This window comes from Pseudomonas sp. L-22-4S-12 (genome assembly GCF_009799935.1).
Lineage (GTDB): Bacteria > Pseudomonadota > Gammaproteobacteria > Pseudomonadales > Pseudomonadaceae > Aquipseudomonas.
The window spans coordinates 218,342-330,412 of sequence record NZ_WELL01000002.1; the positions used below are offsets into that span (position 1 = coordinate 218,342).

General features: G+C 63.9%; 105 protein-coding genes and 4 pseudogenes (2 of these 109 only partly in view). 68 read left to right on the forward strand and 41 right to left on the reverse strand.

Features of this window, described 5'->3' with window-relative positions; all coding sequences use genetic code 11:
* The 4 genes and pseudogenes from F3I16_RS07575 to F3I16_RS07590 form a co-directional block, all read left to right on the forward strand.
* Positions 1-1,044 carry the 3' portion of a serine hydrolase domain-containing protein gene (locus F3I16_RS07575; RefSeq protein ID WP_160493119.1) on the forward strand. It extends 102 nt beyond the left edge of the window, so the window shows 1,044 of its 1,146 coding nt (coding positions 103-1,146); its start codon lies off the left edge, out of view; the stop codon is at positions 1,042-1,044.
* Between the two features lie 23 nt (positions 1,045-1,067).
* Positions 1,068-1,745 (forward strand): annotated as a pseudogene (locus tag F3I16_RS07580) (OmpA family protein); the annotation flags it as partial.
* Between the two features lie 55 nt (positions 1,746-1,800).
* Positions 1,801-2,448, forward strand: coding sequence for a pyridoxamine 5'-phosphate oxidase (gene pdxH / locus F3I16_RS07585; RefSeq protein WP_160493121.1), 648 nt, complete (start codon positions 1,801-1,803; stop codon positions 2,446-2,448).
* Positions 2,449-2,475: 27 nt separating this feature from the next.
* A complete protein-coding gene (locus tag F3I16_RS07590; protein ID WP_160493122.1) occupies positions 2,476-3,615 on the forward strand; it encodes a glycerate kinase in 1,140 nt (379 codons plus the stop codon).
* Here the strand turns inward: F3I16_RS07590 and F3I16_RS07595 are convergent.
* Positions 3,600-3,836, reverse strand: coding sequence for a hypothetical protein (locus F3I16_RS07595; RefSeq protein WP_160493123.1), 237 nt, complete (start codon positions 3,834-3,836; stop codon positions 3,600-3,602). The two genes, F3I16_RS07590 and F3I16_RS07595, sit on opposite strands and share 16 nt — an antisense overlap.
* Positions 3,837-4,000: 164 nt before the next feature.
* On the opposite strand from F3I16_RS07595, the gene F3I16_RS07600 reads away from it, so the two are divergent.
* From F3I16_RS07600 to F3I16_RS07635, 8 genes are all read left to right on the forward strand, one after another.
* Positions 4,001-4,465 carry a glycine zipper 2TM domain-containing protein gene (locus tag F3I16_RS07600; protein WP_160493124.1) on the forward strand — a complete coding sequence of 155 codons (465 nt, stop codon included), beginning with the start codon at positions 4,001-4,003 and terminating at the stop codon, positions 4,463-4,465.
* Between the two features lie 236 nt (positions 4,466-4,701).
* A complete protein-coding gene (locus F3I16_RS07605; RefSeq protein WP_160493125.1) occupies positions 4,702-7,494 on the forward strand; it encodes a monovalent cation/H+ antiporter subunit A in 2,793 nt (930 codons plus the stop codon).
* Between the two features lies 1 nt (position 7,495).
* Positions 7,496-7,825: a Na+/H+ antiporter subunit C gene (locus tag F3I16_RS07610; protein WP_160081597.1), complete on the forward strand. Its 330-nt coding sequence runs from the start codon at positions 7,496-7,498 to the stop codon at positions 7,823-7,825.
* Positions 7,822-9,324, forward strand: a complete 1,503-nt coding sequence (locus F3I16_RS07615) for a monovalent cation/H+ antiporter subunit D (protein WP_160493126.1) — start codon at positions 7,822-7,824, stop codon at positions 9,322-9,324. The genes F3I16_RS07610 and F3I16_RS07615 overlap by 4 nt, the downstream gene beginning before the upstream one ends.
* Positions 9,321-9,824 (forward strand): Na+/H+ antiporter subunit E, encoded by a 504-nt coding sequence (locus tag F3I16_RS07620; protein WP_160493127.1) that lies wholly within the window; start codon positions 9,321-9,323, stop codon positions 9,822-9,824. Before F3I16_RS07615 ends, F3I16_RS07620 begins: the two co-directional genes overlap by 4 nt.
* Positions 9,809-10,078, forward strand: a complete 270-nt coding sequence (locus tag F3I16_RS07625) for a K+/H+ antiporter subunit F (protein WP_160493128.1) — start codon at positions 9,809-9,811, stop codon at positions 10,076-10,078. The genes F3I16_RS07620 and F3I16_RS07625 overlap by 16 nt, the downstream gene beginning before the upstream one ends.
* Positions 10,079-10,088: 10 nt before the next feature.
* A complete protein-coding gene (locus F3I16_RS07630; protein ID WP_160081593.1) occupies positions 10,089-10,421 on the forward strand; it encodes a Na+/H+ antiporter subunit G in 333 nt (110 codons plus the stop codon).
* 159 nt (positions 10,422-10,580) lie between these two features.
* The gene (locus tag F3I16_RS07635; protein ID WP_256670114.1) at positions 10,581-11,489 is read left to right on the forward strand and encodes a DMT family transporter; all 909 of its coding nucleotides are present in this window, start codon (positions 10,581-10,583) and stop codon (positions 11,487-11,489) included.
* 115 nt (positions 11,490-11,604) lie between these two features.
* Here the strand turns inward: F3I16_RS07635 and gap are convergent, their stop codons facing one another.
* The gene (gene gap / locus F3I16_RS07640; protein ID WP_160493129.1) at positions 11,605-12,606 is read right to left on the reverse strand and encodes a type I glyceraldehyde-3-phosphate dehydrogenase; all 1,002 of its coding nucleotides are present in this window, start codon (positions 12,604-12,606) and stop codon (positions 11,605-11,607) included.
* A gap of 116 nt (positions 12,607-12,722) precedes the next feature.
* Positions 12,723-13,391 (reverse strand): COG3650 family protein, encoded by a 669-nt coding sequence (locus tag F3I16_RS07645; RefSeq protein ID WP_160493130.1) that lies wholly within the window; start codon positions 13,389-13,391, stop codon positions 12,723-12,725.
* A 151-nt stretch (positions 13,392-13,542) separates the two neighbouring features.
* Between F3I16_RS07645 and F3I16_RS07650 the strand changes: the two genes are divergently transcribed.
* The 10 genes from F3I16_RS07650 (at position 13,543) to F3I16_RS07695 (ending at position 21,664) form a co-directional block, all read left to right on the forward strand.
* On the forward strand, positions 13,543-14,205 hold the full coding sequence (locus F3I16_RS07650; RefSeq protein ID WP_160493131.1) for a YceH family protein: 663 nt from the start codon (positions 13,543-13,545) through the stop codon (positions 14,203-14,205).
* A 98-nt stretch (positions 14,206-14,303) separates the two neighbouring features.
* A complete protein-coding gene (locus F3I16_RS07655; RefSeq protein ID WP_160493132.1) occupies positions 14,304-14,981 on the forward strand; it encodes a thermostable hemolysin in 678 nt (225 codons plus the stop codon).
* Positions 14,971-16,449: an AMP-binding protein gene (locus F3I16_RS07660; RefSeq protein ID WP_160493133.1), complete on the forward strand. Its 1,479-nt coding sequence runs from the start codon at positions 14,971-14,973 to the stop codon at positions 16,447-16,449. The genes F3I16_RS07655 and F3I16_RS07660 overlap by 11 nt, the downstream gene beginning before the upstream one ends.
* A gap of 10 nt (positions 16,450-16,459) precedes the next feature.
* Positions 16,460-17,134, forward strand: a complete 675-nt coding sequence (locus F3I16_RS07665; protein ID WP_160493134.1) for a TenA family transcriptional regulator — start codon at positions 16,460-16,462, stop codon at positions 17,132-17,134.
* Positions 17,121-17,930, forward strand: a complete 810-nt coding sequence (locus F3I16_RS07670; protein ID WP_160493135.1) for an SDR family oxidoreductase — start codon at positions 17,121-17,123, stop codon at positions 17,928-17,930. The genes F3I16_RS07665 and F3I16_RS07670 overlap by 14 nt, the downstream gene beginning before the upstream one ends.
* Positions 17,927-18,571, forward strand: a complete 645-nt coding sequence (locus tag F3I16_RS07675; RefSeq protein WP_160493136.1) for a hypothetical protein — start codon at positions 17,927-17,929, stop codon at positions 18,569-18,571. The genes F3I16_RS07670 and F3I16_RS07675 overlap by 4 nt, the downstream gene beginning before the upstream one ends.
* A gap of 9 nt (positions 18,572-18,580) precedes the next feature.
* Complete coding sequence (locus F3I16_RS07680) at positions 18,581-19,243, forward strand: response regulator (protein ID WP_160493137.1); 663 nt, start codon at positions 18,581-18,583, stop codon at positions 19,241-19,243.
* A complete protein-coding gene (locus F3I16_RS07685) occupies positions 19,240-20,610 on the forward strand; it encodes an ATP-binding protein (protein ID WP_160493138.1) in 1,371 nt (456 codons plus the stop codon). The genes F3I16_RS07680 and F3I16_RS07685 overlap by 4 nt, the downstream gene beginning before the upstream one ends.
* A gap of 329 nt (positions 20,611-20,939) precedes the next feature.
* Positions 20,940-21,245, forward strand: coding sequence for a DUF5629 family protein (locus F3I16_RS07690; protein ID WP_178116657.1), 306 nt, complete (start codon positions 20,940-20,942; stop codon positions 21,243-21,245).
* 17 nt (positions 21,246-21,262) lie between these two features.
* On the forward strand, positions 21,263-21,664 hold the full coding sequence (locus F3I16_RS07695; RefSeq protein ID WP_160493140.1) for a DUF488 domain-containing protein: 402 nt from the start codon (positions 21,263-21,265) through the stop codon (positions 21,662-21,664).
* Between the two features lie 37 nt (positions 21,665-21,701).
* Here the strand turns inward: F3I16_RS07695 and F3I16_RS07700 are convergent, their stop codons facing one another.
* The 7 genes from F3I16_RS07700 to F3I16_RS07735 all read right to left on the reverse strand — a co-directional run bounded on the left by F3I16_RS07700 (position 21,702) and on the right by F3I16_RS07735 (position 28,720).
* Entirely contained in the window at positions 21,702-21,842 is a 141-nt protein-coding gene (locus tag F3I16_RS07700; RefSeq protein ID WP_160493141.1) for a hypothetical protein, read from the reverse strand.
* Positions 21,843-22,051: 209 nt separating this feature from the next.
* Entirely contained in the window at positions 22,052-23,272 is a 1,221-nt protein-coding gene (gene sstT, locus F3I16_RS07705; RefSeq protein WP_160493142.1) for a serine/threonine transporter SstT, read from the reverse strand.
* A gap of 448 nt (positions 23,273-23,720) precedes the next feature.
* Entirely contained in the window at positions 23,721-24,422 is a 702-nt protein-coding gene (locus F3I16_RS07710) for an ABC transporter ATP-binding protein (RefSeq protein ID WP_160493143.1), read from the reverse strand.
* A gap of 2 nt (positions 24,423-24,424) precedes the next feature.
* Positions 24,425-25,192 (reverse strand): high-affinity branched-chain amino acid ABC transporter ATP-binding protein LivG, encoded by a 768-nt coding sequence (gene livG, locus F3I16_RS07715; protein WP_160493144.1) that lies wholly within the window; start codon positions 25,190-25,192, stop codon positions 24,425-24,427.
* A 109-nt stretch (positions 25,193-25,301) separates the two neighbouring features.
* Positions 25,302-26,561: a high-affinity branched-chain amino acid ABC transporter permease LivM gene (locus F3I16_RS07725; RefSeq protein WP_218573170.1), complete on the reverse strand. Its 1,260-nt coding sequence runs from the start codon at positions 26,559-26,561 to the stop codon at positions 25,302-25,304.
* A complete protein-coding gene (gene livH / locus F3I16_RS07730; RefSeq protein WP_160493145.1) occupies positions 26,558-27,481 on the reverse strand; it encodes a high-affinity branched-chain amino acid ABC transporter permease LivH in 924 nt (307 codons plus the stop codon). Before livH ends, F3I16_RS07725 begins: the two co-directional genes overlap by 4 nt.
* Positions 27,482-27,598: 117 nt before the next feature.
* On the reverse strand, positions 27,599-28,720 hold the full coding sequence (locus F3I16_RS07735) for a branched-chain amino acid ABC transporter substrate-binding protein (protein WP_160493146.1): 1,122 nt from the start codon (positions 28,718-28,720) through the stop codon (positions 27,599-27,601).
* A gap of 324 nt (positions 28,721-29,044) precedes the next feature.
* Here F3I16_RS07735 and F3I16_RS07740 point away from each other — a divergent pair, with 324 nt between their 5' ends.
* The 25 genes and pseudogenes from F3I16_RS07740 to rfbC all read left to right on the forward strand — a co-directional run bounded on the left by F3I16_RS07740 (position 29,045) and on the right by rfbC (position 52,188).
* Positions 29,045-29,362, forward strand: a complete 318-nt coding sequence (locus F3I16_RS07740) for a DUF2288 domain-containing protein (RefSeq protein ID WP_160493147.1) — start codon at positions 29,045-29,047, stop codon at positions 29,360-29,362.
* Positions 29,363-29,415: 53 nt separating this feature from the next.
* Complete coding sequence (locus tag F3I16_RS07745; RefSeq protein WP_160493148.1) at positions 29,416-29,775, forward strand: DUF5064 family protein; 360 nt, start codon at positions 29,416-29,418, stop codon at positions 29,773-29,775.
* Between the two features lie 218 nt (positions 29,776-29,993).
* Positions 29,994-30,884, forward strand: coding sequence for an NAD(P)-dependent oxidoreductase (locus tag F3I16_RS07750; RefSeq protein WP_160493149.1), 891 nt, complete (start codon positions 29,994-29,996; stop codon positions 30,882-30,884).
* Positions 30,881-31,669 (forward strand): hydroxypyruvate isomerase family protein, encoded by a 789-nt coding sequence (locus F3I16_RS07755; RefSeq protein ID WP_160493150.1) that lies wholly within the window; start codon positions 30,881-30,883, stop codon positions 31,667-31,669. Before F3I16_RS07750 ends, F3I16_RS07755 begins: the two co-directional genes overlap by 4 nt.
* Positions 31,670-32,191: 522 nt before the next feature.
* Positions 32,192-33,475: a Wzz/FepE/Etk N-terminal domain-containing protein gene (locus tag F3I16_RS07760; RefSeq protein ID WP_372239602.1), complete on the forward strand. Its 1,284-nt coding sequence runs from the start codon at positions 32,192-32,194 to the stop codon at positions 33,473-33,475.
* Positions 33,476-33,571: 96 nt separating this feature from the next.
* Entirely contained in the window at positions 33,572-33,757 is a 186-nt protein-coding gene (locus F3I16_RS07765; RefSeq protein WP_160493152.1) for a hypothetical protein, read from the forward strand.
* 70 nt (positions 33,758-33,827) lie between these two features.
* A complete protein-coding gene (wecB, locus tag F3I16_RS07770; RefSeq protein ID WP_160493153.1) occupies positions 33,828-34,949 on the forward strand; it encodes a non-hydrolyzing UDP-N-acetylglucosamine 2-epimerase in 1,122 nt (373 codons plus the stop codon).
* A 92-nt stretch (positions 34,950-35,041) separates the two neighbouring features.
* Positions 35,042-36,310, forward strand: a complete 1,269-nt coding sequence (gene wecC, locus F3I16_RS07775) for a UDP-N-acetyl-D-mannosamine dehydrogenase (protein ID WP_160493154.1) — start codon at positions 35,042-35,044, stop codon at positions 36,308-36,310.
* On the forward strand, positions 36,307-37,365 hold the full coding sequence (gene rfbB / locus F3I16_RS07780; protein ID WP_160493155.1) for a dTDP-glucose 4,6-dehydratase: 1,059 nt from the start codon (positions 36,307-36,309) through the stop codon (positions 37,363-37,365). Before wecC ends, rfbB begins: the two co-directional genes overlap by 4 nt.
* 13 nt (positions 37,366-37,378) lie before the next feature.
* Complete coding sequence (rfbA, locus tag F3I16_RS07785; RefSeq protein ID WP_160493156.1) at positions 37,379-38,251, forward strand: glucose-1-phosphate thymidylyltransferase RfbA; 873 nt, start codon at positions 37,379-37,381, stop codon at positions 38,249-38,251.
* Positions 38,248-39,357: a DegT/DnrJ/EryC1/StrS aminotransferase family protein gene (locus tag F3I16_RS07790; protein ID WP_160493157.1), complete on the forward strand. Its 1,110-nt coding sequence runs from the start codon at positions 38,248-38,250 to the stop codon at positions 39,355-39,357. Before rfbA ends, F3I16_RS07790 begins: the two co-directional genes overlap by 4 nt.
* A gap of 1 nt (position 39,358) precedes the next feature.
* Positions 39,359-39,922: an acyltransferase gene (locus tag F3I16_RS07795; protein ID WP_160493158.1), complete on the forward strand. Its 564-nt coding sequence runs from the start codon at positions 39,359-39,361 to the stop codon at positions 39,920-39,922.
* A 7-nt stretch (positions 39,923-39,929) separates the two neighbouring features.
* A complete protein-coding gene (locus F3I16_RS07800) occupies positions 39,930-41,072 on the forward strand; it encodes a TDP-N-acetylfucosamine:lipid II N-acetylfucosaminyltransferase (RefSeq protein ID WP_160493159.1) in 1,143 nt (380 codons plus the stop codon).
* 1 nt (position 41,073) lies between these two features.
* A complete protein-coding gene (locus F3I16_RS07805; RefSeq protein WP_160493160.1) occupies positions 41,074-42,516 on the forward strand; it encodes a lipopolysaccharide biosynthesis protein in 1,443 nt (480 codons plus the stop codon).
* Between the two features lie 5 nt (positions 42,517-42,521).
* On the forward strand, positions 42,522-43,733 hold the full coding sequence (locus F3I16_RS07810) for a DUF6369 family protein (RefSeq protein ID WP_160493161.1): 1,212 nt from the start codon (positions 42,522-42,524) through the stop codon (positions 43,731-43,733).
* The gene (locus tag F3I16_RS07815) at positions 43,723-44,913 is read left to right on the forward strand and encodes a glycosyltransferase family 4 protein (RefSeq protein WP_160493162.1); all 1,191 of its coding nucleotides are present in this window, start codon (positions 43,723-43,725) and stop codon (positions 44,911-44,913) included. Before F3I16_RS07810 ends, F3I16_RS07815 begins: the two co-directional genes overlap by 11 nt.
* Entirely contained in the window at positions 44,910-45,677 is a 768-nt protein-coding gene (locus F3I16_RS07820) for a WecB/TagA/CpsF family glycosyltransferase (protein WP_160493163.1), read from the forward strand. Before F3I16_RS07815 ends, F3I16_RS07820 begins: the two co-directional genes overlap by 4 nt.
* 43 nt (positions 45,678-45,720) lie before the next feature.
* Positions 45,721-46,526 (forward strand): annotated as a pseudogene (galU, locus tag F3I16_RS21060) (UTP--glucose-1-phosphate uridylyltransferase GalU).
* Positions 46,527-46,609: 83 nt separating this feature from the next.
* Entirely contained in the window at positions 46,610-48,040 is a 1,431-nt protein-coding gene (locus tag F3I16_RS07840; RefSeq protein WP_256670115.1) for an undecaprenyl-phosphate glucose phosphotransferase, read from the forward strand.
* Between the two features lie 243 nt (positions 48,041-48,283).
* A complete protein-coding gene (locus F3I16_RS07845) occupies positions 48,284-49,534 on the forward strand; it encodes an O-antigen ligase family protein (protein WP_372239603.1) in 1,251 nt (416 codons plus the stop codon).
* 97 nt (positions 49,535-49,631) lie between these two features.
* A pseudogene (locus tag F3I16_RS21175) lies at positions 49,632-49,864 on the forward strand (dTDP-glucose 4,6-dehydratase); the annotation flags it as partial.
* The gene (gene rfbD, locus F3I16_RS07855; RefSeq protein WP_160493167.1) at positions 49,861-50,760 is read left to right on the forward strand and encodes a dTDP-4-dehydrorhamnose reductase; all 900 of its coding nucleotides are present in this window, start codon (positions 49,861-49,863) and stop codon (positions 50,758-50,760) included. The pseudogene F3I16_RS21175 and the gene rfbD, both read left to right, overlap by 4 nt.
* 81 nt (positions 50,761-50,841) lie before the next feature.
* Positions 50,842-51,030, forward strand: coding sequence for a sugar phosphate nucleotidyltransferase (locus F3I16_RS21270; RefSeq protein WP_306110092.1), 189 nt, complete (start codon positions 50,842-50,844; stop codon positions 51,028-51,030).
* A gap of 76 nt (positions 51,031-51,106) precedes the next feature.
* Positions 51,107-51,439: pseudogene (locus F3I16_RS21275) on the forward strand (sugar phosphate nucleotidyltransferase); the annotation flags it as partial.
* Between the two features lie 200 nt (positions 51,440-51,639).
* Entirely contained in the window at positions 51,640-52,188 is a 549-nt protein-coding gene (gene rfbC / locus F3I16_RS07865) for a dTDP-4-dehydrorhamnose 3,5-epimerase (RefSeq protein WP_160493168.1), read from the forward strand.
* Positions 52,189-52,318: 130 nt separating this feature from the next.
* Here the strand turns inward: rfbC and F3I16_RS07870 are convergent, their stop codons facing one another.
* Both F3I16_RS07870 and F3I16_RS07875 read right to left on the reverse strand, forming a co-directional pair.
* Positions 52,319-54,493, reverse strand: a complete 2,175-nt coding sequence (locus F3I16_RS07870; protein WP_160493169.1) for a hypothetical protein — start codon at positions 54,491-54,493, stop codon at positions 52,319-52,321.
* A gap of 146 nt (positions 54,494-54,639) precedes the next feature.
* Complete coding sequence (locus tag F3I16_RS07875; protein ID WP_160493170.1) at positions 54,640-56,268, reverse strand: GGDEF domain-containing protein; 1,629 nt, start codon at positions 56,266-56,268, stop codon at positions 54,640-54,642.
* A 185-nt stretch (positions 56,269-56,453) separates the two neighbouring features.
* On the opposite strand from F3I16_RS07875, the gene F3I16_RS07880 reads away from it, so the two are divergent.
* The 3 genes from F3I16_RS07880 (at position 56,454) to F3I16_RS07890 (ending at position 58,657) form a co-directional block, all read left to right on the forward strand.
* On the forward strand, positions 56,454-57,626 hold the full coding sequence (locus tag F3I16_RS07880; protein WP_372239604.1) for a CynX/NimT family MFS transporter: 1,173 nt from the start codon (positions 56,454-56,456) through the stop codon (positions 57,624-57,626).
* Positions 57,627-57,848: 222 nt separating this feature from the next.
* A complete protein-coding gene (locus tag F3I16_RS07885; RefSeq protein ID WP_160079184.1) occupies positions 57,849-58,277 on the forward strand; it encodes a hypothetical protein in 429 nt (142 codons plus the stop codon).
* Between the two features lie 47 nt (positions 58,278-58,324).
* Complete coding sequence (locus F3I16_RS07890; protein ID WP_160493171.1) at positions 58,325-58,657, forward strand: YnfA family protein; 333 nt, start codon at positions 58,325-58,327, stop codon at positions 58,655-58,657.
* A 35-nt stretch (positions 58,658-58,692) separates the two neighbouring features.
* Here F3I16_RS07890 and F3I16_RS07895 read toward each other — a convergent pair whose 3' ends face one another.
* The 5 genes from F3I16_RS07895 to F3I16_RS07915 form a co-directional block, all read right to left on the reverse strand.
* Entirely contained in the window at positions 58,693-58,929 is a 237-nt protein-coding gene (locus F3I16_RS07895; RefSeq protein ID WP_160079186.1) for a YheU family protein, read from the reverse strand.
* Positions 58,930-59,028: 99 nt separating this feature from the next.
* Positions 59,029-61,797: a hybrid sensor histidine kinase/response regulator gene (locus F3I16_RS07900; RefSeq protein WP_160493172.1), complete on the reverse strand. Its 2,769-nt coding sequence runs from the start codon at positions 61,795-61,797 to the stop codon at positions 59,029-59,031.
* 80 nt (positions 61,798-61,877) lie between these two features.
* Entirely contained in the window at positions 61,878-63,074 is a 1,197-nt protein-coding gene (locus F3I16_RS07905) for an osmoprotectant NAGGN system M42 family peptidase (protein ID WP_160493173.1), read from the reverse strand.
* Positions 63,075-63,099: 25 nt separating this feature from the next.
* Positions 63,100-64,839, reverse strand: a complete 1,740-nt coding sequence (ngg, locus tag F3I16_RS07910) for an N-acetylglutaminylglutamine synthetase (protein ID WP_160493174.1) — start codon at positions 64,837-64,839, stop codon at positions 63,100-63,102.
* A gap of 21 nt (positions 64,840-64,860) precedes the next feature.
* Positions 64,861-66,630: an N-acetylglutaminylglutamine amidotransferase gene (locus F3I16_RS07915; RefSeq protein WP_160493175.1), complete on the reverse strand. Its 1,770-nt coding sequence runs from the start codon at positions 66,628-66,630 to the stop codon at positions 64,861-64,863.
* Between the two features lie 111 nt (positions 66,631-66,741).
* Between F3I16_RS07915 and F3I16_RS07920 the strand changes: the two genes are divergently transcribed.
* The gene (locus F3I16_RS07920) at positions 66,742-67,215 is read left to right on the forward strand and encodes a MarR family winged helix-turn-helix transcriptional regulator (RefSeq protein WP_160493176.1); all 474 of its coding nucleotides are present in this window, start codon (positions 66,742-66,744) and stop codon (positions 67,213-67,215) included.
* Between the two features lie 3 nt (positions 67,216-67,218).
* Here F3I16_RS07920 and F3I16_RS07925 read toward each other — a convergent pair whose 3' ends face one another.
* From F3I16_RS07925 to mnmC, 6 genes are all read right to left on the reverse strand, one after another.
* Positions 67,219-67,911 carry an MBL fold metallo-hydrolase gene (locus F3I16_RS07925; protein ID WP_160493177.1) on the reverse strand — a complete coding sequence of 231 codons (693 nt, stop codon included), beginning with the start codon at positions 67,909-67,911 and terminating at the stop codon, positions 67,219-67,221.
* Between the two features lies 1 nt (position 67,912).
* Complete coding sequence (locus F3I16_RS07930; RefSeq protein WP_160493178.1) at positions 67,913-68,668, reverse strand: sulfite exporter TauE/SafE family protein; 756 nt, start codon at positions 68,666-68,668, stop codon at positions 67,913-67,915.
* Complete coding sequence (locus F3I16_RS07935) at positions 68,668-69,210, reverse strand: rhodanese-like domain-containing protein (protein ID WP_160493179.1); 543 nt, start codon at positions 69,208-69,210, stop codon at positions 68,668-68,670. The genes F3I16_RS07930 and F3I16_RS07935 overlap by 1 nt, the downstream gene beginning before the upstream one ends.
* Positions 69,211-69,228: 18 nt before the next feature.
* Positions 69,229-69,498, reverse strand: a complete 270-nt coding sequence (locus tag F3I16_RS07940; protein ID WP_256670116.1) for a metal-sensing transcriptional repressor — start codon at positions 69,496-69,498, stop codon at positions 69,229-69,231.
* Positions 69,495-70,055 (reverse strand): DUF3365 domain-containing protein, encoded by a 561-nt coding sequence (locus F3I16_RS07945; RefSeq protein ID WP_160493180.1) that lies wholly within the window; start codon positions 70,053-70,055, stop codon positions 69,495-69,497. Before F3I16_RS07945 ends, F3I16_RS07940 begins: the two co-directional genes overlap by 4 nt.
* 83 nt (positions 70,056-70,138) lie before the next feature.
* Positions 70,139-72,100 carry a bifunctional tRNA (5-methylaminomethyl-2-thiouridine)(34)-methyltransferase MnmD/FAD-dependent 5-carboxymethylaminomethyl-2-thiouridine(34) oxidoreductase MnmC gene (mnmC, locus tag F3I16_RS07950; RefSeq protein ID WP_160493181.1) on the reverse strand — a complete coding sequence of 654 codons (1,962 nt, stop codon included), beginning with the start codon at positions 72,098-72,100 and terminating at the stop codon, positions 70,139-70,141.
* A 131-nt stretch (positions 72,101-72,231) separates the two neighbouring features.
* On the opposite strand from mnmC, the gene pap reads away from it, so the two are divergent.
* Positions 72,232-73,719 (forward strand): polyphosphate:AMP phosphotransferase, encoded by a 1,488-nt coding sequence (pap, locus tag F3I16_RS07955; RefSeq protein WP_160493182.1) that lies wholly within the window; start codon positions 72,232-72,234, stop codon positions 73,717-73,719.
* A gap of 36 nt (positions 73,720-73,755) precedes the next feature.
* On the opposite strand, the gene F3I16_RS07960 is transcribed toward pap, so the two are convergent.
* Positions 73,756-73,965 (reverse strand): DUF6316 family protein, encoded by a 210-nt coding sequence (locus F3I16_RS07960; protein WP_160493183.1) that lies wholly within the window; start codon positions 73,963-73,965, stop codon positions 73,756-73,758.
* A gap of 259 nt (positions 73,966-74,224) precedes the next feature.
* Between F3I16_RS07960 and F3I16_RS07965 the strand changes: the two genes are divergently transcribed.
* Positions 74,225-75,187, forward strand: a complete 963-nt coding sequence (locus F3I16_RS07965; RefSeq protein ID WP_160493184.1) for a DMT family transporter — start codon at positions 74,225-74,227, stop codon at positions 75,185-75,187.
* Positions 75,188-75,203: 16 nt separating this feature from the next.
* On the opposite strand, the gene F3I16_RS07970 is transcribed toward F3I16_RS07965, so the two are convergent.
* From F3I16_RS07970 to F3I16_RS07980, 3 genes are all read right to left on the reverse strand, one after another.
* Complete coding sequence (locus F3I16_RS07970) at positions 75,204-75,824, reverse strand: NAD(P)H-dependent oxidoreductase (RefSeq protein ID WP_160493185.1); 621 nt, start codon at positions 75,822-75,824, stop codon at positions 75,204-75,206.
* Entirely contained in the window at positions 75,817-77,211 is a 1,395-nt protein-coding gene (locus tag F3I16_RS07975) for a class II fumarate hydratase (RefSeq protein WP_160493186.1), read from the reverse strand. The genes F3I16_RS07970 and F3I16_RS07975 overlap by 8 nt, the downstream gene beginning before the upstream one ends.
* Before the next feature lie 78 nt (positions 77,212-77,289).
* A complete protein-coding gene (locus tag F3I16_RS07980; RefSeq protein WP_160493187.1) occupies positions 77,290-78,291 on the reverse strand; it encodes a DUF2804 domain-containing protein in 1,002 nt (333 codons plus the stop codon).
* A gap of 224 nt (positions 78,292-78,515) precedes the next feature.
* Between F3I16_RS07980 and F3I16_RS07985 the strand changes: the two genes are divergently transcribed.
* The 6 genes from F3I16_RS07985 (at position 78,516) to F3I16_RS08010 (ending at position 83,549) form a co-directional block, all read left to right on the forward strand.
* Entirely contained in the window at positions 78,516-79,019 is a 504-nt protein-coding gene (locus F3I16_RS07985) for a DUF2059 domain-containing protein (protein ID WP_160079199.1), read from the forward strand.
* A 10-nt stretch (positions 79,020-79,029) separates the two neighbouring features.
* Positions 79,030-79,335, forward strand: a complete 306-nt coding sequence (locus F3I16_RS07990) for a BolA family transcriptional regulator (RefSeq protein WP_160493188.1) — start codon at positions 79,030-79,032, stop codon at positions 79,333-79,335.
* 294 nt (positions 79,336-79,629) lie between these two features.
* Positions 79,630-80,565 (forward strand): rhodanese-related sulfurtransferase, encoded by a 936-nt coding sequence (locus F3I16_RS07995; RefSeq protein ID WP_160493189.1) that lies wholly within the window; start codon positions 79,630-79,632, stop codon positions 80,563-80,565.
* Between the two features lie 46 nt (positions 80,566-80,611).
* Complete coding sequence (locus F3I16_RS08000; RefSeq protein ID WP_372239608.1) at positions 80,612-81,211, forward strand: DsbA family protein; 600 nt, start codon at positions 80,612-80,614, stop codon at positions 81,209-81,211.
* Positions 81,204-82,982, forward strand: coding sequence for an ABC transporter ATP-binding protein (locus F3I16_RS08005; RefSeq protein ID WP_160493190.1), 1,779 nt, complete (start codon positions 81,204-81,206; stop codon positions 82,980-82,982). Before F3I16_RS08000 ends, F3I16_RS08005 begins: the two co-directional genes overlap by 8 nt.
* Positions 82,983-83,087: 105 nt before the next feature.
* Positions 83,088-83,549, forward strand: coding sequence for a hypothetical protein (locus tag F3I16_RS08010; RefSeq protein WP_178116651.1), 462 nt, complete (start codon positions 83,088-83,090; stop codon positions 83,547-83,549).
* Between the two features lie 74 nt (positions 83,550-83,623).
* Here F3I16_RS08010 and F3I16_RS08015 read toward each other — a convergent pair whose 3' ends face one another.
* The 3 genes from F3I16_RS08015 to F3I16_RS08025 form a co-directional block, all read right to left on the reverse strand.
* Positions 83,624-85,111 (reverse strand): TolC family protein, encoded by a 1,488-nt coding sequence (locus F3I16_RS08015; RefSeq protein ID WP_160493191.1) that lies wholly within the window; start codon positions 85,109-85,111, stop codon positions 83,624-83,626.
* 55 nt (positions 85,112-85,166) lie between these two features.
* Complete coding sequence (locus F3I16_RS08020; protein ID WP_372239609.1) at positions 85,167-92,687, reverse strand: Ig-like domain-containing protein; 7,521 nt, start codon at positions 92,685-92,687, stop codon at positions 85,167-85,169.
* Between the two features lie 117 nt (positions 92,688-92,804).
* Positions 92,805-93,668, reverse strand: coding sequence for a sulfotransferase (locus F3I16_RS08025; protein WP_160493193.1), 864 nt, complete (start codon positions 93,666-93,668; stop codon positions 92,805-92,807).
* A 269-nt stretch (positions 93,669-93,937) separates the two neighbouring features.
* Here F3I16_RS08025 and F3I16_RS08030 point away from each other — a divergent pair, with 269 nt between their 5' ends.
* Positions 93,938-94,534: a phage tail protein gene (locus tag F3I16_RS08030; RefSeq protein ID WP_160493194.1), complete on the forward strand. Its 597-nt coding sequence runs from the start codon at positions 93,938-93,940 to the stop codon at positions 94,532-94,534.
* Positions 94,535-94,587: 53 nt separating this feature from the next.
* On the forward strand, positions 94,588-94,899 hold the full coding sequence (locus tag F3I16_RS08035; protein WP_160493195.1) for a hypothetical protein: 312 nt from the start codon (positions 94,588-94,590) through the stop codon (positions 94,897-94,899).
* 21 nt (positions 94,900-94,920) lie between these two features.
* Here the strand turns inward: F3I16_RS08035 and F3I16_RS08040 are convergent, their stop codons facing one another.
* The 11 genes from F3I16_RS08040 to F3I16_RS08090 all read right to left on the reverse strand — a co-directional run bounded on the left by F3I16_RS08040 (position 94,921) and on the right by F3I16_RS08090 (position 107,006).
* A complete protein-coding gene (locus tag F3I16_RS08040) occupies positions 94,921-95,421 on the reverse strand; it encodes a GNAT family N-acetyltransferase (protein WP_160493196.1) in 501 nt (166 codons plus the stop codon).
* Between the two features lie 42 nt (positions 95,422-95,463).
* Complete coding sequence (locus F3I16_RS08045) at positions 95,464-96,462, reverse strand: sulfotransferase family protein (RefSeq protein WP_160493197.1); 999 nt, start codon at positions 96,460-96,462, stop codon at positions 95,464-95,466.
* Entirely contained in the window at positions 96,462-97,262 is an 801-nt protein-coding gene (locus F3I16_RS08050; protein ID WP_160493198.1) for an aspartyl/asparaginyl beta-hydroxylase domain-containing protein, read from the reverse strand. The genes F3I16_RS08045 and F3I16_RS08050 overlap by 1 nt, the downstream gene beginning before the upstream one ends.
* A gap of 80 nt (positions 97,263-97,342) precedes the next feature.
* Complete coding sequence (locus F3I16_RS08055) at positions 97,343-99,442, reverse strand: HlyD family efflux transporter periplasmic adaptor subunit (protein ID WP_160493199.1); 2,100 nt, start codon at positions 99,440-99,442, stop codon at positions 97,343-97,345.
* A complete protein-coding gene (locus tag F3I16_RS08060) occupies positions 99,443-100,762 on the reverse strand; it encodes an efflux RND transporter periplasmic adaptor subunit (protein WP_160493200.1) in 1,320 nt (439 codons plus the stop codon). It abuts the gene before it with no gap.
* Positions 100,759-101,544 carry an efflux RND transporter periplasmic adaptor subunit gene (locus F3I16_RS08065; protein ID WP_160493201.1) on the reverse strand — a complete coding sequence of 262 codons (786 nt, stop codon included), beginning with the start codon at positions 101,542-101,544 and terminating at the stop codon, positions 100,759-100,761. Before F3I16_RS08065 ends, F3I16_RS08060 begins: the two co-directional genes overlap by 4 nt.
* 169 nt (positions 101,545-101,713) lie before the next feature.
* Positions 101,714-102,304, reverse strand: a complete 591-nt coding sequence (locus F3I16_RS08070; RefSeq protein WP_160493202.1) for a hypothetical protein — start codon at positions 102,302-102,304, stop codon at positions 101,714-101,716.
* 121 nt (positions 102,305-102,425) lie between these two features.
* Positions 102,426-103,835 (reverse strand): GntR family transcriptional regulator MpaR, encoded by a 1,410-nt coding sequence (gene mapR, locus F3I16_RS08075; protein WP_160493203.1) that lies wholly within the window; start codon positions 103,833-103,835, stop codon positions 102,426-102,428.
* Positions 103,836-103,897: 62 nt separating this feature from the next.
* A complete protein-coding gene (gene ccoG, locus F3I16_RS08080) occupies positions 103,898-105,313 on the reverse strand; it encodes a cytochrome c oxidase accessory protein CcoG (RefSeq protein WP_160493204.1) in 1,416 nt (471 codons plus the stop codon).
* Positions 105,314-105,528: 215 nt separating this feature from the next.
* Positions 105,529-105,789, reverse strand: coding sequence for a substrate-binding domain-containing protein (locus tag F3I16_RS21065; RefSeq protein WP_218573171.1), 261 nt, complete (start codon positions 105,787-105,789; stop codon positions 105,529-105,531).
* A 401-nt stretch (positions 105,790-106,190) separates the two neighbouring features.
* Positions 106,191-107,006, reverse strand: a complete 816-nt coding sequence (locus F3I16_RS08090) for an AraC family transcriptional regulator (RefSeq protein WP_160493205.1) — start codon at positions 107,004-107,006, stop codon at positions 106,191-106,193.
* A 128-nt stretch (positions 107,007-107,134) separates the two neighbouring features.
* Here F3I16_RS08090 and F3I16_RS08095 point away from each other — a divergent pair, with 128 nt between their 5' ends.
* The 7 genes from F3I16_RS08095 to F3I16_RS08125 form a co-directional block, all read left to right on the forward strand.
* Positions 107,135-107,653 carry a carboxymuconolactone decarboxylase family protein gene (locus F3I16_RS08095; RefSeq protein ID WP_160493206.1) on the forward strand — a complete coding sequence of 173 codons (519 nt, stop codon included), beginning with the start codon at positions 107,135-107,137 and terminating at the stop codon, positions 107,651-107,653.
* A gap of 13 nt (positions 107,654-107,666) precedes the next feature.
* Positions 107,667-107,921, forward strand: a complete 255-nt coding sequence (gene grxC, locus F3I16_RS08100; RefSeq protein ID WP_160493207.1) for a glutaredoxin 3 — start codon at positions 107,667-107,669, stop codon at positions 107,919-107,921.
* A gap of 237 nt (positions 107,922-108,158) precedes the next feature.
* Positions 108,159-108,608, forward strand: a complete 450-nt coding sequence (locus tag F3I16_RS08105; RefSeq protein ID WP_160493208.1) for a MarR family winged helix-turn-helix transcriptional regulator — start codon at positions 108,159-108,161, stop codon at positions 108,606-108,608.
* Between the two features lie 509 nt (positions 108,609-109,117).
* Entirely contained in the window at positions 109,118-109,546 is a 429-nt protein-coding gene (locus F3I16_RS08110; protein WP_160490376.1) for an organic hydroperoxide resistance protein, read from the forward strand.
* Between the two features lie 155 nt (positions 109,547-109,701).
* Positions 109,702-110,505, forward strand: coding sequence for an alpha/beta fold hydrolase (locus F3I16_RS08115; protein WP_160493209.1), 804 nt, complete (start codon positions 109,702-109,704; stop codon positions 110,503-110,505).
* Between the two features lie 159 nt (positions 110,506-110,664).
* Entirely contained in the window at positions 110,665-111,675 is a 1,011-nt protein-coding gene (locus F3I16_RS08120) for an alpha/beta hydrolase (RefSeq protein ID WP_160493210.1), read from the forward strand.
* A 271-nt stretch (positions 111,676-111,946) separates the two neighbouring features.
* Positions 111,947-112,071 carry the beginning of a nitrite/sulfite reductase gene (locus F3I16_RS08125; RefSeq protein WP_160493211.1) on the forward strand. 1,543 nt of this gene lie beyond the right edge of the window, so the window shows 125 of its 1,668 coding nt (coding positions 1-125); the start codon lies at positions 111,947-111,949; the stop codon falls past the right edge of the window.

Here is a 112,071-nt window from a genome sequence, read left to right on the forward strand (position 1 = left end):
CAGATCGGCGGGGACACCGTGGTCGACCTGTGGGCCGGCGTGGCCGACAAGGACGGCGAGCAGGCCTGGCACAGCGACACCATCCTCAACCTGTTTTCCTGCACCAAGACCTTTGCCGCGGTGGCTGCCCTGCAGCTGGTCGGCGAGGGCAAGCTCGACCTGGACGTGCCGGTGGCGCACTACTGGCCGGAGTTCGCCGCGGCCGGCAAGGCGCGCATCACCACGCGCCAGCTGCTGGCCCACACCGCCGGCCTGCCGGCCCTGCGCGAGCTGCTGCCGGCCGAAGCCCTGTACGACTGGGCGCAGATGACCACGGCCCTGGCCAACGAACAGCCCTGGTGGACGCCCGGTGCAGGCCATGGCTACGCGGCCATCACCTACGGCTGGCTGATCGGGGAAGTGCTGCGGCGCATCGATGGCCGCGGCCCCGGCGAGTCCATCGCCGCGCGCATCGCCAGGCCCCTGGGCCTGGATTTCCATGTCGGCCTGGCCGACAGCGAATTCGCCCGGGTCGCCCATATCGCGCGCAAGAAGGGCGAACTGGGCGATGCCGCCGCACAGCGCCTGCTGCGCTGCATGATGAGCGAGCCGACGGCGATGAGCACACGGGCTTTTGCCAATCCGCCGTCTATTCTTACCAGCACCAACAAACCCGAGTGGCGGCGCATGCAGCAACCCGCAGCCAATGGCCACGGCCATGCCCGTTCGCTGGCCGGCTTTTATGCCGGCCTGCTGGATGGTCGCCTGCTCGAAGCCGAACTGCTCAACGAGATGACCCGCGAACACGCCTGCGGCGAGGACCTAACCCTGCTCACCCGGACCCGTCTGGGCCTGGGCTGCATGCTCGACCAGGCCGAGGTGGCCAACGCCACCTATGGCCTCGGGCGCAAGGCCTTCGGCCACCCCGGCGCGGGCGGCTCGGTGGGCTTTGCCGACCCCGAGCGCGAAGTCGCCTTCGGTTTCGTCACCAACAGCCTCGGCCCCTATGTATTGATGGACCCGCGCGCGCAGAAACTGGCGCGAGCGCTGGGCCAATGCCTTTGAACCCCGTTTCGTGGATACCCGACATGCCTAAACACTCGCTCGCCCTGCTGTTCTGCCTCAGTCTCGCCGCCTGTGCCGGCTCTGCCGACAAGCCCGCGGAAAAAACCGCCGACAAGTCCAGCGCCGGCAGCTGGTGGTCGTTCGGCGGTGCGGAACAGGCCAAGCAGCCGGCCGCCGTACCGAAGGTCGACCACCAGCTCACCGATGCCTGGCTCGACGAATACGAGCCGCGTCTGCGCGAGGCGCTGAAGGGCAGCAAGCTGCAGCTGGAACGGCAGAAGAACGTGCTGGTGGTGACGGCGCCGGTGCAGAGTTCGTTCAACCCGGACCGCCCGAGCATGCTGATGCCGGCGGTGCTCGGCCCCTTCACCCGGGTGGCCAAGCTGCTGGAGAAGGACCCCCGCACCGCCGTGTTGATTCTCGGCCACGCCGACAGCAGCGGCCAGGTCGAGGCCAACCGCAAGCTCAGCGAAGACCGCGCCAAGGCCGTGGCTTCGATCTTCCGCCTCAGCGGCCTGCAGCGTGACCGCCTGCTGCTCAAGGGCCTGGGTTCGGTGATGCCGCGCGCGGCCAACGACAGCGCCGAGGGCCGGGCCCTCAACCGTCGGGTGGAAATCGTGCTGACGCCGCAGCCGACCCTGGTCGCCTTGCTGGCCAAGTACAGCCAGCCGGCTGCCCCGGCACAAACTGTCGCAGATCAAGGTAAGCAGGTGGCGGTCGAGTAAGCTGGAGCTGTCATTTTCAGGAGGCTTCACCATGGCCCATACCCTGGCCGATATGCGCCGCGACTACACCCGCGATGGTCTCTGCGAGACCCAGGCTCCGGACGAGCCCTATTCCCTGTTCCGCCAGTGGTTCGCCGATGCGGTGAAAACCGAGCAGCCGCCGGTGGAACCCAACGCCATGACCCTGGCCACGGTGGACGAGGGCGGTCGCCCGCATTGCCGCGTGCTGCTGCTCAAGGGCCTGGACGAGCGCGGCTTCACCTTCTTCAGCAACTACGACAGCGCCAAGGGCGAGCAACTGGCCGCCCGGCCGTTCGCCGCCATGACCTTCTTCTGGCCGGCCCTGGAGCGCCAGGTGCGCATCGAGGGGCGGGTCGAACGGGTCACGGCCGAGGAGTCGGATGCCTACTTCCAGGTGCGCCCGCTGGGCAGCCGCCTGGGTGCCTGGGCCTCGCCGCAGAGCCGGGTGATCCGCGATCGCGCCGAGCTGGAAGGGCTGCTCAGCGAAGCCGAGCAGCGTTTTCTCGACAAGGCGCCGCATTGCCCGCCGCACTGGGGGGGCTACCGTCTGCTGGCCGAGCGCATCGAGTTCTGGCAGGGCCGCTCCAGCCGCCTGCATGACCGCCTCAACTATCGTCTGCAGGATGCTGCCTGGCTGCGTGAGCGCCTGGCGCCCTGAGTTGCTCTCGGCGCTTGCCAGGCACCCATGAAAATCGTTATCGCCCCCGACTCCTTCAAGGAAAGCCTCAGCGCCCCTGAGGTGGCCGCGGCGATTGCGCGCGGCTGGCGGCAGATTTTTCCCCAGGCGCAGATCGTATTGCGGCCCATGGCCGATGGCGGCGAAGGCACGGTCGATGCGCTGCTCGCCGCCGTGGGTGGCGAGCGCCGTGAATGTCGGGTGCGCGGCCCGCTGGGCGCGCCGGTAAAGGCCCACTGGGGCTGGCTGGGCGAGGCCACGGCGGTGATCGAGATGGCCGCCGCCAGCGGCCTGCACTGGGTGCCGGCGGCGCAGCGCGATGCCCGCCGTGCCTGCAGCTACGGTACCGGCGAGCTGATCCGCCAGGCCCTGGATGCGGGGGCCACGCGGATCATTCTCGGCCTCGGTGGCAGCGCCAGCAACGATGGTGGCGCTGGGCTGCTGCGGGCCCTCGGTGTGCGTTTGCTCGACGCCGGCGGTGCCGAGCTGGCGCCTGGTGGCGCGGCCCTGGCCGCGCTGGCCCGCCTGGACCTGAGCGGGCTCGATGCACGGCTGCGGCAGGTGCGGGTCGAGGTCGCCGCCGACGTCGACAATCCGCTGTGCGGAGCGCGCGGCGCCTCCCGGGTGTTCGGCCCGCAGAAAGGCGCCAGCCCGGCGCAGGTGGTCGAGCTGGACGCGGCTCTGGAGCATTACGCCCGGCTGACGGCGACCACCTTGGGCGTGGACCACAGCCAGTTCCCCGGAGCCGGCGCGGCCGGTGGCCTGGGCTTTGCTGCCAGGGCTTTCCTGCAGGCGGAGTTCCGTGCGGGGATCGAGCTGGTGGCCGAGCTGTCCGGTCTGGCCGAGGCGTTGCAGGGGGCCAGTTTGCTGATCACCGGGGAAGGCCGGCTGGATGCGCAGAGCCTGCATGGCAAGGCCCCGATCGGGGTGGCACGCATCGCCAAGGCCGCCGGGGTGCCGGTGCTGGCCCTGGCTGGCAGCCTGGGCGAGGGCTATCAGGGGGTGTACGCCGCGGGGATCGAGGCGGCTTTCAGTCTCGCCCCCGGGCCGATCAGCCTGGAGCAGGCCTGTGCCCGCACGGCCACCGAGCTGGAGGCGCGCAGTGCCGATCTGGCCCGTCTGTGGCGCCTGGCTCAGGCGGCGCGGTAAGCCTCGGCAGCGCGCTGCAGCCAGGCCGGCAGTTCGCCGCGCTTGACCCCGGCGGCCTTGGCCGCGCTCAGGCGCTCGAGCATGTAGGCGCGCTTGGCCGCGTCGTCGCCGGCCAGGGACAGGGCCAGGTCACGGTCGACCCAGCGCTTGATGCGCACGTACAGCCACCAGTGGAAGTACAGGCCGGCGGCGGTGGTAATGAAGATGATGAAGTAGTCCATGCGGCGATCTCGACGGGGCTGATGGCGCCACCTTAGCCAAATCGATGCCCGGCGAGAACCGGACCTATTGTCGCGACCAGCCGCTAAACTAGTGGAACAAGGTGCGAGTGACATCCCTCGGTCGGCAGGGTCTAATGTTCACTGCCTTTCACGGAGAGAATCAAATGCGTAAATCCATGCTGTTGACTGCGACGGTTGCCGCCTTGGCACTGACGCTGGGCGGTTGCGTGTCCAACCTCAGTGGCGACAGCTACAGCCGCGACGAGGCGCGTAAGGTGCAGACCGTACGCATGGGTACCATCGAGTCGCTGCGCCCGGTGAAGATCGAGGGTACCAAGACGCCGATCGGCACCGGTGCTGGTGCGGTGGTCGGCGGTGTGGCCGCCAGCGGTATCGGCGACGGCCGCGGTTCGGTGGTGGCGGCGGTGATCGGCGCGGTTGCCGGTGGCCTGCTCGGCTCCATGACCGAGGAAGGCCTGACCCGCACCCAGGGGGTGGAAATCACCGTGCGCGAAGACGACGGCACCCTGCGCGCCTACGTGCAGGAAGTGCAGGAGAACGAAATCTTCCGCGTCGGCGAGCGCGTGCGCATCATGAGCGTCGACGGCACCAGTCGCGTCGCCCACTAAGCCCCTGAGGCCCGGCAAACGCCGGGCTTTTTCCTGTGTGCCGGCAATTTCTGCGGCATAGACACAGCTTTGGTAATAATTCCTCCATGACGCCGCCCCCGCTGATCGCGATAATCGACGAATAGTTCTGTGCGGACAAAGGCTTAGGCCCGGCACGGAAGCATCTTGGAAGATCCTTCGCCTTTTCTGTCGCCATCCGCATGGCGCCTTCACGGCGAACCAGTACCGGGGGAATCATGGAGCTCTTGCTCATCGTCGGCCTGCCGTTTCTCGGCGCCTTCCTGCCCGTCTTGTGCGAGCGTTTTGGCCGCCTGCCCTGCGTCCTGGCGGCGGCCCTGGCGCCTGCACTGGCGCTGAGCCTGCTGCTGTTGCAGGCGCCGCAGGTGTTTTCCGGCGAATTGCTGCTGATATCCCAAGCCTGGCTGCCGCAACTGGGGCTGAACCTGGCGCTGCGCCTGGATGGCCTGGGCTTCCTGTTCGCCCTGCTGATCCTCGGCATCGGTCTGCTGGTGATCCTCTACGCCCGCTACTACCTGGCCGAGAATGAAGCCATCGGCCGCTTCTTCAGCTACCTGCTGCTGTTCATGGGCGCCATGCTCGGCGTGGTGCTGGCGGAAAACCTGCTGCTGCTGATGGTGTTCTGGGAGCTGACCAGCCTGTCGTCGTTCCTGCTGATCGGCTTCTGGGGCCAGCGTGGCGATGCCCGCAAGGGCGCGCGCATGGCCCTCACGGTGACCGGCGGGGGAGGCCTGGCCTTGCTCGCCGGGGTGCTGCTGATCGGCCATATCGTCGGCAGCTTCGAGCTCAGTGTGGTGCTGGCGGCCGGCGAGCAGATCCGCGCCCACTCCCTCTACCCGCTGGCCCTGGTGCTGGTGCTGCTGGGCGTGTTCACCAAGTCGGCGCAGTTCCCGTTCCACTTCTGGCTGCCCCATGCGATGGCTGCGCCCACCCCGGTTTCCGCCTATCTGCACTCGGCGACCATGGTCAAGGCCGGGGTATTTTTGCTGGCGCGCCTGTACCCGGCGCTGGCCGACTCCGAGCTGTGGTTCTACCTGGTCAGCCTGACCGGCCTGGCGACCCTGCTGGTGGGAGCCGGCATGGCCCTGTTCCAGCATGATCTCAAGGGCCTGCTGGCCTACTCGACCATCAGCCACCTGGGCCTGATCACCCTGCTGTTCGGCCTCAATACCCAGCTGGCGACGGTGGCGGCGATCTTCCACATCATCAACCACGCCACCTTCAAGGCCTCGCTGTTCATGGCCGCGGGGATCATCGACCACGAGACCGGCAGCCGCGACATGCGCCGCATCAACGGCATGTGGAAGTACATGCCGCACACCGCCGCGCTGGCGATGGTGGCGTCGCTGGCGATGGCCGGGGTGCCGCTGCTCAACGGCTTCCTGAGCAAGGAGATGTTCTTCAGCGAGACCCTCGGCCAGCACCTGCTGGGCAGCTTCAGCTGGGTGATTCCGGCGGCGGCGACCCTGGCAGGGGTGTTCTCGGTGGCCTATTCGCTGCGCTTCATCCACGACGTGTTCTTCAATGGCGAGCCGATCAACCTGCCGAAGTACCCGCCCCACGAGCCGCCGCGCTACATGAAGGTGCCGGTGGAGATCCTGGTGTTCCTCTGCCTGCTGGTCGGCATGCTGCCGGCCTACACCGTGGCGCCGCTGCTGGCGGTGGCCGCCTCGGCCAGCCTGGGCGGCGAGCTGCCGCAGTACAGCCTGGCGATCTGGCACGGCTTCAACCTGCCGCTGCTGATGAGCGCCGTGGCCACCCTCGGCGGGGTGCTCGTGTATGTCTGCCGCAAGCCGCTGTTCAGCTGGTACGCCGGCTTGCCGGAAGTGGATGCCAAGGAGGTGTTCGAGCGCGGCGTGCGCCTGCTGGTCCGCTTCAGTGCGGTGATCACCGCGCGCCTGGAAAACGGTTCGCTGCAGCGCTACCTGGCCTTGATGCTGCTGGCGGCGCTGGTGGTACTGGTGTCCGGGTTGACCCCGCTGGAGCGCCTGACCGGCTCGCTGGGCCTGAGCCCGATCGATGGCGCGGCCCTGCTGGGCAGCCTGATTCTCTGCGGCGGCGCGCTGCTCACGGTGATCTTCCATCGCCAGCGCCTGGTGGCCCTGCTGATGCTCAGTGTGGTCGGCCTGATGGTGGCCCTGGTGTTCGTCCGCTACTCGGCGCCGGACCTGGCCCTGACCCAGCTGTCGGTGGAGGTGGTGACCATCATCCTGCTGATGCTGGCGCTGTATTTCCTGCCGGCCCAGACCCCGGCGGAAAGCAGCAGCCTGCGCGGCCTGCGTGACTTCTGCGTGGCGCTGGGCAGCGGCGGAGTGGTGGCCCTGCTGACCTATGCGGTGATGACCCGCCCGCTGCAGAGCATTTCCGGGTTCTTCCTCGACAACAGCGTGCCGGGCGGTGGCGGCAGCAACGTGGTCAACGTGATTCTGGTGGATTTCCGCGGTTTCGATACCCTCGGCGAGATCAGTGTGCTGGCGATCGCCGGCGTGGGCATCTACGCCTTGCTCGATGGCCTGCGCCTGACCCAGCCCGGCACCGATGCCGCCGGCCACCTGTGGGCGCGTGACCGCCATCCGCTGCTGCTGGCCACCCTGTCGCGGGTGCTGCTGCCGATGGCGCTGCTGATTTCGGTGTTCATCTTCCTGCGCGGCCACAACCTGCCGGGCGGCGGGTTCATCGCCGGGCTGGTCACCGCCGTGGCGCTGATCCTGCAATACGTCGCCAGCGGGGTGAGCTGGACGCAGAGTCGCCTGCCGCTGAACTACCACTACCTGGCCGGCCTCGGTGTGCTGATTGCCAGTCTCACCGGCCTGGGCAGCTGGGCGTTCGGCTACCCCTACCTGACCACCGCCTTTGGCCATTTCCACTGGCCGCTGGTGGGCGAGTTCGAACTGGCCACCGCCATGCTCTTCGATCTGGGCGTCTACCTCACCGTGGTCGGCGCCACCCTGATGATTCTTGCCAAGCTGGGCAAACTGACCCGCAGCGACAGCACACAGGAGGCACTCTGATATGGAAGCGCTGTATGCGCTGGTTCTGGGCGTGCTGATTGCCAGCGGGGTGTACCTGCTGCTGCGCGCACGCACCTTCCCGGTGGTCATGGGCCTGACCCTGATCTCCTACGCGGTCAACCTGTTCCTATTCGCCATGGGCCGCCTGCAGAGCGGCATGCCGGCGGTGATCCGCGAGGGCGGCCAGTACACCGACCCGCTGCCCCAGGCGCTGGTGCTGACGGCCATCGTCATCGGCTTCGCAATGACCGCGTTTGTCGTGGTGCTGGCCCTGCGCAGCCTGGGCGAGCAGGGCAATGACCATGTCGATGGCGAGGAATCGCCACGATGAACCATGGCTTGATCCTACCGATCCTGATCCCGCTGTTTGCCGGCTGCCTGCTGTTGCTTGCCAGCGGCGCCAGCCTGCGGGTGCAGCGCGGCCTGTCGCTGCTGGCCACCCTGGCCCTGTTACCGTGCAGCCTGTGGCTGCTGGCCCAGGCCGACCAGGGCAGCGTGCAGACCTACGCCCTGGGCAACTGGCCGGCGCCATTCGGCATCGTCCTGCTGTTCGATCGCCTGAGCGCGCTGATGCTGCTGCTCACCGCCGTGCTGGCACTGTTCGCCCTGCTCTATGCGCTGCGCGGCGACGACGAGCGCGGGCGCAGTTTCCATGGCCTGTTCCAGTTCCAGTTGCTCGGCATCAACGGCGCCTTCCTCACCGGCGATCTGTTCAACCTGTTCGTGTTCTTCGAGATCCTGCTGATCGCCTCCTACGCGCTGCTGCTGCACGGCGGCGGACGCGAGCGGGTGCGTGCGGGCCTGCATTACGTGGTGCTCAACCTGCTCGGCTCGGCGTTCTTCCTGATCGCCGTGGGTGCGCTGTATGGCATCAGCGGCACGCTGAACATGGCCGACCTGGCGGTCAAGGTGGCCGCCGCCGATGCCGAGCAGGCGCCGATTCTGGCCGCCGCCGGGTTGTTGCTGCTGGTGGTGTTCGGCCTCAAGGCGGCGTTTCTGCCGCTGTATTTCTGGCTGCCGCGCGCCTATGCGTCCGCGACCGCGCCAGTGGCGGCCCTGTTCGCGATCATGACCAAGGTCGGCCTGTATTCGATCCTGCGCGTCTACACCCTGGTCTTCGGCAGCGAGGCCGGCAGCCTGGCCAACCTGGGCCAGGACTGGCTGTGGCCGCTGGCTCTGCTGAGCATCGCCATCGGTGTGCTCGGCGCGTTGGCGGCCAGCAGCCTGCAGCGCCTGGTCGCCTACCTGGTGGTGATTTCCGTCGGCACGCTGCTGGCCGGCCTGGCGCTGGGTACGGCTGAGGCGCTGCAGGCCGCGCTGTACTACTGGCTGCACAGCACCTGGGTAGCGGCGGCGCTGTTCCTGCTGGCTGACCTGGTGGCGCGTCAGCGTGGGGCCAAGGGCGGTGATCTGGTGCAGGGCCCGGCGCTGCAGAATCCGCATCTGCTCGGCGGCCTGTTCTTCCTCGCCGCGATTGCCGTGGCCGGCCTGCCGCCGCTGTCCGGTTTCCTCGGCAAGCTGTTGCTGCTGCAGGCCGTCGAAGGCCAGCAGGCGCTGTGGCTGTGGCCGTTGCTGCTGGTCGGCGGGCTGGGCACCCTGGTGGCGCTCAGCCGGGCCGGCAGTACCTTGTTCTGGCGCGTCGGCCTGGATCAGCTGGACAGCGCCGAGCTGGATTATGGTCGGCTGGGCGCCTGCCTCGGCCTGCTCCTGCTCAGCCCACTGCTGGTGCTGCTGGCCGCGCCGGTGCTGGAGTACCTGGCGGCGACCGTCAGCCAGCTGCATGACCTGGCTGCCTACCGGCAGACCCTGCAAGCCGGAGGTGGCCTATGAAAACCTGGCGCTGGTTGCCCCATCCGCTGCTCAGCCTGTGCCTGCTGGGGCTCTGGCTGCTGCTGGTGAACCAGTTCAGTGTCGGCCACCTGCTGCTCGGCGCCGTGCTGGGCTGGTTGATTCCGCTGATCAGCCGGGTGTTCTGGATCAACCCACCGCGGGTCGAGCGCCCCTGGTTGCTGTGCAAGTTCCTGCTGCTGGTGCTCGGCGATATCGTGGTCGCCAACCTGCAGGTGGCACGCCTGATCCTCAACCCGCGCAGCCAGCTGCGCCCGGCCTTCGTCGAGATTCCGGTGCTGCTGGAGGATGAGCTGGCGCTGACCATGCTCGCCAGCATCATTTCGCTGACCCCGGGCACGGTGTCGGCCGACCTCAGCGACGACCGCCGCACGCTGCTGCTGCACTGCCTGAACGTGCCGGACGAGGAGGCCCTGGTGGCCGAAATCAAACAGCGCTACGAAGCGCCCCTGCGCGAGGTGTTCGCATGCTCGGCTACGTGATTCCGCTGTGTCTGGCGCTGCTCGGCCTGGCCCTGCTGCTGACCCTGGCGCGCCTGGTCAAGGGGCCGAGCCTGCCGGACCGCATCCTTGCTCTCGACACCCTGTACATCAACGCCATCGCCCTGATCGTGCTGCTCGGCATCTGGGAAGGCTCGGACCTGTATTTCGAAGCGGCGCTGCTGATTGCGGTGATGGGCTTCGTCGGCACCGTGGCCATCACCAAATACCTGCTGCGCGGCGACATCATCGAATAGGAGAACCGCGATGAACCTGTGGATCGAAGCCCTGGTGGCGTTTTTCCTGTTGAGTGGCAGTGTCTTCACCCTGGTCGGCGCCGTGGGCCTGTACCGCCTGCCGGATTTCTTCACCCGCCTGCATGGCCCGACCAAGGCCACCACCCTCGGAGTCGGCAGCCTGGTGATCGCCTCGCTGGTGTTTTTCGGCAGCCGCGGCGATGGCCTCAGCCTGCATGAACTGCTGATCACCTTGTTCCTCTTCATCACCGCGCCGATCAGTGCGCATATGCTGGCCAAGGCCGCGCTGCAGCAGAAGCTGCCGATCCACCCGGATACCCGTGGCAAGCCCTGGGAGTCGTGACAGTTCGCGGGCCGGCTTGTCCGTGGGAGCGGATTTATCCGCGATGCGCTTGCGGTAAACCGGGCGCTGCTCCCACGCACACAGTTTTGCTGCCTGGCTGTGTCTGTCGCCGTCTCTTGCCAGTCTCTATGCTGAGCGTTTTCCTGAGCGGAGCGGGCAATGACGCTGCAACATAGCCGCGGGCTGGCGATGGGTTGCCTAGTGCTGGCCATGGCCCTGTGGGGCAGTTCGTTCATTGCCCTGAAATTCGCCTTCAGCGAGCTGCCGCCGATGTGGGTGATCTTCGGCCGCATGGCCCTGGGCAGCCTGGTCTTCCTGCTGGCCTGGCGCTGGCGCGGGCGGCTCGACTACCGCGCCGGCGACTGGAAATACCTGCTCGCCCTGACCGCCTGCGAGCCCTGCCTGTACTTCATCTTCGAAGCCCTGGCCCTGCAGCACACCAGCGCCGCCCAGGCCGGGATGATCACCGCGCTGTTGCCGCTGCTGGTGGCGATGGGCGCCTATGTGTTCCTGCGCGAACGCATCAGTCGCACCACCCTGGCCGGCTTTCTCCTGGCGGTGGTCGGTGCGGTGTGGCTGAGCCTGGCTGGTGAGGCCAGCAGCAGCGCGCCGGCGCCGCTGCTGGGCAACTTCTACGAATTCCTCGCCATGCTCTGTGCCATGGGCTACACGCTGTTGCTGAAATTTCTCTCGCAGCGCTACTCGCCGTTCATCCTCACCGCCATGCAGGCCTTCATCGGCTCGCTGTTCTTCCTGCCGCTGGCGCTGGCGACCGAGCCGCTGCCCAGCCAGTTCAGCGTCCTCGGCGTCGGCTCGGTGGTGTACCTCGGCCTGCTGGTCACGGTGGGCGCCTATGGCCTCTATAACTATGGGGTGAGCAGCCTGCCGGCCAGCCAGGCGTCGGGGTTCACCAACCTGATCCCAGTGTTCACCCTGATCTTCGCCGCGCTGTTGCTGGGCGAGAGCCTGAGTCCGCTGCAATACCTGGCTGCGGCACTGGTGTTCGTCGGCGTGGCGCTGAGCCAGTGGCGCAGCAGCGTGCCGGCGCCGGCGGGGATTCTCGACTGATGCCGAGGGCGCTCGGCAATGGCGGGTGTGGGAGCGGATTTATCCGCGATCTAGCCCGGAGTGGCCTGTTTATCGCGAATGAATTCGCTCCCACAAGGCTGCACCGCTTGCTGGCTCAGGGTTTGAACCAGGCCAGCAGCACATCCAGCAGGCGGTTGGCGAAGGCCCACTCGTTGTCGTACCAGGCCAGCACCTTGACCAGGTCATTGCCCTGCACACGGGTGTGATTGAGGTCGACCACGCAGGACACCGGGTAACCATTGAAGTCGCAGGACACCAGCGGCAGCTCGTTGCACTCCATCACCCCCAGCGGGAACTGGCGGGCGGCTTTCTGCAGGCTGTCGTTGATCGCCGCACGGCTGGTCGGCCGCTCGCTGCTGAAGGTCAGGTCGAGCAGCGACACGTTGGCGGTCGGCACGCGGACCGCCAGACCATCCAGGCGGCCGGCTAGCTCCGGGATGACCAGGCCGATCGCCTTGGCCGCGCCGGTGCTGGTGGGGATCATCGACAGCGCCGCGGCACGGGCGCGGTAGAGATCGTTGTGGGTCTTGTCCAGCAGGTTCTGGTCGTTGGTGTAGGCATGCACCGTGGTCATCAGGCCCTGGCGGATGCCCACCGCGGTGTGCAGCGCCTGGGCCAGCGGTGCCAGGCAGTTGGTGGTGCAGGAGGCGTTGGAGACGATCTGCTGGTTGCCCAGCAGGTGCTGGTTGATGCCGTAGACCACGGTCAGGTCGGCGCTGTCCAGCGGGTGCGAGAGCAGGACCCGGGGCGCGCCGGCGCTCAGGTGCTGTTCGGCCAGCGCGCGTTTCTTCAGCTTGCCGGTGCAGTCGATGACCACGTCGACGCCGAGCTGCTGCCAGGGCAGCCGGCCGATCTCGCGCTCGCCGAGCAGGCGGATCGATTGGCCGCCGATCTGCAGGAGGTCGTCGTGCAGCTCGACCTGGCCATTGAAGCGGCCGAAGGTGGAGTCGAAGCGGGTCAGGTGGGCGAGGGTCTGGTACTCGCCGAGGTCATTGATCGCCTCGACCTGCAGCTGGTTTTCCAGCCCGCGCTGGAACAAGGCGCGAACCAGGGCGCGACCGATGCGCCCGTATCCATTCAGGGCAATGTGCAGCATGGCAGTCTCCGACGTGCGGGTTTGCCTTGAGCATAGGCGCCCGGTTGGCGGGCTGCCCCGCAGTGCTGCCTGCTAGCGGCTGCGCAGGGGGCAGCCTACGCGATCCCGAGCCGTTCTCAGCGGCTGCGCGCGCCGCCGATCGAGGCGCAGCCGCGCTGGACCTGGCCATTCAGGCGCAGTTCGGCGCTGAGGTGCTGCACCGTGCCGCTCATGCTGTCGGTGCAGCGTTGCGGGGCGACCCACAGCTCCAGGCGCTGGCCGTTGGCCTCGCTGCTGAGGCTGTAGCGGCCGTCCGGCAGCGCCTCTTCCAGGTAGGGCAGCGCCAGCACCGGCTGGCCGGGACGGAACAGGGCCAGGCCCTTGCCGGTGACGCTCAGGCTCCAGTCTGGCTCGTTGCCGCTGGCGCGCAGGAGCAGGCGGTTGAAGCCCGGCTCGTCGCAGCCGGGGCCTTCGCGCTGGATGCGGTAGACCTCGCTGAGCTGCAGCTTGCCGTCGCCGCCTTCGGCGCTGCTGGCCGCCAGCTGGCCGCGCAGGTCGGCGAACAGCGGTCCGGGGCCATCGGCCAGGAGCAGTGCGGCCTCGCGCATGATGTCGCTGTTGCCGTCGTTGCCGATGCTGAGGCGGCGTTGCTCGCCGCAGGGGCGGAACTGCAGGGCGCCGTTGCTGGCGCTCAGTTCGCCCTGCAGGCGCAGGGTCGGTGCCGCCGGCTCGGGCTGCGTGGCGAACATCTGGCAGCCGGCGAACAGCGGCAGCAGGGCGAACAGCAGGGAACGGGCAGGCAACATGAGGGGCTCTCCGGGCAAAGTGCGGCCACGTTACCCACAGCCGGCGCGCAGCTCAAGGCCCGCGCCGGGCGGCGGCGCACACACGGCCGATTCCCAGGCCCGGCGACACGTGGCAGGCTAGGTGCCTTTGTCACTGCCAACGGATTTCCCCATGTCCAGCGAAGCGCACAGCACCCCGGGCCAGGCCCCCCTCAGCGCCGTGGAGGCGCGCATCCTCGGCTGCCTGATCGAGAAACAGGCGACCACCCCGGAAACCTACCCCCTGACCCTCAACGCCGTGCTGCTGGCCTGCAACCAGAAGACCAGCCGCGAGCCGCTGATGAACCTCACCGAGGGCCAGGTCGGCCAGGGTCTGCGCAGCCTCGAGGGGCGCGGCCTGAGCCGGCTGGTGATGGGCGGCCGCGCCGACCGCTGGGAGCAGCGCGCGGACAAGACCCTGGAGCTGGTCAAGCCGCAGGTGGCGCTGGTCGGCCTGCTGCTGTTGCGCGGCCCGCAGACCCTCAACGAGCTGCTCACGCGCAGCAGTCGCCTGCATCCGTTCGAGGATGTGGCCGAGGTCCAGCACCAGCTGGAGCGCCTGGCCGCGCTCGAGCTGGCCTGCCTGCTGCCGCGCCAGAGCGGGCAGCGCGAGGACCGCTACATGCACCTGCTCGGCGAGCCGGCCGACCTGGAGGCGCTGCTGGCCCTGCGCAGCCAGGCCGACAGTGCCCCGCGCGGCAGCGGCGCGGAAGACGGCCGCCTCGCCGAGCTGGAGGCGCGGGTGGCGACCCTGGAAGAGCGCCTGGCCCGCCTGGAAGCCGCCCTGGGCCAGTAATCCGGGCCCGACCTAGACAGGCTTGGGTCAGCTTCAGGATTCATTAAGACTGGCTGCCGATACTTCCCTCCATGAACTCGCCCCGTGGAGGGAGCCCGATGCGCAATACCGACTGGAACATCCCCTTTCCCCTGCAGTTCGGCAGCGATCCGCAGCGGCAGATGAGCCTCGACCCGGCCGGCGCCGAGGCCGCCGAGCGGGCGCTGCTGGAGCAGTTTATCCAGGCGCGCTTCAGCGAGGCGCATGGCGCCGCCGTTGCCCACTTCATGCCCGACCTGCTCGGCCTGTACAGCCAGGACGGCGCCTTGACCGCCGTCTCCGGGGCGCGCCTGGCCGCCCGGGAGCCGCTGTTCCTCGAACAGTACCTGGAGGAGCCGGTGCAGCAGGTGATCGGCCGCCTGCAGGGGCGCCCGGTGCCGCGTGGCGACATCGTCGAAGTCGGCAACCTGGCCGCCAGCAGCGCCGGCAGCGCGCGGCTGATCATCGTCGCCATGACCTGCCTGCTGGCCCAGCGCGGCCTGGAGTGGGTGGTGTTCACCGGCGCCGCCGGCCTGATCAACAGCTTCCGCCGCCTGGGCCTGGAACCGCTGCGCCTGTGCGAGGCCGACCCGCTGCGCCTGGGCGAAGAGCGGCATGCCTGGGGCGATTACTACGCCCAGCGCCCGCAGGTGTTCGCCGGCAATATCCGCTATGGCTACCAGCGCCTGCAGGAGCAGGGCGTGCCGGCGCGCCTGGGTTTTCCTGCGGCCTGTCTGGAGGCCAGCCATGCAGCCTGAATTGCAGCACCTGCACGACGCGCTGACTCGCCATGCCAGCGAGCGCCCGCAGCAGATCGCCCTGTGGGGCGACAGTGTGCAGATCGACTACCAGAGCCTGCTGACCGAGGTGCAGCAGCGCCAGGCGTTGCTGCGCCAGCAGGGCGTCGAGCGGTTCGCCCTGGCCATGGAAAACGGCCCCGAGGCCGTGCTCTGGGACCTGGCCGGGCTGTTCGCCGGGATCGCCTGCGTGATCCTGCCGCCGTTCTTCAGCCCGGCCCAGCGCGCCCACTGCCTGCAGCAGAGCGGCATCAGCCTGGTGCTGGCCGATGCCGGCATGAGTGCCGAGCTGGAGGCCCTGGGGTTCCGGTGCGATCAGCCGTTCTGGCGCGCCACCCGGCCGGTTCGCGGCCTGCCGCTGCCGGCCGGCACGGCGAAGATCACCTACACCTCCGGCACCACCGGCGCACCGAAAGGCGTGTGCCTGAGCGCCGCGGCGCTGCTGCGGGTGGTGCGCGAACTGGAGCAGGCCAGCCGCTCCAGCGCGCCCCAGCATTACCTGGCCGTGCTGCCCCTGGCGGTGCTGCTGGAAAACCTCGGTATCTACGCCGCCCTGCTGGCCGGCGCCACGCTCAGCGTGCCGTCGCAGCGCCAGCTGGGCATCAGTGGCGCCACCGGGGTCGACTGGCCGCGCCTGTTCGGCACCATGGCGGCGCGCCAGACGCAGAGCATGATCCTGGTGCCGCAGCTGCTGCTCGGCCTGGTCGTGGCGGTCGAGCGCGGCGCCTTCCCGGCCGCCGGCCTGCGCTTCGTCGCGGTCGGCGGGGCGCGGGTCTCGGCCGATCTGCTGGCCCGTGCGGCCAAGGTCGGCCTGCCGGTGTTCGAGGGCTACGGCCTGTCCGAATGCGCCTCGGTGGTCTGCCTCAATCGTCCCGAGGCCAACCGCCCCGGCACCGTCGGCCGGCCGTTGCCGCACGTCCAGGTGCGCCTGGGCGACGACGGCGAAGTGCTGGTCAAGGGCACGACCCTGCTTGGCTACCTGGGCGAGCCGGCGTTTACCGGCGAGTGGTGGCCGACCGGGGATATCGGCGAGTTCGATGCCGATGGCTACCTGCAGCTGCGCGGGCGCAAGAAGCACCAGTTCGTCACCAGCTTCGGCCGCAACGTCAACCCGGACTGGGTCGAGGCCGAGCTGACCCAGCGCGCCGGCATCGCCCAGGCCTTCGTCTACGGCGAGGGCATGAGCCAGAACCGCGCGCTGCTCTGGCCGCGCGACCCGGCCTGCAGCGACGCGCTGCTGCAGGCGGCGGTGGACGAGGCCAACGCCGGTCTGCCCGATTACGCCCGGGTGTACCACTGGCTGCGCCTGGCCGAACCCTTCACCCCGGACAACGGCCTGCTCACGGCCAATGGCCGGCAGCGCCGCGAGGCCATCCTGGCCCGCTACCGCGAACAGCTTTGCCCATCCCTTTCTTCTGTCAGTGCCTGAGGTATTCCCCATGAGTTTCTTCGACCAACTGCAAGCCGCTACCGCCACTGAACGTGAAACCCTGTTCAGCGTGCCGGTGATCCAGGACGCCCTGGCCGGCAAGGTCAGCCTGGACAGCTACATCGCCTTCCTGACCCAGGCCTACTACCACGTGCGCCACACCGTGCCGCTGCTGATGGCCAGCGGCGCGCGCCTGCCGGCCCGCCTGGAGTGGCTGCGCCAGGCCGTGTGCGAGTACATCGAGGAGGAGTACGGCCACGAGCAGTGGATCCTCAGCGACATCGCCGCCTGTGGCGGTGACCGCGACGCCGTGCGCGACGGCCAGCCGAGCCAGGCCATCGAGCTGATGGTCAGCTTCCTCTACGACACCATCGCCCGCGGCAACCCGGTGGGGCTGTTCGGCATGGTCAACGTGCTCGAAGGCACCAGCATCGCCCTGGCCAGCCAGGCGGCCGGCACCATCCAGGAGCGCCTGGGCCTGCCCAAGGAAGCCTTCAGCTACCTGTTCTCCCACGGCGCCCTGGACATCGGCCACATGCAGACCTACCGCGGCCTGATGGACCGCCTGGACAATGAGGACGACAAGGCCGCGGTGATCCACGCCAGCAAGGTGGTCTATCGCCTGTACACCGAGATGTTCCGCGGCCTGCCGCGCAGCAACGAGGTGCAGCATGCGGCTGCCTGAGTGCCGCGCGCTGCTAACCGGGGCCAGCGGCGGCATCGGCCTGGCCCTGGCCGAGCAGCTGTGCGCCGGCGGTGCCCAGCTGCTGGCAGTGTCGCGCCATGTGCAGGGCCTGGAGGCCCTGCAGCAGCGCTATCCCAAGCAGGTGCGCAGCCTGGCCGCGGACCTGACCACCACGGCCGGGCGCCAGGCGGTGATCGAGGCGGCGCGCGCCATGGGCGGGCTCAACCTGCTGATCAATGCCGCCGGAACCAATCGCTTCGCCCTGCTTGAACAGCTGGAAGAGCAGCAGATCGCCGATATGTTCGAGCTCAACGTGGTTGCCACCCTGCAACTGACCCGCGCCCTGTTGCCGATCCTGCGCCAGCAACGGCATGCCCTGGTGGTCAACGTCGGTTCCATCTACGGCTCGATCGGCTACCCGGGCTATGCCACCTACTGCGCCAGCAAGTTCGCCCTGCGCGGCTTCTCCGAGGCGTTGCGCCGCGAGCTGGCCGATACCAGTGTCGGCGTGCTCTACGTCGCGCCGCGCGCCACCCGCACCAGCATGAACAGCTCGGCGGCGATGGCGCTCAACGAGGCGCTCAAGGCCGCCACCGACTCGCCCGAACAGGTGGCCGGGGCGGTGATGGCCGCCATCGAGAAGAACCTCAGCGAGCTCTACCTCGGCTGGCCGGAGAAGTTCTTCGTGCGTCTCAACGGCATGTTGCCGGGGCTGGTCGACCGCGCGCTGCGCAAGCAGCTGCCGCTGATCCGTCATTTCAGTGCTCACACCCCAGACAAGGAAACCATCCGATGAACAAGTTTCTCCTCGTATGCCTGAGCCTGTGCCTCAGCGTGCCGGCCTGGGCCCTGGATGAGGCCGGCAGCCAGCGCCTCAAGCAGGTGCAGACGCGCTGGGCCGAGATCCAGTACCAGACGCCGGACGCGCAGAAGGAAAAGGCCTTCGAGCAGCTGGCCGCGCAAACCACCGCCTTCACCCGCGAGCAGCCGCAGGCGGCCGAAGCCTGGGTCTGGCACGGCATCGTCACCAGCAGCTGGGCCGGCGCCCAGGGTGGCCTGGGTGCGCTGGGCAAGGCCAAGAGCGCGCGCGACGCCCTGGAAAAATCCATCCAGCTCGACCCGGCCGCCTTGCAAGGTTCGGCCTACACCAGCCTGGGCACCCTGTATGCACGCGTACCGGGCTGGCCGGTCGGTTTCGGTGACGAGGAGAAGGCCGAGCAGCTGCTGCAGCAGGCGCTCAAGCTCAACCCCGACGGCATCGACAGCCTGTATTTCTGGGGCGACTACCTTTACCGCCAGGACAAATTCGCCGAAGCTCGTGAGGCGCTGCTCAAGGCCAAGCAGGCGCCGGCCCGTCCGGGCCGCGAGCTGGCCGACCAGGGGCGTCAGGGCGAGATCGACACCCTGCTCAAGGCCGTGGAAGAAGAACTGAACTAAGGGCACAGCATGCGGTTATTGTTGGTCGAGGATGAACCGGCCCTCGGCGAGGGCCTGCGCCTGGCCTTGCGCCAGGAGGGCTACACGGTGGATTGGCTGCAGGATGGCGCCAGCGCGGTGCACGCCCTGCTCAGCGAAGTCTTCGACCTGCTGGTGCTCGATCTCGGCCTGCCGCGCCTGAGCGGTATCCAGGTGCTGCAGCAGCTGCGCAAGAGCGGCTCGGCCCTGCCGGTGCTGATCCTCACGGCGCGCGACGCCACCGAGGACCGCATCGCCGGGCTGGACGCCGGCGCCGACGACTACCTGATCAAGCCCTTCGACCTCGACGAACTCAAGGCCCGCCTGCGTGCCTTGCTGCGGCGCAGCGCCGGGCGTGCCGAGCTGCGCATCGAACACGCCGGGGTCAGCCTCGACCCCTCCACCCAGCAGGTTTCCTACCAGGGCAAGGCGGTGCCGATGACGCCCAAGGAATACCTGCTGCTGCACGAACTGCTGTCGCAGCCGGGCAAGGTGCTGACCCGCGAACGCCTGGCCCAGTCGCTCTACGGTTGGGACGAGGAGGCCGAGAGCAACACCCTGGAGGTGCATATCCACCACCTGCGCAAGAAGCTGTTCAACAACCTGATCCGTACCGTGCGCGGGGTCGGCTACTTGGTGGAAGAACAGCCGTGATCTCGATCCGCCGGCGCATCCTGTTCCTGGTGCTCAGCCTGATGCTGCTGGGCACCGCGCTGATCTCGCTGTTCAACTACTGGGACAGCTCCCATGAGGTCGAGGAGGTCTACGACGCCCAGCTGGTGCATACCGCGCGCCTGCTGCAGGGGGTGATGCGCATGCCCCTGGAGAGCGACAAGCGCAGCGCGCTGTATACCGCCTTCAACAGCGCCCTGGGCCAGGCCGGCCAGCGCAAGGCGGGCCACCCGTACGAGAGCAAGCTGGCCTTCCAGGTATGGAACCGCGCCGGCGAGGTGCTGGTGCGTACCGCCAGCGCCCCGCAGCTGGGCGCGCCGCCGCGCCAGGGCTTTGCCGACGTCGACCTGGGCCCGCACCAGTGGCGCGGCTTTGCCCTGGCCGACGAGGAGCAGGGGCTGCTGATCTGGATCGGCGAGCGCGACGACGTGCGTCAGGAGCTGGTGACCAGCATCGTGCGCCATACCCTGATGCCCAACTTCATCGGCATCGTGGTGCTCGCCGCGTTGATCTGGTGGGCGATCGGCTGGGGCATGCAGCCGCTGCAGAACATGGCGCGGGTCATCCGCGCGCGCCATCCGGATGCCCTCGAGCCGTTGCAGCTGGACCCGCTGCCCAAGGAACTGGAGCCGATGCAGGCGGCACTCAACCGCCTGCTGTTCCAGATCGATCAGGTGCTGGAGCGCGAGCGGCGCTTCATCGCCGACGCCGCCCACGAGATGCGCACGCCGCTGGCGGTGCTGCGCATTCATGTGCAGAACGCCATGCAGGCCGGCGACGAGGCCCAGCGCAGCGAGTCGCTGGGCTTCCTGATCGGCGGCATCGACCGCGCCACCCGGGTGGTCAACCAGCTGCTGACCATGGCCCGGGTCGAACCGACCCTGGCCAAGGGCGAGTGGCCGGTGATCGACCTGCAGGCGGTGACCCGCGAGACCCTGGCCGAGCTGACCCCCTGGGTGCTCAAGCAGGGCCTGGAGCTGTCCCTGGAGGTGGCCGAGGGCGACTACCGGCTGGCCGCCGACGCCGGGGCCATCGGCATCGCCCTGCAGAACCTGCTGACCAATGCGGTGAACTTCTCGCCGGCCCATGGCCAGCTGCGGGTGCTGCTGAATGGCGACGCCGACAGCCTGTTCCTCTGCGTCGAAGACCAGGGCCCGGGCATCGCCCAGGACCAGCTGGAGCAGGTGTTCGAACGCTTCTACAGCCGCGACAACAGCCAGGGCGCCGGGCTCGGCCTGGCCATCGTGCAGATGATCGCCTCGCGCCTGGGCGGCAGCATCCGCCTGAGCAACCTGCCCCAGGGCGGCCTGCAGGCGCGCCTGGAGCTGCCGCGCCATTCGCCGGCTTAGGGTCTGTTCCCGTTTCGTTCACGGCCGCGACGGAGCCCGTTTTTGCGCGGGGCTAGGCGCGAGACGCGAGGTTTGGTCGTCCAAATGAGCCGTCGAGTAACGACGTCCCGCGCAAAAACGGGCCCGTCCCTGCGGGTTGCGCGCAAAATCGCGCCATGCGTCGTTGCGGGACTTGCCAAGGGAATGACCATTGCCTGCGTCCCACGCCTAGCCTGGCGCGATTTTGCGCAGCAACGCGGTTCGCGAACGAAACGGGAACAGACCCTCGGGCCGCAAACCGGCGCCATGGCTTATCATGGCGCTTTCCCTTGCGGTGACTGCCCATGACCATGCCCAACCTGCTGACCCAACTGCAAGATGCCGACATGCTGCTGATCGACGGCCTGCATGCCTGGCAGTTCGAACTGAGCGAAGCGCCGGCGCAGCTGCGCGTGGAGTGCATGGATGGCCGCGAACGGCGGGTCTGGGTGTTCGCCGCGGCCGCCCTGGCTGCCGCCCGGCATGACGCCGGCAGCGACAGCTGGCAGCTGGCCGATGAGGGCGGCAGCCACGAGCTGGTGATCCTCAGCGGAATCACCGCCAGCAATGACGACGAGGACGAGTCCGCCGCCAACGACGAGACTCCGGCCGACTGAAACCGAGGAGGGCGCGCATGATCCAGTGCAAGCGCGTGTATGAACCGGTCGAGGCCGGCGATGGCCGGCGCGTGCTGGTCGACCGCCTGTGGCCGCGCGGCTGCCGCAAGGACGACCTGGCCCTGAGCGCCTGGCTGCGCGAGGTGGCGCCTTCGGCCGAACTGCGTAAGACCTTCTGCCACGAACCGGCGCGTTTTGCCGAGTTTCGCCTGCTCTACCGCGGCGAGCTGGCCGCCCACCCCGAACACTGGCAAGGCCTGCTCGCGGCAGCCGAGCAGGGCACCCTGACCCTGCTGTTCGCCGCCCGCGAGGTGCAGCAGAACAACGCCCGGGTGCTGGCCGAGTTTCTCGAAGAGGAGCTGGAGCGCCGCGGCCCGGCCAGTTCGCCGGTGTGCTACCAGGGGCTGGTGGAGCCGTGAGCGGCGCCTGGCCGATGGCTTGTGCGGGTGGCGCTGTTCAGTAGGCCCCAGAGTCGTTGCACAGCAGCTCGTCGCTGACGCTGATCGCGTAGCACAGCATGCGTTCGTTCTTGAACGGCAGCTGCAGCACATAGCCCGGCTTGCCGTTGACCAGCGTGCCCTGCTTGTCTTCGGTCATGGTGATTTCCACCGTGCCCTGCATTTCGCGGCGCGCATGGGTAGGTTGGCGTTGAGCGCAGCGAAGCCCAACAACCGGGGCAGGCTCGTTGGGCTTCGTCGCGCGGCTCCTCAACCCAACCTACGACTCATCGCCTTTGCAACAGGCTATTGGGGCATAGACTAAAAAACGCCCCGAAGGGCGTTTTTTTCGGCAGGAATACGCGGGTTTCAGTCGGCCCGGCGCTCTTCCCGGGCCAGGCAGGCGGTCGCGGTGAACAGCACGTCGGTGGAGGAGTTCAGCGCGGTCTCGGCGCTGTCCTGCAGGATGCCGATGATGAAGCCGATGGCCACCACCTGCATGGCGGTTTCGCTGGGGATGCCGAACAGGCTGCAGGCCAGGGGGATCAGCAGCAGCGAGCCGCCGGCCACGCCCGAGGCGCCGCAGGCGCAGACTGCCGAGACCACGCACAGGAGGATGGCCGTCGGCATGTCCACGGCGATGCCCAGGGTATGCACGGCGGCCAGGCTCAGCACGCTGATGGTGATGGCGGCGCCGGCCATGTTGATGGTCGCGCCCAGCGGGATGGACACCGAATAGGTGTCTTCATGCAGGCCCAGGCGTTCGGCCAGCTGCAGGTTGACCGGCACGTTGGCCGCCGAGCTGCGGGTGAAGAAGGCGGTGATGCCGCTTTCGCGCAGGCAGGTCAGCACCAGCGGGTAGGGGTTGCGGCGGATCTGGCTGAAGACGATGAGCGGGTTGACCACCAGGGCGACGAACAGCATGCAGCCGACCAGCACGACCAGCAGCTGGGCGTAGCCGAGCAGGGCCTTGACCCCAGCATCGGCGAAGGTGGTGGCGACCAGGCCGAACACCCCCAGCGGGGCGAAGCGGATGACCACGCGGACGATCAGCGAGACGCCTTCGGCCAGGTCGCCGAACACCGTGCGGGTGGTGTCGCTGCCGTGGCGAATGGCGATGCCCAGGCCGATGGCCCAGGCCAGGATGCCGATGAAGTTGCCCTTGAGCAGGGCATTGACCGGGTTGTCCACCACGTTCAGCGCCAGGGTCTTGAGCACTTCGGCGATGCCGCCGGGCGGCGTGCTGCCGCTGGCCGCCTCGCTGAGCACCAGGGTCGAGGGCCACAGGCTGCTGGCGATCACCGCGACGATGGCGGCGGACAGGGTGCCGAGCAGGTACAGGACCAGGATCGGGCGGATATGGGTCGGCTGGCCCGGCTTGTGGTTGGCGATGGCCGAGGCCACCAGGATGAACACCAGAACGGGTGCCACGGCTTTCAGGGCGGAGATGAACAGGCTGCCGAGGAAACCGACTTCATCGGTGGCCTGGGGCCACAGCAGGGCCAGCAGGATGCCGGCGACCAGGCCGATGATGATCTGGCTGACCAGGCTGGTACGGGCAAGCAGTTGCAGGATGGGACGATGGATCATGGTCGATGTTCCTGAGGTTCGGCATGCCGCGTGGGGTGGATGCAGTGCATGCGGGGCGACAGCCCGGCCGGGGCAGGGTGGTGACCCATGCTGGCTGGACGGTCGGATTCCGGGGGCCTGCCGGGTGGCGGCGGGCGCAGAAAACGAGGCGGCGATTCTAAAGGCCTGCACGATTTTGTGCGGGCCTTCCGTCAGGCCGTGTTGGCGGGTTGCAGTGCAACACGCACAAGTAGAGCAGCCCTGATCGCGAATAAATTCGCTCCCACAGGGGGTAGTCCCATTCCTGGGAAAACCTGCCCAGCTCGAACCGCTGGTGTGGGAGCGGATTTATCCGCGATCAGCAGGCCGCGCCGTGCAACCCGCATCGCGAATGAATTCGCTCCCACAAAAGCGGCAACTGCCAATGAAAACGGCCCGCGAGGGGCCGTTGCCATTTCAGCCACGAGCATCAGCCGCCGAGGTAGGCGTCGCGCACCTTGGGGTCGGTGAGCAGCGCTTCGCCGGTGCCTTGCATGACGATATGGCCGTTCTCCAGCACATAGGCGCGGTCGGCCAGCCTGAGCGCCTGGTTGGCGTTCTGCTCGACCAGGAACACGGTCACGCCATCCTCGCGCAGCTGTTCGATGATGTCGAAGATCTGCTGGATGATGATCGGTGCCAGGCCCAGCGACGGCTCGTCGAGCAGCAGCAGCTTGGGCTTGCTCATCAGCGCGCGGCCGATGGCGAGCATCTGCTGTTCGCCGCCGGACATGGTGCCGGCGCGCTGCTCGAAGCGCTCCTTGAGGCGCGGGAACAGGTGCAGGACCTTGTCCATCTGCTCCAGGTTATCGGCCTTGCTGCCGAAGAAGCCGCCCATGGCCAGGTTCTCTTCCACGGTCAGGCGGGCGAACACGCGGCGGCCTTCCGGCACCACCGCGATGCTCTTGCGCATGATGTCGCAGGAGTCCTGGCCGACCAGCTCCTCGCCCAGGTAGCGGATGCTGCCGCTGGCCGCGCGCGGCGAGCCGCACAGGGTCATCAGCAAGGTCGACTTGCCGGCGCCGTTGGCGCCGATCAGGGTGACGATCTCGCCTTGCTGCACTTCGATGCTGACGTTGTGCAGGGCCTGGATCTTGCCGTAGAAGGTGGAGACGTTCTGGAAACTCAGCATGTTTACGCTTCCCCCAGGTAGGCTTTGATCACGTCCGGATTGTTGCGGATCTGCTCCGGCGTGCCGTTGGCCAGGGGGGTGCCCTGGTTGATCACGTAGATGTGGTCGGAAATGCTCATGACCAGCTTCATGTCGTGCTCGATCAGCAGCACGGTGACGTCGTGGTCATTGCGCAGCATGCCGATCAGCGCCTTGAGGTCCTCGGTCTCGCGCGGATTGAGGCCGGCGGCCGGCTCGTCGAGCATGAGGATGCGCGGGCGGGTCATCATGCAGCGGGCGATTTCCAGGCGCCGCTGCTGGCCGTAGGCCAGGGTGCCGGCGGGGCGGTTGGCCACCTCGGTCAGGTTGACCTGCTCCAGCCAGTGCGCGGCGTACTCCATGGCCTTCTTCTCGCTGCGGCGGAAGCTCGGCGTCTTCAGCAGGCCGGCGAGGAAGTTGGTGTTGAGGTGGCGATGCTGGGCCACCAGCAGGTTCTCCACCGCGGTCATTTCCTTGAACAGGCGAACGTTCTGGAAGGTGCGCACCACGCCCTTGCGGGCGATCCGGTGGCCGGGCAGATGCTGGATCGGCTCGTCGTCCAGCAGGATCACCCCGCCGGTGGGCTGGTAGAAGCCGGTCAGGCAGTTGAACACGGTGGTCTTGCCGGCGCCGTTGGGGCCGATCATCGACACGACTTGCTTGGGCTGCACGCTCAGGGCGACATTGTTGACGGCCAGCAGGCCGCCGAAGCGCATGGTCAGTCCGCTGACTTCAAGTATTGGCCGGCTCATGCTTTCAACTCCATATGTTGGGGCTGCACGCTGAGGGCCACGCCGTTGACGGGCTGCAAGAGGCCGCCGAAGCGCATGGTCAGCCCGCTGACTTCAAGAATCGGGCGGCTCATGGTTTCAACTCCAGGTGCGGGCGTTGCATGGGCAGCAGGCCCTGCGGACGCCAGATCATCATCAGTACCATCAGGGCGCCGAACATCAGCATGCGGTACTCGCTGAACTCGCGCATCAGCTCCGGCAGCAGGATCATCACCACGGCGGCGAGGATGATGCCCAGTTGCGAGCCCATGCCACCTAGCACGACGATGGCGAGGATGGTCGCCGATTCGATGAAGGTGAACGACTCAGGCGTGACCAGGCCCTGGCGCGCGGCGAAGAAGCTGCCGGCGAAACCGGCGAAGCAGGCGCCGAGGGTGAAGGCCGAGAGCTTGATGATGGTCGGGTTCATGCCCAGCGCACGGCAGGCGATCTCGTCTTCGCGCAGGGCTTCCCAGGCGCGGCCGATCGGCATGCGCAGCAGGCGGTTGATCACGAACAGGGTCAGCAGCACCAGCAGCAGGGCGATCAGGTAGAGGAAGATCACCTTGTTGATGCCGTTGTAGGCCACGCCGAAGAACTCGTGGAAGGTCTGCATGCCTTCGGCGGCGCGGCGCTCGAAGGATAGGCCGAACAGGCTCGGTTTCTCGATGTTGCTGATGCCGTTGGGGCCGCCGGTGATCTCGGTCATGTTGCGCAGCAGGATGCGGATGATCTCGCCGAAACCGAGGGTGACGATGGCCAGATAGTCGCCCCTCAGGCGCAGCACCGGGAAGCCGAGGATGAAGCCGAAGAAGGCCGCCATCAGCCCGGCGATCGGCAGGCACACCCAGAAGCCCAGGCCGTAGTAGTGCGACAGCAGCGCATAGCTGTAGGCGCCGACGGCATAGAAGCCGACGTAACCCAGATCGAGCAGGCCGGCCAGGCCGACCACGATGTTCAGGCCGAGGCCGAGCATCACGTAGATCAGGATCAGGGTGGCGATGTCCACCGCGCCGCGGCTGCCGAAGAACGGCCAGGCCAGGCCGACCACGATCAGGCCGAGCACCAGCCAGCGCTGGGTCGAGGGCAGGGTGAGGAAGCTGCTGGTGCGTGCCGGCATGCTTGGCAGCGCCGGCACCTGGGCCCAGGCCGCGCTGATCTGGCTGCGGAACAGCTGCCAGAAGAACATGGCGATGGCGCAGCCGGCGATGGTCCAGAGGATGGCCGGGCTGGCGCCGTGCACTTCCAGCTTGATGCCGACGGTGGTCAGCTTCAGGCCGAGTACCGGGTAGGCCACGGCCAGCACCAGCAGGGCGCTGAAGAAAGCGGTCTTGAGGTTCTTGGCGATCATACTTTTTCAACCTCCGGACGACCGAGGATGCCGGTCGGGCGGAACAGCAGGACCAGGACCAGCAGGCCGAAGGCCACCACGTCCTTGTATTGGTCACCGAAGATGTCGGCACCGAAGGCCTCGGCCACGCCTAGCACCAGGCCGCCGAGCATGGCGCCGGGGATGCTGCCGATGCCGCCGAGTACCGCGGCGGTGAACGCCTTGATCCCGGCGAGGAAGCCCAGGTTGGGGTTGATCACCCCGTACTGCATGCCCAGCAGCACCGCGGCCACGGCGGCCAGGCTGGCGCCGATGACGAAGGTCAGGGCGATGATGTTGTTGGTGTTGATGCCCAGCAGGTTGGCCATCTTGATGTCTTCCGCGCAGGCGCGGCAGGCACGGCCGAGGCGCGAGCGGGAGATGAACAGGGTCAGGGCGTACATCACGGCGAAGGTGACCGCGAAGATCAGCACCTGCATGTAGGAGATGGTCACGCTGTGCATGGCGCTTTCGCCGAACACGAAGTTGCCCGGGATCAGGCTGGGGATGGACTTGTCCTTGGAGTCCTGGGCGAGCAGCACCTCGTTCTGCAGGAAGATCGACATGCCGATGGCTGAGATCAGCGGGATCAGCCGGTTGCTGCCGCGCAGGGGGCGGTAGGCGACCCGTTCGATGCTGTAGCCGTAGGCACTGGCGACGATGATGCTGGCGGCGAACGCCGCGACCATCAGCAGGGGCAGGCTGTCCAGCCCCATGAATGTGAGGCCGGCGATGACGATGAAGGCTACGTACGAGCCAATCATGTACACCTCGCCGTGGGCGAAGTTGATCATGCCGATGATGCCGTAGACCATGGTGTAGCCGATGGCAATCAGGGCATAGGTACTGCCAACGGTGAGCCCGTTGATCAGCTGTTGCAGGTAGTGATAGAGATCAGGCATTGCCTAGCTCCTGGGTCGCTACGCAAGGCGGCGCTTGTGGCGCAGCGTATGACCGGGATTCTTCGAATAAACAAAGCCCACTGCAGGTGCAGTGGGCTCTGGGTTCAGGCGGGAAGCTTATTTAGCTTCGGTTTTGGTGCCGTCCTGGTGCCACTCGTAAACCACGAAGCTGAAGTCCTTCAGATCGCCCTTCTCGTCGAAGGCCAGGCTACCGGTGGGGGTGTCGAAGCTGTTGCTGCGCAGCGCTTCGGCGACTTTGGCGGTGTCGGTGTCGCCCGCCTTCTTGATGCCTTCGGCAATCACTTGCACCGCAGCGTAGGCCGGGAATACGAACGGGCCGCTCGGGTCCTGGTTCTTGGCCTTGAAGCCTTCTACCAGGGCCTGGTTCTTCGGATCCTGGTCGAAGGATTTCGGCAGAGTCACCAGCATGCCTTCGGAGGCCGGGCCGGCGATGGCGGAGATTTCCTTGTTGCCCACGCCTTCCGGGCCCATGAACTTGATGTTCAGGCCTTTTTCCTTGGTCTGGCGCAGCAGCAGGCCCAGTTCCGGGTGGTAGCCGCCGTAGTAGACGAAATCGACGCCGGCTTGCTTGAGCTTGGCGATCAGGGCGGAGAAGTCCTTGTCGCCGGCGTTGATGCCTTCGAACATGGCGACCTTGGTGCCTTTGCCTTCCAGGGTCTGCTTGACCGCGGTGGCGATGCCTTCGCCGTACTGCTGCTTGTCGTGGAGCACGGCAACGGTTTTCGGCTTGACGTGGTCGGCAATGAAGTTGCCGGCGGTCGGGCCCTGCAGGCTGTCCAGGCCGATGGTGCGGAATACCAGCTGGTAGCCGCGCGAGGTGATGTCCGGGCTGGTGGAGGCCGCGGTAATCATCAGGATGCCTTCGTCTTCGTAAATGTCGGACGCCGGCTGAGTGGAGCTGGAGCAGAGGTGGCCAACCACGAACTTGACTTCGTCGTTGACGATCTTGTTGGCCACGGCCACGGCCTGTTTCGGGTCGCAGGCGTCGTCGTACTTGACGCCTTCGAGCATCGCGCCGTTCACCCCGCCGGCCTTGTTGATCTGCTCGATGGCCATTTCGGCACCGATGAACTGCATCTCGCCATACTGGGCAACGGCGCCGGTAACCGGGCCTGCCAGAGCGATTTTGATGGTATCAGCTGCCATCGAATAGCTGGTCATGCCAGCCAGAGCCATGGCGGCGAACAGCTTGGATACGTGCTTGCTAGCCTTGTTCATAGTGCTCCACTCTTTTATTGGTGTTTTTCGTTGTTGTAATCCATGCGGCCAAGGCTGCAGGACCGGTTGCTACGTCCCGGCCACACCCCTGGCAACTGTACCGGCTCAGTGTAGAACTCCGTTTCCTGGCTTGAAAAGCCGGCAGGTCGGGGCAGGGTGGGTGGGTGTCGCTTAATTGAAACAAACGTACAGAATAACGGCGCGCTTTTCGCTGGCCCGACGCTCCTCGTCGGGCCTGGGCATTGGCCACTGACTTGCCTGGTGGACGACCGACGTTATCATGGCCGCCACACGCTCAACCCAATGATCGAACACGGGCACGTCATGACAGAACAACCTAGCACCCTCTATGCCAAGCTGCTTGGCGAAACCGCGCCGATCACCTGGCAGGAACTGCAGCCTTTCTTTGCCCGTGGAGCCCTGCTGTGGGTTGACGGCGCCCAGGATCTGGTCGAGGTGGCGCTGGCCGTGGCCGAGGATGACCAGGCCAAGGTGGCCGCCTGGCTGCAGGCCGGCCTGCTGGCCAAGGTCGAGGAGGCTCGTGCCGAGGACCTGCTGGCGCGCGACCCGCAACTGTGGGCAGTCGTCGTCGCCCCCTGGGTGCTGATCCAGGAGCGCAGTGCGGCGCCGAGCGTGCACTGAGAAGCGTGTCCGGCTAGCTGAGCCGAAGGTTACGGATCCCAAGGAGTATTGCCATGTTTCAACCCGGCCATCTGCATAGAAGTCATCTGCCCGGTCAGCTGCAGTTCGCCATCGACCTCTTCTATGAAGTGCGCCAGGACCCCAAGGAGGGGGCGATGCTGCACTTTCGCATGGTCGGCGAGATCGAAGGCAAGGCGTTTTGCGAGGAGTTCGACCTGCACCGCGATACGGCCTTCAACTTCGCCAGCGTGCTGATGCGAGTGGCGGCCAAGCACGGCCTGCCGACCAGCCACAACCTGATCATGCACGGCCATGACGAGTACGACCGAATGTATCAGGACATCCGCGACAAACTCGGCGCCCACCCTGGCGACCCGGTCAACTTCGACCACCTGGCCAAGGACGGCTTCTAGCAGGCCAGAGCAGGACATTCCTCAGCGCTGCCGGGCTTTTGTGGGAGCGGCTTCAGCCGTGATGCAGGCCACGCAGAAGCATCGCGGCTAAAGCCGCTCCCACATTCGTTACGCAACGTATCGAATGTGGGGCATAGCCCCATAGGCGGGTGCCGATCCACCCAATCCCAGGAAGGGTGCGGTTAAACTAGCACCACGATCTTGTGCTGGAGCCTGCTATGTCCACTTCTCTGCCAGCCCTGGCCTTCGCCGGCATCGGCCTGATGGGGTTGCCCATGACCCGTCGCCTGCTCGCTGCGGGCTACCCGCTACGAGTCTGGAACCGCTCGCCGGACAAATGCCAGGCGCTCCTCGAGCTGGGCGCGCAGCCCGCATCGGCGCCGCTGCAGCTGTGCGCCGATGCCGACATCGTCATGCTCTGCCTGGCGGATACGGCCGCGGTGCGCGAGGTGGTGTTCGGCCCCGGCGGCATCGTCGAGGGGGCCAGGGCCGGGCAGTTGCTGGTCGACTTTTCCAGCCTGGAGCCCGCCGCGACCCGCGAGATGGCGGCGGAGCTGGAGCGGCGCACGGGCATGCGCTGGGTCGATGCGCCGGTATCCGGCGGCACACCCGGCGCAGAAACCGGCAGCCTGGCGATCATGGCAGGAGGGCGGCACGAGGATATCGAGCGCATTCGCCCGATCCTGGTGCACCTGGGCCAGCGGCTGACCCGCATGGGGGAGGTGGGCGCCGGCCAGGTGACCAAGGTGTGCAACCAGATGATCGTCGCCTGCAATGCCCTGGTGATCGCCGAAGTGGTGGCCCTGGCCGAACAGGCGGGCGTCGACGCCCGCCTGCTCGCGCCGGCCCTGGCTGGCGGTTTCGCCGACTCCAGGCCGCTGCAGATCCTGGCGCCGCAGATGGCCGAGAGCCGCTTCGAACCGGTCAAGTGGCATGTGCGCACCCTGCTCAAGGATCTCGACACCGCCACCCGGCTGTCCCGCGAGCAGGGCAGCGCCACACCGATGAGCGGCTTGGCCGCCCAGTTGCTGCGCCTGCATGGCAGCCAGGGCCATCTTGAGCATGATCCGGCGACGCTGGTGCGGCTCTATCGCGAGGCGGGCGTATGAAGATCGCCGCGAACATTTCCATGCTGTTCACCGAACTGCCGTTGCTCGATCGGGTCCAGGCCGCTGCGGCGGCGGGTTTCGATGGCGTGGAAATCCAGTTCCCCTATGCCGTGCCGGCGATTGCCCTGAAGGAAGCCCTGGAGCGCGCGGGCATGCCGCTGGTGCTGATCAACCTGCCGGCCGGCGACCTGATGAGCGGCGGCCCCGGCCTGGCGGCGGTGCCCACGCGCCAGGCCGAGTTCGATGCGGCGCTGCAGGAAGCGCTGACCTACGCGGCGATGGTCCGGCCGATGTGTGTCAACGTGTTGCCGGGACGCTTGGCCGACGGCGTTTCCCGCGAGCAGGCGCTGTCGACCCTGGCCGCCAATTTGCGTAAGGCTGCAGAGGCCTTTCAGGTGCTGGGCATCCGCGTGCTGAGCGAGGCGATCAACCCGCTGGATATGCCAGGCTTTTTGATCAATACCCCCGAGCACCTCGACGAGTTGCTGCGGGCAGTCGATCACCCGAACTGCCTGGCGCAGTTCGACCTCTACCACATGGCCCGGCAGAGCCTGGATATCCAGGCGGGGATACGGCTACTGGCGGGGCGTATCGGCCATGTGCAGTTCGCCGATTGCCCTGGGAGGGGCGAGCCGGGGAGTGGGGCGCTGGATTTTCCAGCACTGCTCGGAGGGCTGCAAAACAGCGGCTATGACGCCTGGCTGGGGGCCGAGTACAAGCCGACTAAGCCGATAGTCGAATCGCTGGGGTGGATGGCCCTTTGGCACGATGCTCGCGGCGTATGATTCTTGCTCATTAGCATTGCATCGGTGCCAATCGAGTGGCTGTTGAACTGTTTTTTCGTGGTGGCAAATTGACGTCATCTGTCTGTCAAGTCTTGAGTTTAATTAAATCCTTGGCAGAATTCTCATCACTAGGCGGTGGCATAGCTTGTGCCTGCAGGGATGATCGGTTTTTTCTTTTGGAGCCTAGAGCCTGCCAGATCCCCGTGATTGCCAACCCCGCTTTCAGGTGTCCTCCGCGTTGTAAGCCGCGTCTAGAGCTTCACGCAGGGCGGAACCTGCTCAATAAAAATAATAATTCCCTGCATTTCTGTTGCTATCGAACACCTCCAACGGCATGCGCTCGCAGAGGTGAGCGGCTAGTCTGCTTGCTTGAGTCGATGCGGGACTGATTGGTCATTTTTCAGCCTTTTGGTATTTCTACTTGGTGCCGAACTACGCGAGGCTTTGTCTGTCGCATCGAGCACCATAAATATCGTTTCTTGGCGTTTCCTTAGCGCCAGCTCATGCATGGCGGGAGTCTTTGTGAACTCGAATCAACCCTTGAATCTCACTGGTTCGGATGAAATTGATCTTATTGAGCTGTTTCAGTCTCTCTGGGCCCAGAAGTGGCTGATTTCGGGGGCGGCAGCTGTAGTGGCTGCCGCTGCTGGCGCTTATGCGTTCCTGGTCACTCCAGTATACGAAGTGCAGAGCTTGCTAAGGCCGGCGCTGGTCAAGGACCTCGATGAACTGAATGGCACGGGCGTCTATACCCTCACGCCTGCGGATGCCCTGAAGAAAGTGGGCGCATCGCTTGACTCTTACGAAACGCGTCTGGGTTTCTTTCAGGCCAACAAGAGCCTGTTTGAAGGGCTGGTAAAGCCGGATAGAAGCCCGGAGCAGGCATTTGAAGCGTTCAGCCGTGAACAGTTCGTCCTGCTAAAGCCTGATCCCAAGAAGCTAGACAATCTTTCGGACTATGTGGGCATCCAGATCAGCTATCCGGAAGATCTGGACGGGGTGGCCATCACCAATGGTCTGGTGGCCTTCGCAATAAATGTGGAGCGAGAGCGTATTGCTGCCGACTTCAAGGTGGTGATCACTAACCGCTTGAGCACGGTGGAGCGGCAGATCAAGGCGGCGCGAGCAAACTACGAGGCGGATAAAGCCTCCAGCATCGCCCAGCTCAAGGAAGCGGACTCGCTCAAGCGGGCAGAGCTGCAGGATGAACTCAAGGCCTTGCGCCAACAGCTCAGAACCAAGCGCATGAACCGTATCGCCCAGCTGGATGAATCCATCGCCATTGCCAAGTCTCTCGGCATCAGCAAACCCACTACGCCGGCGGCAATGGGGGATGAAGGCCGCGCTGCTCAAGGGCAGGGCAGTGTGATTCGCACCGAAGTGAATAACCAGCAGATCCCGCTTTATTTCATGGGTACCGAAACCCTGCAGGCCGAGCGTGATGCGCTGAAAGCACGGAGTTCGGATGACTTCACTGAGCCGCGCATTGCCGAGATTGCCAAGGAACTCAAGTTGCTTGAGCAGAACCGCAAGATTGAAGTGCTGAAGAACCGCAAGGATGAGGATCTGTTCCTCAAACAGTTGGCACAGTTGCGTGAGGAAGAAGCGCGCTTGAAGGGGCTCGATTTGGACCTCTCGGCTCTCACTCTAGCTCGGGTGGATCAACCTGCTGTCCAGCCATTGAAGCCAAAAGAACCAAAGAAAGTATTGGTAATTGCTATTGGTCTTATGATGGGAGGAGTGCTTGGGGTGTTTGTTGCCTTGATGCGCTCCATGCTGGCCAAACGTTCCTCCAAGGAAGCCTGAGCTCCCTTGCGCGTGATGGCCTCAATCATGACCGCCCCAACCAGCAGCAAGCGGATGGGGTGGTGTCGCCATTTCTCCAACGCTGGGTATCGAGCCGTGACCAGCCTGACCTGCTTCAAAGCCTTTGACATCCGCGACCAACTCGGCACCGAACTCAACGAAGGCATCGCCTATCACATTGGCCGCGCCTATGCGAAGTTCCTTGATGCCAAGAAGGTGGTGATCGGCGGCGACATGCGCCTGTCCAGCGAACCGCTCAAGCAGCTTTGGGGCAACGTCTGAGCAAGAGTTATGACAGTTTTTAGCAGCTTAAGAGCCTTCTTCGGCTGATTCAGTCAAGGAATAGTTGTAGATGAAAACCCTTTGTGTGTTTGGTACTCGCCCCGAGGCTATCAAAATGGCGCCACTGGCTTTGGCCCTGGCTGCTGACGAGCGTTTCGAGGCAAAAGTTTGCGTGACGGGTCAGCACCGGGAAATGCTGGATCAAGTTCTGGGGCTGTTTGCCATTGAGCCGGATTTCGACCTGAATATCATGAAGCCCGGCCAGGATCTGACCGACGTAACAACCGCAATTCTCCAGGGAATGAAAAACGTCTTCGCTGAGTTCAAGCCAGATGTGGTGTTGGTTCACGGTGATACGGCCACTACCTTTGCTGCCAGCCTGGCTGCTTACTACCAGCAAATCCCGGTTGCACATGTAGAAGCGGGTTTGCGCACGGGCAACATCTATTCCCCGTGGCCAGAAGAAGCCAACCGCAGGCTGACGGGTGCCTTGGCCAACTTCCATTTCGCCCCCACTGCAACCTCGCAGGCCAACCTGCTGCGAGAGGGTATCGACCCCATGAGTGTCATCGTCACGGGTAATACAGTGATCGATGCCCTGCTGGATGTCGTCAAACGCCTCGACGATGATCAGGAGCTGAACGCCAAGGCCGCAGCACCCACGGCATTCCTGGATTCGGCTCGAAGAATGATCCTGGTTACTGGCCATCGCCGGGAAAGTTTCGGTGGTGGTTTCGAACGAATCTGCCAGGCACTGATGGACGTTGCCCAGCAACATCCCGATGTCGATATCGTTTACCCGGTTCACCTCAACCCCAACGTGCGCGAGCCGGTAAATCGGTTGCTCAGAGGCATCACCAACGTCCACCTGATTGAACCATTGGACTACCTGCCCTTCGTCTCCCTGATGAGCCGCTCGTACATCATCCTGACTGATTCAGGTGGCATCCAGGAAGAAGCACCCTCCTTGGGTAAGCCGGTACTAGTCATGCGCGATACCACTGAGCGTCCCGAAGCCGTGGATGCGGGCACGGTAAAACTGGTAGGCACGGATACCAGCAACATAGTCCGTGAGCTGAACCGTTTGCTGATCGATCATGACGCCTATCGCACCATGAGCTATGCCCACAACCCTTACGGCGATGGCCAAGCCTGTGCGCGGATCATTGAAGCCTTGTACAAAATTTCCTGAGTTCGCATCAGGCGTCTTTGTAGGGGCGAGCTTGCTCGCGATAGCCGATCTCAAGTACGAAAACATCTATTTAGAAATATTTAAGGATACCCATGACTTTCCAAACCATTTCCGTCATTGGTCTCGGCTATATCGGCCTGCCCACCGCAGCAGTATTCGCTTCGCGTAAGAAACAGGTAATTGGTGTTGATGTAAACCAGAAAGCAGTAGAAACCATCAACCGTGGCGAAATCCATATCGTCGAGCCTGATCTGGATATGGTGGTGCATGCAGCCGTGACAGAAGGCTACCTGCGTGCTACCACCAAACCCGAGCCGGCTGACGCCTTTCTGATCGCTGTGCCGACCCCCTTCAAGGGCGACCATGAGCCGGATCTGGGCTATATCGAGTCCGCCAGCCAGGCCATCGCGCCAGTATTGAAGAAAGGAGATCTGGTTATTCTGGAGTCCACCTCTCCGGTGGGGGCCACTGAACAGATGGCCGCCTGGCTGGCTGAGGCGCGCCCCGATCTGAGCTTCCCGCAAACCCATGGCGAACATTCCGACATTCGCGTAGCACACTGCCCCGAGCGAGTTCTGCCAGGTCATGTATTGCGCGAACTGGTGCAGAACGACCGCGTAATTGGCGGTATGACTGCCAAATGCTCCGAGGCGGCGGTACAGCTCTATAAGACTTTCGTGGAAGGCGAGTGTGTAGTTACCAATGCACGCACCGCGGAAATGTGCAAGCTGACTGAAAATAGCTTTCGTGATGTAAATATCGCCTTCGCCAACGAGCTGTCGATTATCTGCGACAAGCTAGATATCAATGTCTGGGAGCTAATCCGCCTGGCCAACCGCCACCCGCGCGTTAACATATTGCAACCCGGCCCTGGTGTCGGTGGTCACTGCATCGCGGTCGATCCTTGGTTTATTGTCAGCAAGACTCCAGAACAAGCCCGTCTGATCCGTACTGCGCGCGAAGTGAATGACAGCAAGCCGCAGTGGGTGCAGGACAAAATCAAACTGGCGGTAGCCGAATTCCTGCAGGCCAACCCGGGAAAGACCGCAAAAGAAGTCACCATTGCCTGCTTTGGCCTGGCGTTCAAGCCGGATATCGATGATCTGCGCGAAAGCCCGGCCGTTGCAATTGCCCAACAGGTTGTGGCGACCCATCCTGGTCCGGTATTAGCAGTCGAGCCAAATATCGATGAGCTGCCGAGCAAACTGGCTGGCAAGCTGGGCTTGAGTAGCATCGAGACAGCGCTAGCCGAAGCCAATGTGGTTGTGCTGCTGGTGGATCACAAGGACTTCAAGGAAATTCCAGCGAGCATTCTGGCCAGCCATTGGGTCGTCGATACCCGCGGGGTCTGGACGGCATGAAGATTCTCGTCACTGGCGGTGCCGGTTTTATCGGCTCGGCGGTCATCCGTCACATCATCCGCAACGCTCACGATGCCGTGGTCAACCTCGACAAACTAACCTACGCCGGCAACCTTGAATCCTTGGGCGAGGTCAGTGAAAGCCCGCGTTATGCCTTCGAGAAGGTTGATATCTGCGACCGGGCCGAACTCGACCGCGTATTCCGTGAACACCAACCGGACGCTGTGATGCACCTGGCTGCCGAATCCCACGTCGATCGCTCCATCGACGGTCCGGCGGCCTTTATCGAAACCAACATCGTCGGTACCTACACTTTGCTGGAGGCCGCTCGTCAGTACTGGCAATGCCTAGATGAGGCACGCAAGACTGCCTTCCGCTTCCACCACATATCCACCGATGAGGTGTATGGCGACCTAGAAGAGCCGGAAGAACTCTTCACCGAAACTACCCCGTACGCGCCGAGCTCACCCTATTCGGCGAGCAAGGCCAGTTCCGACCACTTGGTTCGTGCTTGGAACCGTACTTACGGATTGCCAACACTGGTCACCAACTGCTCGAACAATTATGGGCCGTATCATTTCCCGGAAAAGCTTATCCCGCTAATCATTCTCAACGCACTGGAGGGCAAGCCATTGCCGGTCTACGGCAAGGGTAATCAGGTGCGCGACTGGCTCTATGTCGAAGACCACGCTCGTGCCCTGTACAAGGTGGTGACAGAAGGCAAGGTAGGGGAGACCTACAACATTGGCGGTCACAACGAGAAGCAGAACATCGAGGTCGTGCAGACTCTCTGTGGGTTACTCGATGAGTTGCGCCCCGATTCGTCGCAGCGACCGCATGCCTCATTGATTACGCACGTTCCGGATCGTCCCGGCCACGACTTGCGCTATGCCATCGACGCAAGCAAGATCCAGCGCGAATTGGGGTGGGTACCGGAAGAAACCTTTGAATCCGGTATCCGCAAGACAGTCGAGTGGTACCTGAGCAATCTCGAATGGTGCCGCCACGTGCAGGACGGTAGTTACCAGCGCGAACGCCTCGGTGCAATAACTTAAGGTACAGCAACCCATGAAAGGCATTATCCTCGCCGGCGGCTCTGGCACCCGGCTGTACCCCATTACCAAAGGTGTGTCCAAGCAACTGCTGCCTATTTACGACAAGCCAATGGTGTATTACCCGCTGTCGGTGCTTATGCTGGCCGGCATCCGCGATATCCTATTGATCAGTACCCCAGATGATATAAGTGGTTTTCAGCGGTTGCTGGGTGATGGTAGGGAGTTTGGTATTCGGCTTAGCTATGCCGTACAGCCTAGTCCTGATGGGCTGGCGCAAGCTTTCATCATTGGTGAAGAGTTTATTGACAATGATTCGGTCTGCTTGGTACTGGGCGACAATATCTTTTACGGTCAGGGCTTCGGTCCTTTACTGCGGGACGCAGCCAGTCGCAGCAAAGGTGCCACCGTTTTCGGTTACCACGTCAAGGATCCGGAGCGTTTTGGTGTGGTTGAGTTCGATGCTGATAAACGTGCCGTTTCCATCGAGGAAAAACCGCTCAGGCCTAAGTCCCACTATGCAGTGACTGGCCTGTACTTCTATGACAACGACGTAGTCGAGATCGCCAAGCAGGTAAAACCCTCCAATCGTGGTGAACTGGAAATCACCAGCATCAACCAAGCCTATTTGGAGCGTGGTGACCTCAACGTCCAATTACTCGGGCGTGGCTTTGCCTGGCTCGATACAGGCACTCATGAAAGTCTGCTGGAAGCCGCTCACTTTGTTGAAACCATCGAGAAACGGCAGGGCTATAAAGTAGCTTGCTTGGAAGAGATCGCTTTTTACAACGATTGGCTCAGTGCCAACGATCTGCACCGAATCGGAAAAGCCTTAAGTAAGAACAGTTATGGCCAGTATCTGCTGTCCTTAATCAAGGAGCCCGTATGAGCGACAAGCCAGTTTTTGTTACCCAGCCCTATTTGCCTCCACTGGAAGAGTTCGTCCCTTATCTAGAGCAGATTTGGGCCAATAAAATTCTGACCAATGGTGGGCAGATGCATCAGCAGTTGGAGAAGGAACTGTGCGCATACCTCGGCGTAGAGCATGTTGCCTTGTTCAACAACGGCACTATAGCGTTGCTCACGGCGCTTCAAGCACTACGTGTGACAGGCGAAGTTATCACCACTCCCTACTCTTTTGTCGCTACATCCCATTCGTTGTTGTGGAACGGGATCAAACCGGTATTCGTTGATATAGATTCGCAAACGTTGAACCTAGACCCCGCCAAAATTGAGGCGGCCATAACCCCGCAGACTACCGCGATTATGCCGGTCCACTGCTATGGTAATCCTTGTGCTGTCGAAGCTATCCAGAAGATCGCTGACAACTACAATCTACGGGTAATCTACGATGCTGCTCATGCTTTTGGCGTAGAAGATGCGGGCGGCAGCATCCTGCGTCACGGCGACCTTAGTGTTCTGAGTTTCCATGCCACTAAGGTGTTTAATACCTTCGAAGGTGGTGCAATAATTTGCCCCGATGCCAAGACCAAGCAGCGCATCAACCACTTGAAGAACTTCGGTTTTGTCGATGAGGTTACCGTTGTTGCCCCTGGTATTAACGGCAAGATGAGTGAAGTGAATGCCGCTTTCGGTTTGTTGCAACTCAAGCATATCGACCGAGCCTTAGCTCGCCGCCGTGAGATCGACAGTATCTATCGCGAACAACTTAGGGAGATGAAAGGCATTCGTCTAGTCGAGGAAGCCAGTCAGATAAAAGCAAACTACTCCTACTTCCCGATTTTGGTTGAGGCGGACTACCCACTAAGCCGCGATGAGCTGTACCTGAAGTTGAAGAACAAGGATATCTTTGCCCGCCGTTACTTCTATCCGCTGATCAGTGAGTTTCCCATGTACAGGGGGATGCAGTCGGCACAGCGCAGTAATTTACCTGTGGCCAGCGAAGTAGCTGAGAAAGTGCTATGTCTGCCCATCTACCCGAACCTTGGTAAGCGTGAGCTTGATCGAATCATTGAAGCTCTGAAGGTTGCATGATATGGGATTGCTCACCCGTGACCAAATCGAGAATATGGGATTTTCACATGTTGGAGAGAATCCGAGACTTTCCGACAAGGCATCGTATTACAACTGTGGAAAGATAGTTATTGGCGACAATGTGCGTATCGATGATTTTTGTGTGCTTTCGGCCGGCAATGGTGGCATCGAGATTGGCAGTTACATTCACGTTGCCGTGTACAGTTCATTGATCGGCGCAGGAAAAATCATCCTGTCTGACTTTAGCAATATTTCATCCAGAGTCGCAATTTATAGCAGTAATGATGACTATAGTGGTGCCAGCATGACGAACCCGATGGTACCTGAGGAATTCACGAATGTTACTCATGCAGACGTTATCGTAGGTCGCCATGTAATTGTTGGATCAGGCAGTGTTGTGCTTCCAGGAGTAATTCTCGAAGACGGTGTGGCTGTGGGGGCGTTAAGCTTAGTTAGCAAGAACTGCCGAGCATTCGGAGTTTATTCGGGGGTACCAGTAAGGCGGATAAAGGAACGTAGGAGGGATTTTTTAGAGTTGGAAGAAGTATTTCGTAGTGTGAAATAGTAAGAAAATGAAGAAGCTAAAAATACTGCACTTGGCAAATGATGAGAAATTTATTGATCAAGCAATCAAGGCGTTTGAGCGGGCAGCGCCCGGAGCAAACGATTTATATATTTACAGTAGAAGGCCTCTAAGGTTTGTTAGGTCACCGGCAAAGATATGCTCTATTGTAGATATAGTTACAGGTAAGATATCAAAAGGTCTTTCTGAGCATGATGTTGTCATAGTCCATTCGCTCGATCCTGTTTGGTATAAAACAATTTTAAAGCTCCCGAAAGATATACCAGTAGTTTGGCTTGGTTGGGGCTACGATTATTACGATATTATATATGGTTCTAGGGAGAGAATGTTTCTACCCTTGACTAGTATGGAACTACAAAAAAAACTTCCTCAGGGAGGCTTTCGCAAGATAATAAAGTCTCTAATAAGGGAAGCGCTTTTTTCGACAAAAAAGTCAGAAATAATTCGAAGGTTAAATTTCTTTTCACCCGTGCTCCCGGCTGAGTATTGCATGGTCAATGATAAGTATTTAGGGGGGGCGTTTCCAGAATATGCTCTATGGAACTACGGAAATCTAGAAGAGGACTTGGTAAAAGGCTTTGCAGATGCCCAGGTAACAGGAAACTCCATTCTTGTTGGAAATAGTGCATCTGCTGAAAATAATCATATAGATGCATTCTCCCTTTTGTTAAGTCTAGGGGTTGATGGCCGAAAGATTGTTGCGCCGCTTAGTTATGGTGATGCGCGATATAAAGATTTAATTTTAGTTAAAGGGCGCGAGTTGCTCGATGAGCGCTTCGAGCCTTTGATCGATTTCATGCCTATAAGTGAGTATGTGCGCGTGTTAGCGTCGTGTGGTTTTGTAGTTATGAATCATATTCGACAGCAGGCTGTTGGAAATATAGTCATAATGCTTTATCTTGGCGCAAAAGTGTTTTTGCGAAAAGAGTGCCCGACTTATGCCTACTTTCGGGATCAGGGAGCAGTGATATTTTCAATTCAAGAACTAGAGAAAAATCCTGATCTGCTCAAGGATAGGCTTGACCATGAGAGCATGGAAATTAATCGTAAGATAGTAAAGCACAATTGGTCAAAAGAAGCTTCTGATAGAAAAACAATAAACTTACTAAGGCAGGCATGTAAATTCGCATAGTATGAATGTCAAAAAAATTGCTGCTTTCGCTGTTGGGCCAATCGGTGGTGCCGCGTTGGGCTTTATCACGCTACCAATTATTACTTGGTTCTACTCGGCCGAGGATATCGGCCGAGTCGCCATGCTGCAGGTTGTTTCAAGTCTATGTATTTTGCTGTTCGGCTTAGGGCTGGATCAAGCTTATGTGCGCGAATATCACGAAGCCGAACGGAAACCCGCTCTGCTGAAGATTGCTATGTTTCCGGGTTTGCTACTGCTTGTTATTGGCTTAATGTTTTGCTTTGTAGTTCCTGACTTTATTTCGAAAGCACTTTTTTCCGTGGACAGTGTGCTGATCAGCGTTCTAGTTGCATTGTGTTTCTTGGTCACGTTTATTTCGCGCTTTCTGTCCTTGATCCTGCGCATGCAGGAAAGGGGCTTGGCATTCTCAATGAGCCAGGTGTTGCCAAAGCTCCTATTTCTTTCGGTTATCGGTACCTATGTCCTTTTCTCGTTCGGTTTAGACCTCCTCCATTTAGTAATCGCCCATACGCTGTCTGTCGTGGCTGTGGCTCTAGTTTATACTTGGAATACCCGTCATGAATGGGTAACAGCTGCACAACAAAAAATAGATATCGACGAACTTAAGGCTATGCTCAAGTTTGGTATTCCGCTAATCATCAGTGGAGCTGCCTTTTGGGGACTAACAGCAGTGGATAAGCTGTTTTTACGTGGATTTTCTACCTTCGAAGAGTTGGGTATATATTCAGTAACATCTAGTTTCGCAGCAGCAGCCATTATTTTTCAAAGTATTTTCTCAACTGTCTGGGCACCCATTGTTTACAAGTGGGCTGCAGAGAAAGTCAATGTTGAAGAAATTGATGTGGTGACACAGCATGTTCTTGCTGTGGTTGTATTTCTCTTTGTGTTGGCTGGGCTTTTCTCATGGATCGTAACTTACCTGCTTCCAGAACAATACAATAAAGTTCAGTATCTTTTGGTAGCCTGCATGTGCTATCCGCTTTTCTATACTCTCTCTGAAACGACTGTAGTTGGAATTGGTATTGCTCGAAAGAGTGGTTATGCATTGATAGCATCCATCATTGCAGCGTCAATTAATTTATATGGAAACTACTTGTTAGTTCCTAAGTTTGGTGCAGTGGGCGCGGCGAGCTCGACAGCTTTTTCTTTTTGGGTATTCTTGGTCTGTCGTACAGAGCTCTCTTGCCTTGCATGGCGAAAAGTTCCTCGATTGAAGCTATATGTTGTTACGTTCGCCTGTTTGCTGGCGGCTATTGCAACATCAATTGTTGGTGAATTTTATCATGCTGTCGTGATCTCTGTATGGCTATCAATTGGGTTGGCAAGTCTTTACTTGTTTAGAGGCTCGCTGCGCGCTGCAAAGTCAATATATTTTTCGAAAATGCACGTCAAGATCAGCGCAAAAAGAAGAAGGTCGGAATAAACTAAATGTTTATAATTTTCTCATCGTTCTTCTCGTTTTTGGGGCTTTTTTTTACTGCCAAGCCTAAGCGTATTTTGTGGTTGTTTTATTTTTTTGCTGCAGCAATTCCATCGTCATCTGCTTTCGAAAAAATGGTTTCAAATTTTGGTGTGTATTATTATGAGCCATTTATATTTATTGTTGGGATGATCTACCTGCTTAAAAAGCCACGAAATTTACTGAATAAAGAATTTGGTGTGCAGTTATTAATTATTTTAGTCCTCGTCGTTTACCTGGCAATTGGTGCGGCCATATATGGGGTGGATAAATATCTTGTGAGGGAGGTGCGCTTGATTTTATGTATAGCCCTTCCGCTGCTAATGTTGCCTGCAGTTCAAAAAGTAAAATTTACAGATAATGAAATCGGCAAGATAGTAATAATTGCTTCAATATTTCATTTTTTTGCGTTTTATGCGTTCTCAAATAACATGATATCGGTGGCTAATGTTTACTATTCCGAAGAGAATCAATACAGGTACTCAGGTTTTTCCACATATCTCTGTGCGGCCTTTATAATATTCTCCGGAACCAATACGGAAAAATTCACAAAAAATATTATTTTCTATATTGCTAATATATTGGCGCTTTCTGTTATTTTGATTGCTGGGTCACGAATAATGATGCTTGGGTTGGTCCTGTCGTTGATGTTTGCGTCGATCACCAATCTTAAGCGTTTTATTTGCGCTGTAGTTGTCGGGCTTTTTGTTGGCGTCATCTTTGTTTATATGGCTCATCTATTAAATGTCGATAGGCTTAATAGTACTTTTAGCCTAGAGGGCATTGTTGATCAGGTTGTGATCAGGCTTTCCCCGGCAACAAATATCCTTGAACGCGCGGGAGTTATCCAGGCAGTTTTAGGTCATGCATTAGGGGTTACATTTGAAATTCCATGGTTTGAGTATCAAAATCTCGACACTAAACACAATACTATTGATTCCGCATATCTTACGCTATGGGTGAAAATTGGTGTATTCGCGCTCCTCTATGTGTATGCATTGATTAAAATGGCGGCATTTGGTCAAAGTGCAAGGACAAGAAAAGCGATATACGTTTTTCTATTCATAATAATGATTACTACATCCATTCCGTATCAACCGTTATTTTTTGTTTTTACTCTGTTCATGTTGACTCTAAGCAGAGTGGGCTATGGGAGGAACGAATCTAGCCATGCAAATTAAGGTTTGTCATATTGCTCATCAGACATGGCCATCTGTTTGCGGCTCTGTCTCCCGTCTGGAGAATATTTTGGCCGCCCAGAAAAAAGCGGGGGTCGATGTTTTCGTAATCAGCTCCCCATTTCAAGTGGGTGAGACTCTAAAAGATATTGAGTTGAATAATGGGGTTAAATATTACCGATGTAACTCATCCGGTAGTGGTGGTGTTAAAAATAGTCGTACCTTATTGGAGCGTATTAAGAGAGGGTTCTCGATATTTTCCTATACAAAGAAAATCTTCGATATATGCAAGCGAGAGGCCCCTGATGTAATACATGCCCATGCCACATTTTTTATGGGGATACCCGCGCTGATCGTTGGTGCTGTCTTAAGAAAACCGGTTGTTTATGAGATGCGTTCAACTTGGGAGGAGGATGTCAGTGGTGGTGTATTTATAGGCTTGCAAAGGCGGTTAATAAAATTCTTAGAATATTTTACGGGTAAGCGGAGTGGTTTGATATTTTTTGTTTCCAAGGGGATTATGCGGCATTATTATGAAAGGGATCCGGATAATTATAAGATTATATATAATGCTGTTTCTGCTCCGGGCTGTCGGCAAGAAACTAATGGATCTTCAATGCGCCTCCATTCATTTGGGTATGTTGGTTCGGTAGTTTCTTATGAGGGGCTGGAGGTTCTTGTTGAGGCTGTTGCTCTGCTTTTAAAGTGCCGGCGCGATTTTCAAGTTCATATTTATGGAGAGGGCGACGCGAGAAAGGGTGTGGTGGCGCTTGCCGAAAAGTTAGGTGTGGCGGATTTGATAGAGTTTCATGGGAGGATTGAGTTCTCCGAAATTCAGAGTGCTTACGCAGCAATTGATACCATCGTGTTGCCAAGAAGGGATCTCCCTATTACACAGAAAGTTGCAGGGCTGAAGCCAGTTGAAGCTTTTTCATACCAAAAACTGGTGCTTGCGGCGGACGTGGGGGGGATGCGAGAGCTATTCGTTGATAAAGTTCATGGTTATTTCTTTACTCCAGAAGATCCTGAGGCGCTATCGGCGCTCATGAGCTTGGTTATAGACAAGAAAGTTAACGCGGAAGAGGTCGTGGGTCGCGCTTTTGAGTATTATAAAGAGCGGTTTACTTTGGAGTCTATGGGGGGGCAATACGTTAGTTCTTACAGGAAGGTTCTCGAGAAATGAGTTTGCCTCAATCAACTAATCATGTCGTTGTTTTTGGAGTTAAGCTTTCCATTTTGGGTATGGAGGAAACAGTTGAGTATCTTGTGTCTAGTGGCAGTGCTGGTCGCCCTGTCATTAGAGAGGATCTTAATGCATTTAAGGTTTGCATGAAGGAAGATAGTTTTGATGTTAAGGATGCGCTGAATAATGCTGATATTGTAAACGCTGATGGTATGTCAGTAGTGTACGCTGTTAAGTTGCTAAAGGGTTTGAAAATACCTAGGGTCACTGGTTGTGATCTCTTTGCGAGATTGTTGGCGGAGTCACACAAAAGAGAGAAGAGGGTTTTTCTCCTTGGAGCAAAAGAAGAAGTTGTCAGGGCGCTAACTCATAAGCTCGCGGAGAGTTATTCTGCACAACTTATTGCGGGGTTTAGGAACGGATATTTTCAGAGGGCTGAGTGGGGTCAAATTATTGAGGCAATTGACACAAGCAATGCCGATTTTCTCTTCATAGGCACTCCCTCGCCCCAGAAAGAGGAGTTTCTTAATTATGCGAGAACGAAAATCAAAAGGCATATAGTTATAATGGGTGTAGGAGGTTCTTTTGATGTTTTGTCTGGGGAGATCAGAAGGGCTCCTACATGGATGCAGAACTATGGGTTAGAGTGGCTTTTTAGACTTGCGCAAGAGCCGCGGCGCATGTGGAGACGCTATTTGTTATCAAATTCGAAATTTGCTCTTCTATTGCTTCAAGAGAAACTTCAACAGTGGATCTCGAAGTGATGCTTTTTGCGTCGCTATTCACGTCTCAAGCTCAGGACACACCATTTTTCGTAAATGTCTGTTTCCCGCGCCGGTTACGGCACGCGCTTTCTTCCGCCTACCAAGGCCATGCCCAAGAAAATGCTGCCCATTGTCAATAAATCATTGATTCAGTACGGCGACGAGGAGGCCTACGAGGCCGGCTTGTAGCACATAGTGATCGTCACGGGGCGTGGCAAGCGGGAGCCAGAGGACCACTTCGACATCAGCTACGAGCTGGAGTATCAGGTCCAGGGCACGGACAAGGAGCGTTTTCTGGATAGCGCGCGCAAATTGATCGACGCCTGCCCCTTTTCCTATGCCTGCCAGGCGGAGATGAAAGGGCTTGGGCACGCGATCCTGTGCGGGTAGCCACTGATCGGTGACGAACCTTTTATTGTGGTGCTGGCCGATGATCCGTGTGTCAACCCTGGTGGCGACCCGGTACTGTTACAGATGATCGAGCTGTACCGTCCGTTCCGCTGTTCGATTGTCGAGATTCAGGCGGTCCTCCGCGAGGAGACCCAGAAGTACGGGGTGATCGCTGGCGAGATGATCCGCGACGATCTCTATCGCGTCAGCCATATGGTCGAGAAGCCGAAACCCGAGGAGACATCTTCGAATCTGGCGATCATCGTCCGCTATATCCTCATCCCCGATATCTTCCTGCTGATTGTCGACACAGAGCCCGGCAAGGGCGGCGAGATCCAGATCACCGATGCTCTGATGGAACAGGCGTAGCGGGGCGGCGTGCTGGTTTACAGGTTCAAGGGCAAGCGTTTCGACTGCGGCAGCGCCGAAGGCTATGCCAAGGTTCGAGCGATTTTATAAGAAAGGGCTGTAGGAGGGGCCGGGCGGTATTGCCCGGACTGTTCTGGCTATTTCCATAGGCTTTTAGGGCGGTGGGCATTAATATGCAGCGCCCGTTTTGGTCGTTGTTTGGAGTTTTTGTAAAGGATATGCAATCCATTCCGAGTTACCAGCCCACATTCGCCGAGCGCTATCCCGTCCCGCTGTTCGTGGCGCTGTCGGAGATGGCGCTGGTTATCGCGGCCGGGTTCCTGGCCCACTTTCTGCGTTTTGGCCATTTCGCGATGGAGGGGCGCTACAACTCGGCGACCCTGTTGGCCAGTATGGTCCTGGTCTTCTGCCTGGGCATGAGTGGGGTGTATGGCTCTCAGCGCGGTATGCCGTTTCTGCGTCAGGTCAGCCGACTGTTGATCGGCTGGTTGGCCGCTGCCGGCATACTCCTGTCCCTGTCGTTCTTCCTCAAGGTTTCTGATAGCTATTCACGGGTCTGGTTTATCGTCCTGTTGCTGATCGGCGGTTCGCTGAGCCTGCTGATGCGGCTTGTCGCATTCCTGCTGCTGCGCCAGTTGCGCTCGGGTGGGCGGAATCTCAAATCGGTATTGTTAGTGGGGGGCGGTGGCGATACGGCATTGAAGTTGAACAATGGCCGGACGCTTGGGGAATATGGTTTTACTATCGCGCATAACCTGGAGTTCGCTCGCGGTGCGCAATGGCTGGACGACCTGGTCACGGCGGTAAATGAGCATGGGGCGCATGAAGTCTGGCTGTGCTTGCCACTGAGTGAGGGCGGGGCGCTGCGCTCGATCCTCTACGCGTTACGCCATCACACGGTCGCGGTACGCTTCATTCCCGAGTGGGGCGACATTCCGTTGCTCAATCACAAGGTCAGCCATATCGCCGGGCTTTATTCGCTGGATTTGAGCTGCAGCCCGATGGATGGCCCGGCCCGGGTTATCAAGCGTCTGGAAGATATGCTGGTGGGTGGCCTGATCAGTCTAATGATCTTGCCGGTTTGTTTGGCGATCGGTATCGCCATCAAACTCACCTCGCCTGGACCGGTAGTGTTCAAGCAATACCGCACCGGCATCAATGGCAGAAAGTTCAGGGTCTACAAGTTCCGCTCGATGGTGATTCATCAGGAGTCGTCAGGGGGAGTGACCCAGGCTACGCGCAACGATGCACGAATCACCCCGTTGGGCGCTTTCTTGCGCCGCACCAGCCTGGACGAACTGCCACAGTTCTTCAACGTCCTGCAGGGACGCATGTCCATCGTCGGGCCACGCCCCCATGCGTTGGCGCACAACGAGTATTACAAGGACCTCGTCGAATCCTACATGCAGCGCCACAAGGTGAAGCCGGGCATCACCGGTTGGGCCCAGGTCAGCGGCTATCGTGGAGAGACGGACACTCTGGAGAAGATGCAGAAACGCGTCGAGTACGACCTCTGGTATATCGATAACTGGTCGTTGTGGCTGGATGTGAAGATCATTTTCTTGACGGTGTTCAAAGGCTTTATCAACAAGAACGCCTATTGAGGTTCACAGCAAAAGCGTTGATGCGGAATGTCGTACGCCCCGGTACGATGTTTTGGATTCTTGGGCGGACCGCATCCGCCTTCGCCGCCGGACGCGTGACCTCCATGGATGTGGGAAATGCCGCAAGCCCGTCAGGAACGGGCGCGGCTCTCCTACAACGGGCGAGTGAGGCCTGCTCCTGCCGGTGCACTGGTTAATCGGTGTTTGTCGTTATTCTTATGTTCGGAAACTACAGGAAGATCAGTGCTTTTTAGTCAGCGGGTTATGGGGCCAGTGGTGGGGCTGCCCAAGGTCTGGTTGTTTATCTTGGGTGTTGGGTTGTTTGTGCAACTGTCGGGCTTGTTGTTCAACAGCGATGGCAGCCGCTATGCAACCCAGACTTATTTGTTGTTGTTCGTACCCACCTTGATCCTGCTGCTGTGGCGGCGATTTGCATTGGATATCTGGCGTCAGGCCCCCGGTGTGCTCTTGCTATGCTTGCAGGCCTGGGTGCTGTTGACCGGTTCGGTCAACGCCGGCTCCAGCCACGGGCCTGCTTATTGGTTGAAGATCGATGTGCTGATTCTGCTGTATGTCTTCGCCGTGGCCAGCCTGGTAAGGCATGAGCGGGCGTTTACCTGGTTGTTGTTTGCCGGGGTGGCAATGGCCTCGGTATTTGCCTGGTTGACGCTCTATTACCAGTTTGGGGTGCTGGATAAACCGCTGGAATACAAGGTGCTACGTTACGCTGGCCGGCTGCGCGAAATGGGGTGGCGCGGGCTTGGGGATCTGAATCATCCGATTATTGCCGGCTTGTACTACGGCTTCTTTGCCGTGCTTCTGACCTATCTCCTCGTCGGTTTGAAGGTGCGTGCCTGGCAGGCGGCCTTGCTGGCTGTGGCGATGCTGGGGCTGCTGGCCTATGTCTTGCTCACCTTCTCTCGTGGCGCCTGGTTTTCCACCGCGGCGGGAGGCTTCGTCCTGCTGCTGTTGTTCCCAAATATCAAATCCCGGTCCTTGATTGGGGCCGGGTGCTTGGCAGTGGTTGTCGCTGCTTACCTTTTCTGGCCAGAGATTCAACATGAGCAGAAAGTGGGGGTCAGTGGTCGCCACCTGATCTGGGATAACTGGGCTGCGCATCTTCCCGAGTTCTGGCTCATGGGGGCGGGGGCTGGTGCGGATTTGTTCTTTAAATTTCCTGATTCTACATGGAGCGTCATACACGCCCATAGCCTCTACCTGCAACTCTGGTACGAATACGGCATCGTCGGCATCAGTCTGTTCGTCTTGTTGCTGCTGAGCCTGCTGCACAAGGGCTGGGTGTGCAGGACGCAGCCCCTGGCGCGGGTGGGCCTGGCGCTGCTGGTGTTCGCCATGGTGGCCATGGTTTCCGATGTCTATACGATCTTTCATCGGCTAAGCCCCTATTGGGTGCTGGTCTGGTTCCCGATCGGCATCCTGCTCGGGGTGCGGCCCGCGGGTAAACGAAACCGCTTCACCGGTGCTGCCAAATAGAGTTTGATCGTACCCATGCTCCGGGTGGAAGTGCAGCCCTTGACGCTTCTACGTCTACCCGCTGTGCTGTGCCAATCGACACCTCTGGACGCGGAGCAATCAGGAACTGCCGTGCAGCACCGGGCGCCACTACCATGAGCAGATCACCTTCGTCAAAAACAGCCCAGGGCATGATCAGCATTACGCCATCGATGCCACCAAGCTTGAGCGCGAGCTGGGCTGGAAACCGGCATCAGCAAGACCGTGCGCTGGTACCTGGATAACCAGGCATGGGTCAACAACATCACAAGCGGCAACTACCAGGATTGGGTGAGCAAGCAATATCCATGAAAATTCTATTGCTGGGGGCCAATGGACAGGTTGGCTGGGAGCTGCAAAGGGCGCTTGCCCCGCTGGGCCAACTGGTGATTTGCGATCGCCGCTCGGCCGACCTGGAAAACCCTCAGGCACTGGATGAGCTGGTTGTGCGCGAGCAGCCTGCCGTCATCGTCAATGCCGCTGCCTATACCGCGGTAGACAAGGCCGAGTCGGATGCCGTGCGTGCGCGCAAGGTCAATGCCGAGTCCGTAGCCGTACTGGCGACTACTGCGCACAGACTGGGTGTCTGGTTGGTGCATTACTCGACCGACTATGTATTCGATGGTGACAAGCCTGCCGCTTATGTCGAGGATGACCCAACGGCGCCGCTAAACGTTTATGGGCAAACCAAGCTGGATGGTGAGCAGGCTATCCGTGCCAGCGGTTGCCGACACCTGATCCTGCGCACCAGTTGGGTTTATGCCGTGCGCGGTGGCAACTTCGCCAAGACCATACTGCGGTTGGCTGTGGATAGGGCGGAGCTGCGCGTGGTGGCTGACCAGGTTGGTGTGCCCACCAGCGCGGAACTGATTGCCGATGTAACAGCTCTGCTGCTGCAACGAATAGCCTTCGATGCAGCGCTGGCCAGAGTCGCCAGCGGTACTTACCACCTGGTCGCTAGCGGGGCGACCAGCTGGCATGGCTATGCACAGTTCGTTATTGCCGAGGCGGTTCGTCTGGGTATGCCGCTGCGTGCAACACCGGAGAGTGTTCATCCCATCACCTCTGCAAAATACCCCGTACCTGCCCGGCGTCCGGTAAATTCCAGGTTGGATAATCAGAAGCTGCAACAGACGTTTGGCCTGCAACTGCCGGCGTGGGAGTTCCACGTCAAACGTATGCTGATTGAGCTGAACGATTGGGATTGATATGAAGCGTAAAGGCATCATCCTCGCGGGGACTCTGGAACCCGTCTGCACCCTGCGACCCTGGCCATTTCCAAGCAGTTATTGCCAATCTACGACAAACCGATGATCTATTACCCGCTCACCACTCTGATGCTGGCGAGTATTCGCGAGATTCTGATCATCTCAACCTCGCAGGACACTCCACGCTTCGAGCAGTTGCTGGGTGATGGCCGCCACTGTGGACTCAGCCTGTCCTGTGCCGTGCAGGCCACCCCGGACGAGCTGGCGTAGGCCTTCCTGATTGCTGAAGACTTCATCGGTAGCGATCCGGTCGCCTGGTGCTGGGTGAAAACATCTACCACGGCCACGTTTTCAGGGGCTGCTGCTGAACGCCATGGCGCGTAAGCAAGACTCCAGCGTATTCGCCTACCATGTGCATGACCTCGAGCGTTACGAACTGGTCGAGTTCGATGCCAGCGGCAAGGCCATCAGCCTGGAAGAAAGGCCCGCAGCGCCAAAGTCCAGTTATGCCGTTATCGGCCCGTACTTCTACGACCATCAGGTCGTTGATATTGCCAAAAGCATCGAACCCCCGCTTCGCGGTGAGCTGGAAATCACCGATTTCAATCGGATTAACCTGGAGCATGGTCAGCTGCCGGTGGAAATCCTGGGGCGGCTATGCCTGGCTGGATGCCGGTAGCCATGAGTCCCAGCTTGAAACCAGCCAGTTCATCGCCACGCTGGATAAAAAACGTCAGGGTCTGAAAGTCGCCTGCCCAGGAGTGATCGCCTTCCGCCAGAAGTGGATCCCCCTGAGCAACTGGAGAAGCTGGCCGAGCCTCTGGCCAAGAATGCTTACGGCAAATACCTTATGCGAATCCTAGTTAAGGCGGTTTACTGATGAACGCGACTCGCCTCAAAATTCCAGGTCTGGTGCTGTTTGAGCCAAAGGTATTTGGCGACGATCGCGGGTTCTTCTATGAAAGTTTTAATCAGCAGAGCTTCGAGGATGCAGTTGGCTATCCCGTGAGTTTTGTTCAGGACAATCACTCCCGCTCCTTGCAGGGGGTGTTGCGAGGTCTGCATTACCAACTTCCGCCCCACGCGCAAGGCAAGTTGGTACGCGTTGTTCAGGGCGAGGTATTCGATGTTGCCGTCGATATTCGCAAGTCGTCACCGACCTTCGGTCAATGGAGCGGGATTTTCTTGTCTGCGCAGAACAAGCGCCAGTTGTGGGTTCCTGAAGGTTTCGCCCACGGATTTGTAGCGCTATCGGACTGTGCCGAGTGTTTGTACAAAACCACCCGGTACTACGCGCCTCAAAGCGAGCGCAGCATCCTCTGGAGCGACCCGGCGCTGGCTATCGATTGGCATGGCATCAATGCACCGTTACTTTCCAGCAAAGACCAGCAGGCACAGCTACTGGCCGATGCTGAGCTGTTTGCATGAGTCTGTATACGTCACAATTGGGCTTTAACCTGTTTACCTAAGCTGCAACCGCTCCGTGTAATCCAGTTCCAGCACGCATAAAAAGGGCCTGCACGTGCAGGCCCTTTTCGTTGGCGCGGCAGTCAGCCGGTCAGACCTTGCCGCTGTAGTCGTTGAGCGAAATAACCCGGGTCTTGCCGACTCGGTGGCGGTAGATCTCGCGCAGGTACTTGATGGCTTTCTTCACGCTGTCGCGCGACAGGCGGATGTCATTGATCGAGACGAACTTGTCCGCATCGTGGATCAGCTCGCGGTACTTCTTCTCGTACATCGGCTTGATCGCGTACCAGTTGGTGTCGAGGATCTTCGCCGGGTTCTCAAACTCGTTGAGCATGGCTTCGATGCGCTCCTCATCGAACTCCTCGGAAACGATGAAGTCGAGCATGGCGTTGTCCAGGCTGTCGTCGTAGCGGTACTGGTCGCGGGCGAAGCAGCGCTTGATGAAGGCCACGATCAGGGTCAGGAAGTCATCCGACAGGCACGGGCTCTTAACGATCAGGGTGGTCAGCGACAGGTTGGCCGAGGCGCCGATGACCAGGGCGTAGCGCTTCAGGGTGGTGTTGGGGAACAGGCTGTTGAGGTGGCTCTTCAGGCGGTTGAGGTCCATGTAGGACAGCTTGTAGTCCTTGGGCAGGGAGACGATGGACACCACCGAGGAGCAGTTCTTGAAGAAGTGCAGGTCGCTCAGCGCGCTGGCGTCGTAGCCGCCCTTCTTGTACTGCTCCAGCGCCGCGCGGTAACGCTTGGATTCGATTGGCAGCAGGCTGATGCCTTCGATGGCCTGGGTCGCCTTGTTGAAGTGCGGCAGGTCGATGGAGCGGAAGAACAGGTCGTCGATATTGAGCTTGGGCTGCTCCTTCTCGAACACCTTGAACTTGTCGGTGGGCGCTGGTGGTGCCTGTTCGGCTACCACCGACTCGGCGTAGGCCACGGCCACCGGGCCGGCCAGACTCATGAACAGGTCGTTGGCGTCCAGGCGGATGGTCTCGCCGATGTCGATGCCGGCGCGGCGGAAGTAGTTCTGGTCGTAGTCGGTGGTCACCGCCTGGGCGGTGAGGATGTTGAAGATCTGCTGCGAGATGTACTGGTTGGCGTGGCGCTCCATGGCGTTCACGTCGATGTTCTGGATGTTGCCGCCGTCGCTTTCCTCGGCGTAGCGCATGATGTCGTTGGAGATCAGCATCATCGCGTTCCACGGGCGGATGCGGCGCATCACGCTTTCTTCGCCGGTTTCCTCGTTGTCGAAGTTGTAGGAGAAGTCCCACTCCTCGGCGAGGTACTTGCACAGCAGGCGGCCGGCGTTGATGTGCAGGGCCTCCGACATCTCGATGCGCTGGTCGGAGATGTTCGGCAGGATGCAGATGCCGCTGGTGAAGATCGGCTCGAAGACGAAGGAGTGGTCGCGGTTCTCGTCGCTGCCTTCTTCGGTCTTGGTCTCGAAGGTCTTGCTCATGTAGGCGAACTGCTGGGCCAGGCCGAACTCCGAGGCCATGCCCGAGCCAGTGCCGCCGCCGGCGCTGAAGATATAGAAGTACAGGCGCGACTGGTTGGCCTTGATCCCGCAGGAGTCGATCAGGTAGCTGTGGATGAACTTCCAGTCGGCATTGGTGAAGCGCTGGGTGTCCTTGTTGAGGATGATCTTGGCCAGGTACTGGCCGAGGATCGGCGCGTTGCCGGCGCCGCCGGCATGCACCTCGGACAGGTCCATGATCTTCATCTTGCTGTAGTCGCTGAGGAAGCCGCTCTTCTCGGTCTTGCGCGAGAAGCGGATGCGCCCCTCGATGTCCTTGTCCAGGTCGCCGAGCATCACCAGCGGCTCGATGAGGAATACCGGCTTGGCCGCGCGGCTGGGCGACAGGCGCAGGTTGCTGCGAATCCAGCTGGTCGGGCGCTGTTCGTTGGCCGACTTTTCCTGGTTGCTGAATTCGTTGAGGTAGAACTTGCGTGCGTTGTACACCAGCGAGGCGACGTCCAGGGCGATGTTGGAGCCGCAGCGGCCGAGGCCGATCAGGCACACCGAGGGGAAGTGCTGGCTGGCGCGCACATCGCTGCCGTCGTCGCTGAGGACCTTGGGGAAGACCCGTTCGCGCAGGCCGTCGAGGTTCTCTAGGATGCGGTCGATGTCGCGCTCGGTGAAGTACATGTACGGCTCGCCATTGCCGGCGGGGCTGAGGAGTGTCCGCGGTGGGGTTACGGCTTCAGGGCTTTCGGCTAGGACGGGGCGCGCTTCGGAAACGGTGGACACTGCGTCTTTTTTTGTTTTCATCATCGACATCCGGCGTGTGGGGCGGCGTTTCGGGGAGGCTTGGTGGCTAAATGCCTTCTTCTTGCATGGCTCTGCACTATATACAGCGAATGGGCATTGTTCGAGCCGGCGACGGAGTGGTTTGCGGAACTTCTTGGCTTTTTCGCTCAGGTTTCTACCCGATTGCGCCCAAGTTGCTTGGCCCGGTACAGCGCGGTGTCGGCATGGCGTACCAGGTCGCGCAGCAGTTCGCCGGATTGCAGCTGGGCGATGCCGAAGCTGGCGCTGATCGGCTGCTGCTCGAGCAGCGGGCTCGCACTGATCAGTTCACGCAGTTTCTCGGCCAGCTGGCGGGCCTGCTGCCGGTCGGTATGCGGCATGAGGATGAGGAATTCCTCGCCGCCCCAGCGGCACAGGCTGTCCGAGTCGCGCAGGTGCTCGCGGACCCGGTCGGCCAGGCGGCACAGCACCTGGTCGCCGATTTCGTGGCCGTGCCGGTCGTTGATCTCCTTGAAGTGGTCGATGTCGAAGAACACCAGCGACAGCGGGTAGCCGTAGCGCTCGGCGCGGCCGACTTCCTGCTGCGCCACCTCCTCGAACTTTAGGCGGTTCCACAGCCCGGTCAGGCGGTCGGTATTGGCCAGGCGCTCCAGGGTGGCGTTGCTGGTGAGCAGCTGCTGCTCGGTGTCCTGGCGGCGGTTGATCTCGCGCTGCAGGGCGCGCGACAGGGCGGCGAAGCGCAAGGCGACGGTGGCCATCAGCAGGATGACCAGCAGGGCGATGGCGCCGCCCAGGTAGAACATGCGGTTGTCCTGCTCGACGTGTTCGCTGTAGAGAAACCCGCCCAGGTTGACCGGGCCGGGGGCCATGCCCAGTTGCACATAGCTGTTGGCGATGGCGTCCCAGCGCCCGGGGTTCATGTGCCCGAGCTGCACCAGGTCGGACATGATCAACTTGCGCAGGGCGTCGGCCTCGAAGCGCAGGTGCTCCAGGCTCTTGCCGGGGGCATAGCGGCGGTGGATCAGCTGGAGGCTTTCCTCCTGGTGATCCAGGGCATATTGCCAGCCCTTGAGGCTGGCCTGGACGAACGCCGCGACCCGTTGCGGCCGCTCCCTGAGCAGCCGTTCGCTGGTCACCAGCACATCGTTGTAGAAGTTCACCCCGTATTCGCGCGGGTTGATCAGGCGGTAGTCGACGCCGCGCTGGGCCAGCCAGTAGGTCTCGTTGGAGATGTAGCCGTCGTAGGCGTCGGTGCGCCCGTCGATCAGGTCCTGCGGGTCGAAGCTGGTCGGCTGGATATTCAGCTGGCCCATGTCGATGCCTTCGCGGCGCAGGGTGATCAGCAGCTCGGCGCTTTCCGGCGCGGGCATCAGCATCAGGCGCTTGCCGACCAGATCCGCGGGCGTGCGGATGCCCGAGTCGGCACGCACGATCCACACGATGGGCGAGGTCTGCATGATCGCCGCCAGCGCCACCACCGGCTTGCCGGCCATGCGTTCGATCACCACGCCGCTGTTGCTGATGGCGAAATCGCTGCGCTCGGAGAGGATGGCATCCACCGGCTTGAGGGCCTGCGGGCCGCCCTCGAGGATTTCCACATCCAGCCCGGCATCGCGGTAATAGCCTTTTTCCAGGGCCATGTAGTAGCCGGCAAACTGGAACTGGTGCAGCCAGCGCAATTGCAGGCGCAGCTTGTCGCCTGCTGTGGCGCCGCCGCTGCCCAGGCAGATCAGCAGCAGGAGCAGTAGCCATTGCCGGGCGTTGCGGCGCGGAAGGTGTGGCGGGCGGTATGGCACGGCGAACCCTGAGCTGGCACTGTGCTTTCACTCTAGCGGTTTTCCGCGCGGGCGGGAGCCGCGCGTGGCGGGTTCCTGGATTGTCTATATGGTCAGCTTTTTTGCCGGGCAGGCTTGTCCGTGCGGCGGCCGGCGGGGTAGGGTGGGCGGCCCGGCCTTCTGGCTGCCGTGCGTTTGGATCTGCTGTGAAACCTGTTTCCCGGGCCCTGCTGATGCTGGCCCTGCTGCTGGCGGCGATCAACCTGCGCCCCGGCATCACTTCCCTGGCACCGCTGATCGAGCGGATCGCCACCGAACTGTCCCTGAGCCGCGGGCTGATCAGCCTGACCACGGCCTTGCCGGTGCTGTGCATGGGCCTGCTGGCGCCCCTGGCGCCACGCTTTGCCACGCGCATCGGCCTGGAACGCACCATCACCGCCTGCCTGGCCCTGATCTGCCTGGCCCTGCTGCTGCGCCTGGGCGGTCAGAGCGGCGTGCTGCTGATCGGCAGCGCCGTGCTGATGGGTACCGGCATCGCGCTGACCGGGCCGCTGCTGTCCGCCTTCATCAAGCGCCATTTCGTCGGGCACATCGGCCGCGTGGTGGGCTGGTATTCCTTCGGCATGGCCATCGGCGGCGCCGGCGGCGCGGTCCTGAGCATCCCGCTGACCCGCGCCCTGGGCGATGACTGGACCGCCGGGCTGGCGGCCTGGGCGCTGCCGGCGCTGGTCGCCGTGCTGCTCTGGGCGCGCCTGCCCAACCGTAGGGAAACCGCCGCCGCGGGCGATGGCGCCGGGCTGCCCTGGCGCGAGCCGCGGGCCTGGCTGGTCACCGGCTTCTTCGCCATCCAGGCGGGGATGTTCTACAGCATGGCCACCTGGCTGGTGGCGCGCTATCACGAGGCCGGTTTCAGCCTGCCGTACAGCAATGGCCTGTTCGGCACCTTCATGCTGGTCGGCCTGCCCAGCGCCTGGCTGCTGCCCTGGCTGGCCCAGCGCTTCGACATTCGCCAGCCGCTGCTGGTGGGCTGCGGCTTGGCGATGACCCTCAGCCTGGGCATGGTCACCTTCCTGCCACAGCAGCTGCCGGAGCTCTGGGCCATGCTCATGGGCTTGGCGCTGAGCGGCTCGTTCGCCCTGTCGCTGGTGCTGCCGCTGTACGAGGTGCATACGCCGCTGGCGGTCAGCCGCTGGACCGCGATGATGCTCTGCGCCGGTTACTGCATGGCCTGCCTGGCGCCGATCCTGGTGGGGCTGGGGCGTGACCTGGGTGGCGACTACCGGCTGCCGTTCATGGTCCTGACCGCCCTGGGTGTGCTGATGACCTTGATCGCCTGGTGCCTGCGTACGCCCAGAACCGGAGGGGAACGGCAGAGTTAGAAGTTGTTTGCGATCTTTTCCAGGCACTACCAACGAAGGCGTTGGGCTCGCTGCTTTCAGTGCCGGGCAGCTCTGCGTAACGCGCACCAGAGGCCTGCGCGTGGTTTTCTGGTGCGCACGGCGCACCCTGCGAGGGATGGTAAACAGGTTCTTGGGCACTGGTTCCTTTGCAGCGGCAAGGCCCTGTGATAGAAGGCAGCCTGCATTTCTTGGAGTACCCGCGTGGAGCCCGAATCCATCGTCTATGGCTGCATCCGTGACTGGCCGTCTGGCGAGCGCGAGCAGCGCCTGCTGCGGCGCGGCATCAACCGCCGGGTGCTGGAGCAATTGCCCCAGGGCGATGCCTGGCCGTTTCTCGGCCGCGAGATGTTCTCCTTCTGCGGCAACGAGGGCGAGGGCTTGTATCAGACCCAGGTGATCCACTTCGGCGCCAGCTACCGGGCCATCGAGTACGAGTGGAGCCTGTGGGTGCAGGAGTTCGAGGCGCTGCTCAAGCGCCTGTACTGGGCCAGCGCGGTGGTCCATCTGGAAACCGAGCTGAACGGCCTGCACACCTTCCGCTGGGAGTCCGAGAGCGGCTTCCACAGCCCGCAGGAGGATGACCTGCGCATGCGCTGCGTGTGGGAGCGCGAGGGCTGCCTGCGCGGCTGAGTGGCGCCGGCTGGCATAACCTCGGTCATTATCGTAGAGGCCGCCGAATGCTCAATTACCTGTGGTTCCTGCTCGCCGCGCTGTTCGAGATCGCCGGCTGCTACGCCTTCTGGATGTGGCTGCGCCTGGGCAAGAGCGTCTGGTGGCTGGCGCCGGCGCTGCTCAGCCTGTGCCTGTTCGCCGTGCTGCTGACCCGCGTCGAGGCCGCCTATGCCGGGCGCGCCTACGCCGCCTATGGCGGGGTCTATATCGTCGCCTCGCTGTTCTGGCTGGCGGCGGTCGAGCGTACCCGGCCCCTGGCCAGCGACTGGCTGGGGGCGGGCCTGTGCCTGCTCGGCGCGGCGATCATCCTGCTCGGGCCGCGCCTGGGCTGGCGCTAAGCGCCGGTCACGGTTCCCCGTAGGGTGGCAGGCGCTCAGTCCTGCTCCTGCAGCCACTCGCGCGGTACCTGCTCCTTGAGCAGCAGCTGGCACTGCTGGCTTTCCGGGTCGAAGACGATCAGCGCCTGGCCCTTGAGCAGGGCCTTGCGCGCCCGCTCGACGCGGGTGGCCAGGGGCGTTTCGTCGCCGTTGTCGGTGCCTTCGCGGCTGACGAAATCCTCCAGCAGGCGGGTCAGGGTCTCGGCTTCGAGCAGGTCGTGGGGGATCAGCATGGCGGGTCCTTGTTGGCGGGCGGCCATTCTAGGGGCTGTTGCGGTTTGTCGCGAACCGCGTTGCGGCGCCATTCTGCCGGATTCGCTTGCCGCTAGCGCTTACTGGCCAACCCTTGAGCCCTGCTGCAGCGTCTGGTCGAGCAGGTAGCGGTCCAGGGTGCTGTAGAGCAGCTGGCAGTCCAGCGGCTTGCCGAGGAAGTCGTTCATGCCGGAGCGGGCGCCGTGTTCGCGGTGCTCGTCGAGGATATGCGCGGTCAGGGCGATGATCGGCACGGCCGGCAGGCGGCGGCTGTGCTCCAGCTGGCGGATCTGCCGGGTGGCGTCGAAGCCGTCCAGCTCGGGCATCTCGCAGTCCATCAGGATCAGCTGGATCGCGGCCGGGTCGCGCCGGTACTCGGCCACCGCGGCCAGGCCGTTGCTGACCAGGCGCACGCAGTAGCCGCGCTTTTTCAGGAAGCCCTGGACCACCAGCTGGTTCACCGCATTGTCCTCGGCGACCAGGATGCACGGCGTGGCGCCGCCGGCACCGTGCGGCTCGGCAAGAGCCGGGCGGGGTGCGCTGCGCCGTTCGCTGTACAGCTCCAGCAGGGTGCTGCGCAGGCTGGTGAGGGCCACCGGCAGCGGCAGGTTGAGCAGGCGCAGGCCGTGGTGGTCCGGCAGTTGCGGCTGTTGCTGCGGCGGGTGCAGCAGCAGGATGCGCTGGCCGGGCTCCAGGTTCTGGCCGATGCTGTCCAGCCAGTGGCCGATGCTGCCCGGCCAGGGCGTCATCAGCACCAGCAGCGGCGGGCTCCTGAAGTCGTCCAGGTAGTCCGCCAGGCGTTGCGGGTCCTGGCAGCGCTCGGTGCGCATGCCCCAGCGCCCGAGCAGGTGGCCGAGGGCTTCCAGGCCGAGGCCGTCCAGCGAGCAGAGCAGGGCGCTGCGGCCGTTGAGCAGGGCGGCCAGCTCGTCGGGCTGCTCACTCACCGCCTGCAGCGGGATATCGAAGGCGAAGCGGCTGCCCTGGCCCGGAGTGCTCTGCACCTCGATGCGCCCGTGCATCATCTCCACCAGTTCCTTGCTGATCACCAGGCCCAGGCCGCTGCCGCCGTAGCGCCGGGTGGTGCTGGAGTCGCCCTGGGCGAAGGACTTGAACAGCTGGCCGAGGCTGTCGGCGCGGATGCCGATGCCGCTGTCGCGGATGGCGAAGAGCAGGTGCGCCCGGCCCCGGCTGTCGCTGCGGAGGCAGACGTGCAGGGCCACGTGGCCCTCCTGGGTGAACTTCAGGGCGTTGCTCAGCAGGTTCATCAGCACCTGCTTGAGGCGCATCGGGTCGCCCTTGATGCGCCGGGGCACGCCGCGCTCCAGGCTGACGTAGAGGCGCAGGCGCTTCTCCAGGGCCTGGCTGGTGAACAGGCTGAGGGTGTCGGACACCAGCTGTTCGAGGTCGAACTCGATCTCCTCCAGGCTGAGCTTGCCGGACTCGATGCGGGCGTAGTCGAGGATGTCGTTGATCACCGTCATCAGCGAGCTGCCGGAGCTGCTGATGGTGTCCACGTAGAAGCGCTGGTTGCGGTCCAGGCTGGTTTCGCGCAGCAGCTGCAGCATGCCCAGCACGCCGTTCAGCGGGGTGCGGATCTCGTGGCTCATCTTGGCCAGGAAGCGGCTCTTGGCCAGGTTCTCGAGCGCCGCCTGCTCGGCGGCCTGGCGCGAGCGGTAGCCTTCCTCCTTGAGCAGGTTGATGCGGTCGGCCAGGCCGATGGAGAGGGTCAGCAGCTCGATGGTCACCCCGACCTTGACCACCGCCGAGCCATAGATGCCGAACAGCTCCACCCCCAGCGAGCCGCTGGTGACCAGCATGAAGGCGACCAGCAGCACGCTCCACGCCAGCACGTAGTAAGAGCCATGGCGGATGCCCCGGCGCCAGGCATACATCCCGGTCAGCAGCAGTAGCAGCGAGACCACCAGCACGACGAGGCTGGCGAGGATGTTCCAGGCCTGCAGGCCGATCAGCGGCGCCGACAGCAGGCCGCCGAGGACCGCCAGCATGAGCAGGCGCAGGCCACGGTCCAGGCGCGGGAAGTGCAGGCGGGTGTGCAGGAAGTGCCGGCTGAACTGGGTGGCGCTCAGGCAGTGCAGGTACATCAGGATGTAGATGCTCACCGACTGCAGGGCCACATGGCTGGGCAGCAGCTTGAACAGCATGCCGTCGAAGCAGGCGGCGAACAGGCCGACGTTGACGTTGTAGATCAGGTACCAGAAATAGGCGCGCTCGCGCAGCGAGATGAACAGGAACAGGTTGTAGATGAACATGGCAAACAGCACGCCGTAGAAGGCGCCGTTGATGCCCATGAGGTTTTCCTGGGCCGCCGCGCTGGCCCCGTAGGTGCTGAAGAACAGCGGCACGAACAGGGTGCTGGTGCTTTCCACGCGCAGCAGCAGGGTGTTGCTGCCGTGCGGCAGCTGCAGGGGGAACCAGAAGTGGCGGACCTGCACCGGGCGCTGGGCGAAGGCGAAGCCGTCGCCGCTCTGCTGGTGCTGCAGGCGCCCGTCGGCATCCTGCAGGTAGACGTCGATGCGGTCGAGCAGGGCGTAGTTGACTTCCAGGTAGCCGGAGAGCGCTTGCGGGCGGCTGTTGACCAGGCGCAGCTTGAACCACCACACCGAGGCATTCTTGCCGAGGTTGGCGTGGTCACCGTCGATGCCCTGGAAGGCGCTGTCTGGCAGCTGCTGCACCTGGGCGGGGCTGAGACTGCCGTCGCGGTCTTCGTGGTAGCCCATGTAGGGCGCCAGCGACAGGCGCAGCTGGTCCCGGTCCAGGGGCGCCGGGGCGAGGGCCCAGAGGGGGCTGGCGAGGCACAACAGGAGCACGGCCAGACAGAAGCGAGGCATCCGCGAACCCCGTGGTTTTTATACGTTGTCGCAGCACTTTGCCCGGATGCGGGAGGGGCAGCAAGTTCTCCGTGCACCTGCTAGTCGGCTGGTGGTGGACGTGTTCCCAGCACGCTGTCGAGGTTGGGCACCTGGGTTTCGCTGGCCAGCTGCGCGTCGTGCTCGATCTGGTGGCTGAAACGCTCCAGCGACTGGCTCTGACCGGGTTGGGCGTCGCTGGCGAACACCGGGGGGCTGAGCATATAGGCGCCGAGCAGGCGCGCCAGGCTGGCCAGGCTGTCGATATGGGTGCGCTCGTAGCCATGGGTGGCATCGCAGCCGAAGGCCAGCAGCGCGGTGCGGATGTCATGGCCGGCGGTGACGGCCGACTGCGCATCGCTGTGGTAGTAGCGGAACAGGTCGCGGCGCACGGGCAGCTTGTGCGTCTGGGCCAGGCCCAGCAGGTGACGCGACAGGTGGTAGTCGTAGGGGCCGCCCGAGTCCTGCATGGCCACGCTCACGCAGTGTTCGCTGGAGTGCTGCCCCGGCGCCACCGGGGCGATGTCGATGCCGACGAATTCGCTGACATCCCAGGGCAGCGCCGCCGCGGCGCCGGAGCCGACCTCCTCGGTGATGGTGAACAGCGGGTGGCAGTCGATTTCCGGTTTGGCCGCGCTTTCGCGGATCATCTTCAGCGCCGTGAGCAGGGCCGCCACCCCGGCCTTGTCGTCCAGATGGCGAGCGCTGATGTGGCCGCTTTCGGTGAACTCCGGCAAGGGGTCGAAGGCGACGAAATCGCCGATGGCGATGCCCAGCGCCTCGCCGTCGGCGCGGGTGCTGCAATAGGCGTCGAGGCGCAGCTCGATATGCTCCCAACTGATCGGCAGCTGATCCACCGCGGTGTTGAAGGCATGCCCGGAGGCCAGCAGCGGCAACACGCTGCCGCGCAGCACGCCCTGATCGGTGAACAGGCTGACCCGGCTGCCTTCGGCGAAGCGGCTCGACCAGCAGCCGACGGCCGCCAGGGCCAGGCGGCCGTTGTCTTTGATCTCGCGCACGCTGGCGCCAATGGTGTCGAGGTGCGCCGACACCGCACGGTCCGGGCTGTTCTGCCGGCCCTGCAGGGTGGCGCGGATGGTGCCGCGGCGGGTCAGCTCGAAGGGAATGCCGAGCTCCTCCAGGCGTTCGGCGACATAGCGCACGATGGTGTCGGTGAAGCCGGTCGGGCTGGGAATGGCGAGCATCTCCAGCAGGACTCGGCGCAGGTAGTCGAGATCGGGCTCGGGGAGCTGTGACATACGGACTCCTGGGGTGGCGGCAGGCTCAGCCGGCAGCCTGGCTGAGGGGGAACAGCAGGTCGATGAAGCGTTCGGCGGTGGGCTGCGGCTCATGGTTGGCCAGGCCGACGCGCTCGTTGGCTTCGATAAAGACGTGCTCGGGGCGGTCGGCGGCCGGTACCAGCAGATCCAGGCCGACCACCGGAATATCCAGGGCGCGGGCCGCCTTGATGGCCGCCTCGCGCAACTGCGGGTGGAGCACCGCCGTGACATCCTCGAGGCTGCCGCCGGTATGCAGGTTGGCGGTCTTGCGCACTGCCAGGCGGGTGCCGGCCGGCAGCACGCTGTCGTAGTCATAGCCGGCGTCGTGCAGGGTGCGCTGGGTTTCCGCGTCCAGCGGGATGCGGCTTTCCCCGCCGGTGGCGGCCTGGCGCCTGCGGCTCTGGGCTTCGATCAGCGCGCCGATGCTGTGCAAGCCATCGCCGATCACCTCGGCCGGGTGGCGAATGGCGGCGGCGACCACCTCGAAACCGATCACCACGATGCGCAGGTCCTGCCCGCGGTGGTAGCTCTCCAGCAGCACCCGGCTGTCGAACTGGCGGGCGCGAGCGATGGCCTGCTCGACGGCGGCGGTGCTGCGCAGGTCGACGGCCACCCCCTGGCCCTGCTCGCCGTCCACCGGCTTGACCACCAGGCTGCCGTGTGCGGCGAGGAAGGCGGCATTCGCCTCGCTACTGCCGGCCAGGCGCTGTTCCGGCTGTTGCAGGCCGGCGCGGGCGAGGGTGCGGTGGGTCAGGCGCTTGTCCTGGCACAGGGTCATGCTCACCGCGCTGGTCAGGTCGCACAGCGACTCCCGGCAGCGGATGCGTCGCCCGCCGTGGCTGAGGCTGAACAGACCGGCCTCGGCATCCTCCACCTGCACCTCGATGCCGCGGCGGTGGGCTTCGTCGACGATGATCCGCGCATAGGGGTTGAGCTCGGCCTCCGGACCGGGGCCGAGGAACAGCGGCTGGTTGAAGCCGTTCTTGCGCTTGATGGCGAAAGTCGGCAGGTCGCGAAAACCGAGCTTGGCGTACAGCGCCTTGGCTTGCCGGTTGTCGTGCAGCACCGACAGGTCCAGATGGCTGAGCCCGCGGCTCATGAAGTGCTCGATCAGATGCCGCACCAGCACTTCGCCGACGCCGGGGCGGCTGCAGCGCGGGTCAACCGCCAGGCACCAGAGGCTGCTGCCGTGCTCGGGGTCGTGGAACGCCTTGAGGTGATCCAGGCCCATGACGCTGCCGATCACCGCGCCGCTGTCCTCGTCCTCGGCCAGCCAGTACACCGGGCCGCCCTGGTGCCGGGGGGTGAGCTTGCACGGGTCGACCGGCAGCATGCCGCGCAGCTGGTACAGCTGATTGATGGCCAGCCAGTCGGCCGGGTTCTGGGCGCGGCGGATGCGGTAGCCGCGAAAGCTGCGCCGCGCCGGGCGATAGTCGCTGAACCGCAGGCGCAGGGTGTCCGAGGGGTCGAGGAACAGCTGCTGCGGGGCCTGGGCCAGGACCTGCTGCGGGGCCGCCACGTACAGGGCGATGTCGCGCTCGCCGGGCTGCTCGGCGAGCAGCTCGGCGGCCAGGTCGACGGGGTTGGCAAAGGTATGGCCGATCAGCAGGCGGCCCCAGCCGCAGTGCAGGGACAGGGATGGGCACGCCTGCTGGCTGCCGTCCTTGGCCAGGTGAGCCTGCAGCCGCTGGTAGGACGGCGGCTGACCGCGGAGTAAACGTTGGTTGAGGGCAGTGGCTCGCATGATGGTCGCTCTCCTTGGGTGCTAAAGGCCGTGCTGCTGCAACCACAGGTTGAGGGCAGCCAGTTGCCACAGCTTGGAGCCGTGCAGTGGCGTCAGCTGGCCCTGTGGGTCACTGAGCAGGCGGTCGAGCATGGCCGGGTTGAACAGGCCGCGATCCTGGCCGGGGTCGAGCAGCAGCTCGCGCACCCAGTCCAGGGTCTGGCCCTGCAGGTGCTTGAGCCCCGGCACCGGGAAGTAGCCCTTGGGGCGATCGATCACCGCGTGGGGGATGATCTGGCGTGCCGCTTCCTTGAGCACCCGCTTGCCGCCGTCGGGCAGTTTGAAGCGGGCCGGGATGCGGGCCGCCAATTCCACCAGGCGGTAGTCGAGGAACGGCGTGCGCGCCTCCAGGCCCCAGGCCATGGTCATGTTGTCGACCCGCTTCACCGGATCGTCGACCAGCATTACCGTGGCATCCAGGCGCAAGGCCTTGTCCACCGCGGTCACGGCGCCCGGCTGGGCGAAGTGCGCGCGGACGAAGTCGCCGGCGCAGTCGTCGCTCAGCCAGCGCGGTTGCACGCAGGCGGCGTATTCCTCGTGGTCGCGGTCGAAGAAGGCGCGCCGGTAGGCGGCGTAGGCATCGCTGGCGCCGTCCACTTGCGGGTACCAGTGGTAGCCGGCGAACAGCTCATCGGCACCCTGGCCGCTCTGCACCACCTTGCAGTGCCTGGCCACCTCGCGCGACAGCAGGTAGAAGGCGATACAGTCATGGCTGACCATCGGCTCGCTCATGGCCTGAAAGGCGGCCGGCAGCTGTTCGAGGATCTCCCTCTCGGCAATGCGCAGCTGGTGGTGGTCGGTGCCGTAGTGGTTGGCGATCAGGTCGGAGTAGTGGAACTCGTCGCCGCGCTCGCCGGCGGCATCCTCGAAGCCGATGGAGAAGGTCGACAGCTGCTCCACCCCAGCCTCGCGCAGCAGGCCGACCAGCAGGCTGGAATCGACGCCGCCGGACAGCAGCACGCCGACATCCAGCGCGGCGCGCTGGCGGATCGCCACCGCCTCGCGCAGGCCGTCGAGCAGGCGATCGCGCCAGTCCGGCAGCTCCAGCAGGGTTTCGTCGCGGTGCGGGCCGAATGGCAGCTGCCACCAGCATTGCTGCTCGCAGCGGCCCGCGGCGTCGATGCGCAGCCAGGTGGCGGGCGGCAGCTTCTTCACCCCATTGAGCAGGGTGTGTGGCGCCGGCACCACGGCGTGGAAGTTCAGGTAGTGGTTGAGCGCCAGCGGATCCAGGCTGGTGTCGACATCGCCGCCCTGCAGCAGGGCCGGCAGGGTCGAGGCGAAGCGCAGGCGTTCGGGGCTCTGGCTCAGGTACAGCGGCTTGATGCCGAGGCGGTCGCGGGCGATGAACAGCTGCTCGCGGTCGCGCTCCCAGATGGCGAAGGCGAACATGCCGTTGAGTTTCGGCAGCAGCGCCTCGCCCCAGGCGTGGTAGCCCTTGAGCAGCACTTCGGTGTCGCCGTCTGAGTGGAACTGGTAGCCCAGGGCCTGCAGCTCGCTGCGCAGTTCCGGGTAGTTGTAGATCGCCCCGTTGAACACCAGGGCCAGGCCCAGCTGGTGGTCGATCATCGGCTGGCCAGAGGCGGCCTGCAGGTCCATGATCTTCAGGCGGCGGTGGCCGAATGCCAGCGGGCCCGAACTGTAGAAGCCATGCGCGTCGGGGCCGCGCGGGGCGAGGTGATGGGTGATTCTCTCGATGGCGGCCAGGTTGGCCGGTTGCTTATCGAAACGTAGTTCTCCAGCGATTCCGCACATAATTCCTTACCGGTTTTGCCGTTGGGGAGGTTGCGCAGTGCTGCGCAACGCTTTTTACCAAAACAAATTAATACTTTGATGTCAAAGTTCTTTTTCAGATATAAGCCATATATGACAGAAAAAATACTTCCTACTGAAATTGATTTGGCGGTGATGAATGCCTTCGAGCCGGCACTCTTCCAGGCCTTGCGGCGCTTGCAGCAGGCGGGCGAGGTGCATGCCAAGCGCCTGGCCCGCTTCGGCGGCCTGACGCCCATGCAGCTGATGATCCTGAGGGTGCTGGGGGGCGAGACGCGACTGACGGCCAGCGCCTTGAGCGGGCGGGTCAGTCTCAGTGCGGCGACGCTCTCGGGCATGCTCGATCGCCTGGAGGAGCGGGGGCTGCTGATGCGCCAGCGCGACGACCAGGATCGCCGGCGCCAGTGGCTGCTGCTCAGCGAAGCGGGGCGGGCGCTACTGGAACAGGCGCCACCGCTGCTGCCACCGGCACTGCGCAGCGCCCTGGCGACCTTGCCCGAGTGGGAACGGCATAGCCTGACGGCCGCGCTGCTGCGTGCGGCCGAACTCTGTGGCGAGCCGGAGTAGCGATCAGCCCTGGCCGCAGGCGCGGTTGGCCGGTACGGCAACGTCCATCAGGCGCGGGTTGGCCAGCTTCAGCCCGGCCATCAGGCGGGCATAGGCCTCGGCGTCGGCCACCTGCAGGCGCGGGTTGTGCGCGGCTTCCTCGGCGATGCTGGAGCGCGTCCAGCCGCGGTAGTCGTGGCCGGGCCAGACGGCGGTGTCGCCGGGCAGGGCGAGCAGGCGCTGCAGGCTGGCCCATTGCGCGCGGGCGTCGCCGTTCTGGAAGTCGGTGCGGCCGCTGCCGCGGATCAGCAGGGTGTCGCCGGTGAACAGCTGGGCCGGCTCGCCGGCGCCGGCCGGCAGCAGGAAGCAGTAGGAGTCGTCGGTGTGCCCGGGAGTGTGCCAGGCGATCAGCTCGCGCCGGCCGAAGCTCAGGCGCTGCCCGTCGGCGAAGGTGAAGCTGGCGCAGGTGCTGCCGCTCTGGGCGCCGAAGCCGCTGCGGCAGCCGGTGGCGTCGCGCAGGCCGCCGAGGGCGGTGATGTGGTCGGCATGGGTGTGGGTGTCCACGGCCAGCACCAGGCGCAGCTGCAGCTCGCCGAGCAGGTGCAGGTAGTCGTCCAGCTTGTCCTTGACCGGATCGATCAGAACCGCTTCGCCCTGATCGGCGAGCAGGTAGGTGTAGGTCGAGCTGACACTATCGAAGAATTGGCGAAACAGCATTTCAGGCTCCTCCGAGGAGTTTCTGCGCGGCCAGCGACAGGCTGACCACGACCAGCATCAGGGCAAACAGACGTTGCAGCAGAGGCCCGCCGAGGCGTTGCGCCAGCAGGTTGCCGCCCAGCACGCCGAGCGCGCCGCCGACGGCCAGGCTGGCGAGCAGCAGGGGCGACGGGTTGGCGCCACTCAGGTAGAGGACGAAGCCGCCGCCGGAGACCAGGGCGATCACCGCCATCGAGGTGGCCGTGGCGGCCAGCATGGACAGCGGGGTGAACCAGAGCAGGGCGGGCACCACCAGGAAGCCGCCGCCGACGCCGAGCAGCCCGGAGAGCAGGCCGACCGCCAGGCCGATGCCGACCAGCGGCAGGTGGCGGGTGATGGCCTGCTCGTGGCGCGGCAGGCGGGCGCCGCGCCACATGCGCCAGGCCGACCACAGCACCAGCAGGCAGAAGGCGATGATCAGCGGCGCCTCGGCGACGAAGCGGCCCAGCCACTGGCCCAGGGCATTGCCCGGCAGGCCGCATAGGCTCAGCAGCAGCACCGGGCGCCAGGCCACCAGGCCCTGGACGGCCCGCGGGATGGCGCCGACCAGGGCGGTCAGGGCCACGGCGCCGAGGCTCACGCCGATGGCGTCGCGCAGTGGCAGGTGCAGGCTGAGCAGCAGCGGCAGGGCCACCAGCGAGCCGCCGGCCCCGGTCAGGCCGAGCAGCAGGCCGAGCACCACGCCGATGCCGAGGGTCTCGAACAGCAACCCCTCCATCAACGGTTCCAGGGCATGCGCGCCAGCAGCAGGGCCATGGCGCAGGTGTTGCTGATGCCGGCGAAGGTCAGCCCGGCGCCGACGAAGGCGGCCAGGCCGTACCAGCCGGGGTGCAGCCAGGTGCCGAGGATGCAGCCGAGCAGCACCAGGCTGCCGGCAGTGATCTGCACCTGGCGCTGCAGGCTGATCACGCCGCTGGCGGCCTGGTTCAGCGGCATGCTGCAGGCCACGCAGGCCTCGGTGCCGCCGTCGACCACCTGGATGCCGGGCAGCAGGTGCTGCAGCTGCTCGGCGGCGCGCTGGGCGCGCTGGCCGCGCTGGCACAGCAGGTAGAGCTCATCGCCACTGTGCAGGCCTTCGCTCTTGAGCTGGGCCACCAGCTGCTCGGGGTTGAGCTGGTCGAGCGGCACATTGCGCGCGCCGGCCACATGCTGGGCGCGGAATTCCGCCGGGCTGCGCACGTCGATGAGAAAACGCACCCGGCCCTGGTGCTGGGCGGCGGCGAAGCGCGGGGCGTCGATCAGGCAGAAAGACTGGTTCATGGGGTACTCCAGGGGGTATCAGGTGTATTTGGTGAAGATGGCGCGCACGCGCGCCAGGGTTTCGGCATCGTCGCGCGCCGGGTCGAGCACGGTTTCCTCGAGCAGGCAGGCGAGCATTTCCTGGTAGGCCTTATCCAGGGCCTTGCGCGCGGCGGCGAACTGCTGGGCGATGGCCTCGCACTCCTCGCCGCGGCGGATCATCGCCTGGATGCCGCGGATCTGCCCTTCGACGCGGGCCAAGCGCTTGAGCATGGCGTCCTGGTGGGGCGCGCGGTTTTCCGGGGTCATGGCTGTACCTCGCCGATTGGCCGGCGCAGGGTGAAGGCGCCGCGCAGCTCGCCCAGCTGGAAGCCGCGGGCCTGGTCCTGCGGATAACGCTGATCGAGCAGGGCCGCCACGGGCGCCTTGATCTGGCTGCCGTGGCAGGCCAGGCAGGGTTCGCCGGTGGCGATGGCCTGCATGTAGCGGAATTCGCCGTCGACCACGGCCGCCTGGCGCATCTGCGCCAGCGGCTCGCCGGCCTGGCTGCGCCGGGCGAAGTCTTCCAGCACCTGGCGTTCCCAGGCATCCGCCTGGTTGGCCGGGTTGCGCAGGCGCAGGGCCGTGCGGCCGATGCGCCACGGACTCCGGCTGTGCTGCTCGGCGATCTGCGGGGCGAGCGCCTGGCAGGCCTCGACCGCGGCAGTCGGGCCGCCGCTGGCCACGGCCTGCTGCACGGTCTGCAACAGTTGCTGCTGGAACGGCGGAATCAGGCTGGCGGCTTCGGCGGCCAGGTGGTCGCTGTCGAGCGGGGCGGCGGCCCAGCTCAGGGCGGGCAGGGCGGCACAGAGAAATAGCAGGCGCATGGAGAACACTCCCGGGATTTATATACCCCGTGGAGTATGTTGGCGAGGGCGAGCGAAGGCAAGGGCCGGTTATCGGCCTGCGGCTATCGGCCGCGGATCAGCTGGCGCAGCGGGAAGCGGTTGGGGTGGCAGGCTTCGGCCACGCTGCGCGGCAGCGGCAGCGGCTCGTCGTTCAGCCAGGCGGCCAGCAGCTCGCCACACAGCGGTGCAGTGATCAGCCCGCGCGAGCCGTGGCCGCTGTTGACGTAGAGGCCGTCCAGCCAGGGGCAGGGAGTATCCGGCACCTGGCGGGCATCCTTGCCGAGTACCGCGTAGGCGCTGGCGAAGGCCTGGCTGTCGGCCAGCGGGCCGACGATCGGCAGGTAGTCCGGGCTGGTGCAGCGGAAGGCGGCGCGGCCCTGTAGCTGCGCCGGGTCGAGCCGGTCGAGCTGCAGCCGCTGGCACAGGTCGCCGGAGATCTCCCGCAGCAGTTCGAGGTTGCTCGCATGTTCGGCGGCGGTGGGCTCGCAGTCCTGGCTGTGGAAGTCGAAGCTGGCGCCGAGGGTGTGCTCGCCCGCCCGCGGCGGCGCCACGTAGCCGTCGGCACAGACCACGCAGGCCAGCTCGCGGCTGCTTTCGGTCTGCGGCAGGCGGCTGATCTGCCCGCGTATGCGCTTGAGCGGCAGCGCGCTGGAAGCGGCGAAGCGCTTCACCTCGGCGGCGCCGGCCAGCACCGCGACCGGCGCCTCGGCCAGCAGGCGTTCGCCGTCGCGGGCTTGCCAGCACCCGTCGATCCGCTCCAGCTGCAGCGCCTCGCTGTGCAGCAACAGCCGGATGTTCGGCTGGCTGGCCAGCAGCTGGCACAGGGCTGGCGGGTGTACCCAGCCGGCCTCCGGGTAGAACAGGCCGCCGGCGGGCAGGGCAATGCCGGCGCGGGCCTCGGCCTGTTCCCGGCTCAGGGCTTGCAGCAGGTCGGCGGGGAAGGCCGCCGCCAGGCGCGCCTGGCGTTCGCCCTCCTGGGCGTCGAAGGCCAGTTGCAGCACGCCGCAGGCGTCCCAGTCCTGCGGCCGCGGCAGGCGTTCGAGCAGGCGCCGGGTGTGGCCGAAGCCGCTGACCACCAGCTGCGACAGGGCGGTGCCGTGGGCCGAGAGTTTCAGGTAGAGCACGCCCTGCGGGTTGCCGGAGGCTTCCTGGGCGACCGCGTTGTGGCGCTCCAGCAGGCTCACCTGCCAGCCGCGGGCGGCCAGGCTGGCCGCCGTGGCGCAACCGGCCAGGCCGGCACCGATCACCAGCGCCTGGCGCTGCGCGGGGGCCGGCGCCGGGCGGGCGAACCAGGGCTTGGCCGGCTCCGGCGCGGGGCCGGCGTAGTCGCCGCGCAGGTTCTCCCACTTCGTGCCATGGCCGGGCACCCGGCGCATGGCGAAGCCGGCGGCGGCCAGGCCGCGGCGCACGAAGCCGGTGCTGGCGAAGGTGCCCAGGCGGGTGCCGGGGGCGGACAGGCGGGCGAGCTGGTCGAACAGCGCCTGGCTCCACATCTCCGGGTTCTTGGCCGGGGCGAAGCCGTCGAGGAACCACACATCGATGCGTGCGTCCAGTTGCGGCAGCAGTTCCAGGGCGTCGCCGATCAGCAGGGTGAGGACCACCCGGCCGCCAGCCAGGACCAGGCGCTGAAAGCCGGCATGAATGGCCACGTACTGCTCCAGCAGCTGCGTCGCCCAGGGCGCCAGCTCTGGCCACAGGGCCAGGGCGCGTTGCAGGTCGGCGCGGCGCAGTGGGTATTTCTCCACGCTGACGAAGTGCAGCTGGGCATCGGCCGGCGCGCTCTGCTCGAACAGCTGCCAGGCGCAGAGGAAGTTGGTGCCGGTGCCGAAGCCGGTCTCGCCGATGACCAGGCGCCCGTCGGCGGGCAGGGCGGCGCAGCGTTCGGCCAGCTGGGTGTTGGCGAGGAACACGTGGCGGGTCTCGCCGAGGCCGTCTTCGCGGGCAAAGTAGACATCGTCGAACTGGCGCGACAGGGGCTGGCCCTGTTCCGTCCAGTCGAGCTGGGCGTGGTGGATAGCGGTCATGGCGAAAGGTGCTGGCAGCCTGGAGCGAGGCGCGCATTGTAGCCGGAACTGTAAGCGGGTTCGCGGCTGTCGGCGTAGGCTTGGCGCTGCCGAATCCGCTAGGCTGAGCGGGTCAGATCAAGGAGCTGCATATGTTCGAATCCGCCGAGCTGGGCCATGCCATCGACGAGGACACCTACAACCGGGAAGTGCCGATACTGCGCGAGGCGCTGCTGGAGGCGCAGTACGAGCTGAAGCAGCAGGGGCGCTTCCCGGTGATCATCCTGATCAACGGTGTGGAGGGTGCGGGCAAGGGCGAGACGGTCAAGCTGCTCAACGAGTGGATGGACCCGCGCCTGATCCAGGTCAGTACCTTCGACCGGCAGACCGACGAGGAGCTGGCGCGACCGCCGGCCTGGCGCTTCTGGCGGCAGCTGCCGCCCAAGGGGCGGATCGGCATCTTCTTCGGCAACTGGTACAGCCAGATGCTCCAGGGGCGGGTGCACGGGCGCATCAAGAACGCCGTGCTGGACCAGGCCATCGATAGTGCCCTGAGCCTGGAGCAGATGCTCTGCGACGAAGGCGCGCTGATCTTCAAGTTCTGGTTCCACCTGTCCAAGAAGCAGATGAAGGCCCGTCTCAAGGCGCTGCAGGATGACCCGCTGCACAGCTGGCGCATCAGCCCGCTGGACTGGCAGCAGTCGGAAACCTACGACCGCTTCGTGCGGTTCGGCGAGCGCGTGCTGCGCCGCAGCAGCCGCGATTTCGCGCCCTGGTACGTGGTTGAGGGGGCCGACGAGCATTACCGCAGCCTGATGGTCGGGCGCATCCTCCTCGACGGCCTGCAGGCGGCGCTCAAGGTGAAGAAACGGCGCCCGCCGCAGCCCCATGTGGCCCCGCTGGTGGCCAGCCTGGACAACCTCGGCCTACTCAACAGCCTGGACATGAGCCAGAGCCTGGACAAGGACGACTACCAGGAGCAGCTGGCGGCCGAGCAGGCCCGCCTGGCCGGCCTGATGCGCGACAAGCGCATGCGTCGGCACGCCCTGGTAGCGGTGTTCGAGGGCAACGATGCGGCCGGCAAGGGCGGCGCCATTCGCCGCGTGGCGGCGGCGCTCGACCCGCGCCAGTACCGCATCGTGCCGGTGGCCGCGCCCACCGAGGAGGAGCGCGCGCAGCCGTATCTGTGGCGCTTCTGGCGGCATGTCCCGGCGCGCGGCAATTTCACCGTGTTCGATCGCTCCTGGTATGGCCGGGTGCTGGTGGAGCGGGTCGAGGGCTTCTGCGAGCCGAGCGACTGGCTGCGCGCCTACAGCGAGATCAACGACTTCGAGGAGCAGCTCAGCGATGCCGGCGTGGTGCTGGTCAAGTTCTGGCTGGCCATCGACCAGGACACCCAGTACCAGCGCTTCAAGGAGCGCGAGCAGATCGCCTTCAAGCGTTTCAAGATCACCGAGGAGGACTGGCGCAACCGCGACAAGTGGCAGGACTACTGCGACGCGGTGGGTGACATGGTCGATCGCACCAGCACCGCCATCGCGCCCTGGACCCTGGTCGAGGCCAACGACAAGCGCTTTGCCCGGGTCAAGGTGCTGCGCACGATCAACCAGGCGCTGGAACAGGCTTTTGCCAAGGATTGAGGTCGGGCGGCCGGCGCAGCCCGGGAGGCGGGGCGCTCAGTTCACCCGGCTTTCGATGACGTCGCGGCCCTGCTGGATGCGGCGGATATAGCTGACGATCTCGCGTTCGGCATCGACCCGGGTGAAGTACGGGCCTTCCAGGGTGCCTTCGCGGGTGGAGAAGAAGTACTGGCCGTTGACGGCGCTGAGCCGCTCGCTGCGGTAGTGCGTACCGGGAGCCGGGTCGACATGGCGCTGACCGAACATGGTGGAGTCTCCTGCCGGAGGATGAGCTGTTTTCAGTCTAGCGTTTGCAGACCGACGGGCACGACTGCGCGACAGGTGGTCGAATTTCGCTCGGATGCGCCACGCCGGCCTGCTGGCTCAGGCTGTGTGGCGGGTAGATCAGGGGCACAGTTGCGGGCTGACCATCCGGTCAACTGTGTCTGTGTGCGGCGGCGTTCTGCGCCTAGAATGAACGCCTGCTGCGCTGCCGCTGGGAGCGCGCGTTCCTGTCGAGGCTGTCATGCACGTTTCCTCCGGCCGTTGGCTCTACGGCCTGCTTCTCGCCCTGACCACCGCGCTGCTGTGGGGCATCCTGCCGATCAAGCTGAAGGAGGTGCTGCGGGTACTCGATCCGATCACCGTCACCTGGTTTCGCCTGCTCGGCGCCGGCCTGCTGCTGCTCGTCTGGCTGACGCTGAGCCGGCGCCTGCCGCGCTTTGCCGCGCTGGGGCGCAAGGGGCGCTGGTTGCTGCTGCTGGCGATTGCCGGGATGGTGGCCAACTATGTGCTGTACCTGGTCGGCCTCAACCTGCTCAGCCCGGGCACCACCCAGCTGGTGATCCAGATGGCGCCGATCCTGTTTCTGATCGCCAGCCTGTTCGTCTTCCGCGAGTCGTTCAGCCGGGCCCAGGGCATCGGCCTGGGCATCCTGCTGCTGGGCTTCGGCCTGTTCTTCAACCAGCGCCTGCACGAGCTGCTGACCTCGCTGACGGCCTACACCAGCGGCGTGCTGATCGTGCTGCTGGCGGCCTTCCTCTGGACCTTCTACGGCCTGGCGCAGAAGCAGTTGCTGACCGTGTGGAACTCGCTGCAGGTGATGATGGTGATCTACCTGGCCTGCGCCCTGCTGCTCACGCCCTGGGCGCGGCCGCTGCAGGCATTGCAGCTCAGCCCGGTGCAGGGCTGGCTGCTGCTGGCCTGCTGCCTGAACACCCTGGTGGCCTATGGCGCCTTCGCCGAGGCGCTGGCGCACTGGGAGGCCTCGCGGGTCAGCGCGACCCTGTCGATCACCCCGCTGGTGACCTTCGTCGCCGTCGCCGTGTCTGCCAGCCTGTGGCCCGCGCACGTGCAGCCGGAGCAGATCAACTGGCTGGCCTACGGCGGCGCGCTGCTGGTGGTGCTGGGCTCGGCCCTGACCGCGCTGGGGCCCTCCCTGCTGGCCGGCTGGCGGGCGCGCAAGGCACGCCAGCTGGCGCAACTCTAAGGTCTGCGGGCAAGACTCAGGCGCGCACGCCCAGGCGTTCGGCGCGGCGCAGCCAGTCCTGGCGCTGTTCCTCGGAGGAGGGGCGCACCGGGGCGAACTCGGCCAGGCGGCGGGTCTTGATGCCGCTGAAACCGAGGATGGTGCGGGTCATCTGCCGGTGCGCCGGCGCGCCGTAGATCCAGCGGAAGTACCAGGGCGGCGTGTCCAGGGTCACCAGCAGGTCGGCGGTGCGCCCGCTGAGCAGCTTGTCCCACAGCTGCGAGCGGTTGCGGTACTTGAAGGCGAAGCCGGGCAGGAACACCCGGTCGAAGAAGCCCTTGAGCAGGGCCGGCACGCCGCCCCACCAGACCGGGTAGACGAACACCAAGTGCTCGGCCCAGTGGATCTGCCGCTGGGCCTCCAGCAGGTCGGGCTCCAGGGCCTGGCCCTGGCTGTAGCCGTCGCGCAGGATCGGGTCGAACTGCAGTTCGCCGAGGCGCAGCTGGCGCACCACATGGCCTTCGCCACGCGCGCCGCTGCTGTAGGCCTCGGCCAGGGCGTGGCAGAGGCTGTCGGACTTGGGCGTGCCGAGGATCAGCAGGATCCGTTTGCCGTCGCCTTCCAGTGGAGTGGCGCCGCTTCTTCCTTCTTCAACCATGTTGACCAGACTCCAGCATGTCTTGCGGGCGGACCCAGGCGTCGAATTGTTCGTTGTTCACATAGCCCAGCTGCAGGGCCGCTTCGCGCAGGCTGAGGCCCTCGGCGTAGGCCTTCTTGGCGATCTCGGCGGCCTTGTCGTAGCCGATGTGCGGGTTCAGCGCGGTGACCAGCATCAGCCCGCGCTCCAGGTGCGCGGCCATCTGCCGGGCGTCCGGTTGCAGGCCGGCGATGCAGTGCTGGTTGAAGTTGCGGCAGCCATCGGCCAGCAGTCGGATCGACTGCAGCAGGTTGTGGATGATCACCGGCTTGAACACGTTGAGCTGCAGGTGGCCCTGGCTGGCGGCGAAGGCGATGCTGGCGTCGTTGCCCAGCACCTGGCAGGCGAGCATGGACAGCGCCTCGCACTGGGTTGGGTTGACCTTGCCGGGCATGATCGAGCTGCCCGGCTCGTTGGCCGGCAGGCGCACTTCGGCGAAGCCGGCGCGCGGCCCGGAGCCGAGCAGGCGCAGGTCGTTGGCGATCTTCATCAGCGCCACGGCCAGGGTCTTCAGGGCTCCGGACAGGCTGACCAGCGGCTCGTGCCCGGCCAGGGCGGCGAACTTGTTCGGTGCGCTGACCAGGGGCAGGCCGCTGAGGCCGGCCAGCTCGGCGGCCATGGCCTCGGCAAAGCCCTGCGGCGCGTTGAGCCCGGTGCCCACCGCGGTGCCGCCCTGGGCCAGCTCGCAGACGGCCGGCAGGCAGGCGCGGATGGCCCGCTCGGCGTAGTCGAGCTGGGCGACGAAGGCCGACAGTTCCTGGCCGAAGGTGATCGGCGTGGCATCCATCAGGTGGGTGCGCCCGGTCTTGACCAGGTCCATGTGCCGCGCCGCCTGGGCGGCCAGGCCGCCGGACAGCTCGGCGATGGCCGGCAGCAGGTCGTGCTGCACGGCCTGCACGGCGGCGATGTGCATGGCGGTGGGGAAGCTGTCGTTGGAACTCTGCGCGCGGTTGACGTGGTCGTTGGGGTGCACCGGGCTCTTGCCGCCGCGGCCCTGGCCGGCCAGCTCGTTGGCGCGCCCGGCGAGCACTTCGTTGACGTTCATGTTGCTCTGCGTGCCGCTGCCGGTCTGCCAGACCACCAGGGGAAACTGGGCGTCATGCTGGCCGGCCAGCACTTCGTCGGCGGCCTGTTCGATCAGCCGGGCGATGTCGGCATCGAGCTCGCCGCTGCGCTGGTTGACCCGGGCGGCGGCCTTCTTGATCAGGGCCAGGGCATGCACCACGGCCAGCGGCATGCGCTGCTCGCCGATGGCGAAATTGAGCAGCGAGCGTTGGGTCTGGGCGCCCCAGTAGGCGTCTTCGGGGACTTCGATGGCGCCGATGCTGTCGGTTTCGATGCGGCTCATGGGCTTTCTCCTGGTAGGCCTGCCGCAGTTTAGGCCGCGTAGCGCCGCAGGGGTTCCCGCCTGTCTCTATCGGCCTTATTACCAGCGCGCATGGGTGGCGCCGACCCAGCCGTAGGCGCCGTTAACCGGTACTTTCTTGCCTTGCGGGTCGCGCAGCAGGCCATCGAAGCGGCCGAACCACTGGCGGGTATCGGCATAGAGCGGGCCGATCTGCGGGTAGGCCTGGTGCTGCTGGCGCGGGCTGAAGGTCAGCTCGACCTGACCGCTGGCGCTGCTCAGGCGCCAGGGGGCCAGCGGGCCCTGGGGGTTCTGTTCGATGCGTACCGGTTCCTCGAGGTGCAGCAGTTCGCCACCGAACCACAGGGCGTTCTCCGACAGGCCGCTGGCGTCGCACCAGCCGCTGCCGAAGTTGCCGGCGATGCCGCCGGGGGCGGCGAAGGCGGCGCGGGTCCAGTGGCTGCTCAGGGGCCAGACGCCGCGGGCGAAGTCCAGCGAGGCGAAGCTCTGCCCCGGCAGGCAGCCGTAGTGCCGCTCGCCCAGTTGCAGGTGGCCGCTCACCGGTAGGCCGAGCTGGCGGCAGGAGGCGTGAAAGGTCCGCTTGCCCATGGGGCAGACCAGGTTGACCGACTCCAGGTGGCTGGGGCGTTGGATCTCCAGGGCCACCTGCAGCGGCTGGCCGCCGATGTCCGCAGCGACCACGGTCAGGCGCACCGAGGAACCGCGGTCGTCGGCCCGCAGGTGCAGGCGGCTGTGGCGGAACTCGTGGCTTTCCAGGGGGGTGTCGGGCAGGTCGCAGCCGCGGCCCAGCGGGCGCAGGTGCTTGCGGCTGGCCAGTTCGCCGCTGTCGAGGTCGAGGAAGTAGGCGGCGCCGTAGCTCAGGTAGTCGAGGTCGGCGAAGGTCAGGGCCAGCATCCACTGCGGGGTGGTGATGCACCAGTGGTTCCAGCGCTTGCGCCGGCCGAAATGCCCGGGAATGGCGCAGTGCACGGCCGGGCGCGGCGACCAGCCAACGGCCTGCGGGTTCAGCTGACCGCGGGCATCGCACAATGGCTGCAGGGTGGGAAAGGTGAAGCTGTTCATCAGACACGTCCGTGTGTGAAGCGTTACCGGGCTGTTCCGGTGACTGACAGGAAGGTTGCCGCTCGAATGGCGCGCAGCATGCCCGCACGTAGTCAGGATGGGCAAGTACTGGCCATTTGACAACCGCCCAGCGGTCCTTCCGTCAGGCCCCGGCTTGAGCGGCGCCGGTGCTGGGCGCAGAATGTGCGCCGTCAACTTTTTCCCTTACCTGGTCAGGAATTGCCATGAGCCGTCTGCGCTTTCTTTGTTCCGCTTTGCTGCTGGTCGCCAGCGGCCCGGTGTTTGCCGATGCGGCCAGCCACGCGGCCCAGGCCGAACGCTTTCTCGAACTGACCCGTGCCGACAAGCTCACCATGCCGGTGTATGCCCAGGTGCAGCAGATGTTCGCCCAGCGCTTTGCCGAGGCCCAGGCCCCGCAAAGCCAGCGCGCCGTGCTCGAAGGCTACCAGGCCAAGGCCAACGCGGCGCTCGACCGCGCCATCGGCTGGGACAAGCTGGAGCCCGACATGGTGCGCCTGTACACCAGTAACTTCAGCGAAACCGAGCTGAAGGAGCTGATGGCCTTCTACCAGAGCCCGCTGGGGCGCAAGGTGCTGGAAAAGATGCCGACGCTGGCTGCGCAGTCGGTACAGATCTCCCAGGCGCGTCTGCAACCGGCGGTGCCGGAGGTGAACAAGCTGCTCGGCGAGATGTCCGCCGAACTGCAGAAACCCCAAGCCAAGCCCTGAGGAGCCGAACATGAGCATGCGCGAGAAGATCCAGCAGGCCCTCGAGGCTCTGCAGCCCGAACACCTCGAGGTGCTGGATGAAAGCCATATGCACAGCCGGGGCCAGGAAACCCACTACAAGGCGGTGGTGGTCAGCGACCTGTTTGCCGGGCTGAATGCGGTCAAGCGCCACCAGAAGGTGTATACCAGCCTCGGCGACCTGATGCCGCAGTTCCATGCCCTGGCGCTGCACACCTACACCCTGCAGGAGTGGGCGGAGCAGGGCGGGGCGCCGGATTCGCCGACCTGCAAAGGCGGCAGCAAGCACGACCACTGAGAATCTATCTCGGATCTCTTGATCGTCGGCCATGCTGCGTTGAAATCGGGCTCGGGCTGCTCATTTACAGCTCGTAAACTCCGCGCCCTCGCCCAATTTCGCCTTGCCTGGCTCTAGCTCAAAAGACCCGAAACAGATTCTGAGGTTTGGTCGCCGCTTCCGTTGATCCAGCCCGGATGCGCCGCGCTATCACCCTGCGTTAGAATTGTCCCCGCGCCGGCCTCTGCCGGCGCTGTCGTTTAACCACCCCCGGTCCGCCCTTTGCGCGGGCGACCACTGGAGAGATTGTTCCTGATGACTGCCAAGATCGTCGTGGCGGCGCTGTACAAGTTCGTGTCCCTGCCGGACTACGAAGCGCTGCGCGAACCCCTGCTGCAAACCCTGCTCGACAACGCCATCAAAGGCACCCTGCTGCTGGCCGAGGAAGGCATCAACGGTACCGTGTCCGGCAGCCGCGAAGGCATCGACGGCCTGCTCGCCTGGTTCCGCCAGGACGCCCGCCTGGCCGATATCGACCACAAGGAGTCGTACTGCGACGAGCAGCCGTTCTACCGCACCAAGGTCAAGCTGAAGAAGGAAATCGTCACCCTCGGCGTGCCGGGCGTGGATCCCAACAGCAAGGTCGGCACCTATGTCGAGCCGCAGGACTGGAATGCCCTGATCAGCGACCCCGAGGTGCTGCTGATCGACACCCGCAACGACTACGAAGTGGCCATCGGCACCTTCGAGGGCGCCATCGACCCCAAGACCAAGTCGTTCCGCGAGTTCCCCGAGTACATCAAGGCCCACTTCGACCCGAGCAAGCACAAGAAGGTGGCGATGTTCTGCACCGGCGGCATCCGCTGCGAGAAGGCCTCCAGCTACATGCTCGGCGAGGGCTTCGAGGAGGTCTATCACCTCAAGGGTGGCATCCTCAAATACCTCGAGCAAGTGCCGCAGGACGCGACCAAGTGGCGCGGCGACTGCTTCGTGTTCGACAACCGGGTCACCGTGCGCCACGATTTGAGCGAAGGCGACTACGACCAGTGCCATGCCTGCCGTAACCCGATCTCCGTGGAAGATCGCCAGTCCGAGCACTATGCCCCCGGCATCAGCTGCCCGTACTGCTGGGACAGCCTGTCGGAGAAGACCCGCACCAGCGCCCGCGAACGGCAGAAACAGATCGAGATCGCCAAGGCGCGCAACCTGCCGCACCCCATCGGTTACAACTACAAGGCCGTCGACCAGTAAGGATCAGCCTGTGCGCCCACCCCGCCTGCTCTATGTGATGGACCCCATGTGCTCCTGGTGCTGGGGCTTCGCCCCGGTGGTCGAGGCGTTGGCGCGCCAAGCCGGCGCGGCGGGCGTGCCGCTGCATTTCGTCGTGGGTGGCCTGCGCCAGGAGCGCGCGGCACTGGATGCGGCCGGCAGGGTGCGCATCCTCGCCCACTGGCAGGCGGTGAATGCGCGCACCGGGCAGCTGTTCGACTTCGCTGCCGCGCTGCCCGAGGGCCTGGTCTACAACACCGAGCCGGCCTGCCGGGCACTGGTCACCGCGCGCAGCGTCGACGAGCAGAGCGTGGCGCCGCTGGCCCGCCTGATCCAGCAAGCCTTCTACGCCGAAGGCCGCGATGTCACCCGGGCCCAGGTGCTGGTGGAACTGGCCGAGCAGGCCGGCATTCCGCGTATCGAGTTCGCCGAGCTGTTCGACAGCGAGCAGATGCATGCGGCCACCGCCGCCGATTTCTCCTGGGCGCAGGATCTCGGCATCGCCGGCTTCCCCACCTTGCTGGCCGAGCGCGATGGCCAGCTGGCCCTGCTGACCAACGGCTACCAGCCCCTCGAGGTACTGGCGCCGCTGCTCGAACGCTGGCTGGCGCGGGGGCAGCGTGGCTGACCGGCTGAGCTGGGCGGAGATCCGCCAGCTGGCCTTGCGTCATCGCAAGGCGCTGCTGCTGGCCAACCTGGTCGCCGTCTTCGCCACCCTGTGCAGTGTGCCGATCCCGCTGCTGCTGCCGCTGCTGGTGGATGAAGTGCTGCTCGGCGATGGCACGGCCGCGCTCAAGGTTATGGACCGTTTCCTGCCCGCGGCCTGGGAGGGCGCGGCCGGCTACATCGGCCTGATGCTGGTGCTGACCCTGTTGCTGCGCCTCGGCGCCCTGGCCAGCAACGTGCTGCAGGCGCGCCTGTTCGCGCGGCTGTCCAAGGACGTGATCTACCGTCTGCGCATCCGCCTGATCGAGCGGCTCAAGCGCATCGCCCTCGGCGAGTACGAGAACCTCGGCGGCGGCACGGTCAGCGCGCACCTGGTCACCGACCTGGACACCCTCGACAAGTTCATCGGCGAAACCCTGTCGCGGGTACTGGTGGCCCTGCTGACCCTGGCCGGGACCTCGGCCATCCTGCTGTGGATGCACTGGCAACTGGCGCTGCTGATCCTGCTGTTCAACCCGCTGGTGATCTACGCCACGGTGCAGCTGGGCAAGCAGGTCAAGCACCTGAAGAAGCTGGAGAACGACAGCACCGCGCGCTTCACCCAGGCCCTGACCGAAACCCTCGAGGCCATTCAGGAAGTGCGTGCCGGCAATCGCCAGGGCTTTTTCCTCGGCCGCCTCGGCCTGCGTGCCAAAGAGGTGCGCGACTACGCCGTGGCCTCGCAGTGGAAGAGCGACGCGGCCAGCCGCGGCAGCGGCCTGCTGTTCCAGTTCGGCATCGACCTGTTCCGCGCCGCGGCCATGCTGACGGTGCTGTTCTCCGACCTGTCGATCGGCCAGATGCTCGCCGTGTTCAGCTACCTGTGGTTCATGATCGGCCCGGTCGAGCAGCTGCTCAGCCTGCAGTACGCCTACTATGCCGCCGGCGGCGCGCTGCAGCGGATCAACGAGCTGCTGGTGCGGGCCGACGAACCGCAGTACCCGGGCCACAGCGATCCGTTCGCGGGCCGCGAGACGGTGGGCATCGAGGTGCGCGGGCTGAGGTTCGCCTACCGCGACGAGCCGGTGCTGGAGGATCTCGACCTGGCCATCGCACCCGGCGAGAAGGTGGCCATAGTCGGTGCCTCCGGGGGAGGCAAGAGCACCCTGGTGCAGCTGCTGCTCGGCCTGTACTCGGCCCAGGCCGGGAGCATCCGCTACGGCGGCGCCAGCCTGGAGGAGATCGGCCTGGAGCGGGTACGCGAGCATGTGGCGGTGGTGCTGCAGCATCCGGCGCTGTTCAACGACACGGTACGCGCCAACCTGTGCATGGGCCGCGAACGCACGGATCAGGCCTGCTGGCAGGCGCTGGAAATCGCCCAGCTGGCAAGCAGCATCCGCGCGCTGCCGGATGGCCTGGACAGCATCGTCGGGCGCTCCGGCGTGCGCCTGTCCGGCGGCCAGCGCCAGCGCCTGGCCGTGGCGCGCATGGTGCTGGCCGATCCCAAGGTGGTGATCCTCGACGAAGCCACCTCCGCCCTGGATGCGGCCACCGAATATGCCCTGCACCAGGCCCTGGCCGGCTTTCTCAACGGCCGCACCACGCTGATCATCGCCCACCGCCTGAGCGCGGTGAAACAGGCCGACCGCGTGCTGGTGTTCGATGGCGGGCGGATCGCCGAAGACGGCGACCACCAGCAGCTGATCGCCGAAGGCGGGCTGTACGCCAAACTCTACGGGCACCTGCAGCACTAGCCGAGCAGGGCGTCAGTACGCGTTCATCGGCTGGCGGCGCAGCCTCGCGATGCGGCTAATACACTGACAGCTTGGGGGTTATGACGAACTCGAGGAGAGGCGATCATGACAAAGCTCAAGCGGGTCCTGGCCTTGTCGGCCTGTGCCATGCTGCTGTCGGCGGGCATGCCGGCGCAGATCAATCCACTGATCGACTCGGCGTATGCGCGAGGCGGTGGTAATGGCGGCGGCAATGGCGGAGGTCACGGTGGCGGCCGTGGAGGTGGTCACGGCGGTGGCATTGGTGCCGGTCATGGCTCGGCGGGTGTCGGTCTCGGCCATGGCGTGGGCGCGGGCAATGGTCTGGGGCAGGGCAAGGGGCAGGGCAGGGGGCACGGTGCGGCGACCTCGGCTGCAGCCCGCTCCTCTGAAACCACCGGGCTGGCCAAGGCGATGTCGGTGGTTGCCACCACGCCAGCGGCCATCGCCGCGGCGCTGGGGCTGGACAAGGCCTTCGAGTCGAGCAGCAAGCATGACGATGCCATCGATGATGGGGTGGATCATCTCGACGATGGCGACCTGGACTGACGGCGTCGGATCTCGCCGCGGCCCCATGCGCCAGAAACCGACCTAAGTCGGGCTCTGGCGCTCCGGGGCTGCGTTTAGTGCAGCTGGCCCTGTTCCCAGCGCTGTTCGCTGCTCGCCAGAGCCTCCGAAATGGCCGAGAGCTGGGTAGAGGGTAATTGCTCGGGCAGCGGATCCAGACCGACGCTGGCGAAGAGCTGACCGTAGCTGTTGCGCAGTTCGGCATAAGCCAGGTCGCGGCGCAGATCGGCCTGTAGGGCATTGAGTTCACCCTGGATCAGTTCCAGCTCGCCGATACCCTGGGCCTGGTAGCGATTGCGCAATTGCTCGGCGATCTGGCTGTCCAGGCCGGCCAGTTGCTGGCTGGTGTGGAACTGGCGTTGCGCCTCGTTGAAGTTGGCATTGGCCACGTAGAGTTGCGCCAACACCGCCATCGACATCGCCTGGCGGCGGGCTTGGGCGACGGCTTCGCCGGCCTTGGCCACATCGATGGCGGCAGGGGCGGAGAGCACGTTGAACAGGTTCCAGGTGACCTTCACGCCATAGTCGGCCCAGCTCTGGTTGACCAGGAAACTGTTGCTGTCGTAGTGCCCGCCGGCGGAGAACTCCAGGCCCGGCAGCAGGCGCAGCATGGCCTTGCGGGTTTCTGCCGCGCTGATGCGGGCCTGGTAGTCTTGCTCGCGCAGTTCCGGGCGATTGGCCAGGGCTTCCTGTTCGAGCAGGGCCAGGTCGACCTTGAGTTCAGGAACCGGATAGTCCTCGCTGGCGGCCAGGGTCAGGTCGCTGCCCATGGGCAGGTTGATCAGGGTCGCCAGTTCGGTCTTGGCCAGGGACAGGGCGCGGCGCTGGTCTTCCAGCTGGCGCGTGGCCTCGATCAGTGCGCGCTGATAGCTGAGGGCCTGAATCGGGTCGCCGATACGCTGCTCGCTGAGGCGCTGGCTGTTGCCGCGGGCCTGGTCGACGCGGGCCATCAGGCTGTCGATCTGCTTGAGCAGGCGCTCGGCGGCGACGGCGCGCCAGTAGGCCGAACGCACGTCCTGGATGATGGTGTGGATCACCTTGCGCCGGCGTTCCTGCACGATCAGGCGCTGGTCGCCCTGCTGCTTGGCGCTGACGTAGGCAACGCCGAAGTCCAGCACGTTCCACACCATGGTCAGGTCCGCCACGCGCCGGTTACGATCCTGGGAGGTGGACGGTTCGAGGGACTCGGTACCGGTTTTCACGCTTTCGCTGCTGGAGGCGCTGACGTTGTCGCGGCCGGCATAACCGGCGGACAGTGCCATGCGCGGCAGCATGTCGAAGGTGGCAAGGTCGACCTGGCGCTGGGCCATGGCTTCTTCCATCACCTTGAGACGGCCTTCGAGGTTGTACTTCACGGCGCGGGCCATGGCCTCGTGCAGGGTCAGCGGGCCGCTGAGCGGTTCCTGATCCTTGAACATGCTCTGCAGGTCTTGTTGTGCGCGAGATTCACTGGCGCTGCGCTCGATCGGCTGGCTGGTGACTGCGCAACCACTGATGGCCAGCGCAAGCAGGCTGACCCCGAACAGTTTCTGGCTCTTCTTCATCCTTGGGCCGCCCCCTTGTCACGGCTCAATCCTTCATTCGAACGTGTAGTTGTATTCAGACTTGCGGCCCGATGCTGTCGAACTGCCCCAGTGCCAGGGCCAGTTCACGTAGTGGACGTTGTTGGTTTTCATGCAGCTCATGCAGCTGCTGGCCCAGTGTCGGGGCCCCCAGTGTCCGGCCAGCCCCGGTAGCACCACCGGAACCCCATTTCTTGCCGTCGAAGACCTCCAGCTGTTCGGACTCCTGCATGGCATCCTCGCCGAAGATGTTGGACAGGCTGCTGGAGCCGAATACCCCGGCATCGCCGCCGCCAAAGCCGAGGAAGCCGCTTCCCGAACCATCGCCGCCGGCGTCGCTGGAGCTGGCAAAGACCTGGGCGATGAAGCTCGGAGCCAGGGCGCCGTTGTTGATGAAGATATTGCCCAACGTGGGAATGCCACTGCCCAGGGTCTGCACCTCGAACAGTGGAGGCGGCAGCAGGGGCGAGATGTTTGGCAAGGGTGCGGGTGGAACGAGCGGCTGCAGTGGCGTGGTTGGTGCATCAACGATCACCACGGGTGGATAGGCCCGGAACTCCGGGTCGCCATTGTCGATGACCAGCACTGGCGCCGTGTCGATGGCGTAGTTGTTGGAGACGGTGCTGCCGGTGCCGGTATTGCCGGCCAGATCGGCCAGGCCGCTGTTGTCGAGGGTGATCAGGTTGGTCGCGTCGGTGATCTCGGCTGTCGGCGTCAGGGTTGCTGTCCAGGTGATGCCGTCGTCGCTGCTGCTAAGGTTGGACAGGCTGCCATTGGCCACGCTCAGATCGGACAGGTCGAAGCCGGAAACCGCTTCACTGAAGGTAATGGTGACGCTGGTCGACTCGCCGATAGTCAGCGTGCTGTCGGCCACCACGATGCTTGCCGTGGGGCGGGCCGTATCGATGGCGAAGTTGTTGGAGATGGTGCTGCCCGTGCCGGTATTGCCCGAAGCATTCGTGACTCCGGTGTTATCCAGTGTGATCAGATTGCTGTTGTCGCTCACATCGGCGCTTGGCGTCAGGGTAGCGGTCCAGGTGATGCCGCCATCGCTGCTGCTCACCGCGCTGAGGCTGCCGTTGGCCAGCGTCAGATCGGCGTTGCTGAAGCCGCTGACCGCCTCGCTGAAGGTGATGGTCACCAGGGAGGTTTCACCCGCCGTCAGGCTGCTGTCGGCGACCACTATGCTGGCGGTCGGGCGTACGGTGCTGATCGCGTAGTTGTTGGAGTCGGTACTGCCATTCCCGGCATTGCCTGCGCCATCGCTCACTCCGGTGTTATCCAGGGTGATCAGGTTGCTGCTGTCGGTGACGTCAGCGCTTGGCGTCAGGGTGGCGGTCCAGGTGATGCCGCCATCACTGCTGCTGACTGAGCTGAGGCTGCCATTGGCCACCGTCAGATCGGAGTTGCTGAAGCCGCTGACCGCTTCGGAGAAAGTGATGGTCACCAGCGAGGTTTCACCGGCTGTCAGGCTACTGTCGGCGACCACTATGGTCGCGGCTGGCCGTGCCGTATCGATGGCGTAGTTGTTCGAGTCGGTGGTGCCGATGCCGGTGTTGCCAGCTCCGTCGGTTACTCCACCATTGGCGAGGCTGATCAGGTTGCTGGCGTCGGTGACGTTGCTGGTCGGGGTAAAGGTGGCCGTCCAGGTCATGCCTCCGTCGCTGCTGCTGACTGCGCTCAAGGTGCCGTTGTTGATCGTCAGGTCGGCGTTGCTGAAGCCGCTCACTGCCTCGGAGAAGGTGATGGTCACCAGCGTGGTCTGGCCGACCCCGAGAACGCTGTCGGCGACGACGATGGTCGCGGCCGGACGGGTTGTGTCGATGGCGTAATTGTTGGAGTCGGTGGTGCCGCTGCCGGCGTTGCCGGAGGCGTTGTTCACGCCGCTTTTGTCCAACGTGATGAGGTTGCTGGCGTCGGTGATACTCGCCGTCGGGGTAAAAGTGGCCATCCAGGTGACACCGCCATCGCTGCTGCTGACGGCGCTCAAGGTGCCGTTGGCGATGGTCAGGTCGGCGTTGCTGAAACCGCTGACCGCCTCGGAGAAGGTGATGGTCACCAGCGAAGTTTCACCTATGTTCAGCGCCGTGTCGGCAACCACGATGGTCGCGGTCGGCAGGACGGTGTCGATGGTGTAGTTGTTCGAGTCGGTGGTGCCGGTGCCGGTGTTGCCGGCTGCGTCCGTGACCCCGGTGTTGTTCAGGGTGATGACGTTGCTGGTATCGGAAATCCCGTCGGTCGGGGTGAAGGTGGCGCTCCAGGTGATGCCGCCATCGCTGCTGGTCACCGCGCTCAAAGTGCCGTTGGCGAGGGTCAGGTCGGCGTTGCTGAAGCCACTCGTGGCTTCGGAAAAGGTGATGGTCACCAGCGAGGTTTCACCGGCCACGAGAGTGCTGTCGGCGACCACGATGGTGGCGGTCGGCCGTGCCGTATCGATGGCGTAGGTGTTGGAATCGGTAGTGCCGCTGCCGATGTTGCCCGCCAGGTCGGCGATGCCTCCGTTGGTGAGCGTGACGACATTGCTGGTGTCAGTGATGCCATCGGTCGGCGTGAAGGTCGCGGTCCAGGTGATGCCGCCGTCGCTGCTGCTCAGCCCGGAGATCACGCCGTTGGCGACCATCAGGTCGGCACTGGTGAAAGCTGTCACGGCTTCGTTGAAGGTGATGGTCACCAGCGAGGTCTCGCCGGCGGCCATGGCGGTGTCGGCCACGACGATGGTCGCCGTTGGGCGCACCGTGTCGACCGCGTAGTTGTTGGAGTCGGTGGTGCCGACACCGGCGTTGCCCGAGATATTGATAACCCCGGTATTGTCCAGGGTGATCACATTGCTGGTATCGGAAATACTGACGCTTGGCGTGAACGTGGCCGTCCAGGTGACGCCGCCGTCGGTGCTGCTCATGGAACTGAGCGTACCGTTGCTGACGGTCAGGTCCGAGTTGTCGAATCCGCTGACCGCCGAGTTGAACGTCACGGTGACCAGCGACGTCTCGCCGATGCTCAATGTGGTATCGGCAATCACGACGGTCGCCGTCGGCACGTTGGTATCGACGGCGTAGTTGTTGGAGTTGGTCGTGCCGGTGCCGGTGTTGCCCGCACCATCGTTGACCCCGGTGTTGTTCAGGACGATGAGGTTGGACGCGTCGGTGACACCGAGGCTGGGCGTGAACGTAGCGGTCCAGGTGATGCCGCCATCGCTACTGCTGACCGCACTCAGCGTGCCGTTGGCGATGCTCAGGTCGGAATTGTCAAAGCCGCTAACGGCCTCGGAAAAGGTAATGGTCACCAGCGAGGTTTCACCGACGCTCAGCGCCGTATCGGCGATCACGATGGTAGCGGTCGGACGCTGGGTGTCGACGGCGTAGTTGTTGGAATCGGTGGTACCGCTGCCGGTATTGCCCGCGCCGTCCACGACGCCGCTGTTGTTGAGAGTGACCAGGTTGGTGGTGTCGCTGATGCCGGCACTCGGGGTGAAGGTCGCGGTGTAGGTGATGTTGTCGCTGGTGCTCAGGCCGCTCAGGCTGCCGTTGGTGACACTCAGGTCTGCCAGGGTGAAACCGGTCACCGCTTCGCTGAAGGTAATCGTCACCACCGATGTTTCGCCGACGCCGACGGTCGAATCGGCGACCACGATGGTGGCGGTCGGGCGTGCGGTGTCGATGGCGTAGTTATTGGAATCGGTGGTGCCGCTGCCAGCGTTGCCCGCCGCGTCTGCCACGCCGGTGTTATCCAGGGTGATGAGGTTGCTGGTGTCGCTGACACTGGCACTTGGCGTGAGCGTGCCGGTCCAGGTAATGCCGCCGTCGCCGCTGCTCAGGCCGGTGACCGTGCCGTTGGCGACCGTCAGGTCGGCGGCGGTAAAACCCGTCACTGCTTCGTTGAAGGTGATGGTCACCAGGGATGTTTCGCCAACGCTCAGGGAGGTGTCGGCGACAACAATGCTAGCGGTTGGCCGCTGCGTGTCGACCGCGTAGTTGTTGGAACTGGTGGTACCGCTGCCGGCGTTGCCCGCCGCGTCCGCCACACCGGTATTGGCCAGGATAATCAGATTGGTGGCATCGCTGAAACTGGCGCTCGGAGTGAGCGTCGCGGTCCAGGTGATGCCGCCGTCGCTGCTGCTCAGCCCGCTCAAGGAGCCGTTGGCCACGGTCAGGTCGGCCAGGGTGAAGCCCGCGACGGCCTCGCTGAAAGTGATAGTCACCAGCGATGTCTCGCCGATGTTCAGCGCGTTATCGGCCACCACGATGGTGGCGGTCGGGCGCAGGGTGTCGATGGCGTAGTTGTTCGAGTCGGTGGTGCCGCTGCCGGTGTTTCCGGACAGGTCGGCGATGCCGGTATTGTTCAGGGTGATCAGGTTACTGCTGTCGGTAATGCTGGCACTCGGGGTGAAGGTGGCGGTCCAGGTGATGCCGCCGTCAGCGCTGCTGACCGCACTCAGCGTACCGTTGGAGATGGTCAGGTCGGCGTTGGTGAAGCCGCTGACCGCCTCGTTGAAGGTGATGGTCACCAGCGAGGTTTCACCGATCCTCAGTGCAGCGTCTGCCACCACGATGGTCGCGGTCGGACGAAGTGTATCGATGGCGTAGTTGTTCGAGTTAGTGGTACCCACGCCCAGGTTACCCACGGCGTTCTGTACGCCGGTGTTGTCCAGGGTGATCAGGTTGCTGGTGTCAGTGGTGTTGGTGGTCGGGGTGAAGGTGGCGGTCCAGGTGATGCCGCCGTCGCCGCTGCTCACCGCGCTGAGGCTGCCGTTGGCCACCGTCAGGTCGGCGTTGGTGAAGCCGCTGACCGCCTCGGAGAAGGTGATGGTCACCGTAGTGGTTTCACCGACCGTCAAGGCATTGTCGGCGACCACTATGGTCGCGGTCGGGTGCGTGGTGTTGATTACATAGTTGCCCGAGTCCGTGGTGCCGCTGCCGGTATTGCCGGAGAAGTCGCTGATCCCGGTGTTGTTCAGGGTGATCAGGTTGCTGGCGTCGCTGATGCCATCGGTCGGGGTGAGGGTAGCAGTCCAGGTGATGCCGCCATCGCCGCTACTCACCGCGCTCAGCGTGCCGTTGGCGATGGTCAGGTCGGCGTTGGTGAAACCGCTCACCGCTTCGCTGAAGGTGATGGTCACCAGGGAAGTTTCGCCCGCCGTGAGGGTGCTATCGGCGACCACGATAGTCGCGGTCGGGCGTGCCGTATCGATGGCGTAGTTGTTGGAATCGGTGGTGCCGCTGCCGGCGTTGCCGGCCTGGTCGGCAACGCCGGTGTTGTCCAGGGTGATCAGGTTGCTGCTGTTGGTGATGCTGGCACTCGGGGTGAAGGTGGCGGTCCAGGTGATGCCGCCGTCGCCGCTGCTCACCGCGCTCAGCGTGCCGTTGGCGATGGTCAGGTCGGCGTTGCTGAAACCGCTCACCGCCTCGGTGAAGGTGATGGTCACCGTCGTGGTTTCACCGACCGTCAAGGCATTATCCGCCACCACTATGGTCGCGCTCGGCCGCGCGGTATCGATCGCATAGTTGTTGGAGTTGGTGGTGCCGACCCCGGCGGTGCCAAGGCCATTGATCACCCCGGTGTTATCCAGGGTGATCACGTTGCTGGTATCGGTGATGCTCGAAGTCGGGGTGAAGGTGGCGGTCCAGGTGATGCCGCCGTCGCTGCTGCTCACTGCGGTCAGCGTGCCGTTGGCAATGGTCAGGTCGGCATTGGTGAAGCCGCTTACCGCCTCGTTGAAGGTGATGGTCACCAGCGAGGTTTCGCCGATTTTCAGGGCCGTGTCAGTCACTACTATGGTGGCGGTAGGTGGGGGCGCGTAGTTGGTATCGGTTGTGCCGCCAGCGGTAGTCCATATCTGTGAAGTTGCAGTACCCACTGTTCCGTTAACGCTGCTGCCTTGGGTTGCGATGCCGAAGTTGCCAGCACCTGCCGCATTGCCGGTAATCAGTGAAGTGTTGGTGGCTGAGTCTATGCGTACTGTACCGCCGGCATTCCAGATGGCCCCCACGCCAGAGCCTGCATTGCCACCATTGCCAACATACGGACTCCCTGTTGCAGCGCCGCCGCCGCCGCCGCCGCCGGCACCGATATTATTGGTAATACTACTGGTGGTGATGGTGAGCATCCCGGTGTTGTAGATGCCACCTGCCGCATTACCTCCGCGCCCTCCGGCATAGGTATAGCCAGCGCCACCGCCACCGCCACCAATGCTGATCGAACCATTGTTGGCAGTACCGCCATTGCCGCCGCTTGTATAGGAGGAATAGCTGCCACCTGTACCTCCGCTGGTACTGCCGCCTGTCCCACCCATGGTGCCGTAGCCAGCGCCAGTCCCGCCCGTCCCGGCCGAGGCGGAGCCTGGTGTATGGGTAGGGTTCGTGCCGCCTGTACCTCCAATCGTCGTACCAAACCCGCCGCCGCCGCCGCCAGCCCCCCCGCCGCCACCTGCGCCGCCGCCGCCGCCTCCGCCGCCCGCCGCTTTACCGCCGGTGATGGTGCTGCCTGTAATGGTCAAGACTCCGCTGTTGCGGATATTGGCCCCCAAGGCGTCGCCGCCCGCCAGTCCAGGGCCATTGCCTGGTGTATTGCCGCCAGCACCTGTCAGGAAACCGTTGCTGATGGTGAGGTTGCTGATGGCAACCGCAGAGCCGCCACCGGAGGTGTAGACATCCAGTACGCGAGCATAGTTGTTACCGCTCAGCGTAAAACCACCCCCGACGATGGACATGGTCTTCCCATCGTTAACGTTTATGAAAATCGAGTCAGCAGCCGACGAAAAGGTGATATTGCCTGTCAGCGTAATGACATCTGCTACTCCGTCGGTATTCCCGGTGGCAATCGCGGCTTTGAGCTGTGCAACAGTGTTGACGCTGCTCGTTACCAGCACATGATCGTAGGAGGAGAGCTGCGTTTCGTTGAGGACGTCATGGTAGTTGATGGCGCCCGCCGTAATTTCCAGATTCCAATCCGCACCGCGTGCGGCAGGGCCTGTGTCATTTGTCGAGGCGGCAATATCGGCCCCAGTGGCTACAGCCAAGGCGGCGAGGAAGTCCGAGCCTTCGCTGCCAGCACCGACATCACAGCCATAGAGAAAAATATCGCCATCGGCACGCAGGGCATTGCCGATCGTCTGCAGTTCGCTGGTGTAGGCATCCAGATTACCGTTGAACAGGGGGCCGTTGCCTAGCAACAGCACGCCGTCATCGCCATGGGAAACGATGCTGATTGACTCGACATTGCTCATGCCGGCCAGTTCTTCGGCTATCTGTTTGACCCCATCGCGATCCGTATCCAGCAAGATCACGTGAACACCTGGTTCGGCAGCGGCGATAATTTGTTGGTAGTCAGGGATGCGGCTGTCGACAATCAGTACCTTGATCCCGCCACTGTCGGTCGGTGGGGCATCCGCTGCTGGTGGAGTGGTTTCTGATACCACAGGTTTAGATGCGTCGGCTGTGTCTGCTCCATTATCGGTCTGCGCCGCAGGCTGTGCTGTTGCTTGCGCATCGGCAGAAGCTGCAGCCGAGTCAGCAGTGGCGGCTACCGCGCCGTCGAACAGGATGCGGGGCTCGAGAGCCATCAGCAGGGGCGGCGTGGCCGCTCGGGGCGATTTATTGCCTGCTTGCCTGACAGCGCGTTTTGTCCACCACATGACTGTTCTCCTTTCCTTGTCTCTTTGCGCGAGCCGCCACAGGCCTTAGGCGTGGGCGGGCGTTGCTGCTGCCTGCTGTTCGTTCTTGATCCGAATGACATGGGCAGCGCTGGCGCTGCCGTCTCGCCAGAAGCTTAGGTCGGCATACTGGGCGAACAGGTCGGGCGGCAGTATGGACGTGCGGTTTTGCAGCTCGACGACCGGGCGCACCCGATGCAGGCCGCGGATGCCCAGGGCCTCGTCGAACTCCGGGGCGTCGTAGTGCACCCGCTGGAAATCGTGGGGATACCAGGGCTCGCCGATGAAGTCGTAGATCAGGCGCATGACCTGTTCCGGAGCCTGGGTCAGCAGGTCGTATTCGACCAGCAGCAGCGACTTGGACTGTGCGCCGTAGAAGGCATCCTTGAGGGCGGCCCAGGCGTAGCCCACCAGCCTGTTGCGCTGGGCCAGGGTCTCGACACGGCTGTAGACGGTGTTGCGTTCGACTTCGTCATTGAACAGCTTGGTGTTCTCGAACGGGGTGGCGCGGTACAGACGCTCGATGCTGTCCATGACCCAGGCGACGTTGCGCACGCAGGCGATGACCTTGGCCTGGGGGTACAGATCGAGCAGATCCGGCAGGCGGGCGCACCAGCTACGGTTGGTGTCGAAGATCACCTGCTTGTCGCCCTGATCGGCGTAATAGCTGTCGAACAGGCCGCTAAGCAGGCGGCGGCGCTGCGCGGTGTCGACTACGGGAGCGAACTCGCTGCCGGCGCTGAACTGGTTGAGCATGCCGGAGAACAGGCTGCCCACCGGGCTGGTCATGCCCGCGTGAAAGCGCGGATTCTGCCCCAGTAGCGCGGCCAGCAGAGTAGAGCCAGAACGGGGCAGGCCGGAGATGAAATGCAGTTTCTGAGTGCTGTTCAACCACTGAGTCCTTTCACGGGTCACTCGGCAGATGAGACCGACGCTTGACGAGGCGTCCCAGCCGAAACTTGTCTTTTACATCAACTAACCAGTACTTGGCGAATCCTATTTCAGTAATACGTTTACGTATAGGAACATCTGGTCATAGTTAGGCTGCGTGATAGGCGAATTGCCATGGAGGAAAAGCATTTTCCGAAATAGGCACTAGAGTTTGATGCGGGCGGGTAGAGCGCCCGGCCAGTCCATCAGACGACTAAGGAAGAGTAATCATGGAAGTCTTCATCGGTACCATCCAGGCCTTCGGTTTCAATTTTGCGCCGCGCGGCTGGGCATTTTGTGCGGGACAACTGGTGTCAATTTCCCAGAATTCGGCAATGTTCGCATTGTTGGGGACCACCTTCGGTGGTGACGGTCAGAACACCTTTGGCTTGCCCGATCTGCGTGGCCGCTTGCCAGTGGGTATGGGCAACGGGCCGGGGCTGAGCGCTTATGTGATCGGCCAGGTCAGCGGCACGGAAAATACTTCGCTGACGGTAGGTAATCTGCCGGCGCATGCGCCGACCATCACCTCGACGCTGGCGGTGGCCACCAGCGTGCAACTGGCGACCGTCGCCAGCAGCCCGAGCACCGCACCGTCGACCAGCAATGCCTTTCTCGGGGCTTCGGGGACCGGCCCTGGCAGTGCTGCCATCTACTCGAATGCGCAAGGGGCTGAGCCGGTGGCCCTGCAGGGGGTCACTTCGTCACTCACCGGCAGCGTCTCGGCCGCGCCGATCGGCGGCAACCTGCCGCTCAGCCTGTTGAATCCCAGCCTGGCGATCAACTTCAGTATCGCCATGGAAGGTATTTTCCCCTCCCGCAACTGAGTTGTCGGGCCAGGCGGCATTGCGCCTGGCCCGGCATGACCGGAGTCGTTGTGATGTTGAGAAGCATAGAAAGTCAGCATTTCCAGGCGCTGCTCAAGCACACCACGCAGTTGCACCTGCCTGATGGCCAGGTGCTGGAAGTTCGCGTGGAGAGCGTCTCGGAAAACCCGCGTGGCCGTATCCCGGAAAGCCAGCGCATGCCGTTCAGCGTCGCGCTGACCAGCCTGGCGCCGAGCGACTTCGTGCATGGCATTTGCGCGATCGAGCTGGCCGATCGCCGGCGCCTGGAAGGGGTGTTCGTGTCGCGCGTGCCGGCCCTGGGGCGCAACCCCGAGCTGGCCTACCTGGATGTGGTGTTCAACTGAGGTCGGCCCCGGGCGCCCGGCTCAGGCCGGCTGTCCCGGGTACCAGACCAGGCGTTCGGCGGCCGGGCCTTGTTCGGCCACCCGAAAGCCCAGCGCCAGGTAGTGCTGGCGCGCCGCCGGGTTGCTGGCCCAGACCACTGCCGTCACCGGGCAGCTGATCCGTTGCGCCGCCTGCTGGACGCCCTGCAGCACCGTGCGGCCATGGCCCCTGCCACGGGCCGCCGGAATGAAGGCCAGGTACACCACGCGAATCTCGTTATGACCGAAATCGGTGACCAGGGCGCCGATCGCCGTGCCCAGCTTCTCGATCACGTAGTGCAGGGCTTCCGGGAACTGTTCGGCCATACCGCGCTGATTGACCTGGAACTGCTGCGCGACGATCTGCTCGATTACCTCGTCGTCGCCGTCGATCAGTTGCAGATCGGGGCGGGCGGTGCGGTACAGGCCTTCGAGAAAGGCGGCGTCCAGCGGGCGCGCGGGGCGCACGGTCAGGTCGTTTAGCGATGAAGACGGGTTGAGCATCTGTCTGGATCCTCGGCGGTGGGAAAACCTCGGTGCTGTCGCTTAGCCGGGCTGCCGTTGCAGCGCTGCACCGGCTTGCCGTATCTGGATCTGGCGCAGCTGCTCGAGCTGTCGATAGGGCTGGTCGGCCCAGCGGGCCAGCTCATCGCGCAGCGCCGCGCTGGCGCTCAGGCGTTTCGCCTGGCTGTCTGCGCTGAAGGGCAGGTGCGGCTGCTTGGCATGCCGGCCGGTCATCGACAGGGCGCTGCGCAGTTCGCTGTCGCTGAGGCCGAAGACCGGCTGCAGGCGGTTGCCGAGAGCGGCGGGCAGCTCGGTGTAGTTGACGGCCAGGCCACCCAGTGCCTGGCAGTGCTGCAGTCCTTTTGCCAGCAGGCGGCCCAGGCGGCGGGCGATCACGCCTTCCCTGGACAGGCCGGCATCCTCCGGGCTGTCCAGGGGCGAGTGGCCGAGTAGGCCGGGAACCATGTGCATGCCGGGCTGGTGCAGGTGCGACACGGCGATTTCCAGTGGGTCGCGATAGAGGAACAGCCAGGGCGTCGCCGGGAAGCAACGCTGCAGCAGAGGCAGCTCGAAGATGTTCCAGGCGTCCAGCTTGACCACCAGGCTGCGCTCCAGGCCGCTGCGGCGCTGGCCGAATGCCGAGAGTAGAGCGGCCAGCGCCGTGCGTCTGGTGGCCTCCGGCAGCGAGTCGGCGCTGGCCCTCAGCAGGCTGTCGAGCGGTGCCGGCTCGGAGAGCAGCACCTGGCTCGGCAGGCTCGCCAGCATCTGCGCCAGCAACGTCGAGCCACAGCGCGAGGCATGGTAGATGAACGCGCGCGGGGCCAGGCCCGGGCTGCTGCGCTGCCAGTCGAGCAAGGCCTGCAGCGGCGTTGCGCGGCGAAAAGCCTGGTTGAAGGGCAGGCGCAAGGCCCGCTCCACATCATCGCGATAGAAGGGTTCGTGCAGGCGTTGCTCGCCGAACCAGCACCAGTCGACGACCTGGTCCTGTGCCGCGATGCCGATCGGCAGCCAGCCGTCGAAGGCCTGCCCGGTGGCAGTCATCAGACTTTCCATTGTGCGCTCCAGGCGCTTTTGCCCTGGCGCATGGCCGCGCGCACCTCGGCTTCGGCGAAATGCAGGCCGCGCTCGGCGCCCAGGCGCAGCGTGGCGGCGATGAAGGCGGGGACGTCCTGCAGGCTGCGCAGCTGCCGTTCGAGGTCGCGGTCTTGGGCGACCTGCTGGCGAAATTGCAGGAAGGCACGTGTCGCCTCGCTAAGCTCCAGCGCCGGGGTGTCGGGCAAGCCTGCGGCTATGGCCTGCTGCAGCCAGGCGTTGCTGGTGCAGTCGAGCACCAGGTGGATGCGCTCGCGGGTGCCCGGGTTTTCTACCCGGTGCGGCCGCGACAGGTCGAGGAACCAGCATTCGCCGGGACGCATGGGCACCCGTCGGCCATCGAGGAGAAACTCCACCTCGGCCGGGCTGAGCAGGGGCACGTGCAGGCGCAGCGGATTGCCCGGCTGGCCGAGGTCGTAGTCGCGGTGTTCGTGAATCCGCGAACCGGGCCCCAGACGCAGCAGGCGGGCGCTGAGGATGGGGGTGTGGAAGGTGGCGAACAGCCCGCTCCAGGCCGGCTCTGCGTGCCACCAGCCGCTGCTGCGCGGGGCGCCCTGGCCGGGGGCGAGAGGCAACCGGGCGTCCTCGGCGGCGATCAGGTCGATGCCGCTCCAGTCGCCGGCGTAATAGGCGGTGTTGAAATGCCCTTGCCAGGCGCGCGGGTCCAGGCGCTGCAGGGCTTCGAGCAGGGGTGGCAGGTCGATGCGCCAGGGCAGGCGCGAACAAACAGGCAAAGCACTGGGTTGCATGCAACGCTCCTTGCGATAGCCGCGCCACTGGCGTGCGGCCGCTCAACTCTCCAGTCCGGGCCGGCACCGCCGGCACCTATTCAAAAACCGCTTTCCCGTACGCCGAGGGCGGCGACCCGGCGCCACATCGCGCCCAGTATGGATTCCGCCCGTCCTTGCACCAGGGCCACGCCGACCAGCTGTTGCGACGGCGGTGCCAGCGGTTCCTGCGGCAGCAGGCGGACGGCGTACTGCGCCTGCACCGGCTGGGCCCGACCCTCTTCGTCGCGGCGTACCGCGATCGGCCCGCCGTGGTCGGAGGCCAGCGCCTGCTGGTCGATATAGGCTGCCCCGGTGGTATCCACCTCCACCAGGGTCAGGGCCACAGACGGCAGCAGCGGGCCGCCGCTGGCGATGAAGCGCCCTGCGGCGCCCTGTTCGAGGCGCCAGAGGTCCTCTTCGGCCAGGTAGCCGCGCAGGCGCACGTCCTGCTCGACCACCCGCAGCAGGGCCGTCTGCGGTGCCAGCCAGCGGCCTTCGCTGAGGTCCGCCGGCAGGTCGCGGACCACGCCGGCATGGGGCGCGCGCAGTTGCAGGAGTTCGCGCTGGGCAACCAGGCCGCGATACTCGGCCACCGCTTCGGCCAGGTTCTGTTCGAGGATGGTGCTGTCGGCCGCCGTCTCGCTGCGCCCGGCCTGGCGGCGCAGCTGCAGCTGGAGGATCTCGATCTCCTGGCGCACGATCAGCTGGCGCGAGTCGAGGTCGGGTGATTCGAGTTCCAGCAGCAGGTCGCCGGCGGCCACCGCCTGCCCGTCGCGCACATGCAGCTGCAGCAGGCGCGCCGGCACCGGCGCGTGCAGCGCGCTGACCCGGCTGGCCTCGAGCATCACCGGCAGCTCCACGCTGCTGCGCCAGGGCAGGGCGAGGATGGCCAGCAGCACCAGCAGCAGGGCGCCCAGCCCCAGCACCTTGCCCGGGTGCGCCTGGTCGCGGCGCTGCCACCACTCCTGCAGCTCGCGCCACACCGGCAGGCCGATGAACCAGACCAGCTCGACCAGCATCAGGAAGATCCCGAGCAGCTTGAAGAACATGTGGTAGACCAGCAGGGCGATGCCGAAGAACAGCACGGCGCGCCACAGCCAGGCGCTGTAGCCCCAGCCCAGCAGGCGGCGCTGCATGCCCGGCGACCAGGGCTCGGGCGGCGCTGCGCCATAGCCGAACAGGGCCTCGCGCAGGCGCCAGCGGCACAGGGCGAAGGCGCGGGTCTGCAGGTTGTCCACGCCCCACAGGTCGCTGAGCAGGAAGTAGCCGTCGAATCGCATGAACGGGTTGAGATTGATCAGCAGGGTGGTGATCCAGGTGGCGCTGGCCAGCATGAAGGCGGCGGTGCGTGCCGGGCCGTCGGGCAGCAGCGACCAGGCGAGCAGGGCGATGCAGGCCAGCAGCAGTTCGGCCAGGACCCCGCCGGCGCCGATCAGCAGGCGCGAGCGGCGGTCGTTGACGCGCCAGGCGTCGCTGACGTCGGTGTAGAACATCGGCAGCATGACCATGAACGCCAGGCCCATGCTCTGTACCCGGCAACCGGCGCGCTTGGCCATGTAGGCATGGCCGAACTCGTGGCAGAGCTTGGCGAAGGTCAGGGCGATGGCGAAGGACAGCGCGCCGCCCAGGCTGAACAGGTGCGGGAAGGTGGCGATGAAGCGTTCCCAGTCGCGCGCGGCGAGGAACACCCCGAGCGCCAGCAGCAACGGCAGGCCGATGCGCAGCAGGGGCCGGCCATGACGCTGCAGCCAGGGCCAGGTGCGGTCGAGAAAGGCATCCGGGCGCCACAGCGGGATGCGAAAGAACAGGTACTGGTGCAGCAGGCTGCGCCACAGGCCCTGGCGTTGCTGGGCGGCCTTGGGCGCATAGCTGGCGCGCTGCTCGGCATCGGTGGCGGCGATCAGGTCGTGGCCGCGCAGAAAACGCAGCAGCTCTTCCAGTTCGCCGGCGCCCAGCGGCGTGCCCGGTTCGCGGTTGGCCGCCTGCAGCACCTGCTCGGCATCGCCCAGCGCCCAGTGTCGGAGCAGGCGCATGGCCGGCGCGCCGAGTTTGAAGTAGCGCCCGCGCAGCGGGTCGGCCAGGGTCCATTGCGGCGAGCCGTCGCGGGCGGTCGCCGCGGCGGACAGCTGCAGGTCGGCGCGCAGGGCGGGCAGCTGCATCTACAGGCCCACCGTCTGGCGCAGAGCGGCCAGCGGGCGGCGCAGCAGGTAGAACACCAGCGGGCCGCGCGCGCCGAAGATCTTCGCGGTGCCGCGCAGGCCGATGCGCGGTGGCGTGGCGGCGAACTCGGCATCCAGGCGGTAGGCCAGTTGCGCGCTGGGGGTCAGCTGCGCCTCGTAGGCGATGCGCTGCAGGCGCGCCTGGTGGCGGTGCAGCGGGTCGCTGTCGAGGAACAGGGCGACTTCGGTGCCGGGCTGGAAGTCCAGGGCATCGCCGACCGCCAGCTCGATGCGCAGCTCGGCCTGCTGCGGATCGGCGATCTCCATCAGCCGTTCGCCGGTCTGCACCGGCTTGCCGGTCCAGCGCTGGGCGTCGGCGAACACCGCGATGCCGTCGCGTTCGGCCCGCACCTCGGTGCGTGCCAGCAGCTCGCGGGCGTAGTCGCGCTCGGCGCGCTTCTGTTCCACGCGGGCGGCGAACAGGTCGATGCGCGCGCTCGATTCGGCATCGGCGAAGGCGCGCTGGGCATTGGCCTTGAGTTCGGCCTCGGCCACGTTCAGGCTGCGTTCGGCGACATCGGCCTGGGCCTTGATGCTGGTGGCGTCGAACTGCAGCAGCACATCGCCTTTCTGCACCGCCTGGTTGGGTTTGACGCGGAACTCGGCGATCACCCCGTCCAGCGGCGCGGCGACCACCTGGCCGCCGAGCGGCACCACTTCCGCCGGCGCCAGCACCGACTGGCGTACCGGCAGCAGCAACAGCAGCAGGAGGGCGGCGGCCACGCCGAGGATCTTCTTCCGCGGCCAGCGCAGGCGCCACGGCTGGCGCGGCTGCAGGGCCAGCCAGGCATGGCTGTAGCAGTCGCCGAGCTGCTGCAGCAAGGCCTGTTCGGCCTCGCTCCAGGGCTGCTCGCGGGCCAGCCACAGGCCGCCGAAGGGTTGCTGCTGTTTATCCAGCAGCGGCAGCCAGAACACCGCCGCGGCCGACAGGCTCTGCCAGTCGGCGCGGGTCTGTGCGTTCAGCGACTCGGCCTGGACCACCTGGGCCTTGGTCGAGCGGCCCTGGGCCAGCAACTGCTCGGCGGCGTTTTCGACGAAGGCGACGAAGGGCGCGTTGGCTTCGATCACGCTGATGCCGGTCAGCGCCCGCACCTTGCCGGCGATCAGCAGGGCGGCGTGGCGGAAGCCGAACAGGCCCTGGGCGTCGTTGGCCAGGGCATAGGCCAGGCTGTCGAGATCCTTGGCGGCGCGGGCCTGGCGTTCCAGGGCGAGGAACTGGGCGAATAGCCGTTCGACCAGGCCGGGCACCTGGGCGGTCATGGCGCCTCCGCGAAATGCGCGCTGCCACTCATGCCGGCCAGCAGGCCGCTGGCGTCGGCGGGCAGGCTGGCGATCAGCTGCAGGGTCTGGCTGCCTTCGTCGATGCGCGCACCCAGGCGCTTGATCTCGACCTGCAGCGGCTGGCCGGTTTCATCCGGAACGAACTCGAAGTGTTCGCCCGGCTGCAGCCGGCCCAGCCAGCTGGAGGGCACCAGCAGATGGACTTCGAGGGTCCGGTTGTCGACGATTTCCAGCAGCGGGGCACCGCTGGCCACGCTTTCATGGGGTTGAGCCTTGCGCTGCACCACCCGGCCGTTGAAGGGCGCGCTGATGCTGCAGCGCTTGACCTGCACCTGGTAGACCTGGGCTTCGGCCTGGGCCTGGGCCTGCTTGGCCTCGGCCAGGGCGACTTCGAAGCGGCCGACAGAGTTGAGCGCGGCCAGCTGCCGGTTGTGCCCGAGTTCCTCGCGGGCGGCGCGCACGGCGGCCTGGGCGGCGTTGAGCTGGGCCTGGTAGGCGCTGCAGTCGAAGCGCACCAGCACATCGCCCTTGTTGAAGTCCTGGCCGTCGGCATAGGGCATCTCGACGATGCGCCCGGCCAGTTCGCTGGAGAGCATGGCCTGGTCGCGTGCGCGCAATACGCCGCGGGCCTTGCGTTCGGGGGCGCTGGGGCTGCTGACCGGGCTGTCGAGCAGTGGGTCGCCTGGCGCCTCGCTGGCCTGAGCGCCCTGGGCGCTAAGCAGGCCGAGAACCACCCAGGCCCGGCTGACGGTTTTATGCATGCGTGCGCTCCCTGCAGGTTTCTTGTCGTTGCGCAGTGTACGGAAGAAGCGCAGGCGCGCAAACGGCCTCGGCATTTGCCCGGGACCGGCCCGGCGGCGATGCTGGGGTGGATGTCGGCAGGTTGGCGGCCAGCGGTTAGGCGAGCAGGGCGCTGGCAAGGCTCATTCGTTACTCCTGCTCAGCGGCGGACCACTGCTGCAGCTCCTTGACCCGCGCGCGGCTCTCGTTCAGCGGCTTGTCCAGGGCCTCCTGGTAATCCTCCAGCCAGCTGCGCGACCCGGCGATCATGCCGGCCAGGTCGCGCATGCCGAGCTTCAGCGCGGCCAGGCTTTCCTGGTAGCTGCGTTCCTGGCCGATCAGGGTCTTGGCCACCTGCTGCACGGTGGCGCGGTCGGCGGCGCTGGGTGCATCAGTGGCGTTGGCCGCCGGGCTGAAAGCCGGGACGGGCAGGCCGCCCTTGAGCAGGTCGAACAGCTTCTGCTGGTTCTGCGCCTGCTGCTTGAGGCTGGCGACCTGCTGATCCAGGGTCTCCAGTTTTTTCTCCAGGGCCGCGACGCTGGCCTGGCTGGCGCCCTGTTCGGCGGCTTCTTCGCCGCCGCCGAGCAGGCCGAGCAGCAGGAGCCCGAGCAGGGCCAGCAGCAGGCCGCCGCCCAGGGCGTAGATGAGCAGGCGGTTGAGCTTGGCGGATTGCTCCAGCAGTTCGATGCGTTGCAGGTCGCTGAGTATCTCGTGGATACCGGCTTCGCTGTCCTTGCTCATGGCGCTTCACCTTGTTCTGCTTATTGTCGGGGTATCGGCTTGCTGGCTGTCAGTGTGCCACTATTTCGACGTCAGCTTTACCACGTATTTGTACACTAGCCGCGCCGTAGCCAATCGGCGCTCAGAATGAGACCAGGATTCGCCCCAGCAGCTCCATCGCCTGTTCACTCTGGGCATCCCAGGGATGGCCGTGGTTGAGCCGCGCGCAGTTGCGAAAGCGCCGGGTGGCGGAGAAGATCGGCCCCGGCGCCAGGCTGATGCCCTGGGCCAGGGCCAGCTGGAACAGCTGCAGCGAATCGACCTGCTCGGGGAATTCGAACCAGAGGAAGTAGCCGCCGCTGGGCCGGGTGACCCGGGTGCCGGCCGGGAAGTGCCGCGCGGCGGAGGCGAGCATCGCCCCCTGCTGGGTTTCCAGGGCGTGGCGCAGCTTGCGCAGGTGGCGGTCGTAGCCGCCGTGCTGCAGGTAGTCGGCAATCGCCGCCTGGGCCGGCACCGAAGGCGAGATGGTGGTCATCAGCTTGAGCCGGCTGATCTGCTCGGCATAACGCCCGCCGGCTACCCAGCCGACCCGGTAGCCCGGCGCCAGGCTCTTGGAGAACGAGCCGCAGTGCATCACCAGGCCGTCCGTGTCGAAGCTCTTCACCGGCTTGGGCGGCTGGCTGCCGTAGTACAGCTCGGCGTACACGTCGTCCTCGATCAGCGGCACCTGGTGCTGCTGCAACAGTGCGTACAGCGCCGCCTTCTTGCTGTCGCTCATGCTCGCGCCGAGCGGGTTCTGCAGGCTGCTCATGAACCAGCAGGCCTTGATCGGCAGACTGGCCAGGCGCTCGGCCAGCACGTCCAGGTCGATGCCCTCGCGCGGGTTGACCGGGATTTCCACGGCCTTGAGCTTGAGCCGCTCCAGCACCTGCAGGGTGGCGTAGAAGGCCGGTGCCTCAATGGCCACCAGGTCGCCGGGGCTGGTCACCGTCTGCAGGCACAGGTTCAGCGCTTCCAGGGCGCCGTTGCTGATCACCAGCTCGTCCAGCGGCAGGCGCACGCCGGCGACCATGTAGCGCAGGGCAATCTGCCGGCGCAGGTCGGGGTTGCCGCTGGTCATGTCGGCGATCACCGCATGGGCCGGCATGTCGCGCAGGGCGTGGGCCATGGAGCGCGCCAGGCGCGGTAGGGGAAACAGCTGCGGGCTGGGGAAGGCCGAGCCGAAGGGCACGGTGTGCGGGTCTTTCAGCGAGCCGAGCACGGAGAACACCAGCTCGCTGACGTCGACCTCGGTGGTCTGCGCCGCCTGCGCGCTGGTCTCCGGTTCGGCCAGGGAATGCCGCGCCAGTTCGCGGACGAAATAGCCGGAGCGCGCTCGCGCCTGGATCAGCCCGCGGTCTTCCAGCAGGTAATAGGCCTGGAACACGGTGGACGGGCTGACCCCGTAGGTGCGGCTGGCATGGCGCACCGAGGGCACCTTCTCGCCGGGGGCGAGCACCCCGGCGCGGATCAGCTCGGCTATCTGGTCGGCGAATTTCTCGTAGCGCTTCATCGTATCCGTAGGTGCGGCCGGTGGTGGGCCACAGTCTACGGCGAGTTGCCGGCGCACGCTCGTCAGCGCCTGGCCGGGGCGATAAACATGCTCTGGGTCTGCGCGCTTTCACCGGTGTTGGCCAGGTTGCTGACCTCGAAACGAATCGGCATGGCCGTCGCGCTGGCCTGCTCGGCGAGCTGCACCAGGGTCACTGGCACGTCGAGGATTTCCCCCGGGGCCAGCAGCAATTGCCGGGGTGCGTTCAGGCGCAGGCCGGGGCTGTCGACCAGGGCCAGGCGGTAGCGCTGGGCCTGCTGGGTCTTGTTGATGATCTTGAGGCGGTAGGTGTTCTCGATCTGCCCGGCGGCGTTCTCGCGGTACATGCTGCGGTCCTTGGCGGCATCGATGGACACCAGCGAGCGCGCCTGCAGGGCCCAGGCGAAGGCACCGATCATCAGCGCCAGGGCCACGCCGTAGCCGACCAGGCGCGGGCGCAGCCAGTGGGTCTTGCCGCCTTGCAGCTCGCGCTCGGAACGGTAGCCGACCAGGCCTGTGGCATAGCCCATTTTGTCCATGATCGAGTCGCAGGCGTCGATGCAGGCGGCGCAGCCGATGCAGTCGATCTGCAGGCCGTCGCGGATGTCGATGCCGGTCGGGCAGACCTGCACGCACATCTGGCAGTCGATGCAGTCGCCCAGGCCCTCGGCCTTATGGTCGCTGCCTTTGCGGCGCGGGCCACGGCCTTCGCCGCGCTTGGCGTCGTAGGCGACCAGCAAGGTGTCCTGGTCGAACATGGCGCCCTGGAAGCGCGAGTAGGGGCACATGTGCACGCAGACCTTCTCGCGCAGCCAGCCGGCGTTGAGGTAGGTGGCGGCGGTGAAGAACAGCACCCAGAACAGCGTGGCGCCGTCGATCTGCAGGCTGAGCAGCTCTACGCTCAGTGCGCGGATCGGCGTGAAGTAGCCGATGAAGGTCAGCGCGGTGAGCAGGCTGACCGCCAGCCAGATGGCGTGTTTGGCACTGCGCCGCGTCAGTTTGCCCAGCGACCAGGGCGCGGCGTCCAGCTTGACCCGCTGGTGGCGTTCGCCCTCGGTGACTTTTTCCGCCCACATGAACACCCAGGTCCACACGCTCTGCGGGCAGGTGTAGCCGCACCAGATGCGCCCGGCCACCACCGTGGCGGTGAACAGGCCGAAGGCGGCGATGATCAGCAGCGCCGAGAGCAGGATGAAATCCTGCGGCCAGAAGGTCGCGCCGAAGATGTAGTAGCGGTGCTCGGCCAGGTTCCACAGCACGGCCTGGCGCCCGTCCCAGTCGAGCCAGGCGGTGCCGAAGAAGATCAGGAACAGCAGGCCCGCCCCATACAGGCGCAGATTGCGGAAACGGCCGCTGAAACTGCGGGTATGGATCGGCCCGCCGGCCTGGGACGGCGTCAGCCGCACAGGCTGGCTGACGTCGATGGATTCCACGATCCGCGCGGGGATGCGTTCGCTCATGACAGATGCCTCATCAAGCTTTTCTAAGATGGGGCTATGGTCGGCGCGTCAGCGGTTACATAACAGATTCAGGTTGAACGATAAAAAGCGGATCAGATGGAGCCCAGGTGCCTCGGTCGGGTAACTGGCTGCGCTGTTGGATGGACAGTTTTCTGAATGCAGTGGGTTCTAACCGGCGTTTGCGCTTGCTTGCGGCCATGCGCGGCTTACTCGCATCAATGTGCGGCTGTCTCCGGCCGCATTCTGATCTGCATCCACAGCTCCGTCTGGCACTCATCAAGCACATCGGTCAACTGCACCAGGTTAGGGGGCGACTTGGCCAGGAAAAGCGGCACGATACCCACGCCCAGCCCCAGGCTGACCAACTCAAGCACCGTCAGGATGCTGTTGACTCGGTACGTTGGCGCGACCTTGGGGAAATGCCGTTTGTGCCACAATGCCGAAGGGTGTTCGGGCAGCGCGTCGTCTGGAGCCACCCAAGGCGCCTTGCCTGCCTCGACATCGGCATAGCGCGTGATGTCCCCCGTGCTTCACGGCGAATAACGCCACCCGAATGGGGCCGACATGCTTACCTACCAGGTGTTGCGGTGGCCGCTTGGTGGCGCGCACGGCAATGTCTGCATCGCGGCGCGCCAGGCCTGGCTAGCTCACTGCCGGTGTGCAGCTCAAAGCACAGCAGAGGGTGCAGAGCCCTGAGGTCTTTAAGCGCGGGGGCCACCAAGCCATGCAGGATCGTATCGGTCGTGGTAATGCGCACAGTGCCGGAAACGTCTTCGGGGCGCAGCTGTGCGGCTGATCGCGCGGATTCCAGCGCTGTTTCCTGCAGTTCAGCGTGCTCGGCCAGTGACTGCGCCAGTTCTGAAGGTTGGTAACTGAGCTACTGTTGAAGCCACTCTCGTGGGCTCGCTCCAACCTTTCGACGAAATGCCCTGGCTAGCGCCGAAGGGCTTTCATAGCCCACTTCGTCGGCGATCAGCCCAATGGGACGTCCTTCCCGAAGTCGCTTCTGGGCCAGGCTGACCCTCCAGCTGAGCAAATAATCTGCCGGGGTTTTCCCCACCACCTTGCGGAACTGGGCTGCAAAGCTCGCGCGAGACATATTTGCTGCGCTTGCTAATTCACCCACCGACCAGGGTTTTGCCGGAGTGTCATGCATCAGGGTAATGGCCCGTGCCAGCCGCAAATCAGCCAGCCCTGCCATCATCCCCGTAGGCAGGCTTTGGTTCGCCATCATGTGTCGAAGGAGCTGGATCACCATCAGCTCGAACAATCGATTGAGGACGACATCACGGCCACATTCGTCGCCGAAGGCTTCTTCAAACAACCAGTCGAGGCTGCCCGTGAGGCCCGGCAGTTCACGCAGGGGCTTGACGATATAGTCCGGCAAGGCAAGGGTCAGCGGGTTATCGGCACCGCCATCAAAGAATAAGGTGGCACACACCAATTGGGCTTCGTCGACCTCTGTTGCCACCAGCTGATGTTGTTGCGGGCGAGCCACGAGCACCAGGCTCGGCTCTGCCAATTCGATGAGCTGATTGCGCTTATCCCTGAAGGTCAGGCGTCCCGAGCGCAATAAGTGCACGTGGCCGTAGCTGCCGTGGCCGTAGAGGTCAGTGGTGCCACAAAAACCGCCCTGGTGGAATGTGGCGGCATGCAGGTTGAAGTGTTTAAGCAGTGTGGATAGACGGTCCATTGCAGGCTCGATTTAGACGATCTGTTGCATAACATCGACGATCTGAAGCCGAAAATAAAGTCGTGGTCCCTAATATGAGTTCCAAGCTTGATCGACAAGCTCGTTGCTCAACCTACTGGAGAACACCCATGACTCGTATCGCCGCTCTCACTCTGGAACAGGCACCCGCTGGCTCACGCGCTTCCCTCGAAGGCATCCAGAAGGGTCTCGGATTTATTCCCAATGCCTTTAAAACATTGGCGCATGCACCGGCTGCATTGACTGGCTATCTGGCTCTGGCGCAAGCCCTGGGCAAGAGCTCACTGAGCGCTGCCGAACGTGAAGTTGCAGCGCTGGCGACCTCGCAAGTCAACGGCTGCGACTACTGCATCGCGGCCCACTCGTTCTTCGGTGCGAAGACCGGTTTGGGCGAGGACGACATTCGCCAGGCCCGCTCAGGCAAGCTGAGCGCAATTGCCACGCTGACCCGGCAGATCACCGAGAGCCGCGGCCAATTGACTGATGCTCAGATAGCCGCTGCGCACGAAGCCGGCCTTGCCGATGGCAAGATCGTTGAAGTGGTCGCCCAGGTGGCGCTGTTAACCCTGACCAATTACCTGAACAACATCGCTGCCACCGATATCGACTTCCCACCGTTGGCACACTGAGAGGGCCATCACCATGAGCCAAGTGACCATTTACACCACACAGCATTGCCCGTACTGCCTCAACGCAAAAAGTCTGCTGTCGCGCAAGGGGGTCAAGGCGGTCGAAATTGACGTTGAGACCTCACCCCAGCGTCTCGCGGAAATGCTGCAGCGCTCCCAGCGCAGAACTGTCCCGCAGATATTCATTGGCGACAGGCATGTCGGTGGTTTTGACGATCTGGCTGGCCTTGAGCGCAAGGGCGAACTGGATGCCTTGCTGCATGCTTGATGTTCTGATGTGCTCAGGCTGGCACCACCATCCTGAGCATATCTTTTGCGCTTTTGACTCAGCACAGCCAAACGCAGGGTCGAAAAGGCGCAACAGGCCTCGGCGCTTTCCCGTGGGCGCCTAGAGCCGCAGTCAGGTCTTGGTCTGAGTGGAAGCCACGCAGGGTGCATTCAATTGGCATAACAGTAGTTGGCGCGATAAATTATCGGCAACTGTCCTATGCTGCTGGAGAACGCCATGGCCACGCAAGACCCTTGCGCCGAACTGCTGCTCGATAACCAGCTGTGCTTTGCCCTGTATTCGACTTCGCTGCTGTTGACCAAGGTCTACAAGCCGCTGCTGCAGGAACTGGGCCTGACTTACCCGCAGTACCTGGCGATGATGGTGCTCTGGGAAGGGGATGGCATCACCGTCGGCGATATCAGCATCCGCCTGTTGACCGACCCCGGCTCCGTCACCCCATTGCTCAAGCGCCTGGAGGCTGAAGGCCTGCTCAAGCGCACTCGCAGCAGTGTCGACGAGCGTGTGGTCGAGCTGTTTCTCACCGATAAGGGCCGCGATCTGCGCGAGCAGGCCAAGCGCATCCCCGGCTGCATTCTCACCGCTACCCAGCAATCCGCTGCGGAACTCGGCGCCCTCAAGGCTGAACTGGTCGCTCTGCGCAGCAGCCTGCAACAGGCCGTGTAAGCACCCGGGCGACGAGCCGGTCGCCCGCGCCGGCAGCCTCGCCGTCCACATCGTCCTTAGGCGTTAATTCCCGCGCCGCTCAACGATTTCGCCCCGCCGCCCCGCTCGCAAACAACGCGCAACAGCCCGTCATTCCTCGCTTATGCCTGAGTAGGGCAGCGCTTATCGCTAAATTCTTAGAAATATATCTTGCGCGCTAAATTTATTGGTACTAGAGTTCGCTTCGTGGAACTGATTAGCGCGCAAAATATTTGCGCGAAGCGGCAACAGAGATCGGCAGTTATCTGCACCTGATCCAACAACCCCGAGAGTCGTGGAGAACCGTAATGAAAACCCTGATTGCCTTCACCGCCCTTGTTGTTCTTTCCGCCCCGGTTCTGGCTGACGACAGCCAGGCAGACGGCAAAGGCCTTTACCCGCACTGGTTGATCAGCCACGAAGGTTGATCGCCAGTGGACACCGCAACGCTCTAAAAAAACCCAGTCAAACAGCTCAAGAGGATTACCACCATGTCGATTCAAACCATTGCTTACCGTGCCTATGCAGAAGCCACCGGCGGCCGTGACGGCCGTGCCATCTCCTCCGACGGCGTGCTCGACGTCGCCCTGACCACTCCGAAAGAACTCGGCGGTGCCGGTGGCCAGGGCACCAACCCGGAGCAGCTGTTCGCGGCGGGCTACTCGGCCTGCTTTATCGGTGCGATGAAGTTCGTCGCTGGCCGCGACAAGCTGGCGATGCCAGCCGACGCCTCGATCGAAGGTGTCGTGGGCATCGGCGCGATCCCCAACGGTTTCGGCATCGAAGTCGAACTGCGCATCAGCCTGCCGGGCATGGACCGCGAGCAAGCGCAGACCTTGATCGACCGTGCGCACATCGTTTGCCCGTACTCCAACGCCACCCGCGGCAATATCGACGTCACCCTGACGCTGCTCGACTAGGCCTTGGCCTGACTGCTCAGGCTCAGTACCGCAAGCCCGGTGCGGAGCCTGACAAAACAGTTGAGGCGCTCTATTGCCCGCGCTCTGTGTGCCGAAGTACGGACTGATTCTCAGTCTGTCGCATCACCAATCTGATTCAGAGAAAGGAATTCATCATGCGTACTTTCGCGTTGCTTAAAACCGCTATTACCACCACCGCCCTGGCCTTGGGTGTAATGAGTTCTGCATTTGCAGCGCCAAGCGCCGGCGACAAGCCAACAGTCGTACTGGTGCATGGCGCATTTGCCGAGTCCGCCAGTTGGAACGGGGTCGCCACGCAACTGTTGGCCCAGGGCTACCCGGTAATAGCCGCCGCGAACCCGCTGCGCGGGGTCAAGTTCGATGCTGACTACGTGGCCAGTATCGTCGAGCACACCAGCGGCCCGGTAATTCTCGTCGGCCACTCCTATGGCGGCTCGGTCATCACCAATGCCGTGCAGGACAACGCGAACGTGAAGGCCTTGGTGTATGTCGCCGCATTCGCCCCCGACAAAGGCGAGACTGCCGTCGAACTGTCTGGCCGTTACCCCGGCAGCACCCTGGGGCCAACCCTGGGCGCGCCCGTGACCTTGCAGGACGGCAACAAGGACCTGTACATCCAGCAGGGTAAGTTCGCCCAGCAGTTTGCCGCCGATGTCGCCGCGCCCGAAGCGGCGCTGATGGCGGCAAGCCAACGCCCCATCACCGAACACGCCCTGCATGAAGCCTCAGGCGATCCGGCCTGGAAGCAACTGCCGTCCTGGTTCATCTATGGCTCGGCAGACAAGAACATTCCGGCAGCTGCGCTGAAGTTCATGGCAGAGCGCGCCGGGTCGAAGAAAACCGTGACTGTCCCTGGAGCCTCGCATGTGGTGATGACCTCCAACCCAGAGAAAGTCGCGGCCTTGATCATTGAAGCTGCCGAACAAACCGCCAACTGATCCCGGGGTTAACGCCCAGCCATGGGGCTTTTAACGCCCCATGGCCCAGCCCCAAGGTCAGGCGCTCGTCACGGCGTGATCAGCCGTTGTCCCGCTGAGAACGCCCCTGGTGGCCTATCCCGATCTGAATCGCCACGATCTCATTCAAGGAGCAATACCATGACCCGTATTCTCGTTTCCGGCCTGCTGGCTCTCGCGGTCAACAGCGCCTTCGCTGCCGGTAGTCCCGGAGTGGAAACCACCACTCAAGGTTTCCTCAATGCCCTCGCCGCTGGCGGTGGCACGCCGTTGGAGCAGATGACGCCCCAAGACGCCCGCGCCGTATTGGTCGGTGCGCAGGCTGGGGTCAAGGTTGATGTGTCCGGCATCAAGGTGGTCGACAAGACCATCGAGGTCGGTGGCCAGTCGATCCAGCTCAAAGTGGTCCGTCCAGCCGATGCCAAGGGCACGCTGCCGGTCTTCATGTTCTTTCACGGCGGCGGCTGGGTACTCGGTGACTATCAGACCCACGAACGCCTGATCCGAGACCTGGTGGTGGGCTCTGGCGCTGCGGCGGTGTATGTCGATTACACCCCGTCACCGGAAGCCAAATACCCGACCGCCATCAACCAGGCCTACGCCGCCACCCAATGGGTGGCGCAGAACGGCGCGCAGATTGGTGTCGACGGCAAACGCCTGGCGGTAGCCGGCAACAGCGTGGGCGGCAACATGGCCGCAGTGGTCAGCCTGCTGGCCAAGGACAAAGGCACCCCGGCGATCAAGTTCCAGCTGTTGCTGTGGCCGGTAACCGACGCCAACTTCAACAATGCCTCCTACAACCAGTTTGCCGAGGGCCACTTCCTCAGCAAGAGCCTGATGCAGTGGTTCTGGAACAACTACACCACGGATCCGAAACAGCGCGCCGAGATCTACGCCTCGCCGCTGCAGGCGTCGGTAGAGCAGCTGCAAGGCTTGCCGGACACCCTGGTGCAGACTGCCGAGTTCGACGTACTGCGTGACGAAGGTGAAGCCTATGCGCGCAAACTGGATGCAGCCGGGGTCAAGGTGACCTCCGTGCGCTACAACGGCATGATTCACGACTTCGGCTTGCTCAACGTGATCAGCCCGATCCCAGGCACGCAAAGCGCCATGCAGCAAGCCGCTGCCGCGCTGAAAGCCAAGCTCAAGTAACCTGAAGCACGATCAAGCGCCCCAGTACGTTCAGCGTGCTGGGGCGTTCTGCTGTGTAGATTTTTCTTGGTGCTCGCTTGCGGCGACTCTCGGCGGCTGACACCTCATCAATCAGCGCACTATGCCGCTCTGTTTTCTCCCGCTGTAGAGCAGCCTCACAGCATCTGCTCCGTATTTTAATCGCCGATCTGAGTCTGTTCTGTTTGCGTCTTGCCAGGCCATAGTCCGCTACTCTTGAACCCGCCGTGCGGGTGGTTGATGAGGTGGCGGGATGTATCAGTACGACGAATACGACCACGCGCTGGTGCGCGAGCGGGTCGCCCAGTTTCGCGACCAGGTGCAGCGGCGCCTGAGCGATGAGCTGAGCGAGGAGGAGTTCCTGCCGCTGCGCCTGCA

Excerpts from the sequence above, each read along its gene's own strand:
- pdxH (WP_160493121.1), top strand. The coding sequence starts at position 1,801 with ATGGCCCATACCCTGGCCGATATGCGCCGCGACTACACCCGCGATGGT.
- F3I16_RS07590 (WP_160493122.1), top strand. The coding sequence starts at position 2,476 with ATGAAAATCGTTATCGCCCCCGACTCCTTCAAGGAAAGCCTCAGCGCC.
- F3I16_RS07595 (WP_160493123.1), bottom strand. The coding sequence starts at position 3,836 with ATGGACTACTTCATCATCTTCATTACCACCGCCGCCGGCCTGTACTTC.
- F3I16_RS07600 (WP_160493124.1), top strand. The coding sequence starts at position 4,001 with ATGCGTAAATCCATGCTGTTGACTGCGACGGTTGCCGCCTTGGCACTG.
- F3I16_RS07605 (WP_160493125.1), top strand. The coding sequence starts at position 4,702 with ATGGAGCTCTTGCTCATCGTCGGCCTGCCGTTTCTCGGCGCCTTCCTG.
- F3I16_RS07610 (WP_160081597.1), top strand. The coding sequence starts at position 7,496 with ATGGAAGCGCTGTATGCGCTGGTTCTGGGCGTGCTGATTGCCAGCGGG.
- F3I16_RS07615 (WP_160493126.1), top strand. The coding sequence starts at position 7,822 with ATGAACCATGGCTTGATCCTACCGATCCTGATCCCGCTGTTTGCCGGC.
- F3I16_RS07620 (WP_160493127.1), top strand. The coding sequence starts at position 9,321 with ATGAAAACCTGGCGCTGGTTGCCCCATCCGCTGCTCAGCCTGTGCCTG.
- F3I16_RS07625 (WP_160493128.1), top strand. The coding sequence starts at position 9,809 with ATGCTCGGCTACGTGATTCCGCTGTGTCTGGCGCTGCTCGGCCTGGCC.
- F3I16_RS07630 (WP_160081593.1), top strand. The coding sequence starts at position 10,089 with ATGAACCTGTGGATCGAAGCCCTGGTGGCGTTTTTCCTGTTGAGTGGC.
- F3I16_RS07635 (WP_256670114.1), top strand. The coding sequence starts at position 10,581 with ATGACGCTGCAACATAGCCGCGGGCTGGCGATGGGTTGCCTAGTGCTG.
- gap (WP_160493129.1), bottom strand. The coding sequence starts at position 12,606 with ATGCTGCACATTGCCCTGAATGGATACGGGCGCATCGGTCGCGCCCTG.
- F3I16_RS07645 (WP_160493130.1), bottom strand. The coding sequence starts at position 13,391 with ATGTTGCCTGCCCGTTCCCTGCTGTTCGCCCTGCTGCCGCTGTTCGCC.
- F3I16_RS07650 (WP_160493131.1), top strand. The coding sequence starts at position 13,543 with ATGTCCAGCGAAGCGCACAGCACCCCGGGCCAGGCCCCCCTCAGCGCC.
- F3I16_RS07655 (WP_160493132.1), top strand. The coding sequence starts at position 14,304 with ATGCGCAATACCGACTGGAACATCCCCTTTCCCCTGCAGTTCGGCAGC.
- F3I16_RS07660 (WP_160493133.1), top strand. The coding sequence starts at position 14,971 with ATGCAGCCTGAATTGCAGCACCTGCACGACGCGCTGACTCGCCATGCC.
- F3I16_RS07665 (WP_160493134.1), top strand. The coding sequence starts at position 16,460 with ATGAGTTTCTTCGACCAACTGCAAGCCGCTACCGCCACTGAACGTGAA.
- F3I16_RS07670 (WP_160493135.1), top strand. The coding sequence starts at position 17,121 with ATGCGGCTGCCTGAGTGCCGCGCGCTGCTAACCGGGGCCAGCGGCGGC.
- F3I16_RS07675 (WP_160493136.1), top strand. The coding sequence starts at position 17,927 with ATGAACAAGTTTCTCCTCGTATGCCTGAGCCTGTGCCTCAGCGTGCCG.
- F3I16_RS07680 (WP_160493137.1), top strand. The coding sequence starts at position 18,581 with ATGCGGTTATTGTTGGTCGAGGATGAACCGGCCCTCGGCGAGGGCCTG.
- F3I16_RS07690 (WP_178116657.1), top strand. The coding sequence starts at position 20,940 with ATGCCCAACCTGCTGACCCAACTGCAAGATGCCGACATGCTGCTGATC.
- F3I16_RS07695 (WP_160493140.1), top strand. The coding sequence starts at position 21,263 with ATGATCCAGTGCAAGCGCGTGTATGAACCGGTCGAGGCCGGCGATGGC.
- F3I16_RS07700 (WP_160493141.1), bottom strand. The coding sequence starts at position 21,842 with ATGACCGAAGACAAGCAGGGCACGCTGGTCAACGGCAAGCCGGGCTAT.
- sstT (WP_160493142.1), bottom strand. The coding sequence starts at position 23,272 with ATGATCCATCGTCCCATCCTGCAACTGCTTGCCCGTACCAGCCTGGTC.
- F3I16_RS07710 (WP_160493143.1), bottom strand. The coding sequence starts at position 24,422 with ATGCTGAGTTTCCAGAACGTCTCCACCTTCTACGGCAAGATCCAGGCC.
- livG (WP_160493144.1), bottom strand. The coding sequence starts at position 25,192 with ATGAGCCGGCCAATACTTGAAGTCAGCGGACTGACCATGCGCTTCGGC.
- F3I16_RS07725 (WP_218573170.1), bottom strand. The coding sequence starts at position 26,561 with ATGATCGCCAAGAACCTCAAGACCGCTTTCTTCAGCGCCCTGCTGGTG.
- livH (WP_160493145.1), bottom strand. The coding sequence starts at position 27,481 with ATGCCTGATCTCTATCACTACCTGCAACAGCTGATCAACGGGCTCACC.
- F3I16_RS07735 (WP_160493146.1), bottom strand. The coding sequence starts at position 28,720 with ATGAACAAGGCTAGCAAGCACGTATCCAAGCTGTTCGCCGCCATGGCT.
- F3I16_RS07740 (WP_160493147.1), top strand. The coding sequence starts at position 29,045 with ATGACAGAACAACCTAGCACCCTCTATGCCAAGCTGCTTGGCGAAACC.
- F3I16_RS07745 (WP_160493148.1), top strand. The coding sequence starts at position 29,416 with ATGTTTCAACCCGGCCATCTGCATAGAAGTCATCTGCCCGGTCAGCTG.
- F3I16_RS07750 (WP_160493149.1), top strand. The coding sequence starts at position 29,994 with ATGTCCACTTCTCTGCCAGCCCTGGCCTTCGCCGGCATCGGCCTGATG.
- F3I16_RS07755 (WP_160493150.1), top strand. The coding sequence starts at position 30,881 with ATGAAGATCGCCGCGAACATTTCCATGCTGTTCACCGAACTGCCGTTG.
- wecB (WP_160493153.1), top strand. The coding sequence starts at position 33,828 with ATGAAAACCCTTTGTGTGTTTGGTACTCGCCCCGAGGCTATCAAAATG.
- wecC (WP_160493154.1), top strand. The coding sequence starts at position 35,042 with ATGACTTTCCAAACCATTTCCGTCATTGGTCTCGGCTATATCGGCCTG.
- rfbB (WP_160493155.1), top strand. The coding sequence starts at position 36,307 with ATGAAGATTCTCGTCACTGGCGGTGCCGGTTTTATCGGCTCGGCGGTC.
- rfbA (WP_160493156.1), top strand. The coding sequence starts at position 37,379 with ATGAAAGGCATTATCCTCGCCGGCGGCTCTGGCACCCGGCTGTACCCC.
- F3I16_RS07790 (WP_160493157.1), top strand. The coding sequence starts at position 38,248 with ATGAGCGACAAGCCAGTTTTTGTTACCCAGCCCTATTTGCCTCCACTG.
- F3I16_RS07795 (WP_160493158.1), top strand. The coding sequence starts at position 39,359 with ATGGGATTGCTCACCCGTGACCAAATCGAGAATATGGGATTTTCACAT.
- F3I16_RS07800 (WP_160493159.1), top strand. The coding sequence starts at position 39,930 with ATGAAGAAGCTAAAAATACTGCACTTGGCAAATGATGAGAAATTTATT.
- F3I16_RS07805 (WP_160493160.1), top strand. The coding sequence starts at position 41,074 with ATGAATGTCAAAAAAATTGCTGCTTTCGCTGTTGGGCCAATCGGTGGT.
- F3I16_RS07810 (WP_160493161.1), top strand. The coding sequence starts at position 42,522 with ATGTTTATAATTTTCTCATCGTTCTTCTCGTTTTTGGGGCTTTTTTTT.
- F3I16_RS07815 (WP_160493162.1), top strand. The coding sequence starts at position 43,723 with ATGCAAATTAAGGTTTGTCATATTGCTCATCAGACATGGCCATCTGTT.
- F3I16_RS07820 (WP_160493163.1), top strand. The coding sequence starts at position 44,910 with ATGAGTTTGCCTCAATCAACTAATCATGTCGTTGTTTTTGGAGTTAAG.
- F3I16_RS07840 (WP_256670115.1), top strand. The coding sequence starts at position 46,610 with ATGCAGCGCCCGTTTTGGTCGTTGTTTGGAGTTTTTGTAAAGGATATG.
- rfbD (WP_160493167.1), top strand. The coding sequence starts at position 49,861 with ATGAAAATTCTATTGCTGGGGGCCAATGGACAGGTTGGCTGGGAGCTG.
- rfbC (WP_160493168.1), top strand. The coding sequence starts at position 51,640 with ATGAACGCGACTCGCCTCAAAATTCCAGGTCTGGTGCTGTTTGAGCCA.
- F3I16_RS07870 (WP_160493169.1), bottom strand. The coding sequence starts at position 54,493 with ATGAAAACAAAAAAAGACGCAGTGTCCACCGTTTCCGAAGCGCGCCCC.
- F3I16_RS07890 (WP_160493171.1), top strand. The coding sequence starts at position 58,325 with ATGCTCAATTACCTGTGGTTCCTGCTCGCCGCGCTGTTCGAGATCGCC.
- F3I16_RS07895 (WP_160079186.1), bottom strand. The coding sequence starts at position 58,929 with ATGCTGATCCCCCACGACCTGCTCGAAGCCGAGACCCTGACCCGCCTG.
- F3I16_RS07900 (WP_160493172.1), bottom strand. The coding sequence starts at position 61,797 with ATGCCTCGCTTCTGTCTGGCCGTGCTCCTGTTGTGCCTCGCCAGCCCC.
- F3I16_RS07905 (WP_160493173.1), bottom strand. The coding sequence starts at position 63,074 with ATGTCACAGCTCCCCGAGCCCGATCTCGACTACCTGCGCCGAGTCCTG.
- ngg (WP_160493174.1), bottom strand. The coding sequence starts at position 64,839 with ATGCGAGCCACTGCCCTCAACCAACGTTTACTCCGCGGTCAGCCGCCG.
- F3I16_RS07915 (WP_160493175.1), bottom strand. The coding sequence starts at position 66,630 with ATGTGCGGAATCGCTGGAGAACTACGTTTCGATAAGCAACCGGCCAAC.
- F3I16_RS07920 (WP_160493176.1), top strand. The coding sequence starts at position 66,742 with ATGACAGAAAAAATACTTCCTACTGAAATTGATTTGGCGGTGATGAAT.
- F3I16_RS07925 (WP_160493177.1), bottom strand. The coding sequence starts at position 67,911 with ATGCTGTTTCGCCAATTCTTCGATAGTGTCAGCTCGACCTACACCTAC.
- F3I16_RS07930 (WP_160493178.1), bottom strand. The coding sequence starts at position 68,668 with ATGGAGGGGTTGCTGTTCGAGACCCTCGGCATCGGCGTGGTGCTCGGC.
- F3I16_RS07935 (WP_160493179.1), bottom strand. The coding sequence starts at position 69,210 with ATGAACCAGTCTTTCTGCCTGATCGACGCCCCGCGCTTCGCCGCCGCC.
- F3I16_RS07940 (WP_256670116.1), bottom strand. The coding sequence starts at position 69,498 with ATGACCCCGGAAAACCGCGCGCCCCACCAGGACGCCATGCTCAAGCGC.
- F3I16_RS07945 (WP_160493180.1), bottom strand. The coding sequence starts at position 70,055 with ATGCGCCTGCTATTTCTCTGTGCCGCCCTGCCCGCCCTGAGCTGGGCC.
- mnmC (WP_160493181.1), bottom strand. The coding sequence starts at position 72,100 with ATGACCGCTATCCACCACGCCCAGCTCGACTGGACGGAACAGGGCCAG.
- pap (WP_160493182.1), top strand. The coding sequence starts at position 72,232 with ATGTTCGAATCCGCCGAGCTGGGCCATGCCATCGACGAGGACACCTAC.
- F3I16_RS07960 (WP_160493183.1), bottom strand. The coding sequence starts at position 73,965 with ATGTTCGGTCAGCGCCATGTCGACCCGGCTCCCGGTACGCACTACCGC.
- F3I16_RS07965 (WP_160493184.1), top strand. The coding sequence starts at position 74,225 with ATGCACGTTTCCTCCGGCCGTTGGCTCTACGGCCTGCTTCTCGCCCTG.
- F3I16_RS07970 (WP_160493185.1), bottom strand. The coding sequence starts at position 75,824 with ATGGTTGAAGAAGGAAGAAGCGGCGCCACTCCACTGGAAGGCGACGGC.
- F3I16_RS07975 (WP_160493186.1), bottom strand. The coding sequence starts at position 77,211 with ATGAGCCGCATCGAAACCGACAGCATCGGCGCCATCGAAGTCCCCGAA.
- F3I16_RS07980 (WP_160493187.1), bottom strand. The coding sequence starts at position 78,291 with ATGAACAGCTTCACCTTTCCCACCCTGCAGCCATTGTGCGATGCCCGC.
- F3I16_RS07985 (WP_160079199.1), top strand. The coding sequence starts at position 78,516 with ATGAGCCGTCTGCGCTTTCTTTGTTCCGCTTTGCTGCTGGTCGCCAGC.
- F3I16_RS07990 (WP_160493188.1), top strand. The coding sequence starts at position 79,030 with ATGAGCATGCGCGAGAAGATCCAGCAGGCCCTCGAGGCTCTGCAGCCC.
- F3I16_RS07995 (WP_160493189.1), top strand. The coding sequence starts at position 79,630 with ATGACTGCCAAGATCGTCGTGGCGGCGCTGTACAAGTTCGTGTCCCTG.
- F3I16_RS08000 (WP_372239608.1), top strand. The coding sequence starts at position 80,612 with ATGTGCTCCTGGTGCTGGGGCTTCGCCCCGGTGGTCGAGGCGTTGGCG.
- F3I16_RS08010 (WP_178116651.1), top strand. The coding sequence starts at position 83,088 with ATGACAAAGCTCAAGCGGGTCCTGGCCTTGTCGGCCTGTGCCATGCTG.
- F3I16_RS08015 (WP_160493191.1), bottom strand. The coding sequence starts at position 85,111 with ATGAAGAAGAGCCAGAAACTGTTCGGGGTCAGCCTGCTTGCGCTGGCC.
- F3I16_RS08020 (WP_372239609.1), bottom strand. The coding sequence starts at position 92,687 with ATGGCTCTCGAGCCCCGCATCCTGTTCGACGGCGCGGTAGCCGCCACT.
- F3I16_RS08030 (WP_160493194.1), top strand. The coding sequence starts at position 93,938 with ATGGAAGTCTTCATCGGTACCATCCAGGCCTTCGGTTTCAATTTTGCG.
- F3I16_RS08035 (WP_160493195.1), top strand. The coding sequence starts at position 94,588 with ATGTTGAGAAGCATAGAAAGTCAGCATTTCCAGGCGCTGCTCAAGCAC.
- F3I16_RS08040 (WP_160493196.1), bottom strand. The coding sequence starts at position 95,421 with ATGCTCAACCCGTCTTCATCGCTAAACGACCTGACCGTGCGCCCCGCG.
- F3I16_RS08045 (WP_160493197.1), bottom strand. The coding sequence starts at position 96,462 with ATGACTGCCACCGGGCAGGCCTTCGACGGCTGGCTGCCGATCGGCATC.
- F3I16_RS08050 (WP_160493198.1), bottom strand. The coding sequence starts at position 97,262 with ATGCAACCCAGTGCTTTGCCTGTTTGTTCGCGCCTGCCCTGGCGCATC.
- F3I16_RS08055 (WP_160493199.1), bottom strand. The coding sequence starts at position 99,442 with ATGCAGCTGCCCGCCCTGCGCGCCGACCTGCAGCTGTCCGCCGCGGCG.
- F3I16_RS08060 (WP_160493200.1), bottom strand. The coding sequence starts at position 100,762 with ATGACCGCCCAGGTGCCCGGCCTGGTCGAACGGCTATTCGCCCAGTTC.
- F3I16_RS08065 (WP_160493201.1), bottom strand. The coding sequence starts at position 101,544 with ATGCATAAAACCGTCAGCCGGGCCTGGGTGGTTCTCGGCCTGCTTAGC.
- F3I16_RS08070 (WP_160493202.1), bottom strand. The coding sequence starts at position 102,304 with ATGAGCAAGGACAGCGAAGCCGGTATCCACGAGATACTCAGCGACCTG.
- mapR (WP_160493203.1), bottom strand. The coding sequence starts at position 103,835 with ATGAAGCGCTACGAGAAATTCGCCGACCAGATAGCCGAGCTGATCCGC.
- ccoG (WP_160493204.1), bottom strand. The coding sequence starts at position 105,313 with ATGAGCGAACGCATCCCCGCGCGGATCGTGGAATCCATCGACGTCAGC.
- F3I16_RS08090 (WP_160493205.1), bottom strand. The coding sequence starts at position 107,006 with ATGGACCGTCTATCCACACTGCTTAAACACTTCAACCTGCATGCCGCC.
- F3I16_RS08095 (WP_160493206.1), top strand. The coding sequence starts at position 107,135 with ATGACTCGTATCGCCGCTCTCACTCTGGAACAGGCACCCGCTGGCTCA.
- grxC (WP_160493207.1), top strand. The coding sequence starts at position 107,667 with ATGAGCCAAGTGACCATTTACACCACACAGCATTGCCCGTACTGCCTC.
- F3I16_RS08105 (WP_160493208.1), top strand. The coding sequence starts at position 108,159 with ATGGCCACGCAAGACCCTTGCGCCGAACTGCTGCTCGATAACCAGCTG.
- F3I16_RS08110 (WP_160490376.1), top strand. The coding sequence starts at position 109,118 with ATGTCGATTCAAACCATTGCTTACCGTGCCTATGCAGAAGCCACCGGC.
- F3I16_RS08115 (WP_160493209.1), top strand. The coding sequence starts at position 109,702 with ATGCGTACTTTCGCGTTGCTTAAAACCGCTATTACCACCACCGCCCTG.
- F3I16_RS08120 (WP_160493210.1), top strand. The coding sequence starts at position 110,665 with ATGACCCGTATTCTCGTTTCCGGCCTGCTGGCTCTCGCGGTCAACAGC.